Source organism: Hymenobacter aerophilus DSM 13606, from assembly GCF_000382225.1.
Lineage (GTDB): Bacteria > Bacteroidota > Bacteroidia > Cytophagales > Hymenobacteraceae > Hymenobacter > Hymenobacter aerophilus.
Genome location: NZ_KB907819.1, coordinates 1 through 81,653, shown reverse-complemented (window position 1 = coordinate 81,653; position 81,653 = coordinate 1). Strand labels below are relative to the sequence as shown.

General features: G+C 62.6%; 69 protein-coding genes and 1 tRNA gene. 33 read left to right on the top strand and 37 right to left on the bottom strand.

The window, feature by feature from the left end; all coding sequences use genetic code 11:
• Positions 1-520 (top strand): transposase (locus tag H145_RS0114295; RefSeq protein WP_019948846.1); only part of this gene is annotated, 520 nt, incomplete at its 5' end.
• A 106-nt stretch (positions 521-626) separates the two neighbouring features.
• Here the strand turns inward: H145_RS0114295 and H145_RS21400 are convergent.
• From H145_RS21400 to era, 3 genes are all read right to left on the bottom strand, one after another.
• Positions 627-866: a hypothetical protein gene (locus tag H145_RS21400; RefSeq protein WP_019948845.1), complete on the bottom strand. Its 240-nt coding sequence runs from the start codon at positions 864-866 to the stop codon at positions 627-629.
• A 171-nt stretch (positions 867-1,037) separates the two neighbouring features.
• A complete protein-coding gene (gene der / locus H145_RS0114285; RefSeq protein ID WP_019948844.1) occupies positions 1,038-2,360 on the bottom strand; it encodes a ribosome biogenesis GTPase Der in 1,323 nt (440 codons plus the stop codon).
• 179 nt (positions 2,361-2,539) lie between these two features.
• Complete coding sequence (era, locus tag H145_RS0114280; protein WP_019948843.1) at positions 2,540-3,439, bottom strand: GTPase Era; 900 nt, start codon at positions 3,437-3,439, stop codon at positions 2,540-2,542.
• 212 nt (positions 3,440-3,651) lie between these two features.
• Between era and hemH the strand changes: the two genes are divergently transcribed.
• Positions 3,652-4,689, top strand: coding sequence for a ferrochelatase (hemH, locus tag H145_RS0114275; protein WP_019948842.1), 1,038 nt, complete (start codon positions 3,652-3,654; stop codon positions 4,687-4,689).
• Positions 4,690-4,830: 141 nt separating this feature from the next.
• Here the strand turns inward: hemH and H145_RS22880 are convergent, their stop codons facing one another.
• The 4 genes from H145_RS22880 to glmM form a co-directional block, all read right to left on the bottom strand.
• Entirely contained in the window at positions 4,831-5,319 is a 489-nt protein-coding gene (locus tag H145_RS22880) for a PRC-barrel domain-containing protein (RefSeq protein WP_019948841.1), read from the bottom strand.
• Positions 5,320-5,359: 40 nt separating this feature from the next.
• Entirely contained in the window at positions 5,360-6,025 is a 666-nt protein-coding gene (locus H145_RS0114265) for a hypothetical protein (protein WP_019948840.1), read from the bottom strand.
• Positions 6,026-6,179: 154 nt separating this feature from the next.
• The gene (locus H145_RS0114260) at positions 6,180-7,328 is read right to left on the bottom strand and encodes a cysteine desulfurase family protein (RefSeq protein ID WP_019948839.1); all 1,149 of its coding nucleotides are present in this window, start codon (positions 7,326-7,328) and stop codon (positions 6,180-6,182) included.
• A 223-nt stretch (positions 7,329-7,551) separates the two neighbouring features.
• Complete coding sequence (glmM, locus tag H145_RS0114255; protein WP_019948838.1) at positions 7,552-8,940, bottom strand: phosphoglucosamine mutase; 1,389 nt, start codon at positions 8,938-8,940, stop codon at positions 7,552-7,554.
• 169 nt (positions 8,941-9,109) lie between these two features.
• On the opposite strand from glmM, the gene mazG reads away from it, so the two are divergent.
• From mazG to H145_RS21390, 9 genes are all read left to right on the top strand, one after another.
• Positions 9,110-9,952 (top strand): nucleoside triphosphate pyrophosphohydrolase, encoded by an 843-nt coding sequence (gene mazG, locus H145_RS0114250; protein ID WP_019948837.1) that lies wholly within the window; start codon positions 9,110-9,112, stop codon positions 9,950-9,952.
• A gap of 299 nt (positions 9,953-10,251) precedes the next feature.
• Positions 10,252-11,133 carry a MotA/TolQ/ExbB proton channel family protein gene (locus tag H145_RS0114240; protein ID WP_019948835.1) on the top strand — a complete coding sequence of 294 codons (882 nt, stop codon included), beginning with the start codon at positions 10,252-10,254 and terminating at the stop codon, positions 11,131-11,133.
• A gap of 70 nt (positions 11,134-11,203) precedes the next feature.
• Positions 11,204-11,830, top strand: a complete 627-nt coding sequence (locus tag H145_RS0114235) for an ExbD/TolR family protein (RefSeq protein ID WP_033426269.1) — start codon at positions 11,204-11,206, stop codon at positions 11,828-11,830.
• Positions 11,831-11,844: 14 nt separating this feature from the next.
• Positions 11,845-12,366 carry an ExbD/TolR family protein gene (locus tag H145_RS0114230; protein ID WP_019948833.1) on the top strand — a complete coding sequence of 174 codons (522 nt, stop codon included), beginning with the start codon at positions 11,845-11,847 and terminating at the stop codon, positions 12,364-12,366.
• On the top strand, positions 12,363-13,193 hold the full coding sequence (locus tag H145_RS0114225) for an energy transducer TonB (RefSeq protein ID WP_240471705.1): 831 nt from the start codon (positions 12,363-12,365) through the stop codon (positions 13,191-13,193). Before H145_RS0114230 ends, H145_RS0114225 begins: the two co-directional genes overlap by 4 nt.
• A 264-nt stretch (positions 13,194-13,457) precedes the next feature.
• A complete protein-coding gene (locus H145_RS0114220; protein WP_019948831.1) occupies positions 13,458-14,294 on the top strand; it encodes an energy transducer TonB in 837 nt (278 codons plus the stop codon).
• A 202-nt stretch (positions 14,295-14,496) separates the two neighbouring features.
• Positions 14,497-14,751 carry a hypothetical protein gene (locus H145_RS0114215; RefSeq protein ID WP_019948830.1) on the top strand — a complete coding sequence of 85 codons (255 nt, stop codon included), beginning with the start codon at positions 14,497-14,499 and terminating at the stop codon, positions 14,749-14,751.
• On the top strand, positions 14,741-15,697 hold the full coding sequence (locus H145_RS0114210) for a PstS family phosphate ABC transporter substrate-binding protein (RefSeq protein ID WP_019948829.1): 957 nt from the start codon (positions 14,741-14,743) through the stop codon (positions 15,695-15,697). The genes H145_RS0114215 and H145_RS0114210 overlap by 11 nt, the downstream gene beginning before the upstream one ends.
• A 33-nt stretch (positions 15,698-15,730) precedes the next feature.
• Complete coding sequence (locus H145_RS21390) at positions 15,731-17,350, top strand: tetratricopeptide repeat protein (RefSeq protein ID WP_019948828.1); 1,620 nt, start codon at positions 15,731-15,733, stop codon at positions 17,348-17,350.
• A gap of 84 nt (positions 17,351-17,434) precedes the next feature.
• On the opposite strand, the gene H145_RS0114200 is transcribed toward H145_RS21390, so the two are convergent.
• The 14 genes from H145_RS0114200 to H145_RS0114135 form a co-directional block, all read right to left on the bottom strand.
• Positions 17,435-18,553 (bottom strand): RluA family pseudouridine synthase, encoded by a 1,119-nt coding sequence (locus tag H145_RS0114200; RefSeq protein ID WP_019948827.1) that lies wholly within the window; start codon positions 18,551-18,553, stop codon positions 17,435-17,437.
• Between the two features lie 129 nt (positions 18,554-18,682).
• On the bottom strand, positions 18,683-19,315 hold the full coding sequence (locus tag H145_RS0114195; protein ID WP_019948826.1) for an OmpH family outer membrane protein: 633 nt from the start codon (positions 19,313-19,315) through the stop codon (positions 18,683-18,685).
• Between the two features lie 37 nt (positions 19,316-19,352).
• Positions 19,353-20,024 (bottom strand): OmpH family outer membrane protein, encoded by a 672-nt coding sequence (locus H145_RS21385; RefSeq protein WP_019948825.1) that lies wholly within the window; start codon positions 20,022-20,024, stop codon positions 19,353-19,355.
• Between the two features lie 42 nt (positions 20,025-20,066).
• On the bottom strand, positions 20,067-22,601 hold the full coding sequence (bamA, locus tag H145_RS0114185) for an outer membrane protein assembly factor BamA (protein ID WP_019948824.1): 2,535 nt from the start codon (positions 22,599-22,601) through the stop codon (positions 20,067-20,069).
• Between the two features lie 6 nt (positions 22,602-22,607).
• The gene (locus H145_RS0114180) at positions 22,608-23,354 is read right to left on the bottom strand and encodes an isoprenyl transferase (protein ID WP_019948823.1); all 747 of its coding nucleotides are present in this window, start codon (positions 23,352-23,354) and stop codon (positions 22,608-22,610) included.
• 158 nt (positions 23,355-23,512) lie between these two features.
• Positions 23,513-24,235 (bottom strand): type IX secretion system protein PorG, encoded by a 723-nt coding sequence (porG, locus tag H145_RS0114175; protein WP_019948822.1) that lies wholly within the window; start codon positions 24,233-24,235, stop codon positions 23,513-23,515.
• Between the two features lie 92 nt (positions 24,236-24,327).
• A complete protein-coding gene (locus H145_RS0114170; protein WP_019948821.1) occupies positions 24,328-25,209 on the bottom strand; it encodes a DUF6089 family protein in 882 nt (293 codons plus the stop codon).
• 124 nt (positions 25,210-25,333) lie between these two features.
• Positions 25,334-26,227, bottom strand: a complete 894-nt coding sequence (locus tag H145_RS0114165; protein ID WP_019948820.1) for an NAD kinase — start codon at positions 26,225-26,227, stop codon at positions 25,334-25,336.
• 37 nt (positions 26,228-26,264) lie between these two features.
• Complete coding sequence (locus tag H145_RS0114160; protein WP_019948819.1) at positions 26,265-27,743, bottom strand: BamA/TamA family outer membrane protein; 1,479 nt, start codon at positions 27,741-27,743, stop codon at positions 26,265-26,267.
• Positions 27,744-27,756: 13 nt separating this feature from the next.
• Positions 27,757-28,443 carry a CBS domain-containing protein gene (locus H145_RS0114155; protein ID WP_019948818.1) on the bottom strand — a complete coding sequence of 229 codons (687 nt, stop codon included), beginning with the start codon at positions 28,441-28,443 and terminating at the stop codon, positions 27,757-27,759.
• Between the two features lie 158 nt (positions 28,444-28,601).
• Positions 28,602-29,378, bottom strand: a complete 777-nt coding sequence (locus H145_RS0114150) for an alpha/beta fold hydrolase (protein WP_019948817.1) — start codon at positions 29,376-29,378, stop codon at positions 28,602-28,604.
• 6 nt (positions 29,379-29,384) lie between these two features.
• Positions 29,385-29,999 (bottom strand): anthranilate synthase component II, encoded by a 615-nt coding sequence (locus H145_RS0114145; RefSeq protein ID WP_019948816.1) that lies wholly within the window; start codon positions 29,997-29,999, stop codon positions 29,385-29,387.
• A 107-nt stretch (positions 30,000-30,106) separates the two neighbouring features.
• Positions 30,107-30,628, bottom strand: a complete 522-nt coding sequence (locus H145_RS0114140) for a CvpA family protein (protein WP_019948815.1) — start codon at positions 30,626-30,628, stop codon at positions 30,107-30,109.
• Positions 30,629-30,794: 166 nt separating this feature from the next.
• Entirely contained in the window at positions 30,795-31,259 is a 465-nt protein-coding gene (locus H145_RS0114135) for a GatB/YqeY domain-containing protein (RefSeq protein ID WP_019948814.1), read from the bottom strand.
• A gap of 150 nt (positions 31,260-31,409) precedes the next feature.
• Here H145_RS0114135 and H145_RS0114130 point away from each other — a divergent pair, with 150 nt between their 5' ends.
• The 7 genes from H145_RS0114130 (at position 31,410) to H145_RS0114100 (ending at position 38,952) form a co-directional block, all read left to right on the top strand.
• Positions 31,410-32,132: a pyridoxine 5'-phosphate synthase gene (locus H145_RS0114130; protein ID WP_019948813.1), complete on the top strand. Its 723-nt coding sequence runs from the start codon at positions 31,410-31,412 to the stop codon at positions 32,130-32,132.
• A gap of 98 nt (positions 32,133-32,230) precedes the next feature.
• Positions 32,231-33,268 (top strand): tRNA 2-selenouridine(34) synthase MnmH, encoded by a 1,038-nt coding sequence (gene mnmH, locus H145_RS0114125; protein ID WP_019948812.1) that lies wholly within the window; start codon positions 32,231-32,233, stop codon positions 33,266-33,268.
• An 83-nt stretch (positions 33,269-33,351) separates the two neighbouring features.
• Positions 33,352-34,398, top strand: a complete 1,047-nt coding sequence (gene selD, locus H145_RS0114120; RefSeq protein ID WP_019948811.1) for a selenide, water dikinase SelD — start codon at positions 33,352-33,354, stop codon at positions 34,396-34,398.
• Positions 34,399-34,407: 9 nt separating this feature from the next.
• The gene (locus tag H145_RS0114115; RefSeq protein ID WP_019948810.1) at positions 34,408-35,001 is read left to right on the top strand and encodes a hypothetical protein; all 594 of its coding nucleotides are present in this window, start codon (positions 34,408-34,410) and stop codon (positions 34,999-35,001) included.
• 253 nt (positions 35,002-35,254) lie between these two features.
• Complete coding sequence (locus tag H145_RS0114110) at positions 35,255-37,183, top strand: tetratricopeptide repeat-containing sensor histidine kinase (RefSeq protein ID WP_019948809.1); 1,929 nt, start codon at positions 35,255-35,257, stop codon at positions 37,181-37,183.
• Positions 37,184-37,431: 248 nt separating this feature from the next.
• Positions 37,432-38,211, top strand: a complete 780-nt coding sequence (locus tag H145_RS0114105; RefSeq protein ID WP_019948808.1) for an alpha/beta fold hydrolase — start codon at positions 37,432-37,434, stop codon at positions 38,209-38,211.
• A gap of 33 nt (positions 38,212-38,244) precedes the next feature.
• Positions 38,245-38,952 (top strand): SAM-dependent methyltransferase, encoded by a 708-nt coding sequence (locus tag H145_RS0114100; RefSeq protein WP_019948807.1) that lies wholly within the window; start codon positions 38,245-38,247, stop codon positions 38,950-38,952.
• 50 nt (positions 38,953-39,002) lie between these two features.
• Here H145_RS0114100 and feoB read toward each other — a convergent pair whose 3' ends face one another.
• Together feoB and H145_RS0114090 are read right to left on the bottom strand one after the other, a co-directional pair.
• The gene (gene feoB, locus H145_RS0114095; RefSeq protein ID WP_019948806.1) at positions 39,003-41,189 is read right to left on the bottom strand and encodes a ferrous iron transport protein B; all 2,187 of its coding nucleotides are present in this window, start codon (positions 41,187-41,189) and stop codon (positions 39,003-39,005) included.
• A gap of 10 nt (positions 41,190-41,199) precedes the next feature.
• On the bottom strand, positions 41,200-41,466 hold the full coding sequence (locus H145_RS0114090; protein ID WP_019948805.1) for a FeoA family protein: 267 nt from the start codon (positions 41,464-41,466) through the stop codon (positions 41,200-41,202).
• 256 nt (positions 41,467-41,722) lie between these two features.
• Here H145_RS0114090 and H145_RS0114085 point away from each other — a divergent pair, with 256 nt between their 5' ends.
• Complete coding sequence (locus tag H145_RS0114085) at positions 41,723-42,583, top strand: carboxypeptidase-like regulatory domain-containing protein (RefSeq protein WP_169513196.1); 861 nt, start codon at positions 41,723-41,725, stop codon at positions 42,581-42,583.
• 192 nt (positions 42,584-42,775) lie between these two features.
• Here the strand turns inward: H145_RS0114085 and H145_RS22875 are convergent, their stop codons facing one another.
• From H145_RS22875 to H145_RS21370, 5 genes are all read right to left on the bottom strand, one after another.
• A complete protein-coding gene (locus H145_RS22875; protein ID WP_019948803.1) occupies positions 42,776-43,414 on the bottom strand; it encodes an OmpA family protein in 639 nt (212 codons plus the stop codon).
• An 82-nt stretch (positions 43,415-43,496) separates the two neighbouring features.
• Positions 43,497-44,915, bottom strand: a complete 1,419-nt coding sequence (locus tag H145_RS0114075) for an alpha/beta hydrolase family protein (protein WP_019948802.1) — start codon at positions 44,913-44,915, stop codon at positions 43,497-43,499.
• A gap of 55 nt (positions 44,916-44,970) precedes the next feature.
• Complete coding sequence (locus tag H145_RS21375; protein WP_071595199.1) at positions 44,971-47,826, bottom strand: TonB-dependent receptor; 2,856 nt, start codon at positions 47,824-47,826, stop codon at positions 44,971-44,973.
• A 269-nt stretch (positions 47,827-48,095) separates the two neighbouring features.
• Positions 48,096-50,597 carry a bifunctional UDP-N-acetylmuramoyl-tripeptide:D-alanyl-D-alanine ligase/alanine racemase gene (locus tag H145_RS0114065; RefSeq protein ID WP_019948800.1) on the bottom strand — a complete coding sequence of 834 codons (2,502 nt, stop codon included), beginning with the start codon at positions 50,595-50,597 and terminating at the stop codon, positions 48,096-48,098.
• A 108-nt stretch (positions 50,598-50,705) separates the two neighbouring features.
• Positions 50,706-51,782, bottom strand: a complete 1,077-nt coding sequence (locus tag H145_RS21370; RefSeq protein ID WP_071595198.1) for an AI-2E family transporter — start codon at positions 51,780-51,782, stop codon at positions 50,706-50,708.
• Positions 51,783-51,952: 170 nt separating this feature from the next.
• On the opposite strand from H145_RS21370, the gene H145_RS0114055 reads away from it, so the two are divergent.
• From H145_RS0114055 to H145_RS0114035, 5 genes are all read left to right on the top strand, one after another.
• Entirely contained in the window at positions 51,953-54,565 is a 2,613-nt protein-coding gene (locus H145_RS0114055; RefSeq protein WP_019948798.1) for a YfhO family protein, read from the top strand.
• 224 nt (positions 54,566-54,789) lie between these two features.
• Positions 54,790-55,683 carry a 1-aminocyclopropane-1-carboxylate deaminase/D-cysteine desulfhydrase gene (locus H145_RS0114050; RefSeq protein WP_019948797.1) on the top strand — a complete coding sequence of 298 codons (894 nt, stop codon included), beginning with the start codon at positions 54,790-54,792 and terminating at the stop codon, positions 55,681-55,683.
• A gap of 110 nt (positions 55,684-55,793) precedes the next feature.
• Positions 55,794-56,423, top strand: a complete 630-nt coding sequence (locus H145_RS0114045; protein WP_019948796.1) for a DUF4230 domain-containing protein — start codon at positions 55,794-55,796, stop codon at positions 56,421-56,423.
• 181 nt (positions 56,424-56,604) lie between these two features.
• Positions 56,605-57,072 carry a redoxin domain-containing protein gene (locus tag H145_RS0114040; RefSeq protein ID WP_019948795.1) on the top strand — a complete coding sequence of 156 codons (468 nt, stop codon included), beginning with the start codon at positions 56,605-56,607 and terminating at the stop codon, positions 57,070-57,072.
• Between the two features lie 3 nt (positions 57,073-57,075).
• Positions 57,076-57,603 (top strand): DsbA family protein, encoded by a 528-nt coding sequence (locus H145_RS0114035; RefSeq protein WP_019948794.1) that lies wholly within the window; start codon positions 57,076-57,078, stop codon positions 57,601-57,603.
• Between the two features lie 72 nt (positions 57,604-57,675).
• On the opposite strand, the gene H145_RS0114030 is transcribed toward H145_RS0114035, so the two are convergent.
• Entirely contained in the window at positions 57,676-58,179 is a 504-nt protein-coding gene (locus tag H145_RS0114030; protein ID WP_019948793.1) for a regulatory protein RecX, read from the bottom strand.
• Between the two features lie 252 nt (positions 58,180-58,431).
• On the opposite strand from H145_RS0114030, the gene H145_RS0114025 reads away from it, so the two are divergent.
• From H145_RS0114025 to H145_RS0114015, 3 genes are all read left to right on the top strand, one after another.
• Positions 58,432-59,187: a ferritin-like domain-containing protein gene (locus H145_RS0114025; protein ID WP_157541598.1), complete on the top strand. Its 756-nt coding sequence runs from the start codon at positions 58,432-58,434 to the stop codon at positions 59,185-59,187.
• A 38-nt stretch (positions 59,188-59,225) separates the two neighbouring features.
• Positions 59,226-60,188: a ferritin-like domain-containing protein gene (locus H145_RS0114020; protein WP_019948791.1), complete on the top strand. Its 963-nt coding sequence runs from the start codon at positions 59,226-59,228 to the stop codon at positions 60,186-60,188.
• Positions 60,189-60,322: 134 nt separating this feature from the next.
• Positions 60,323-62,956 carry a DUF5686 and carboxypeptidase regulatory-like domain-containing protein gene (locus tag H145_RS0114015; protein WP_019948790.1) on the top strand — a complete coding sequence of 878 codons (2,634 nt, stop codon included), beginning with the start codon at positions 60,323-60,325 and terminating at the stop codon, positions 62,954-62,956.
• 207 nt (positions 62,957-63,163) lie between these two features.
• Here the strand turns inward: H145_RS0114015 and H145_RS0114010 are convergent, their stop codons facing one another.
• Complete coding sequence (locus H145_RS0114010; protein WP_019948789.1) at positions 63,164-63,448, bottom strand: DUF4834 family protein; 285 nt, start codon at positions 63,446-63,448, stop codon at positions 63,164-63,166.
• 26 nt (positions 63,449-63,474) lie between these two features.
• Entirely contained in the window at positions 63,475-64,227 is a 753-nt protein-coding gene (locus H145_RS0114005) for an FkbM family methyltransferase (RefSeq protein WP_019948788.1), read from the bottom strand.
• Positions 64,228-64,361: 134 nt separating this feature from the next.
• On the opposite strand from H145_RS0114005, the gene H145_RS0114000 reads away from it, so the two are divergent.
• The 5 genes from H145_RS0114000 (at position 64,362) to H145_RS0113980 (ending at position 68,216) form a co-directional block, all read left to right on the top strand.
• A tRNA-Thr gene (locus H145_RS0114000) sits at positions 64,362-64,434 on the top strand.
• A gap of 149 nt (positions 64,435-64,583) precedes the next feature.
• Positions 64,584-65,888, top strand: a complete 1,305-nt coding sequence (locus H145_RS0113995; RefSeq protein ID WP_019948787.1) for a tyrosine-type recombinase/integrase — start codon at positions 64,584-64,586, stop codon at positions 65,886-65,888.
• Positions 65,889-66,197: 309 nt separating this feature from the next.
• Positions 66,198-66,680: a thermonuclease family protein gene (locus H145_RS21365; RefSeq protein WP_019948786.1), complete on the top strand. Its 483-nt coding sequence runs from the start codon at positions 66,198-66,200 to the stop codon at positions 66,678-66,680.
• 61 nt (positions 66,681-66,741) lie between these two features.
• Positions 66,742-67,365, top strand: coding sequence for a DUF6266 family protein (locus H145_RS0113985; RefSeq protein ID WP_019948785.1), 624 nt, complete (start codon positions 66,742-66,744; stop codon positions 67,363-67,365).
• A 179-nt stretch (positions 67,366-67,544) separates the two neighbouring features.
• The gene (locus tag H145_RS0113980) at positions 67,545-68,216 is read left to right on the top strand and encodes a hypothetical protein (RefSeq protein ID WP_019948784.1); all 672 of its coding nucleotides are present in this window, start codon (positions 67,545-67,547) and stop codon (positions 68,214-68,216) included.
• A 294-nt stretch (positions 68,217-68,510) separates the two neighbouring features.
• Here H145_RS0113980 and H145_RS0113975 read toward each other — a convergent pair whose 3' ends face one another.
• The 6 genes from H145_RS0113975 to H145_RS0113950 all read right to left on the bottom strand — a co-directional run bounded on the left by H145_RS0113975 (position 68,511) and on the right by H145_RS0113950 (position 80,664).
• The gene (locus H145_RS0113975; RefSeq protein ID WP_019948783.1) at positions 68,511-70,091 is read right to left on the bottom strand and encodes a glycoside hydrolase family 32 protein; all 1,581 of its coding nucleotides are present in this window, start codon (positions 70,089-70,091) and stop codon (positions 68,511-68,513) included.
• A 60-nt stretch (positions 70,092-70,151) separates the two neighbouring features.
• The gene (locus H145_RS0113970) at positions 70,152-71,057 is read right to left on the bottom strand and encodes a carbohydrate kinase family protein (RefSeq protein WP_033426272.1); all 906 of its coding nucleotides are present in this window, start codon (positions 71,055-71,057) and stop codon (positions 70,152-70,154) included.
• A gap of 144 nt (positions 71,058-71,201) precedes the next feature.
• Positions 71,202-72,536 carry a sugar porter family MFS transporter gene (locus H145_RS0113965; protein ID WP_019948781.1) on the bottom strand — a complete coding sequence of 445 codons (1,335 nt, stop codon included), beginning with the start codon at positions 72,534-72,536 and terminating at the stop codon, positions 71,202-71,204.
• Positions 72,537-72,645: 109 nt separating this feature from the next.
• Complete coding sequence (locus tag H145_RS0113960; RefSeq protein WP_019948780.1) at positions 72,646-74,361, bottom strand: RagB/SusD family nutrient uptake outer membrane protein; 1,716 nt, start codon at positions 74,359-74,361, stop codon at positions 72,646-72,648.
• A gap of 69 nt (positions 74,362-74,430) precedes the next feature.
• A complete protein-coding gene (locus tag H145_RS0113955; RefSeq protein WP_019948779.1) occupies positions 74,431-77,589 on the bottom strand; it encodes a SusC/RagA family TonB-linked outer membrane protein in 3,159 nt (1,052 codons plus the stop codon).
• A gap of 291 nt (positions 77,590-77,880) precedes the next feature.
• On the bottom strand, positions 77,881-80,664 hold the full coding sequence (locus H145_RS0113950) for a hybrid sensor histidine kinase/response regulator transcription factor (protein WP_019948778.1): 2,784 nt from the start codon (positions 80,662-80,664) through the stop codon (positions 77,881-77,883).
• Positions 80,665-81,495: 831 nt separating this feature from the next.
• On the opposite strand from H145_RS0113950, the gene H145_RS25050 reads away from it, so the two are divergent.
• Positions 81,496-81,653 (top strand): transposase (locus H145_RS25050; protein ID WP_019948776.1); only part of this gene is annotated, 158 nt, incomplete at its 3' end.

Sequence of the window (81,653 nt, the reverse complement as noted above, 5' to 3'; positions counted from 1 at the left end):
GCCCATCGTACTGGCCGACGGCAGCACCCGCTACGACTGCGAGTACCACCGCCAGGGCGTAGCCCAGGTCTACATGCTGCACGAGCCGCTGGCCGGCCGCCGCCGGGTGCATGTCGAGGACCGCCACGACCGGCTCACGTTCGCCCGTGTCGTGGCTCGGCTGCTGGAGCACGACTACGCCCAGGCCGAGCGCGTGACGGTGGTGCTCGACAATTTATCGGCCCACCAGCCGGCCGCTTTCTACGAGGTCTTTGAGCCGGCGCGGGCGCACGCGCTCTTGCAGCGGGTCGAGTTCGTGTTTACCCCCAAGCACGGCTCCTGGCTCAACATGGCCGAAATCGAGTTTGCCGCCTTGCTCACCCACGGGCTGCCCCAACGCGTGCCTGACCGGCCCGCCCTCGAAACCCACTGCCAGGCGTGGCAACTGGCCCGCAACCAGCGCGGCACGCCCACCAACTGGCAGTTCACCACCGCCGACGCCCGGATCAAGCTCAAACGATTATACCCGACAACCAATTAGATTTGACCTACTAGTCGCGAAGCAGCGCTTTGTCTCGCAACAAAAAAAGAGGCTTCCCGCGTGCGGGAAGCCTCTTTTTTACATCCGATGAAGGATGCGGCAGTAATTACTGAGCAGGCGTGGTAGCAGGAGCATCCATAGCGTCAGCGGCGTTTTCCATGGCGTCAGCCTTGGCATCAGCCGAGTCACGTACCATGTCAGCCTTCTCTTCCATAGCGTCAGCCTTCATTTCGCCGGCCTCTTCTACGTTGTCAGCAGCTTGCTCCTGAGCATCTTCGGTTTTGCTGTCGCACGAAGCGAACGAGAACGAAGCGGCGGCCAGGGCGAGGAACAGTACCTTTTTCATGATGGGGGTTGTTGGGGTTTGAAAAGTCGATTTGAGCAAACCAGCCGGAATTTCCGGCCGATTTGGGTCTTTATACCCGAACGGCTTTCAGGTAACCCGACAGTCCGAAAAAAAAGCAGCTTTTTTTCAACCCGACCGTTAACCTTCTGAAAACCGGGCCGTAGGGGCCGTTTATTTTTTGCGGAACACAATGCCGATGGGCACGCCGCTGAAGTCGAAATGCTCGCGCATCCGGTTTTCGAGGTAGCGGGCGTAGCTCTCCTTCACGTACTGCGGCAGGTTGCAGAAGAAGGCGAATACCGGGTTATGCGTGGGCAACTGGGTGGCGTACTTGATGCGCACCATTTTGCCCTTCTGGATGGGCGGCGGGTACTTCTCGATTTCCTTCAGCATCACCTCGTTCAGCTCGGAAGTCGAGATTTTGCGGCGCTTGTTGTTGTACACCTCAATGGCCGTTTCGATGGCCTTGTGCACGCGCTGCTTGGTGAGCACCGACGTGAAAATGACGGGCGGATACGCGATGGGCGCAATCTTCTCCATGATTTTCGCCTCGAACTCTTTGGCCGTGTTGGTTTCCTTGTTCTCAATCAGGTCCCACTTGTTCACCAGAATCACGATGCCCTTGCGGTTCTTGTCGGCCAAACCGATGATGTTCACATCCTGCGACTCGATGCCGCGGGTGGCGTCGAGCATCACCACGCACACGTCGGCCTCTTCCAGGGCCCGCAGCGAGCGAAGCACCGAGTAGAACTCCACGTCTTCGTGCACCTTGGTTTTGCGGCGCAACCCGGCCGTGTCCACCAGCATGAACTCGTTGCCGAAGGCGTTGTAGCGGGCCTGGATGGAGTCGCGGGTGGTGCCGGCAATGTCCGTGACGATGCTGCGGTCGGTGCCCAGCAGCAGGTTCACGAACGACGACTTGCCCACGTTGGGCCGGCCCACGATGGCAATTTTGGGAATACCCAGGTCGGGTTCCTCCACGCCTTCGTCCTCGAAGTGGCTGACCACGGCATCGAGCAGGTCGCCGGTGCCCGAGCCGCTGGCTGAGGAAATCGGGTAGATTTCGCCGTCGCCTACGCCCAGGGCGTAGAACTCGCCGGCCGAGTGGATGCGGTTGTTGGTATCGGCCTTGTTGGCGACGATGTAGATGGGCTTTTTGCCCTGGTAGCGGCGCAGTACGCTGGCAAATTCCTCGTCGAGGCTGTGCACGCCGGCAATGGTGTCCACCATAAACAGCACCACGTCGGCCTCGTCAATAGCCAGCTTTACCTGCTTGTTGATTTCGCCCTCGAAAATATCGTCGGAGTTATGCACGTAGCCGCCGGTATCGATGACGGTGTAGTACTTACCCGTCCAGTCGCCGTAGCCGTAGTGCCGGTCGCGGGTTACGCCGCTCTCGTCGTCCATGATGGCTTTGCGCTGACCGACGAGGCGGTTGAAAAGGGTCGATTTGCCCACGTTGGGGCGCCCGACAATGGCAATGGTGTTCTTCATATGTCTGACTCCAGCCGCCGGCCCGACCAGTTTCGGCAGTGCCCGGAGTAGTTAAGTGAGTTGTGAGGTCGGGGGTGAGAAGTGAGATGGTGAGACATGAGAAGTGAGACTTTCGTTCTAATGTAGACGCTACCAGAACGTAGTCTCACTTCTCATGTCTCACCATCTCACTTCTCTATTTATTGACTGTACCCAAAGCGGTTCAGGGCCTTGGGGTCGGTGCGCCAGTTTTCGTCGACTTTGACGTAGGTTTCGAGGAAGACTTTCTTCTGGAAAAACTTCTCCATTTCCTCGCGGGCCCAGGTGCCGACCTTTTTCAGGGCCGCGCCCTGCTGGCCGATGATGATGCCTTTCTGGCTGGCGCGCTCCACGTAAATCACGGCCCGGATGCGGATGATGTCGTCGTCTTCCTTGAACTCCTCGATGCCCACTTCGCAGCTGTAGGGCACCTCTTTTTTGTAGAGCTTGAAGATTTTCTCCCGAATCATTTCGGCGGCGAAAAACCGTTCGGGCTTGTCGGTTAACTCGTCTTTGGGGTAGTAAGGCGGGTGCACCGGCAGGTAGCCCAGCACCAAATCGAGCAGCTCGGCGGTGCCGAACTGTTCGAGGGCCGAGATGGGCAGCACCCGGGCCGCGTTGGGCAGATGCTCGCGCCAGTATTCTACCTTAGCTTCCACCTGCTCCTGATCGGCCTGGTCTATCTTGTTCACCAGCAGCAGAATGGGCGTGTCGGTCATCTTGCGCAGGCGCTCGACTACCGGCTCCTCGTCGTGCTTTTCGTAGATATCAGTCACGAACAGAATCACGTCGGCGTCTTCCAGCGACGAGTACACGAACGACATCATGGCGTTGTGCAGCTCGTACTTGGGCTGAATAATGCCGGGCGTGTCGGAGTAGATAAGCTGGAAGTCGTCGCCGTTGAGAATGCCCAGGATGCGGTGGCGCGTGGTCTGGGCCTTGCTCGTGACGATGCTGAGCCGCTCGCCCAGCAAAGCGTTCATGAGCGTAGACTTGCCCACGTTGGGCTTGCCGATAATGCTCACAAAGCCAGCGCGGTGCGGGGTAGATTCGGTAGTCATTTCAGATGCTGAAATTTGGGCTGCAAAGGTAGCTCTTTTCTAAGCTGATAGCTATTAGCTGTTAGCCGTTAGCTTTTTTGTGGCTGGATTGAGGATAACCGGCCAACTTTGCGGTTACATAGCCAGTCAACAGCCCCGCATCAGTCCTGCACTGGCAGTTCCACCGAAAAAAAGCTAACAGCTAGCAGCTGTCAGCTAATAGCTCAACAACTATGTCTGCTTCCAACCAAGGCCGCATTGGCGTGCTGCTCGTCAACCTCGGTACGCCCGACTCGCCCCAGACGCCCGACGTGCGCCGCTACCTCAACGAATTCCTGACCGATGCCCGCGTGGTGGACATGCCGGCCGCCATCCGCTACCCGCTGTTTCGGGGGCTGGTGGTGCCGCTGCGGGCGCCCAAATCGGCCAAAATCTACCAGCAGCTCTGGACCGAACGCGGCTCGCCCCTGCTCTACCACGGCCTCGACCTGCAAAAGAAGGTGCAGGAGGAATTGGGTGCTGACTACCTCGTAGCCTTCGGAATGCGTTACCAGAACCCCAGCATCGAAAGTGCCCTGCAGGAGCTGCGCGACGCGGCCGTGAGCCGGATTATCGTGCTGCCGCTGTTTCCTCAGTACGCGGCGGCCAGCACCGGCTCGGTGCAGGAAAAGGTGATGGACCTCGTGAGCAAGTGGTGGATTGTGCCCAGCATCAGCTTCATCAGCAATTTCGTGGACGAGCCCGGCTTCATCGAAACCTTTGCCATGCTGGGCAAGGCCGAAATGGCCAAGCACGACTACGACCACATCGTGTTCAGCTACCACGGCATTCCCGAGCGGCACGTGCTGAAGGGCAGCCACAAGGGCTATTGCAAGCTGGGCAACTGCTGCAACTCCTACAACAAGAACAACCGCTACTGCTACCGGGCGCAGTGCTACGAAACCTCGCGCCAGCTGGGTAAAGCCCTGGGCCTCACGCCCGAGCAGTATACCACCACCTTCCAGAGCCGCCTGCAAAGCCGCCTCCGCGACCCGTGGCTGCAGCCCTACACCGACGAAGTGTTGAAAGAGTATCCCGCCAAAGGCATCAATAACGTGCTGGCCTTCTCGCCCGCCTTCGTCGCCGACTGCCTCGAAACCACCATTGAAGTGGGGGACGAGTTCAAGGAGATGTTCGAGGAAGCCGGCGGCAAGCACTGGCAGCTCGTGCCCAGCCTCAACTCCGAGCCCATGTGGGTAGATGCCGTAGCCGGCATGATTCGCCGGAACTAACAATTCAGGAACAGGTAAAGTATAAACGCCTGTCATCCTGAGCGCAGCGAAGGACCTATACTGAAGCTATACCCATTGCTTGGCTTCAGTATAGGTCCTTCGCTGCGCTCAGGATGACAGGCGTTTATACTTTACCTATTCTTACTTCAGCCGGCGGCGCTGGTAAAACGTGGCGGTGTCGTAGCTGGGCTGGTTGTAGAAATCGGGTTCGGTGGAGGCTTCGGGCAGGCCCAGGTTGAGGGCGCGGAGCATGGCCTGCTCGTATTCGCGGGTTATCTGGATTTCAGTGTAGGGCGGGTACTGCACCACCGATTCGTAGGTGAGCGAGGGCACGAACACGTTGTCGGCTTCCTCATCGAGGGCGGCCACGCCAATAGGTAGCAGGATGTGGTTGTCGCGGGCATCGAGCCCCAGGCTGTCGTCGAGCTGCACGTCGAGGTAGCGCACTTTCAGCGCGTCCACATCCACAATCAGCTCGAAAACCTGGCCGAACTGGCGGCCGTCGGCCCCACGAACGGCCCAGCCGCGCACGTCTGGGTTTTCGTCGGCTACTTCGAACTCAGTCAGGTCGCGCAGGCGGCGCAGGTGCAGGCCCTGGGCCGAAGGAATCGGGTCGGAGGGGATTTCCATATAAACGGGCGTTGGAATCAGGAAGAAGAAAGCGGCAGGCTTAGCGGCTCGTGGGCGGGGAGTTGAACGCCTTCAGCAGTTTAGCGGCCCGCTCGAAGTAGCCGCGCAAGGCCTGCTGTTCTTCGGGCGTGGCGGCCTGGCCGCTCAGGTCGGTGGCCTGGGCGTTGAGGCGCTGCGCTTCCTGCTGCAACTCGGGGTAGCCCTGCTGCTGAATGGCCTGCATGAGGTTGGAGGCGGCCACCAGCCCGGGGCGCAGGCGGGCGGCGGGCTCGTCGAGGCGGGCTGTGGCGCTGGTCAAATCGTCGCGGCGGGTCTGGATTTCGGGTGTGCGCAGGTCGTCGCGGTCCACGAGGCCCGTCAGCGACGAGGTGAGCAGGCGCAGGGCCTCGCGGCCGTAGCCGGGCCGGGCCGCATCGCCGGCCACAAAGGCTGCCAGCACTTCGGGCGTTACCGGGGCGGTGGCGGCCATGTCGGTGGCCGTATCGGTAGCGGGCCGGGGGCCGGTTTCAGCCCCGACGAGCGTATCGGCGGGCACGAGCGGCGTTTCGGCGGGTGGCGGCGGGGGGGGTGGCGGCGTGCTGCGGGTGGCGTTTATTTCGGCCTTGAACAGAAACCAGGCGCCCAGCCCCACCACGGCCAGCACTACGAGCAGCAGCAGCCAGGGGCTGGGCGTGTTTTTCTTGCGTTGAATATTGATGTCGGCCATAAGGAAAGGGAGAAGTCGTGCGCTAGCCTTACGCATGCCGGCCGAATTATGATGCAGGCCGCCGCGACAGAAGACGCGGAGAACTACCAGCAAAAAGGGCGCGTCATGCTGCGCGCCCTCGCGCAGCATGACGCGCCCCTTCTTTTCTCCCCGGCTACACCTGTACTTCTCCCTTGCGGTACATTTTGGCCAGCTGCTCCACGGCATAGTCCACCTCTGCTTCGGTGTTGTACTTGCTCATCGAGAAGCGGATGGTGCCGCGGGCCGGGTCGCAGCCCAGGGCGCCGAGCACGTGCGAGCCGGCGTTGGCGCCGCTGGTGCAGGCCGACCCACCCGAAACGGCCACCCGGTTGATATCGAGGTTGAAGAGCAGCATCTCGTTGAGCTCGGAAGGTGGCAAGCTCACGCTCAACACCGTGTACAGGCTCTGGTCGGCTTCGGCCGACATGCCGTTGAACTCCACGCCCTCAATTTCGGCTCGCAGCCTGGTAATAAACCGGTCTTTGAGGCCCTGGATGTGGCGCTGATGCTCGGCCATGTCGCGGTAGGCAATTTCGAGGGCTTTGGCCAGGCCCACGATGCCGTACACGTTTTCGGTGCCGGCGCGCTGGTTGCGCTCCTGCGAGCCGCCCTGAATGAGGGCGTCCACCGTCTGGCCCGCGCGGCGGTACAGGAAGCCCACGCCCTTGGGGCCGTGGAATTTGTGGGCCGAACCCACCAGGAAATCCACCGGCAGCTGCTGCACATCGTGCTTGTAGTGGCCCATCGTCTGCACCGTATCGGTGTGAAATATGGCCTGGTGACGGGCGCAGATTTCGCCGATGGCCGCCAAATCGTTGAGGTTGCCGATTTCGTTGTTGGCGTGCATCAAACTCACAAACGTGCGCGGGTTGGCGGCCAGCAGCTCCTCCAGGTGTCCCAGATCAAAGCGGCCGCGGTCGTCGTGGCGCAGGTAGCTGAGCTTGAGCTGGCCGCTTTTTTCCAGCGCCTCCATGGTGTGCAGCACGGCGTGGTGCTCCATTTTCGAGGTGATGCCGTGCTGCAGGCCCAGCTGGCGCACCGTACCGAAGGCCGCGTAATTATCGGCCTCAGTGCCGCCCGAGGTAAACACGATTTCGGCCGGGGCGGCATTGATAAGGTGCGCCACCGTTTTACGGGCGTTTTCGATGGCGGCGCGCACCTGCCGGCCGGGGCCGTGGATGCTGCTGGGGTTGCCGTAGTGCGTCTGTAGGAAGGGCAGTATGGCTTCCAGCACTTCGGGGTCCAGCGGGGTGGTGGCGGCGTTATCGAAATACACGTTCATAAGCGGAGCGAAAAGGCAGTAAAAACCAGCCGGGAAGGCCGGCCGGCCGAATTCAGCCACAAAAATAGCGGATTCGCGGCGGGCACCGAATTGGCAGATTCAGCCGCCTCAATAAGCTAAACGGTAGCTCAGCACGAAAAAACCGGCCCAAAACCGCCTGCCAGACGGGTTTTGGGCCGGTTTAACACCGTGGCAGCAGCGGGCAGCAGTCGCCCTATGGTTTTTAGTGGCTGATAATCTCCTTGATATCGGCAATGATTTTGTTGGCCAGGTGGTCGGCGGTGGCGTTGGATTCCGACTCGGCGTAGATGCGGATAATCGGCTCGGTGTTCGACTTGCGCAGGTGCACCCATTCCTTGTCGAACTCGATTTTCACGCCGTCGATGGTGTTTACCGGCTGCTTGGCGTAGCGCTGCTCCATCTGGGTCAGCACCTGGTCGGTGTTGATTTCGGGGGTCAGCTCAATCTTGTTCTTCGAGATGAAATAGTTGGGGTACGAGGCCCGCAAACGCGTCATCGGCAGCCCGAATTTGGCTAGGTGACTCAGGAACAGCGCAATACCCACCAGCGAGTCGCGGCCGTAGTGCAGTTCGGGGTAGATGATGCCGCCGTTGCCCTCGCCGCCGATAACGGCGTTGGTTTCCTTCATTTTGTTCACCACGTTCACCTCGCCCACCGCGGCGGCGGCGTACTGGCCGCCGTGCTTTTCGGTTACGTCGCGCAGGGCGCGGGTGCTGCTCAGGTTGCTCACGGTGTTGCCGCCGCCGAGCTGGCTCAGCACGTAATCGGCCACCGCTACCAGCGTGTACTCCTCGCCGAACATGGTGCCGTCCTCGTTCACCAGCGCCAGCCGGTCCACATCGGGGTCGACTACAATGCCCAGGTCGAAGTGGCCTTTTTCGATGGTTTTGGCGATGTCGCGCAGGTTTTCGGGCAGCGGCTCGGGGTTGTGGGCGAAGTCGCCGGTAGGCTCGCAGAACAGCTTTTCGATGGTTGTTACGCCCAGCTGCTCCAGCAGCATCGGCACGGCAAAGCCCCCGCAGGAGTTCACTGCATCTACCACCACCCGGAAGTTTTTGGCCGCAATGGCTTCCTTATCCACCAGCGGCAGGGCCAAAATGGCGTCGATGTGCTGCTGCAGAAAGGTATCGTCGGTTTCGTAGGTGCCCAGCTTGGTTACGGGCGCGAAGTCGAAGGCCTCCGAGTCGCCCAGCGCCAGCACCTGCTGGCCGTCTTTATCGGAGATAAACTCTCCTTTATTATTGAGCAGCTTCAGCGCGTTCCATTGCTTGGGGTTGTGCGAGGCCGTGAGGATGATGCCGCCGCCGGCTTGTTTGGCGGGCACGGCCATTTCTACGGTCGGCGTGGTGCTCAAACCCAGGTCGATAACGTTGATGCCCAGGCCCTGCAGCGTGGCCGCTACCAGCCGACTCACCATGTCGCCCGAGAGGCGGGCGTCGCGGCCAATGACAATGGTATTGTTCTGCGTGTGCTGGAGCACCCAGGTGCCGAAGGCGGCGGCGTACTTTACAATGTCGATGGGCGTCAGGCCCTCGCCGGCCGCGCCGCCAATAGTGCCCCGGATGCCGGAAATAGATTTAATAAGTGCCACGAAATGTGCTGCTGAAGGTAGGAGGGGCAAAATGACCCGTAAGCGGCCGCAAAAGTAACCAGTAGCCGCTGCTTTCCCTACGTAATCGGTTGCCTTGGCGGCTGAAGACCCCGGCCCCACGGCGGGCCCGCGCCGGCCCCATGCCCGGTAGCTTTGTATATTTGGCCTGATGCAAAGCCCCACCCCTACCCGCCGAACGGAACAGTTGGCCGCCTTTGGCCGCCTGCTCGACGTGCTGGAACGCCTGCGCGCCGAGTGCCCCTGGGACCGGAAACAAACCCTCGAAAGCCTGCGCCACCTCACCATCGAGGAAACCTACGAGCTCAGCGACGCCATCATCCGCCACGACCTGCCCGATCTGCGCAAGGAGCTCGGCGACGTGATGCTGCACCTGATGTTCTACGCCAAAATTGCCAGCGAGCAGGGTGCTTTCGATATTGCCGACGTGCTGAACGCACAGTGCGAGAAGCTCATCTTCCGCCACCCCCACATCTACGGCGACGTGCAGGCCGACACGGAGGAGGACGTAAAACGCAACTGGGAGCAGCTGAAACTGCGCGAAAAAGGCAACACCTCGGTGCTCGGCGGCGTACCTGCCTCTTTGCCGGCCCTCGTGAAGGCCATGCGCATCCAGGAAAAAGCCCGCGGCGCGGGCTTCGACTGGGAGCAGCCCGAGCAGGTGTGGCAGAAAGTGCAGGAAGAACTGGCCGAGTTCGGGGAGGAGTTTGCCGCCCCCGATGCCCCGGCCGATGCTTCAGCCGATACCGACCGCCAGGAGCGGGCCGCCGCCGAATTTGGCGACCTGCTGTTCTCTCTCATCAACTTTGCCCGCCACGCCGGCATCAACCCCGAAGACGCGCTGGAGCGCACCAACCGCAAATTCATTCAGCGTTTTCAGTATCTTGAATCCCAATCGGCCCGCGAAGGCCATCAGTTGGCCGACCTTACCCTGGCCCAGATGGACGTGTATTGGGAGGAAGCGAAGCGGTTGACGGGCCAATCGGGCGCCTAATTTTTTAGGACAAACTGCTTTTTTTTGCGGATTATGTGGGTTTAGCGCGTTTAAACCCGATTTTCTTTTGGTAGCAGTCAGCTTTTTTAAGTAGGTTTGCCAAGGCTAGCCTCGCTTCATCCATCATTTCGCCGCCGAAGCGGCCGTCTGTTTCTTTTTGAACAGGCCGCCGCCGCAACGCAAGAAATTGGTCCGGGTAGCGGGCAGTCCATCCACTTTTTTTACCATTTTTCACCAAGCACCTCAACCTTTCACCAACAACCCCCTAATTCTCCGGACCAATGGAACAAAAGAATGCTATGAATAAGCCCGCGGCCCGGCCTGCCGCTGCTGCTACGCCAAAAGGCGAATCGAAAGGCAGTGGTTCGTCCGCATTTGCCATTATTGCCATCATCGCGGCGTTCATCGTAAGCGTTGTAGTCTTCATTTTCATCTTCGGCGACGGCAGCCACTTCCAGGGCGGCAACAACGAGAACAACCCTATTTCGGGCGACTACTTCGGTGTAGTGTACAAAGGTGGCCCGGTAGTACCCGTGCTGATGACCATGTTCCTGCTGGTAATCATCTTCTCGATTGAGCGGGCCCTGACCCTGAGCCGCGCTAAAGGCTCGAAAAGCATCGAGTCGTTCGTGCGTACCATCCGTCAGAAGCTGAACGTAAACGACATCACCGGTGCCATCGCCACCTGCGACCAGCAGAAAGGTTCGGTAGCCAACGTAGTACGTGCCGGCCTGGTGAAGTACCAGGAGATGTCGCGCGACCGTTACCTGGAGAAAGACCAGAAAGTACTGGCCATCCAGAAGGAAATCGAGGAATCGACGGCCCTGGAGCTGCCCATGCTGGAGAAAAACCTCGTTATCATCTCCACGCTGGCCTCTATCGCCACGCTGGTAGGTCTGATTGGTACGGTACTGGGTATGATCAAGGCCTTCTCGGCACTGGCCCAGGGTGGTGCTCCTGACGCTGTAGGTCTCGCCAACGGTATTTCGGAAGCTCTCATCAACACGGCTCTCGGTATTACGGGTTCGGCTCTGGCTATCGTAGCGTACAACTTCTTCACCAGCAAAATTGACGAGCTGACTTACAGCATCGACGAGGCTGGTTTCAGCATCATTCAGACCTTCTCGGCTCAGCACGGCGCCACCGACCACGCTGCCCCGGCTACCACGACGACCATCTAGTTTTAGCGCCCTTGTGCACTAAAACCGTGAGTTGTTCGTTTCTGAATCACGCGTTTAACCTCCTCCAGCAATGCCTAAAGTAAAGCCTCATAGAACCTCACCGTCGCTCGACATGACGCCGATGGTGGACTTGGCCTTCCTGCTGGTGACTTTCTTCATGCTCACCACCAAGTTTGCCCCGGAAGAGGCCGTGGTGGTGGACACACCTTCTTCAACCTCTGAAATCCGCCTGCCCGAGTCGCACGTGCTCACCGTAGCCATCGACAAGGATAAGCGCATCTTCTTCGGCGTCGGCGACGACGAGATTAAGAATGAGCTGCTCAAGCAGGTCGGAGCCAAGTACGGTGTCAGCTTCACGCCGGCGCAGGTGCAGGCTTTCCGCGGGGCCGGTGCCAGCTTTGGCACCCCCATCGAGAAGCTGCCCGCGCTGCTGAGTCTCGACCCCGAGCAGCGCAAGCTGGTGAAGCAGGACGGCATTCCGGCCGACTCGTTGAACAACCAGCTGATTGAGTGGGTGATTACCGCCCGCTCGCTCAGCCAGAAGCAGTTCAACACGGCGCCCTACATTGCCATCAAAGGCGACGGGCAGGCCGATGTGCCGACAGTGAAGAAAGTCATCAAACTGATGCAGGAGAAGAACATCAACCGGTTCAACCTCATTACCGACCTCGAAACCAAACCGGTGGCCGGTAAGTAACCCGCACAGAAACCATGGCAGAAATCCAACAACAAAGCGGCGGCGGCGGAAAAGGCGGGAAAAAGCGGGCGAAAAAAATGTCGACCAAAATCGACATGACCCCGATGGTTGACCTGGCCTTTCTGCTGCTGACCTTCTTCATGCTGACGACTACCTTCAGCAAGCCCACCGTCATGGAAATCAACATGCCGGTGAAGCCTAAGAACGACGAAGAGAAGTCGGAGATCAAAGCCTCCAACGCCTTCACCGTGCTGCTCGGCGCCGGCAACAAGATTTACTACTACGACGGCCTGCTCAACAATGAGACCAAGCCGGAGCTGAAGGAATCTAGCTACGGAGCCGACGGAATCCGTAAGGAATTACTCTCCCGCCACAGCAACCCCGATCTGGTGGTGCTGATTAAGCCGGCTGACGACTCCAACTACAAAAACATGGTCGACATCCTCGACGAAATGAACATCACCGACCAGAAGAAATACGCGCTGGTGGACATTTCGAAGGCCGATGAAGAGCTGATTAAATCTTCTGGATTATGATGGACAACATGCAGTTGGCCAACGCCTCCCTCGACGACATCGTCTTTGAGGGGCGCAATAAGGCCTACGGGGCTTACATAATCCGGCGGGTGTACGGCAAGCACGTTACCCGGGCCGTTTTGATTTCCATTGCCATTGTGGCCCTTCTGATTGCTTTCCCGCTCGTGGCGCGCATGATGAAGAAGGACGTAGTGGTGAAGGAGGACAAGATGCTCAAGGTGAACGAGCTGATGGAAGCTCCCCCGCTGGACAAGAACATCCCCCCGCCCCCCCCGCCCCCACCACCGGAGGCGCCACCACCGCCACCACCGAAGCTCTCCACCATTAAGTTCACCCCGCCCGTCGTGAAAAAGGACGAGGAGGTGCGCAAGGAAGAAATTCCGGACCAGGAAGAGCTGAAGGAAAAAGTAGTGGCCGCCGTTACGGTAAAGGGCAACACCGACAACCCTGCCGACCTGAAAGGGCTGGAGCCCGGCGAGGGCACCAAGGCAGTGGAGACGGTAGTTGAAACCAAGCCGTACACCTACGTTGAGCAGATGCCGGTATTCCCCGGCGGACAGGAGGCGTTGCTGGCGTACATCAGCAAGAACATCAAGTACCCGGCTATGGCCCTGCGCAATCAGGTCGAAGGTCGCGTATTCATCAAGTTCGTAGTGGGTCCCGACGGAGCCGTTTCGAACGTAGAGGTGCAGAAAGGCATTGGTGCCGGTTGCGACGAAGAATCGATGCGGGTTATCAAGAACCTGCCGCGCTTCACGCCGGGTAAGCAGAATGGTCGGGCAGTATCGGTGTACTTCACCGTACCCGTAACCTTCTCCATCAAGTAACCCCGGCTCGCCGCCTGCGGCCAAGCCAACTAAAAACCCGAACCGGACGCTCGTCTGGTTCGGGTTTTTTGCTTTCGTGGCGGTTGGAAGAAGAACGGAAAGTTAGCTGACCCTAAAAAATATAGTAGGCGTGCATACTACCGGAAGCGGATGGCGCGTTTACTTCCTGAAAGCCAGCGCGACAGGGGCAGCAACAGCTGCGGCAAATGGGAGGAATGGCTTGGGAAGTTTACCTGCGTTTCGTTCACTTAACTTCTATACGCCATGACAACCACCGCTCCCATTTCCCTGCCCTCGCTCGACGACATCGTGTTTGAGGGGCGCAACAAAGCCTACGGTGCCTACGCGCTGCGCCGGCTCTACGGCCGCCACCTGCTGCGGGCCGTTGCCTTGGCCGTGGCCCTGACCGCTCTGCTCATTGCCGTGCCCATTACCGTGAGTTACCTGTGGCCAACGGTTGTGGTGGCGGCTCCGATTGTGCCCGACGAGTTCGTGGTTGACATTCTGCCTCCACCAACCATCACGCCGCCCCCGGTTACGCCCCCTTCAGCCAGCGCCAAGGCCACCATCACCCTGCGTAAGCAAATCAAGGAAGCGGTGCCCACCAAAGTTGTCGACGACGCGCAGGTGACGAAGCCTGAGCCCGACGTAGCCCCGCCGGCCGTTGACGGCCCCGTGGCCCAGAGCGACATCGACCGCGACGGTACCGGCGGCTTGGCTACCACGGCCGGCCCCGGCGCCCCCGGCAACGACTCGGCGGCCAGCCCAGCAGCGCCGGCCGTTACCAAGCCCTTCCTGTCGGTAGAAGTGATGCCCGAGTTTGCCGGAGGCCAGGCAGCGCTGGTGAAATATCTGCAGCGCAACCTGCACTACCCCACCCAGGCGCTGAAAGCGGGCGTTGGCGGCCGGGTGTACATTGCCTTCACCGTGAACACCGACGGCTCGATTACCGACGTGGAAGTGATTAAGGGCCTGGGCTACGGCACCGACGAGGAAGCCAGCCGCGTTATCCGGAGGATGCCGGCCTGGAAGCCGGGCTACCAGAACCACCGCGCCGTGCCAGTGCGCTACAACCTGCCCATCACCTTTACCTACCAGTAAAAGCCCCTGGTCGCGCCTTGCGGCCGGACCCAAGCCCGCTAACGCTGCTTTTTTGCCGTCGGCACCCAACTGGTGAAATATCCGGTTGGGTGCCTTCGTTTCTGTCGGCGGCCTAGGGGCTGCCGGGGCAACCGAACAAAAAGCGGCTATTTTTACGTTTGCTCCTTATCCGGGTCTTCCCCGGCTTGCCTTACTTATTGCCATGTCCGACCTGCCTCCTACCCACGAGCGCCTCAGCCGGCCCAGCCAGTCGCCCGGCCTGGTGCGCTATTTTACCCTGTTTATGGCCGTGCTTTACGTCGCGCTGGGCGTAAGCCTGTGGCTGGTGCCGGCCGGCATGTTGCGCCTGGGCGAAACGCCCCGCCAACTGCTGGCAGTCATCTTCGTGTTTTACGGAATCGTTAGATTTGTCCGCACCTACCAACAATACTTCAAAAAAGACCGGCATGAAGCATAGCATCCTGATGGGCCTGACGGCCGGTATGCTCGGAGCCCTGGGGCTGGCGGGTTGCAACGGCGGCAACAAGTCGTCGGCTGCCATCGATACGCCGACCAGCGGCGCTATCAGCATCGGGGTTGATGAAACCTTCGCTCCTATTATCAAGTCGGAGGTCGATACGTTCCAGAAGCTGTACCCGGCCGCGCAGATTCGGGCCCAGTACCAGCCCGAGCGTGACGTAATGCAGGCTTTTCTGGATGACAGCATCCGGCTGGCCGTGGTATCGCGCCAGCTGACGGACGCGGAGAAGGCCCGTTTCAAAAGCATCCAGATAGAACCCCGCGCTATCCGCATCGGCGTCGATGGCGTGGCCATCATCCTGCACCCCAGCAACCCCGATTCGCTGCTGACTACGGCGCAGCTGCGCGGCATTTTCACGGGCCAGCTCAAGCAGTGGAACCAGCTTAGCCCCGGCAACAAGCAGGGCGAGATTACGGCCGTTTTCGATAACAACAACTCCAGCACGGCCCGTTTTGTGCAGGATTCCATCACGCGGGGCACGGCACTGGCCAAAGGCATTTTTGCTTCTGAGTCGAACCCGGCCCTGCTTGATTACGTTGCCAGTCATCCGAATGCCATTGGCGTAATTGGCGTGAACTGGATTTCGGACCGCGACGATAAGGGCGTACAGAAACTGCTCGGCCGGGTGCGTGTAGCGGGCATCAGCGCCAAAGCCGCCAACAGCACCCCCGACGACTACGTGCAGCCTTACCAGGCGTACCTGGCCCAGAAAACGTATCCGCTGCGGCGCGAGCTGTATGTTATCAGCCGCGAGGCCCGCGCCGGTCTTGGCACCGGTTTTGCATCTTTCGTGGCAGGCAACAAGGGCCAGCTCATTATGCTCAAGTCGGGCTTGATGCCCGCCACCGGCCAAGTTCGTATCATTGACGTGAAATCGAACTAATTTTTTCCTTACCCTACACCAAACCTTTCTCTTATGAACATTAAGCCCTGGAAGCTCACGCTCCTCGCTGCTTTATCGGTTTCCGGCACCGCCGCCCTGGCCCAGAATACGGCCGTGGACAAGGCGCTGCAAATGGAGCGCTACAACGAAGCCCGGTCTACGCTTCTTCGGCAGGGCCAGTCCAACGAAACCTCGTTTCAGTTGGGCCGCCTGTATCAGATGCGCGAAATGCCCGATTCGGCTGCTTACTACTTCAACCGCGTCAGCTACGATAAGAAGGAGCCGATGACCATGATTGCCGCCGGCCGTGCCGCGCTGGCGAAAGGCAACGCCGCCGAGGCGCAGGCCAAGTTCGACGACGCCGTGAAGGCCTCGAAGGGCAAGGACCTGGGCGTGTACACCATGATTGCTCAGGCCTACGCCGAGTCGGGCACCAAGGACGTCAGCAAGGCGTTGGAGTACGTGAAGGAAGGCGAGAAATTCGCCGCCAAAACCGGCAAAGACGACCCGGCGCTGATGATTGCCCGCGGTGACCTGTATCAGAAGATGGAGACGGGCGGTGGCGAGGCCATGAACAGCTACGAGCGCGCCAACACCGGCGACCCGAACAACGTGCAGGCCTACGTACGCCGCGGCCAGCTCAGCCTCCGCTCGCGCAACTACAATTTGGCCAAGGAGAACTTCGAAAAGGCCATCAGCATCGACCCGAACTACGCCCCGGCCTACAACTCGCTGGCCGAGACCTACTACTTCGCCGGTCGTTACGACGACGCGCTGGCCCAGTTCCAGAAGTACACCTCGCTGGCCGAGAAATCGACCGAAACCACGGCCAAGAACGCAGCTTTCCTGTACCTGACGGAGAAGTACCCCGAGGCCATGGTGGAAATTGACAAGGTGCTGGCCGCCGACCCCAACAACCTCGCCATGAACCGCATCAAGGCCTACTCGCTGTACGAGATGGGCAAAAATGATGAGGCCATTGCCGCCATGCAGCAGTACATGACCGTGGCCAAGGCCCAGGACAAGCTGATTCCGGAGGACAACGTGTACTACGGCAAGATGCTGATCAAGGGCGGCAAAACGGCCGAGGGCGCCGCGCTGGTGGATGCCGCCATCAAGGCGGACCCCAAGAAGGCTACCGAGCTGCGCAAGGAGCTGGCCAAGGCCTACCTGGCCGCCAAGGACTACCCCAAGGCCATTGCTACCTACCGGCAGATGATGCAGGAGAACAATGGTGGCGAGCTGACCGACAAGGTGTACCTGGCCCGCGCTTACGAGCAGAACGAGCAGTACATGCCTGCCGACAGCCTCTACGGCGTGCTGCTGAAGGAGCGCCCCGAGTACGTACCCGGCTACCAGATGCGTGCCCGTGCTAACGCCAACCTCGACCCCGACTCGAAGAAGGGTCTGGCGAAGCCTTACTACGAGGAGTACATCAAGATGGCCAACGCCTCCGACAAGCCCGAGAGCTACAAGTCAGGTCTGGTGGAAGCCAATAAGTACCTGGGCTACTATTACTACCAGAAGGGCGACAAAACTGCTTCGCTCCCCTACTGGCAGCAGGCGCTGGTGCTGAACCCCGCCGATGAGCAGGCCAAAACCGCCATCGACGCCATCACTAAGCCCGCCAAGGCTCCGGCTCGCCGCAAGTAAGCGTTCCGTGTCCTGCTTGCAGGAATGATAATAAAAAGCCCGCTACTTTGGTAGCGGGCTTTTTTTGTGGCTGGTTGCAGATAGTTAGCCCGCGTCCTGCTGCCCGGCGTACTGCTCCCACATTTCCAGCACGGTGGCAAAATCGGCGGGCAGCTCGGCTTCAAATTGCATGAACTCGCGGCTGATGGGGTGCTCGAAGCCCAGCGACTTGGCATGCAGGGCCTGCCGGGGCATCAGGGCCAGCACCTTCTCGGAAAAGACCTTGTAGGCCCCCATGCGCTGCCCGTACACCACCCGGTCGCCGCCGTAGGTGGTGTCGCCGAACAGCGGGTGGCCGATGTGCTTCATGTGCACCCGAATCTGGTGGGTGCGGCCGGTTTCGAGGTTGCACTGCACCAGCGCCACCTGCCCGAAGCTCTGCAGCACCTTGTAGTGCGTAACGGCCGTGCGCCCGTAGTCGCCCTCAAACGGAAACACGGCCTGCACTTTGCGGTCCTTGATGCTACGGCCGATATTGGTGCGGATGGTGCCCTGCGCCTCGGCAGGCACGCCCCACACCAGCGCCAAATAGGTGCGCTCAATAGTATGGTGAAAAAATTGGTTCGACAGGTACGTCATGGCGTACTCCGACTTGCCGATAACCAGCAGCCCCGAGGTGTCCTTATCGATGCGGTGGACCAGGCCGGGGCGCACTTCGCCGTTGCGGCCGGTGGGCAGGTTAGCCAGGTGGTGCGCTAGTCCGTTCACCAGCGTGCCCTCCCAGTGCCCGAACGCAGGGTGCACCACCAGCCCGGCCGGCTTGTTCACCAGCAGCAACTCCGGGTCCTCGTAGCGGATGTCGAGGTCCATGGGTTCGGGCATCACCTTGAACTCGCGGGGGGGCTCGGGCAGCGTCACCGTTATCACGTCGAGGGGCTTGACGCGGTAGTTGGACTTGACGGCCCGCTCGTTTACCTGCACTGCCCCAGCCAGAATAGCGTTTTGGATGCGGGTACGCGAGGTTTTAGGGATGCGCAGGAGCAGAAACTTATCCAGCCGCAGCAACTCCTGCTTGCGGTTGGCCTGAATGCGGTGGTGCTCATAGAGCTCGTCGCCCCCTTCGCTGTCGTCCTCGTCATCTTCAGCCGATTCGTTGGCCGGCAGGCCGGTAGAGGCGGCCGGATGGGTGTGGTGCGGCGGAAATTCGTCTTCCAGTTCTGCCATAGCGCAACGTAGTGAGTGGCCGGGAGCCGGCGGAATTACCGCCCTGATGCGGGGCGGCGGCAAACAGCAGCAGCCGGGGCAAATGCCCCGGCTGCGCCGGTAAAGCCGTAAGATAAGGCGCCGAAGCGCTTACTTCTTGGTTTTGGTTTTCGTTTTGGTGGCGGCGGGCACGGCCGAAGGAGCCGGAGCAGCCGGGGTAGTTACTTTGGTGGCGGCGGCGGCGCCGGGCGTAATGCCCATTTTCTTCAGCACCAGATCCGAAATGTCGCCATCCTTGGGGCCGTGCAGCAGCACCGGGCTGGCGCCATCCGAGTTCAGAACGTAGGTGTAGCCGTTTTCGGTGGCTACGGCATCAATGGTCTGCTGGAGCTTGTCGAGGGCGGGCTTGAGCAGGGTCTGCTGCTTCTGCTGCAACGAGTTTTCGGCGTTCTGCTGGAACTCTTGGATCGACTGCTGCAGGTTCTGCAGCTCCTTTTGCTTGTCGGCACGCACCGGGTCGGGCATGGTGGCGGCGCCCTTCTGGAAGGCCTCGCCCTTGGTCTGGTACTCGGCGTACTTGGTGTCGAGCTGGTTTTTGAGCTGGGTGCTGTAGTCTTTCAGCTGCGACTCAATCTGCTTGCTTTCGGGCATCTGGCTCAGCACGTACTCCACGCTGGTGTAGCCGATTTTCAGCGGCGCCTGGGCCATCGAAGCGGTAGCCGTAGTGAAGGTGAGGGCGGCAATGGCCAGCGCAACGCGGATTTTGTTCATGGTGGTCGTCATCAAAAAAGGGAAAATTCGGAAGGTTGAATACACAAAGTTACTTCTTTCGAACGGCCGGGCGCGCGGCGGGCCGGCGCGGGGCCGGCTCGTCGTCGGCCGTGGGCGCATCGCCGGCCGGGGTAACGGGCGGCGTAACGGTTTTCACCGGGCCTTTCGGGCCGGGCTGGTTGGCTTCGGGCGAAGCCAGGCCCAGTTCCTCGAGCACAAACTCGGTGTAGTCGTGCACGGGGTTGGTGTAGAGCATGGTCAGGTCGCCGGCTTTGTCGAACACGATGGCGAGCTGCTTTTTCTTGGCCACTTTCTCAATGGCCTCAAACACCACATCCTGTACCGGCTTGGTCAGTTCCTGCCGTTTGCGGAACAGCTGCCCTTCGAAGCCGAAAATCTTGTTGGTGTTGGTTTTGATTTCCAGTTCCTTGGCCAGAATCTCGTCCTGACGTTTTTTCTTAGTGGCCTCTGTCAGAACCACTTCTTCGGCCTGATAATTCCGGTGCAGCTTGTCGAGTTCCGCTTTCTGGGTTTCCAGGTCGCGCTGCCAGTTGGCGGCCAACGTATTCAGCTCCTGCTGCGCCTGTCGGTAGGCCGGCATCTTTTCGAGAATGAACTCGGAATCGACGTAGCCAAACTTCTGGGCCTGCGCCGCGGGGGCACCCACCATTACCAACAACAGGGCCAAAACACTGGCAACGCGGAAAACTAACTGGTTCATGCTGCTGGAAAAGTGGTGGCCGCGGCCCGCCCACCAGTGGCGCTACCGAATCTGCTGGCCGATGATGAAGTGGAAGATACCGTTCTTCTGGGCCGACCCGCCCGCTACGCGCGGCACCTGGTCGAAGCCCCAGCCGTAGTCGAAGCCTAGCAAACCGAATGCCGACATGAATACGCGGGCACCAACGCCGGCCGAACGATAGAGTTTGTAAGGGCTGTAGTTGCTGTAGTTTTCGAAGGAGTTACCGGCCTCAGCGAAGCCGAGCACGTACACCGTCGCCGCCGGGTTGAGGCTGACAGGATAACGCATTTCCATCACGAATTTATTGTACACTACCCCGCCCGACGACTCATTCCGCGAAGCTGGCAACGACGTGCTTTGGTTAGGGTCTTCGTAGCCGCGCAGGCCAATGTACTCGGTGCCGGCAATGAAGTTGGTAGAGCCGCCGTAGCCCAGGCCCGAACCGCCCAGCTTGAACCGCTCGAACGGCCCGATGGGGCGGCTGCTGTTGTAGCTGCCGATGAAGCCGAAGTGCGCCCGCGTGTTGAGCACGAGCTTGCCCACCACCGGCGTAAACCACGAGGCATCAAACATCCACTTGTGGAACTCGACCCACTCCACCACGTTCGGGTGCGAACCCGGGAACAGCGAGTAAGGCGGCGTCAGGTTTACGCTCAGCGCCAGCGAGGAGCCGCGCCGCGTAAAGGTGGGGGCGTCGATGCTGTTACGCGCCAGCGTGGTGTTGAGCGTGAGGTTGGTGGCGTTGCCGGTGCCGGTCGGGAAATACTCGCGGCCCAGGCTGCCGTAGTTGTTGAGCTTGTACTGCGTCACCGACAGCGCGTTGCTGAGTGTGAAGAAGTCGTCGGGCCAGCGCAGGCGGCGGCCCAGGGCCACGCTCGCGCCGTTGGTTTTCAGCGAGCCCGAGTTAATATCGAAGCTGCTGCCGTTGCGGAACACGGTTTTGGTCAGACTAACCGACAGCGAGTTGGGCTTGCGCCCGCCCAGCCAGGGCTCGGTGAACGAGAACGAGTAAGCCTGGTACTGCGGGCCGTTGGCCTGCACGTTCAGCGAGAGGCGCTGGCCGTCGCCGGCCGGTACGGGCGTCCAGTTCTTCAGCGTCGCGGCTTTGCGCAGCGAGAAGTTGTTGAACACCAGACCCACCGTGCCGATGAAGCCCGCGTAGCCGCCCCAACCGCCCGAAAGCGTAATCTGGTCGGAAGGCTTTTCCTCCACCGTGTAGTTGATGTCCACGGTGCCGTCGGCCTGGTTGGGCACGGGGTTCATGCCGATTTTCTCGGGGTCGAAGTAGCCCAGCGTGGCCAGTTCGCGCTGGCTGCGAATCAGGTTTTCGCGGCTGAACTTGTCGCCGGGCAGCGTGTAGAGCGTGCGGCGCACCACGTGGTCGGAGGTTTTGGTGTTGCCCGCAATGCGCACTTCCTTCACCCGGGCCTGCACGCCCTCGCTCACGCGCATCTCAATATCGATGGAGTCGCCCTCCACCCGCGTTTCCACGGGTTCAATCTGGAAGAACAGGTAGCCGTCGTTCATGTAGAGCGACGTCACGTCCTGGCCGGTGGGGTTGTAGTTGAGGCGCTTGTCGAGCGTTTCCTTGCTGTACACGCTGCCCTCCTTGATGCCCAGCACCGAGGCCAGCGTCTTGTCGTCGTAGAGGTAGTTACCGTTCCAGGTGATGTTGCGGAAGTAGTACTTCGGCCCCTCATCCACCCGCACAGTCAGCTTCAGCCCGTCGCCGGTGCGCGTCAGCGAGTCCGACACGATGGTGGCGTCGCGGTAACCCTGCGCGTTATAGAAATCGAGCAGCAGTTGCTTGTCGTCGGCAAACTCCTTGGCCTGGTACTTACCCGAGTTGAAGAACTTAGGGAATTTCTTCTCCTTGGTTTTCTTGAACTTGCCCTTCAGCTTGCTGTCCGAGAAGGCCGTGTTGCCCACAAAGTCAATCTCCTTGATTTTGACTTTGGCACCCTTGTCCACATTGATGGCCAGCACCACGCTGTTCGACAGCGACGAATCGGGCCGCTGCACAATGTTGACTTTGGTGTCGAGGAAGCCCTTATTGGTGTAGAACTTACGCACCTGCGAGCGGGTGTTGCTCAGCAGCGCGTCGGTTACCACCTTGCCCCGGATGAGCTTGATTTTGTTTTTCAGCTCCTCGGCCTGGCCCTTGCTGATGCCCTCAAACACGAACTTCGAGAGCCGGGGACGTTCTTTCAGGTTGAAATCGAGGAACACGCGCGTGCCTTCTACACGGGCAATGCTCACGCTCACATCCCCCAGAATGCCCTGGTCCCAGAGCCGGCGGATGGCCTGCCCGATTTCCTCGCCCGGAATCGTAATAGGGTCGCCCACCTTCAGCCCCGAAAGGCCAATGAGCGTGTTGGGGTCGAGGTAACGGGCCCCGCTGATGGTGATACCGCCCAGCGTGTAGCGCTGGGGTTCGTCGGCCGTGCCAACGGCCGCCGGCGCGGCAACCTGGCCCAGGGCCGTGGTGAGCGGGGCCGTGCCCAGCGTGAAAGCCAGGGCGGCAACCGGAAGAATCTTATGGTAGGGAGAACTCATCTGCGATTACGAAACGGTTAGCTGCTCACTGGTTTTACCGAACCGACGCTCCCGCTGCTGGTAGGCCCGCAGTGCGTCGTAGAGGTGCTGGCGCCGGAAATCGGGCCAGAGTAAATCGGTAATGAACAGTTCCGTGTAGGCCAGTTGCCACAACAGGAAATTACTTATGCGTTGCTCGCCGCTGGTGCGGATGAGCAGTTCGGGGTCGGGAATACCGGCCGTTGAGAGAAACCCGGCCACGGTAGCCTCCGTAACCTGCTCGGGCTGCAGCCGGCCGGCGGCTACCTCCTCGGCAATACGGCGGCTGGCCTGGGCCAGGTCCCAGCGGCCACTGTAGCTCAGGGCCAGCACCAGCGTCATCCGGTCGCCGTTTTTGGTTAGCTCGATGGCCTCCGCCAGTTCCTTCTGGCAAGAGTCTGGCAGGTTCTCAATCTGACCAATAGCCTGCAGCCGGACGCTGTTTTTGAGCAATGTGGGCGTTTCCTTGCGGATGGTGTGCACCAGCAGCTGCATCAGGGCCATTACCTCGTGCGCCGGACGGGCCCAGTTTTCGGTCGAGAAAGCGTAGAGCGTCAGGTACTGCACGCCGGCTTCGGCCGCGCCTTCCACCGTCTCCCGAACCGCCGTAATGGCGCTCTGGTGGCCGAAGATGCGCAGGCCGCCTTTCTGCTTGGCCCAACGGCCGTTGCCATCCATAATTATGGCAACGTGCGCGGGAATATTTTTGGAATCAATCTCGGACCGGACGGCCATTGGCGCTTTTTGCGTAAAGAGGCCGCAAGTTACGTAAATGGTTGCATTCCATGTCCGGCAATACAACCGCTGCCCGCAAGCTGCCAACATACACCGGCCCCCACTACAAGGTGTAGTGGGGGCCGGCCAGCTTAACAGGGGCTCTAAAGCTTCAGAGGCTACTTCTTCCGGGCCTTATCGTCGCGCTTATCGGGGCAGTGAAGTTTGTAGAAGGTGTACGAAACGCTCACCCCGTTATAGAAATACCAATCCTGCGTGTGCGGGTTGCCCAACACATCCGTCTGCCCGCGGGTCTTTCCATCGATGTGGTCCAGGTCGTCGGTAAACGTTTTGCGGGCGCCAACCTCCAGCCCCAGGTTCCAGTGGGTAGATAGTGCGTACTTGAACCCCACTCCCACCGGCACCGCCAAACTCAGGACGCTGCCTTTTCTATCGAGAGAGGGGAAGTTGTTGCTTTTTACTTCGGTGTTGGCATAGAAGCCCGCTACTCCGATGAATACATACGGAGTGAAGTGCACTTTATCCTCCCGGGTATGGAAGTCGAAGAAGTTGTATTCGATGCCGCCCGAAAGTTCCAGCAAGCCTCCCTTCAGGTGCGCATCGCGGTAGACTGCCAACGGCAACGGGTTGCCGTTGAGGCCCCGCACGTTGCGGTCGTCGGCCCGGAGCATACCGCCCGTCAGGGCGCCGCGTACCGTAACGGCGCCGGTAAGGTCGCGGCGGTAGAACGCCGTCAGGGCCGGGCGGTTGTTGCGGAACTGGTAATGTGGTGCTAGTTCGCCCTTATACACGAGTCCACCCAAACCCAGCCCGATTTCGCTGGTCGTCTGCGCCCCGGGGTTCTGGGCCTTGGCAGTATGGGCAAAAAAAACACTCCCCATCGACCCAAGGCCAATAAGGAGTGCTTTCAAAGTAGTTGCTTTTGTCATTAGACTGACTGGCAGTTAGGTAATACGGCAGCCAGTATTGTTGGCTACCGGAATTTGGGGTTGCGGACCTTGGGAGCAAGAATATAGTTCACCGAGATGCCTAGGGTAGTGTACCAGTCTTTCTCATTGCTCTTACCACGCATCTCGCCGCCCTGCTGAGCCTTAGTATATGTACCTGCAAACTCGCGGGTTATATCCCAACCAAAGTACTTCGCATCATCTGAACCCAAGGACTCGCGCTTGTCTACATAGTTGCCGCTTACGTCATCTAGGTAGTCAGTGAAGGTTTTGCGAAATCCTAGCTCCAGACCTACATCGAAGTTCCGATTTAGCTTATAACGGGCACCGGCACCAAAAGGAATAACGAACTGAGTCAGCCCATAAGTCTTATCCTGGCCTTCGGTTCTTAATGGCTGGAGAGCTACAATATCCCCTGATTTATTTTCGCCTTTAGGGTTGTGATGAATAACCCCTACACCACCAAACAGATATGGCACAAAGTCAGGGCGCTTGATATAGTTATTGCGGTTTTCTACCAGATCAAAGGTACCCACGGCAGCCAATTCCAGAATATCGTTGCGGAAATTCATGTTCCGGTTGTAACGGAATTTGGCATCCCGGTCATTCTGATCAGCGGCCTTCGAGTCTTCACCTGTGATACGGCCGTAAGAAAGCGAGGCACGGGCGGAAATTCTAGGCGTGAAACGGTGGCTCAACATCAGGCCGATGTTGGGGCGGGTGGCGCCGGCGCGGAAGCTGGGAATGCTTGGCTTGGGCGTAATATCGCCGAAGTAGTTCATGGCATTCAGCGAGACACCAACCGTGTTGTACTGCTTGCGCTTGCTGAACTGCTGCGCATCAGCATCCGACGCCAGCAGCGTGAAAGCCAACAGCGGAGCGGCGGTAAGGGCGAAAAACTGCTTCATACTAGGGCGTTATTTAAAATAGCGGTTTCGGAGAGAGGGCTCAAAACTGTAAAATTCACAGTTTCAGCCGAAGACAAAAGTAGGGCTTCGCGGGAACTAAAAAAAGAAATGTCCAAAAAAAGCCCTAAACCGGCACGTCGGCAGGATTTCTCCGGTCGAGGCCCCAGTTCAATTTGCTGCGCAAGGTACTCAGGAAGTTAACCTGATTTAGTTTAACTAGCTGAACGTTGAAATTCTCCCGACGAACAGCCACCTGAATACCGGCTTCGACGGTGCGGGAGCGGGAATCGAGCGACAACAGGAAATTGTTGCTCCTTCCCTCAATTTCGAAGGAAATCACGCTCCGGTCGGGCACAATCAGCGGCCGTACATTCAGATTGTGAGGGCATACGGGAGCAATAACAAAATTGTTCGTTTGAGGCAACATTACCGGTCCGCCGCAACTGAGCGAGTAACCGGTTGAGCCGGTGGGGGTGGCCACAATCAGCCCATCGGCCCAGTAAGAGTTCAAATACTCGCCATCAATGTAGGTGTGCACCACAATCATCGAAGAGGAGTCGCGCTTGAGGATGCTGAACTCGTTGAGGCCAAAATTGATGTCGCCGAACGTATCGGGGTCGGTATCGACCCGGATGAGGCTGCGGTCTTCGAGCACGAAATGGCCCTTGAACAGGGCATCAATGGCTGGCAGAATGGCGTCGGGTGAGATGGTGGCCAGGAAACCCAGCCGGCCCGTATTGATGCCCAGAATCGGGATTTGCAGCGCGCCTACGTACGTCACGGTGTCGAGCAGCGTACCGTCGCCGCCGATGCTGAGCACGAACCGGCAGCCGGCCAGCGAATCGGAGCGGCCGAAGCGGCTGATGCCTTCGGGGATGGTGAGGTACTGGCTGAGGTAGTCGTGAAAGCCGTGCTCGATGCGAACTTCGGCCTGGCGGCGCACCAAATCGTCGAGTAGCGCCTGCAGTACGGGGGCCTGCTGCTCGGCGAACGGCTTGCCCAGAATAGCTATTTTCATACTGACAAGATAGCGCGAGCCGTTTTAACCGGCGTCATCAGATGGGAAACTGAGTGCGGAAGAACAGGCCGCCCTGCTGCTCGCGGGTGCGGGCGTATTCCAGCGTAAACACCCAATCGTAATAAGTAACCAGGTGCAGGCCGATGCCGGCCGAAGCCAGCAGGCGGTTGGGCAATCGATTGGTAGCCGGCACGTGCCGCTGCCCGACGTAGCCCACATCGGCAAAGGTATTTAAATAAAAGGCCAGCGGAATATTGTTGAACCGGCTGCTTTGCAGGCCGTTCAGGCGCACCCGGCCCAGATCGAGCAGGCGTAGCGACAGGCCCTGCTGCAACAGCCCGAGCCGGCGGCCCTCCACCACGTAGGCATCGTAGCCGCGCACGAGCAGTTCGTAGCCCAGGGCCCGGTTGTCGGGGTAGGCCAGGGAGCGGGCTACGCGCAGCTGGCCGGTGGCGCCCACGGCGTAGTAGAACGGGCCACCCAGCGGGACGTAGCGGGCGTAGCGGCCGCGCACGGTGAGGCTGCCGGGCGTGCGGCCATCCAGAAACGAGCGGTAGCCGACCTGCAGCTGGGCATATTGACCACTGAGCGGATAGGCGAAGGTGTTGCGGCGGTTGAGCGTGGTAGTCAGGGCGAATTCCAGGTACTCGCGCCGGGGTCCGTTGAGGAAGTAGCGCGGGTTGTAGTAGAGCACTGAATCGGACACCTGCTCGCGGTGGTAGGAGGCGTCGAGGGCGGCCAGCAGCTGCACGGTGCGGCGCCAGCGCAGGCCCACGGTGGCATACTGGCGCTCGATGGGAAAGGCGTCGTCCTGGCGCAGGTTGCGCAGCTGGTCGCCGGTGGTGGCGTAGTCGAGAGCGTGGCTGCGGTAGTAGGAGTAGCCCGCGCCGAAGCCCAGCCGGCGGCGGCGGCCATAGCCGGGCGCCTCGTAAAACAGCTCGTACTTGCGGTTGAAGCCCAGTTGCAGGTTGGCCAGCAGCTGCTCATTGCGCCCCCGGAAGTTGCGGCGCACCAGGTGCAGGCCGTAATCTACCCGCTTCCAGCGGTCGGGGCGGTCGAGCCAGGAGCGGAAGTTGCGGTCGGCCAGCGAGAAGATGGGCACCGGAAACGTGTACCAGCGCTCCTGAAAGCTGTAGAGCACCGTCAGCTCGCCCGCCCGGCAGCTCGTTGTAACCAGCACCTGATGAAACAGCTGCAGGTTGAACAGGCGCCGGCGGTTAAGTTCGAGCCGGCGGGCCAGCGTGGCGGCAGCCAGCGTGTCGCCCTCGGCAAAATCCAGCTCAGCGCGCAGCACCACCTCGCGGGTAACGTGGTTGCCCACGAACAGCACCTGCCCGACCCGCAACTGCGCCAAGCCGGGGCACTGCGCCTGCACCAGGCTGTCAGGCCCCACGCGGCGCAGGGTGTCGGGCAGCGGCGAGGCCAAAGTTGCGGTACCCGCCGAAACGGGCACAGGCGCCGGGGCCGCCGACGAGGGCAGCCAGCTTAGCAGCAGCGTCAGAAGAGTAAGCAGCACTCCGTTGGCCGGCTCAGACGTTGAGGTAGCGCAGCAGGGCATCGTAGCGCTGCTGTTCGTCCTCGTCGGGCTCGCCCACGCCGCTGAACTGAGCCGTGATGGAGTAGCCGAACCGCTCCAGCGTGGCGATGATGCGGGCCAGGTTGGGCGTATTGAGCTTGAGCGTCAGCCGGATGCGGTAGGGGTCGTGCTCGTCCTGGGCCACGTGGGCGCTCAGGATCTTGGCGTCGTTTTCCTCCACGTAGCGGCTGATCTGGGTGAGCGAATAGTCGCGCTCTTCCATGCTTAGCACCAGAATGCCGAGCTGTTCGCTGGCCACCGGCACCTTGCCAAACGCGGCCAGCGTGTCGCTCACGGTCACTACGCCCAGGTATTCGCGCTGGTCGTCGAGCACGGGCACAAGCTGGATGTTGTTCTGCACGGCCAGCTCGATGATGTTGTAGAAGTGCTGGTCGTGCTGCACGTGCACATCGGCGTACTGCAACTGCAGGCTGCCCAGCAGGCGGCTGCCGCTGTCCTCGCTTTCCTCATCGAACAAATCCGACTCGGTCACGAGGCCGCGGTAGAGGCGGTCGTCGAGCACGGGCAGCTGGCCGACGTGGAATTCCTCCAGCCAGCGGGCGGCCTTCTCCGTGGAGTCCGTCACCTTCAGAGGCGGTACCAGCGGGTTCAGTAAGTCTTCGGCGAGGATGGAATTCATGAGCAGAGCAGAAAAGCGGGTGCCGGCCGTATAAGCTACATTCGGGCCGAAAGTTTAGGCGGGCTCGCCGGGACCCGTGCTAGATAGAATACTTCCTGCCAAAAACCAAAGAGCCGGCCGCCCGGCCGGTGGTTGCATGGCGCCAGCGGCCAGCAAAGCTACGATACCGGGCGGGCCGTGGTTTGGGTCAGGAACTGATTGAGCACCAGGTTGAACGCGGCGGGCCGCTCCATCATGGGCGCGTGGCCGCAGTGGTCGAGGAAACGCAGCTGGGCGTTGGGCAGCAGCCGCTCGAACTCGTGGGCCACTGTGGGCGGCGTAATCGTGTCGTTGAGGCCCCACACGAGCAGCGTGGGCACCTGGATGCGGCTTAGCTCCTCGGACAGGTTGTGGCGCTGGGCCGAGCGGGCAATGCTGATAATGCGCAGGCACTTGGCGGTGGAGTTGGTCACGTCGAACACCTCATCGACCAACTCGCGGGTGGCCACGGCAGGGTTGTAGAACGTGTAGGCCACGCGCTCCTGCACGTAGCCGTAGTTGCCGCGCTTGGGGAACGAGCCGCCCATGCCATCCTCGAACAGGCCGCTGCTGCCGGTGAGCACCAGCCGCGCTACCCGGGCCGGGTTCTGCAGCGCGTACACCAGCGCAATGTGGCCGCCGAGCGAGTTGCCCAGCACCGTGCAGGGCTCCAGCAAGCCGATTTCGGCCAGAAATTCCTCCACGAAGCTCACCAGCCCCGGCACGCCTGCTTTCAGCAGGGGCATATCGTAGATGGGCAGCAGCGGAATAACAACGCGGTAGCGGGGGCTGAATTCGGCAATCACTTCTTCCCAGTTGCTGAGCGCCCCAAACAGGCCGTGCAGCAGCAGCAGCACCTCGCCGGAGCCCTCATCTACGTACCGAAACTCGCTTTTCTCCTGAATCCGCAACGTCATCTTTCACTAGCCAAATAAACCGGCCGGCGGGGCCGGAGCGGTAGTTGCAATGATACAACTCTGCACCCAATTGCCGAGAATTGCCAGCCCGTGGGTGGTCAGCAGGGCCTCGGGGTGGAACTGTACGCCGTGCAAAGGTAACGTGCGGTGACGTAGGGCCATGATTTCAGCCCGCTCATCGGCCGTGACGGCCAGCGCCTCCAGCGCGGGCGGCAACTCGCGCACGGCCAGCGAGTGGTAGCGCGTTACGGGCATGGAGGCCGGCAGGTCGTTCCAGAGTACGTCGGGCACCGTCCAGTTTATGTCCGACACCTTGCCGTGCATGGGCCGCGCGCCGCGTACCACTTCGGCCCCGAAAAACTGCCCCAGCGCCTGATGGCCCAGGCACACGCCCAGCATCGGGAGCCGCTGGTGAAACGCCTCGATAACGGCCAGCAGGTTGCCCGCCCCGGCCGGCGTACCCGGCCCCGGCGACAGCACGACGGCTTCAGGCTGCAGGGCCCGCAGCTCGGCCAGCGGCACGTCGTTGCGGCGCACCAGCACCTCGCACTCCAGCTGCTCCAAGTAGTCGAGCAGGTTGTAGGTGAAGGAGTCGAAGTTATCGAGCAGCAGCAGGCGCATTTAACAGGGCTTAGTGCTTCGTATTTAGCGCTTAGGTCGTTCTGTTGGGCAGGTTTTGGGGCTTGCAGGCAGCCTAAGCACAGGGCGCTATCAACTACGCTCTAAAATCAGAACACTTCCCGCAAACGCGTGAGCAGGGTGCTGGCGAAGGGCAGCACGAAACCCACAATCTGCAGCGCTACGGGCGTGGCCTGGCGCACGAAGGGCAGCACCTGCGAGTCGGCGGCCAGTTGGGGCGAGATGAGCGGCACGCCGGCCGCCTCCACGCCGTAGAGCAGCAAACTCAGGCCCAGCACCCACTTCAGCATGCCGCCGATGGCCCCGCCCAGGTTGTCGAGAAAGCCCAGCGGCGTGAGGTGCACGGCCGTTTTCAGCAGGCCGCTGAGCAGGTGCACGCCCCAGCCAATAGCGGCAAACACCAGCACAAACGACACCAGCGGCAGAAAGCCGAAGGCCTCGCCCACGTAGTGGCGCACCAGCGGAATGGCGTCGTTGAGCAGGGCCAGCCCGCCTACCAGCCCCAGCACCAGCGCCAGCAGCGTGGCCACTTCCAGCAGCAGCCCGCGCCGGTAGCCCTGCACGGCCCCCACCCCCAGCGGAATCAGCAGGAAGATGTCGAAGGTGGACATGAGGGATGGAGGATAAGCGGGCGAAGGAACTGGGGACTGAAAAGAACGTCATTCAGAGCGAAGCGAAGAATCTCGCTTGCATTCGTTGCACGACAACCGCGCAACAATTCACGCGAGATTCTTCGCTTCGCTCTGAATGACGTTCTTTACAGTCCCTAGTCTCAGGCTAGAAATTCGTGTTATTCAGCAGGTGGCTGACGGTTTGGGAAATGGCGCGGCCGTCGGCCAGGCCGGCCAGCTCGCGGGCGGCTACGCCCATTACTTTGCCCAGGTCGGAAGGGCCGGTAGCGCCCACGCGCTGGATGATATGGACGAGCTTTTCGGTCAGCTCAGCTTCGGAAAGCTGCTTGGGCAGGTACTCCTCGATGATGGCCAGCTCGTTGAGCTCCACTTCTTCGAGGTCGGAGCGAAACTGTTCGTTGTAGGTCTGGGCAGCCTCGCGGCGCTGCTTGGCCTGCTTGGTGAGCAGCTTCATCTCGGCGTCGGGGGTGAGGGCGGCGCCGTGCTGGCCCTCGGCCGTTTCGGCCAGCATAATCTGCGACTTGATGCTGCGCAGCGTGGTCAGGCGCAGCTTGTCCTTGGCCAGCATAGCCTTTTTGATGTCGGCGTCGATGGTTTCTTTCAGAGACATAGTTCGGGGGAATAGGAAGATGCGAAATTACGGCTTAATCCGGGACGCCGCGCAGCCGTAATACGGACTGGATGTCAACTTAAACGGTGGCCGGGCTGTTGGGGCTCCGTATCTTTACGGCCCGTACTTTTCCTGCAGCCTGCCCCCGGTATGACGAAGCTCAGCGTAAACATAAATAAAATAGCCACCCTGCGGAATGCCCGCGGCCACAACCGCCCCGATTTGCTGCAGGCCGCCCGCGACATCGAGCGGTTCGGCGCCGAGGGCATAACGGTCCACCCCCGCCCCGACGAGCGCCACATCCGCTACCAGGACGTGCGCAACCTGAAGGCCGTGGTGAAAACCGAGCTGAACGTGGAGGGCAACCCCACGCCCGATTTTCTGGATTTGGTGCGCGAAGTGCGGCCCGAGCAGGTGACGCTGGTGCCCGACGCGCCCGACGCCATTACCTCCAACGCCGGCTGGAACACCATTGAGCACCAGGATTACCTGCGCGGCATCGTGGCGGAACTGAAGGGCTTGGGCTGCCGCGTGAGCATCTTCCTCGACCCGGTGGCCGAACTGGTACGCGCCGCTGCCACTACCGGCACCGACCGCATCGAGCTCTACACCGAAGACTACGCCCGCCACTACCACGCCGACCGCGAGGCCGCCCTGCTGCCCTACCGCGAAGCCGCCCAACTGGCCCAGCAGCTCGGCCTGGGCCTCAACGCCGGCCACGACCTCGACCTCGACAACCTGGCCTACATGGCTCAGCACCTGCCTGGCCTGGCCGAAGTCAGCATCGGCCACGCGCTGGTGTGCGACGCGCTGTACCTGGGCCTCGAAAACACGGTGCAGCTGTACCTGCGTCAATTAAAAGTGAAACCCTAAAAGGCGAACAGGCGCGCTGGCCCGCCCACTTCTGCGTTGGTCGGCTGATCGGAAAATTCCTTTTCTCCTTTTCACTTTTACTTTTTACTTCTATTTAGATGCCCCGTCTCGCCCTGCCCGATTTTCTGCAAACCGACGCCAACGGGCCCGTGCTCGATGTGCGCGCGCCGGTCGAGTACGCGCAGGGACACATTCCGGGGGCCGTCAGCTTTCCGCTGTTTACCGACGACGAGCGCGCCCGCATCGGCACCACTTACAAGCAGCAAAGCCAGGACAAGGCCGTGCTGCTGGGGCTGGATTTGTTTGGGCCGCGCATGAGCCAGATGGTGAAGCTGGCCGGCAAAATCGCGCCCGACAAGCAGGTGCGGGTGCATTGCTGGCGCGGGGGCATGCGCTCGGGCGCCGTGCAGTGGCTGCTGGAGCTGGCCGGTTTTCGGGTGCAGCTGCTCGATAAGGGCTACAAGGATTACCGCCGCTGGGCGCTGGCCGAATTTGAGCAGCCCCGGGCTATGTGGGTGCTCGGCGGCCTCACGGGTTCGGGCAAAACCGACGTGCTGCACGCGCTGGCCGCCCAAAATCAGCCCGTACTCGACCTCGAAGGACTGGCGGCCCACAAGGGTTCGGCCTTCGGCAGCATCGGCCAGCCCGAGCAGCCTACGCAGGAGCAGTTTGAAAATGACCTGGCCGCCCGGCTGGCGGCCTTGCCCGCTGAGACCCCATTTTGGGTCGAGGATGAAAGCCGCGGCATCGGGCGCGTGGCGGTGCCGGGTGGGTTGTTCGAGCAGCTGCGCACGGCCCCGCTGGTGGTGCTGGAAATTCCGCGCGAGGTGCGGGTGGCCAAGCTGGCCGACGAGTACGGCCGCCAGGACCCGGCCGCGCTGGCCGCTTCGGTGCTGCGCATCCGCAAGCGCCTGGGCGGGCTGGCCACCAAGGAGGCGCTGGCCGCCATCGGGGGCAACGACATGGAGAAAATGGTCAGCCTCGTGCTCGACTACTACGACAAAACTTACTCGCACGGCCTCGACGGCCGCCCCTTCGTGCGCGTGCCCTCCCACACCTGCGACCCGGTAGTAAATGCCGGGCTGGTGCTGGCGGCGGCGCAGGCATCATTTCCCGCAGAGGCGCGCAGAGGTTGACGCAGAGGCTCGCGGAGGTCGTTCTCTGCAAACCTCTGCGAAACCCTCTGCGCGCCTCTGCGGGAACCCTAACCAAAACAATCATGAAAGAAACCGACCAGATTCGCCTGACCCAGTACAGCCACGGCGCCGGCTGCGGCTGCAAAATTGCGCCCAAGGTGCTCGACCAGATTCTGCACACCAGCCTGCCCCAGCCCGCCCACGACAAGCTGCTGGTGGGCAACGCCTCGCGCGACGACGCGGCCGTGTACGACATCGGCGGCGGGCAGGCCGTTATCAGCACCACCGACTTCTTCATGCCCATCGTCGATGATGCCTACGATTTCGGGCGCATTGCCTCGGCCAACGCCATTTCCGACGTGTACGCCATGGGCGGCCGGCCCATTATGGCCATTGCCGTGCTGGGCTGGCCCATTGATAAGCTGCCGCCCGAAGTGGCCCGCCGCGTGATTGAAGGCAGCCGCAGCATCTGCGCCGAGGCGGGCATCCCGCTGGCGGGCGGCCACAGCATCGATTCGCCGGAGCCCATTTTTGGGCTGGCCGTTACGGGTTTGCTCGACATCCAAAACCTCAAGCAAAACGACACGGCCACTGTCGGCTGCGAGCTGTATCTGACCAAGCCGCTGGGCGTGGGCATGCTGACTACAGCGCAGAAAAAAGGCATTCTGCGGCCCGAAGACGAGCAGCTGGCTCCCCAGAGCATGATGCTGCTGAATAAAATCGGGGCTGAGCTGGGGCCGCTGGAAGCCGTGCGGGCCATGACCGACGTGACGGGTTTCGGGCTGCTGGGCCACCTTTCGGAAGTGTGCGAGGGCAGCAACCTGACGGCCGAAATCGAGTTCGGCAAAGTGCCCCTGATTCCGGAGGCCGCCGCTTACTACGCCCAGAAGTCGATTCCGGGCGGCACGGTGCGCAACTGGGACTCCTACGGCCACAAAATCGGCGAGGTAACCGACGAGCAGCGCGCCTGGCTCTGCGACCCGCAGACTTCAGGTGGCCTGCTTGTGTGCGTGGACCCCGCCGGCCGCGAGGCGGTGCGGGCCGTGTTCGGGCAGCACGGGCTGGCGCTGGAACCCTTCGGCACGCTGCGCGCCCACCAGGCCGATGAGCCCTGGATTATCGTGCGCTAGGTTGGCCCAATGAAGCTTCTCGCCTTCCTGCGGCCGCTGCTGGAGGCGGCCGCCTTGGTGGCGGCCGTGGTGCTGGGGCTGCGGCTGATTACCGGCTTATTCAGCCGCAAAACCTACGTGTATCGGCTGCACTACGCGCGGCAGCTGCGGCTGCTGTTCTGGCCGCTGCTGTGCCTGGGCGTGGGTTTGCCGTTTCTGGGCGCCTTTTTTTATGCCGATGCGCTGGCCCCACACGAGTGGGCGCTGCTGCTGCTCATGGCGGTAGTGGTGCTGGGCTTTGCGGGCCCGGCGCTGCTGCTGCACCTGCAGTACGCGGCCCGCAACCTGCACACCGCCCTCGTGTTCGAGCCCAAGCAAAACCGGCTGGAAGTGTACGAGGGCGCTACCCGGATTCCGTTTGAAAAGCACGACCTGCTGCGCGTTGAGCGGGTAACCTGCCGCTCGCGCCGGGCTTTCTGGAACTCCTACGACTACCTGCGCCTGCACCTGCGCGATGGCCAGACGGTTACGCTGACTTCGGTGCTGACTGATTTAGGGCCACTGACGGAATTTTTGCGCAGCACCCCGCTCGAAAAACGGCAGGTCTGGGCCTGCTGGCTCTAGCCGCTCAGGCGCCTCAATGGTTGCGGGTCGCCCTTACAGTTCTGCTTACAGTGTTGGCGGATGTTACGGGCAATATCCGGGCGGCTGACGGGCCAACCTGGTGCCACCCTGTTGCGTTAGCGGGGGCAGCGCAACAACCCGCTAACCCGCGCGTTGATTGACAGTTGCAAAAGGCTATATTTAGCCGTCATCAGCGCCGCACCGGCGCCGGGTCGCGCCAGCGCCAGCAAGTCTTTTCTATTATCCGTTGCCGATGCGGTGCCTTCTGCTCGTTGCCTTGCTGCTCAGCAGCCTGTGGGGACAGGCGGCTTCGGTGCGCGAGCTGCGGCAGCAGCTGCAGACCCAGCCCGCCGACACCGGCCGCGTACGGCTCCTGAACGAGCTGTGCTACCGGCTGCACGACAACCACCCCACCCAGGCGCTGCACTACGGCGAGCAATCGGTAACGCTGGCCCGCGAAATAACCGACCGGCCCGGCCTGATGCGCGGGCTGCTGGCGCTGGCCAGCTGCTACGCCAACCTCGCCGACGGCCCCCACGCGCTGGAACTGCAGCAGGAAGCCCTGCTGCTGGCCCGGCAGCTACGCTCCAACGATGGGCTGGTGCGCAGCTTCACGGGCATGGGCAGCGTGTACCACGAGCGCAACGACACCTCGGCCGCCCTGCGCAACTACCGCCGGGCCCTCAAGTACGCCTACGAGCCCGACGTGCGGGTAAGCTCGCAGCTCGTGCTGTTCGGCAACCTCGGCAACCTGTATTTTACGATGCGCTACCGCTCGCGGGGGATGCTTTTTACCCGCCGGGCCCTGGCGCTGGCCCGCCGCCACGGCGACCGGGCCGGCGAATCGCTCTACCTGGCCAATCTGGGCACCTATTATCTGCAGATGAAGCGCCTGAACACGGCCGAAGGGCTGCTGCGCAAAGCCGTGAGTTTGCTGGAGCCGCTGCCCGGCCAGCGCTTCGAGGCCGGCCACCTGGAGCTGCTGGCCACGGTGCTGGTGCTCAATAACGAGCTGGATGAGGCCGAGGAGCTTACCCAACGGGCCCTGACCCTGGCCCGCAGCCTCGACTACCAGGAGCGCGTGCTCGATGCGTATAGTCTGCTGGCCGATATCAGCGCCGCCCGCCACGACTACGAGCCGGCCTACGAGTGGCAAATGCGCTTTCGCAGCCTCAACGACAGCCTCAACAGCCGCTCGCGCCTGCAAACGCTGATGGCCCTGCAAACCCGCTACGAAACGGCCGACAAGGAGCGCATAATTCAGCAGCTCACTGACCGCGAAAATGTGATGCAGCAGCGCAACCGCGCCCAGGTGGGGGCCATTGTGGCGCTGCTGCTGGGGCTGGGCGCCGTGGGGCTGCTCTACAGCAAGCTGCGCCGCAGCCGCGCCGCGCTGGCGTCCAACAACCAGACGCTGGAAAAGACTTCGGCCGAGCTGCGCCAGGTAGCCGCCTCCAAAGACCGCCTCTACGCCATTGTGGCCCACGACCTGCGCGGCCCCGTCACGTCGTTTGCCAGCGTTACCGAGCTGATTGATTTCTACCTGCGCCAGGGCGACGAGGCTGGCCTACGCCGGCTGCCCGAGCTGGTGCGCCAATCGGCCCAGCAGCTCAACCACCTGCTCGACAACCTACTCAGCTGGGCCGTCAGCCAGACCGGCGAGCTGGCCTTCCGGCCCCACGCGCTGGCCGTGGCGGAGTTGTTCGAAGGCACGCACCGCCTGTACGCCAACGCGTTGGAAGCCAAGCAGCTTAGCCTGCACCTCGCTGTCGAGCCGGGGCTCACGCTGTGGGCCGATGCGCACATGACCCAGACGATTCTGCGCAATCTGGTGGGCAACGCGCTCAAGTTCACACCCGCGAGCGGCGAAATCTGGCTGGTCGCCGCGGCCGGTGCCCCCGGCCAGGTAGAGCTGCGCGTGGAGGACACGGGGCCCGGCATGCCGCCCGAGCAGGTGGCCGCCCTCCAACACACCGAGGCCCTGACTCCGCCCCTGCAGGGCCCGCGCTCGGGCACCGGTCTGGGGCTGCAGCTGTGCCGGGCCTTCGCCAGTCGGCAGGCCGGCTCGCTGCGCATCGAAAGCACCGTTGGCCAGGGCACTACGGTGCACATTACGCTGCCGGCGGCCCCGGCGGCCCCGGCGGCCCCGGCGGCCCCGGCGGATGAGGAGGTGAAGGGGTGATGGAGGTGATGGGGGGAGGAGGTGAGGAGGTAACGGGGTGAGAGGAACTGTCATTCTGAGCAAAGCGAAGAATCTCGCGTGCCAAAGTAATTTCTGACGACAGAGTTACCATTGCACGCGAGATTCTTCGACTTCGCCTCCGGCTTCGCTCAGAATGACAGTTCTTCTCCCCCATCACCGCCCATCACCTTATCCCCCCATCACCTCCATCACCTCATCCCCAACCCATTTCGCTATTTTTGCGGCCTATGCTGCAACTTCACTACCGCGAACTGGGGCAGGGCACCCCGCTGGTTGTCCTGCACGGACTGTTTGGCACCCTTGATAACTGGCAGACGCTGGGCCGGCGCTGGGCCGAGGCCGGCCACCGGGTTATTTCGGTCGATTTACGCAACCACGGCCGCTCGCCCCACTCGCCCGACCACACCTACCCGGCCATGGCCGCCGACGTGCTGGGCCTGTTCGACCAGCTCGGCCTGGGGCCCGATACCACGCTGCTCGGCCACAGCATGGGCGGCAAGGTAGCCATGCGCTTCGCCCTCGATTACCCGGCGCGGCTGGCCAGGCTGATTGTGGTGGACATTGCGCCCCGCGCCTCCGATATGCGCCATCAGGATGAGATTCTGGCCGGCCTGAACTCGGTTGATTTCACGCAATGCACCAGCCGCCAGGCCGCCGACGACGCGTTGGCCCGCCACATCGCCAGCTTCGGCGTGCGGCAGTTCCTGCTCAAAAACCTGTACCGCCAGGACGATAACTCGTTTGCCTGGCGCGTCAATCTGCCCGTGCTCACGGCCGAAATGGCCCACATCGGCGCCGAAATAACGGCCGCGCAGCCCTTCCTCAAGCCGGCCCTGTTCATCAACGGTGGCACTTCCGACTACATCGACGCCAACGACAAGCTGCACGGTATTCCGGCCCTGTTCCCCAACTCCCAGGTCGCCACCGTGCTCGACGCCGGCCACTGGGTGCACTCCGAAAAACCCGACGAGGTATTCGGGCTGGTGCAGACGTTTATGGCGCAATAAGCGCGCTATTGTTCCTCTTCTGATTTTCCCGCTATGCCCGGTACGCTCTATCTGATTCCGACCATTCTGGCCGACGACACGGAGGCGCAGACGCTGCCGCCGCAGGTAGCGACGCAGGTAGCGGCGCTGTCGTGTTTTCTGGTGGAAAACGCCCGCACTGCCCGGCGCTTCATCAAGCGGGTGGCGCCGGCGCAGGTTATCGAGCAGCTGCAAATCAGCGTGATTGACAAGGATAGCACCGAGGCCCAGGTGCAGATGGCGCTGCAGCCCGTGCTGCAGGGGCAGGATGCGGGCGTCATTTCGGAGGCTGGCTGCCCCGGCATTGCCGACCCCGGCGCCGAGCTGGCCCGGCGGGCCCACCAGCTGGGCATCCGGGTGGTGCCGCTGGTGGGGCCCAGCAGCCTGCTGCTGGGCCTGATGGCGTCGGGCCTGAATGGGCAGAGCTTCACGTTTCACGGCTACCTGCCCATTGAGCGCGCCCCACGGTTGGCGGCGCTCAAGAAGCTGGAGCAGCAGGCCCTGCAGCTGCACCAGACCCAGCTGTTCATCGAAACGCCCTACCGCAACCTGCCCCTGCTCGACGACCTGCTGAGCGCCCTGCACCCCGGCACCCGCCTCTGCGTGGCCGCCAGCCTCACGGCCCCCAACGAGTTCATCGTCACCGATACCGTAGCCGGCTGGAAAAAGCGCCCCCGGCCCGATATTCACAAGCAGCCGGCGGTGTTTTTGGTGGGGCAGTAAGGCGTTTGTCATTCTTCGCTTCGCTCTGAATGACAAATTCCCTAACCAGCTCAGCTCATCAAACTGTACACCAGCCAGGAGGCCACGTAGGCCAGGCCGGTCATGTACACGAGCTGGAGCATGGGCCATTTCCAGCCCTTGGTTTCGCGGTAGGTGGCGGCCAGCGTGCTCATGCACTGCATGGCGAATACGTAGAATACCAGCAGCGAAAACGAGCGGGCCGGCGTGAAGAAGGGCTGGCCGTAGATGTCCTTTTCGGCGGCCAGCTTCTGCTGCACCGTCAGTTCGTTGGCATCCTGGCCCACGCTGTAAATCGTGCTCATCGTGCCTACAAATACCTCGCGGGCAGCGAAGGAGGTTATCAGCGAAATACCGATTTTCCAGTCGAAGCCCAGCGGGCGGATAACCGGCTCCAGCACGTGGCCGAAGACGCCGGCGTAGGAGTTTTCGAGCCGTTCGGAGGCGACGTGGGCCTCGGTTTCGGCGGGCGTGAGGCGCTGGGCAGCGGCGGTAGCGCGCGACTGGGCTTCGACCTGCTCCAGGCGGCCGGGCGGGCCATAAGTGGCGAGCACCCACAGGATGATGGAAATGGCCAGAATCACCTTACCGGCCTGAAAAACGAAGGTTTTTACCTTCTCCACGATGGTGATGCCCACGTTTTTCCAGCGCGGCCAGCGGTACACCGGAAACTCCATAATAAAGTAGCTCCGCTCACTGCTGCGCATGAGCAGCTTCATGGCCCAGGCCGAGAAAATAGCCGCGAAAAAGCCCAGCAGATACAGCCCCATTAATGCAAAGCCGCGCAGATTGAATATGCCCAGCACGGTTTCGTCGGGCACCACCAGCCCGATGAGCACGGTGTAGACCGGAATGCGGGCCGAGCACGACATGAGCGGCGTGACGAAGATGGTGATGAGCCGGTCTTTGCGGTTTTCGATGGTGCGGGCGCTCATGATGGCCGGCACGGCGCAGGCCACACCCGAAATCAGGGGCACAATGCTCTTGCCGTTCAGCCCGAAGCGCCGCATAATCCGGTCCATCATGAACGTGACGCGGGCCATGTAGCCGGTTTCCTCCAGCACCGCAATAAAGGCGAAGAGCAGGGCAATCTGCGGAATGAAAATCAGCACGCCGCCCAAGCCCGCCAGCACGCCCTCGGTCAGCAAACTGATCAGCGGACCGTCGAAATTAGTTTGAATGAGGCTGTTAATCCAGGCCACGCCCTGGTCAATCAGCTCCATGGGGTAGCTGGCCCAGGCGAATACGGCCTGGAACATCAGGAACAGAATGCCGAAGAAGATGGCATAGCCCCACACCCGATGCGTGAGCACCTTGTCGAGGCGGTTGCTGTAGGGCTCGTTCTGCTCGGTGCGCGTCACGGTCACGCAATTCAGCAGAATCTCGTTGACGCGGGTATAACGGTCAATCGTTTCCTGGGCCTGGCGGGCGGTGGGCTGAAAGTCGTACTGCGTCGTCAGCTCCTCGATGTAGGCGCGGTCGTCGGCGCTCAAAAAGGCCAGGTGGCGGTACTGGTGGGCGTAGTGCAGCGCCAGGTAATCGTTGTGCAGGTTGAAGTAGTAGCGAATCTGCCGCACCATGGGCAGCAGCTCCTCCTCGGGCTCGTAGAAGCGCATGGTGGGCGCGCCGAGCGTCTGGCTCATCAGAATTTTGAGGGCCGCAATGCCCACGCCCTTGCGGGCGTTCAGCGGCACCACGGGCACGCCCAGCTCGGCTTGCAGCGCGTCCACGTCAATCTGAACGCCGTGCTGGCCGGCCGTATCGAGCATGTTCAGGGCCAGGATGGCGGGCAGGCCCAGATCGGCCAGCTGCGTGAACAGCAGCAGGTTGCGGCGCAGGTTGCTGGCGTCCACCGTCACCACCACAAAATCGGGGTACTGCGGGCTGGCGCGGTCGTAGAACAGGCTGGTAATCACCTTCTCGTCGAGGCTCTTGGGGTAGAGCGAGTAGGTGCCCGGCAGGTCGATGATTTCGGCCCGCAACTGGGGCGTGAGCTGGCTGATGCCGGTTTTGCGGTCGACGGTAACGCCGGGGAAGTTGCCCACCTTCTGGTTGAGGCCGGTGAGCTGGTTGAACAGGGAAGACTTGCCCGAGTTGGGGTTGCCCACCAGCGCAATGCGGGCCAGCAAACCGCCCGCCCGAACGGCGGCCGCTTCCAGGCGCGCCGTCGAGCCGGCCACGCCGGCCGGGTCCGTGATAATATCTTCCCCGCTCGTCATTCAGCTTTCTTTATTTCAGCAGAATAGTTGCCGCCTCGCTTACCCTGAGCGACAACGTGTAGTCGCCCTGCTCGCCCACTACCAGCGTAATGGGGCAGCCCAGCGGGGCGCGGCTGTTGAGGCGTACCTGGGTGCCGGGAATGCAGCCCATTTCGAGCAGCTTGAGGGCCATTTCGGGGTCTTCGAGGCAGCAAATGGTGGCCGATTCGCCCAGCTTGAGGTCTTTCACGCTGCGGCGCGCGGGAGTGGCAGGGGCGAGGACGGAACGGTTGGGCACGGCAGGGAGCTATTTAGATTCTCTTCAAACAAAGATACTACCCTTTTAGGTTTCGGCCAAAAACGCCCGCCCGGCCCCGGCAGGGAAAGTGCCCGGGTAAGTAGCTGACCTATAATTATTCCCAAGTGAAATTGCATTAGTATAAATATTCTTGGAAGTATTGCGTGAGATGCCTATTTTCATTGTAGTTTTGGCATATAACCTATTCTGTTTACCCATGCTCCAACGTTTACTTGCCCTGTTGTGCCTCTTTTTGGTGCTTCCCCTGCTTGGTTTTTCCCAGGAGGCTAAAATTACCGGCCGCATCGTGGATGACGCCAGTAAGGAGCCGATTCCGTTTGCCTCTATCGGTCTGAAAGAGGAGCAAACCGGCGCCCTGACCAACGAATACGGCTTCTTTCAGATGGCCATGCCCCAGAAAAACCCCCAGGACTCGCTGGTGGTCGTAGCACTGGGCTACCGCCGCAAGTCGGTGCTCATCAAGCCCGGCCAGAAGGTGCAGGATATGATTATCGAGGTGAACAAGCTGGCCGTGAAGCTGGAAAACGTGAACGTGGTCAGCAGCGCCAAAATCAAGAACCTGGGCCTGGGCTCGCGCTCCAACACGCCCGGCGAGGGCATGATTCAGGGCATGCCGGGCAGCCAGTACGCTTTCTTCGTGAAGAACGAGAAGGGCAAAACCCTCGGCAACGTGCGCACCGTATCGTTCTACATCGGCGAAAACGGTTTCCCCCGCGAGCCGTTCCGGGTACGCCTTTACAAGGCCGACGGCAACTACAACTCGCCCAACACCGACCTGCTGACCGAGAACATCGTGGTATCGGCCCCGAAAGGCGGCGAGTGGTACACCATCGACCTGACCGAGTATAATATTGAGGCGCCCAAGGAAGGCTTCTTCGTGGCGATGGAGTGGATTGTGAGCGGCGACAACTTCTACACTGTCAACTTCATGGACAACTACACGCCCTACGGCCAGATTCTGAAGCCCACCTTCGAGTACAAGGAGGCCCTGACCTGGAACTACACCATGGGTCGCGGCTGGAGCCTCATCACGCTGGCCAACGACGGCAAGCGCTACAACGCCATGATCCGCGCCGAAGTCGACCAGATCAAATAGGACCACGGATTAGCCCGGATTTTTTCGGATTTCACGGATTTTGTAGACGGCTCAAAATAGCAAAAGCCACCCCAATCGGGGTGGCTTTTGCTATTAGGTTTAAGTGGAGGCAGGACGTTGGAGGATTGAGACCTTCGACCTTCCGTCTACAAAATCCGTGAAATCCGAAAAAATCCGGGCTAATCCGTGGTCCTATTTGAGCACGGCAATTTCTACGCGGCGGTTTTGCTGGCGGCCGGCGGCGGTGGCGTTGGAGGCAACGGGGGCGGTTTCGCCCATGGGCTCCAGGCTCACGTTGGCGGCCTTCATCATGCCGTTGGTAGTCAGCCACTCTTTTACGGCGGCGGCGCGCTCCTTGCTCAGCTGCAGGTTGTAGTCCTTGTCGCCGCGCGAGTCGGCGAAGCCCAGCACGCGCACCTGCTTGCCCTGGTAGCGGCGGCCGATGGAGGAGCTGATCTGCGACAGGGCACGGGTGGCGGTGGGCTTGATAACGGCCTTGTCGGTGTCGAAAAGGATGTTCTCCTCGATGCCGTACAGGTTCAGGCGGTCGTTTTCACGCACCTTCACCTCGGGCAGGTCGATTTCCTCCAGCTTGGCGTCGCGCAGATCGGCGTCGTTCACCGTGAAGGCTTCACCCATCTCGTCTACGGCGTTGCCGGCGGCAGCGGCGCCTTCTTTGGCGAGGCCCTCGGCCGTCTGCCCGTCGCGGAATACAACGGCCGTATCGGCCGTGGCTTCGGCGGCCTGGTCTTTTTCAGATGGGTTCTTAAGGTCGGAGCAGGAGGCCAGCAGCGCAACGGCGGCCAAGGCTGGGAGGAAAATCTTTTTCATGGGGAAAAGAAAGAAGGGAGAGAAAGGAATTTGGTTTTTTTGCTTTACGGCCGGGCGGGCTGTTGCGTTCGGCCCGCCCTCATCAGGGCTTGCCGCTGATATTGCCCTCCATCACCCACGAGCGGATGATCTCCTGGGCCTCGGGCGAAAACGTGGGCCGCTGCGCCCCGTTCACCACGGTCCAGGTGCTGGCCGGGCCCTGCAGCAGGTGGTTTACCTCGGGCAGTTTGCGGCTGGTTACGGTGCGGTTGGCTTTGAGGGCTTTGGTGAGCAGCGGCAGGTTGCTGTCGGGGTTCACGCTCAGGTCGGCGGTGCCGGCCAGCAGCAGCACCGGGCACTTCACGTTTTCGAGGCCGGTTAGCGGGTTGAAGGCCAGGTAGTCGCGGTAGCGGCGGGTGGTAAGCTGGCTGGCGCTGGCCCGGGCCGTCAGCGAGTCCATGCCGGCGTTGCTCTGGCGCAGCATGTTGGCCACGATGGCGCGCGCCTGGCCGGGGTTGGGCGTCTGCTGAATCACATCGACCATGGCCTGCTCGCGCTTGGTCAGCGCCGCCAGCTGGGCATCGTCGGCGCCCATCGAGCGCAGCAGGTTTACCTGCTGCTCCACCGTCAGCCGGGCGCCCGACTGGCCGTGGGCGGCCAGGGCCACCACAAACGACGGCGGCATAGGCTGAGCAGCGGCCAGCAGCGCCGCGTTGCCGCCCAGCCCGTGCCCGATTACGCCCAGGCGGCTCAGGTCGACTTCAGGGCGGGTACGCAGGTAGCTCAGGGCGGCCTGCACGTCGGTTACGGTTTCCGAAACCGTGGCCAGCTGCCCGCCGGTTACGCCGGCCCCGCGGGCATCGAAGCGCAGCACGGCCATGCCGCGGCGGGTCAGGTAGTCGCCCAGAATGAACAGGAGCGGGTAGTTGTCAACGGCCCCTTCGCGGTCGTACACGCCCTGATCGGGCACCAGCACCACCGTCGGGAACGGGCCCTGGCCGGGCGGCACGCTCAGCAGGCCGCCAAAGCGCAGCTCGGCCGCCGGGTTCACGTACTGCACTTCCTCTTCGCGGTAGGGCGGCGTGAGGCGGGCCTTGGGCGCGGCGCTGATGGGCGGGGCCGAGTACGTCAGCGTCATGGGCACCGAGTAGCCGGGCTGCTGCCAGGTGCCGGTTACCTGCTTGCCGTCGGCCGTAAGCTGGCCGCTGAACTGGCTGCCCACGTCTTCGGCCTCGAAGCGCACCGAGTCGCCGGTGGCCGTTACGGCCACGGGCAGGCGGCTGATGCGCTGCTTGGGCACGTCGAGGGTGGCAAAGTAGGCCCCGTTGGTCAGGCTGACGAGCCGGAAAACTACCTCCAGCTCGCCGCCGGGCACTTTCAGCTGGCCCTTCCAGAAGCCGTCGAGGCCGGAGCCGGCCGCCCGGGCCGCCGGGGCCAGCAGCGTGAGCAAGGTGAGTAACAGTAGCAGCACCCGCCCGCCCCCGAAGGGACGGGCCGGCCGCAGATGGCGGGTATCGCTCATAGCAAAAAGGATGAGGTAAGAGCGGAGAAAAACAAGCCCCGGTTTCGCCGGCAGGCTATTTAACACCCAGCGTGTAGCTGGCCTTCAGGTAGAAGTAGCGCCCGGTGAGGGGCATCTGCTGCGACTGGTAGGGGAAGATGTCGTAGTCAGACGGCAGGTCGAGCGGCCGGCCGTAGGTCTGCTGGTAGTAGCGGCCGTATTCCTCCAGCGAGGCAAAGCCATCGGGGGCGTGGCCCTGGCGCGCGGCCTTGCTGACATTATCGGGGTAGATGTTGAACAGGTTGCTGACGCCGGCCGTGAGCTGCACGCCCTTGGCGGGCCGGTAGCTGGCCGTCAGGTCGGTGCTGGTTTTGCCGTGGAAGCTCATGTACACGCTGCCTTCGGGCAGAGCGCCAAAGTTGTAATCGTAGGTTTCCACCTTCCCGAAGTAGAAGTTGCGCATCAGCACGCTGAACTTGCCCAGCTCGTAGCCAGTGCTCAGAATCAGCTTTTCGCGCGGGTTGCCGGTTTTCAGCAGCGAGAGTTGGCGCTGGTCGATGTAGTCGTTGCCGGGCTGGTCGTCGTTCTGCAAGCTCCGGAACTGGGCCGGTACGCGCAGCTGCTTGATGGTGGTGCGGTTGATGTTGGCCGCCAGCGCCACATTGAACGAGCCCCGGCCCAGCGGACGGCGGTAGGTAGCCACGAAATCGAGGCCGCGGGTGCGGGTGTCGGCGGCGTTGGTGAAGAACTGCGCCTCGTCGGCGTTGGCGTTCAGCAGGGCCTGGTTGAAGGCCGTCCGGGTGCCGGTGCTGTCTTCGCCAAACAGGCCCGAGAGCAGGATGCGGTTGTCGATGTCAATCTGGTAGGCATCGAGCGTGATGGTCAGGTCGGGCGCGGGCGTGAACACGAGGCCGGCGCTGACGTTGCGCGACTTCTCGGGCCGCAGCCGGCCAATGCCGGCCGCCTCGGCCACGGGACTCTGGTTGTTGAAAATGCCGCTGTACTTCGGGCCCGAGCTGGTAGGCAGCAGCGTAATCTGGCGGTAGAGCACCTGCTGCAGGGCCGGCGCCCGGAAACCGGTGTTGTAGCCGGCCCGCACGGCCAGCGCCTTGCCCAGCTTGAGCCGCGAAGCCGCCTTGTAGGTGAAGGCCGAACCAAACGAACTGTAGTTTTCGAAGCGCAGGGCGCCCTCTACGGTCCAGCTCTTGGTCACGTCGGCCTCCACGTCGACGAAGGCGCCCACGTTGCGGCGCGAGCCGCTGATGACGGCACTCGGGTCGAAGCCGATAAAGCCCTGGGCGCCGGCCGAGGCCTCGTCCTTGCCCTGGCCATAGTCAAAGTACGAACCCTTTTCGCCGGCCAGAATGGCGTAGTTGTCGTTGCGCAGCTCGCCGCCGAAGGCCACGTTGGTGCCCGCCAGCGCCTTCGGAAACAGGCGCGTCATGGTGGCGTTGGTCACGTTCTGGATAAAGCGCAGACCGCCCGCCTTAAATTCGGTGGGCGAGTTGGCACCCAGCGTGCTGTTGAGCGTTTTGCTTACATCGTAGCGCATCTGGTTGGCGCCCAGCACGTGGCTCAGGTCGAGCTTCCAGGCTCCCAGCCCGATTTCCAGCCCGGCCACCGCCGAGCCGTCGTTGATGCGGGTGTTGATGCTGGGCTGGTAGCCGTTGGGGAAGATTTCGTCCACAATGTCGGCCTCGGCCGAGGCGGGCAGCACCCAGGGCGCGGCGGCCTTGCCCCGCCGGAAGTTGTAGCTGCCAAACGAGTACAGCCGCACCCGCTCCGACAGCGGCACGCCCAGGTTGTAGAGGCCGCGGGCGTTGGTTACCTGCGCGTCGCCGTTTTTCTGCTCGAAGTCGTCGTAGGTTTTGCCGTTGGCCGCCAGGGCCTTGCGCTCCTCCTCGGCATCGTAGGAGTACACCGGCCACGAATTGATGTCGCGGCGGTAGTCGCGGGTCGAGGAGCCGCGGTAGCCGGCGTCGGCCGTGAAGTTGAGGAAGCCTTTTTCACCCAGCTTCAGGCCGCGGTTGAGGCTGAGCAGGCCCGTCAGACCGTCGCCGGCGCTGGTCAGGCCGGTGCTCAGCAGCGCGCCGCCGCCGCGGTTGTCGTCCTTCAGGTTGATGTTGATTACGCCCGCAATGGCATCGGAGCCGTACTGGGCCGCCGCACCGTCGCGCAGCACTTCCACCCGGTCGATGCCGCTGGTGCTGAGCGCGTTCAAATCGTAGCCCACGCTGCCCACGCCGCGGCTGCCGAGCAGGTTGATGAGGGCCGTGGTGTGGCGGCGCTTGCCGTTCACCAGCACCAGGGCCTGGTCGGGGGCGAGGCCGCGCAGGCTGATGGGGTCCACGTGGTCGGCGCCGTCGGCCGAGGTCTGGCGGGTCGAGTTAAACGAGGGCACCACCTGGTGCAGCAGCTGGCTCAGGTCGGTCTGGGGTACCAGCGGCAGCAATTCGCGCATGTCCACCACGTCTACCGGGGCAATGGATTCGGCCAGCGTCCGGTCGGTGCGGCGGGTACCTACGGCCACGGTAGCCGGGCTGAGCACGTTGTTGAACTGGCTGGTTTTGCCGCCTTCCAGAAACACGTTGGTCAGCAGCTGGGTGCGGTAGCCTTCCTGGCTGATCTGCACGGCGTAGGGGCCGCCCACGAGCATGGTGTTGATGCTGAAGCGGCCCTGCTCATCGGTGCGGGCCGTGCGCCGCACGCCGGTCGGGATATGGATGGCCGTAATACTGACGTTGGCCAGATTGAGCTGCTTGTCGGAGCTAACCACACCGGAGATGCCCGCTGTAGCGCTGTTGCCTTCATCGGCCGCAGTCAGGCTGGGCGCATCGGCGGCAGCGGGCTGGTCGGCTGTCTGGGCTGCAGCGGCAGTAGCAAGCGCGCAACACCCTGCCACAAGCAGGGAGTGGGTAAAAGTTGAGGCCATACGGTATAATGGGGAATAGGTTTCCCTTTGCGGGATTTTTCGTCAAATATAGAATACCCTATCTTAATTTATCCTATTTTAAGACTAAATATATTAGCCCTTCGTCAGAACCCTAAAAAACCCCGGTCAAAAGCATTTTAATGGCGCTGAACCGATAGGTTGCCCACCATAAGGCCGCAACACTATGGCTTAAATAAGAAGCTAATAATCAACAACAACGGGCCCGCTCATTTTATTTTGGTAAATAAATTATGTAAATAATACCAAATCTATTCCGCAACGAATACCCGCTTCACCCGCTCACTTACATTCGTCAGCAATTCGTAGGCAATGGTGCCGATGCGGGCCGCCAGAGCGGGCAGCGGTAGCCCCTCGCCAAATACCACGGCCGCGTCGCCGGCCCGCACGTTGGCAATGGCCGTTACGTCGGCCATGCACATATCCATGCACACGCTGCCGACAATAGGGGCGCGCTGCCCGCGGATGAGCACCTCCCCCACCCCGCTGCCGAAGCGCCGGTCGTAGCCGTCGGCGTAGCCGATGGCCAGCGTGGCAATGCGCCGCTCGTGGGCCGTGGCCTCGCCGCGGCGGCCGTAGCCTACGGTGTGGCCCGCGGGCAGGGTTTTCACCTGCGAAACCGTGGTGCGCAGGGTGCTCACGGGCCGCAGCGCGTCGGGCTGCTGGCCGCTGGCCTCCACGCCGTAGAGGCCGATGCCCAGGCGCACCATGTCGAACTGGGCCTCGGGGAAGCGCAGGATGCCGGCCGAGTTGAGCGCGTGCTTTATAATGGGGTAGCCGATGATGCGCTCCAGCTCGGGCGTGAGGCGGGCAAAGGCGGCCAGCTGGCCCCGCGAAAAGCCGTCGTGGCCGGCTTCGTCGGCGCTGGCCAGGTGGGTGAGGGCGCTGGCGACGGGCACCAGCGCGGCGTTGGCGTGCAGCAACGCGCCCAGCTCGGCCACGTCTTCCTCGCCGAAACCGAGGCGGCGCATGCCGGTATCGAGCTTGAGGTGGATGGGTGGCAGGGGGGCCTGGGCGGCGGCTTCGAGGTAGGCGGCCAGCAGCTCGAAGGAGTAGATTTCGGGCTCCAGGTGGTACTGGCGCAGGGTGGCGAAGGAATCGGGGGCCGGGTTCATCACCATAATGGGCAGGCTGATGCCCTGGCGGCGCAGCTCCACGCCCTCGTCGGCATAGGCTACGGCGAGGTAGTCGGCGCGGTGGAACTGGAGCAGGTTGGCCACTTCCATCGAGCCGCTGCCGTAGGCGAAGGCCTTCACCATCACCATCAGCTTCACGCCGGGGCGCAGCTGGCGGCGGTAGAAGTTGAGGTTGTGCACCAGCGCGTCGAGGTTGACTTCGAGCACCGTGCCGTGCAGCTTTTGCTGGAGCGCAGCCACCACCCGCTCGAAGCCGTAGCGCCGGGCCCCCTTCACCAGCAGCAGCTCCTGCCGGAAATCATCGGCCCGGAAATCGGCCAGTAGCGCGTCGGTATCGGGGTAGAAACGGGTGGGCAGGCCCGCAAAGGCGGTTTGGTGCCGGCTGATGTCGGGGCCGACGCCGATGAGGCGCGCCACGCCCGAGGCGGGCAGCAGGGCGGCCACGCGGGCGTAAAGCTCGGTGCCTGCGAGGCCCGATTCGAGCACGTCGGAGAGGATGAGCGTGCGGGGCAGGCGGCGGGGCTGGCGGCTGAGCGCGTCGAGGGCCAGGCGCAGGCCGGCCAGGTCGTTGTTGTAGGTGTCGTCGAGCACGTAGCAGCCGTTGAGGGCCTGCTTCATCTCCAGGCGCATGGCCACGGGCTGCAGGCGCTCCAGCCGCCGCTGGATTTCGGCGGGCTCCAAGCTGCGGTGTAGCAGCACCATAAGGCAGTGGAGGGCGTTTTCCAGGGAAGGCTCGTCGGCGAAGGGCAGCGTGAAGGTGTGCGAGTCGGCCCCGGTCTGCTTGAGGCGCAGCACGGTGCGGTCGGCCAGCGTTTCCTTTACCGACACCAGCCAGCGGGCCTCGCCGGCTTCGTACACGGCCCGCTGGCGCGTCCAGGCGGCCAGCGCTTCGGGCGGCAACTGGCGGCGGGCGGCGGCGTGTACCAGCGGGTGGTCGGCGCAGTAGAACAGCGTGTCCACGTCCGCAAACAGGCGCATCTTCTCACTCACCTTGTCTTCCCAGGAAGCAAAACCGGCGTCGTGGGCGGTGCCCAGGTTGGTGAAGATGCCCAGCGTGGGTTGGATGACCTGGGTTAGCCGGGCCATTTCGCCGGGCTCGGAAATGCCGGCCTCGAAGATGCCCAGCGTGTGCCGCTCGTTCAGCTCCCACACGCTCAAGGGCACGCCCACCTGCGAGTTGTAGGAACGCGGGCTCTTGCACACCAGCTCATCGGGGCTCAGCAGCTGGGCCAGCCACTCCTTGACGATGGTTTTGCCATTGGAGCCCGTGATGCCGAACACGGGCAGCGCGAATTGCCGCCGGTGCCAGGCCGCCAGTGCCTGCAACGCCGCCAGCACGTCCTCCACCACCAGCAAACCGGCTTCCGGATAGGCCTCCAGCCCGCCGGGTAACGCCACGCCGGCTTCTACCACAAACTGCCGCACGCCGGCCCGGTACAGCTCGGGCAGGTAGCAGTGGCCGTCGTGCTGGGGGCCGCGCAACGCGAAGAACAGGCTGTCGGCGGGCGTTTCGACGCGGCGGCTGTCGAGCAGCAGCCGCTGCACCGGGGCCGGGGCAGCGGGTTGCTGCAACGCGGTGCCGCCGAGTAGCGCGGGCAGGTCGGAGAACTGGAGCATGGGGCAAAAGTAGCGTCCGGGCGGTTCGTTTCCGGTTGACTGTTATTTGAGAGAACGAAGTCAGGCGGCGGGACCCGGCCAACCTGCCCGGTTAGTTGTTCGGCCGAATTATTTCTTGTTCATGGCCTGCTCCGGCTCGGGGTCGTCGAGTACGTCGTGGATGTAGAGCATTTTCACCAGCACCAGCAGCATGGCCACGAGCGGCGTGGCCAGTAGCAGCCCCAGGCCGCCCGTGAACACGCCCATAATCACCTGCGAAATAATAACCAGCGCGGGCGGCAGCTCCACCATGCGGCGCTGCACGAGCGGCGTCAGCAGGTTGCTTTCCACGAGCTGCACCACGGCGTAGAGGGCCACTACGTACAGGGCCATATCGGGGCCCTGGGTGAGGGCCAGCAGCAGCGCCGGCACCAGCCCCAGCAGCGGCCCGAAATTGGGAATAAACGAGAGCAGGCCGGCAAACAGGGCCAACGTGAGCACCAGCGGCATCCCCAGCGCCCACAGCCCCAGCGCCGTCAGGATGGCCACCACCAGCATCGAGAACAGCTTGCCCAACAACCACCGAAACAGCGTGCTGCGCAGCTGCTCCAGTACCTCGCGGGCCCGCGCGCGGTGGCGCTTGGGCACGAGCAGCACCACGCCCTGCCGGTAGGGCGCGGGCTCGGCCATCATAAAGGCGCCGATGAACAGCACCAGGTATAGGTTGGCCAGCACCCCGAACGTCGACGACACCACGCCCATCGTATTGCGCAGCCAACTGCTTTTGTGGTTTATGATGCGGTCTTTCAGGGCTTCCTGGTCCGGAATCTGGTGCAGCAGGTCGCGGCCCCAGCTGTACTGCTGCAGCTGCTGCTGCACCCGCGCCGCCGACTGCGGCAGCTGCTCGCTGAGCTGCTGTGCCTGCCCGGAAATGCGCGGGGCCAGAAACCAGCCGATACCGGCCAGCAGCGCCAGCACCCCCAGCAGGGCCAGCAGCGTCCCCCACCCTTCCGAAAGCGGCGTGTGCCGCCCCAGCCAGCCGCCCAGCCCCCGGAAAAACACGGCCAGCAGCACGCCCGCCAGCACCAGCAGCAGCACTTGCAGGGCAGAGCCCACAAACAGCAGGCCCAGCACCACGGCCGCCACCAGGCCCACAACAATGCTCGCGCGACGGGTAAACCCGGGGGTAGTAAGGGATTCACTCATATAACTGGTAGCGTAACCACAACGGAAATACGAACTATACGCAGCCGGCCTGCTAAGGGCGGCGCCCGGCCGGGGCCACCGGCCGCCACCAATCTGCAAGAGTGGCGGCGGGGCTGCGGTTGAACATCTACTATCTTCGGGCTTCTGATTCCGACTTCCTTTCAAGCCGAATGACTACTCCTCTTCGCTCCGCGCCCGCGCCGCTGTGGCGCCGGGTGCTGCCGCACCTGCTGGCCGTGCTGTTTTTCCTGGCCCTGGCCAGCGTGTATTTCGCCCCCATTCTGTTCGAAAACCAGACCCTGGCCCAGCACGACATCGTGCAGTTTCAGGGCGGCTCGCACGAGGCGGCCCAGTTTCGCGAGGCCACCGGCGAGGAGGCCCTCTGGACCAACTCCATGTTTTCGGGCATGCCCACTTACCTCATCAGCACCCGCTTCCCGGGCGATTTGAGCATTTACCTGCACAAGCTGTTCACGCTCGATTTGCCGGCGGTGGTGGCCAACCTGTTTCTGGCGCTGGTGTGTGGCTACGCGCTGGGGCTGGCGCTGGGCCTCTCGCCGCTGCTGAGCGCGGTAGGCGCGGTGGCGCTGGGCTTCACGAGCTACAACCTCATTATTCTGGCCGCCGGCCACAACACCAAAAGCCTGGCGCTGGCCTACGCGCCGCTGGTGCTGGCGGGGCTGCTCGTCACGTTCCGGCGCAACAAGTGGCTGGGCGCGGCGCTGTTTACGCTGGGGCTGGCCATGAACATCCGCTCCAATCACCTCCAGATAACCTACTACCTACTGCTGCTGGTGCTGGTGTTTGGGGTGGTGGAGCTGGTGTTTGCCTTTAAGGAGAAGCGGCTGCCCGCGTTTTTCCAGCGCACGGCGCTGTTGGCAGTAGGCGCCGTGCTGGCGGCGGGCGTGAGCTTCGGCCGCCTCTACACCACGCTCGAATACGGCAAATACAGCATCCGGGGCCGCTCGGAGCTGACTACTCCACCGCCCTCAGCGCCCGGCCAGCCGGTGTCGCAGGAGCCGGTGGATGGCGGCTCGGGCCTCAACCGCGAGTACGCCTTCAGCTACAGCTACGGCATCGGCGAAACGGCCACGCTGCTGATTCCGAACTTCTACGGGGGCGCTTCGCAAATGAAGCTGAGCGAGAATTCGGCCACCGGCAAGGCCCTGGTGGCCGCCGGCGTGCCGCCCGTGCAGCTCGCCGACTACCTGGCCCAGATGCCGACCTACTGGGGCGACCAGCCCATCACGAGCGGGCCGGTGTACGTGGGCGCGGTGGTGTTTTTCCTGTTCGTGCTGGGGCTGATGGTGGCCGACCGGCGCACCCGCATCTGGCTGCTGGTGGGCACGTTGCTGAGCGTGGTGCTGGCCTGGGGCAAGAACTTCGAGACCTTCAACTACCTGATGTTCGACCTGTTTCCGGGCTACAACAAGTTCCGGGCGGTGAGCATGGCGCTGGTCATTGCCCAGCTGGCCATGCCGGTACTGGCGGTGCTGGCGCTGGCGCGGGTGCTGCGCGGCCGCCCCGGCTTCGCGCCGGCCGGCCCGGCCGCGCCCATCAGCAGCCACCCCAGCCTGGCCGCACTGGCCGGCCGGCCGCTCGATGACGCTGACACGACCTACCTGAAAAAGCACGTGCTGCGGGCCCTGGCCATTACGGCCGGCCTGTGCGTGCTGGCCTTCCTGGCCGGTTTGGTGTCCGATTTCGCGGCCCCCATCGATGCCCAGCTCCAACAGGGCGGCTTCCCGCTCGAAGCCATTCGCGCCGACCGCGCCTCGCTGCTGAACGCCGACGTGCTCCGCTCGCTGCTGTTTGTGGCGCTGGCGGGTGGGGTGCTGTGGTTTTTCCTGCAGCGCAAGCTGTCGGTGGGCATGGCGGCCGCGCTGGTGGGTTTGCTCACGCTGGTCGATTTGTGGGGCGTGGATAAGCGCTACCTCAACGACGCCAACTTCCAGCGCGAAACCGTGGCCGAGCAGTTCGTGCCCTCGCCCGTCGACCAGCAGATTCTGCAGGACAAGGACCTCGATTACCGGGTGCTGAACATGGCAAACCCCTTCAACGACGCCCAGACTTCCTATTTCCACAAGAGCATCGGCGGTTACCACGGGGCCAAGCTGCGCCGCTACCAGGACTTGATTGAGCGGCAGATTTCGCCCCAGCTCCAGCGCATCTACACCGAGAACCGGCCCGATGCGGCCCCGGTGCTCAACATGCTCAACACCCGCTACCTCATCACGCCACCCGCCGAAAAGCAGCCCGCCCAGGCCATCCACAACCCCGGCGCGCTGGGCAACGCCTGGTACGTGGCCCAGGTGCAGAGCGTGCAGAACCCCGACCAGGAAATCCAGGCCCTGACTACCCTCGACCCCGCCACCACGGCCGTCGTGGACGCCTCCAAGTTTCCGGGCCTGAAGGCCAGCTACCCCACCGAGGGCTCCAGCATCGCCCTGACCAAGTACACCCCCAACGCCCTCACCTACCGCACCACCGCCGGCCAGGATGGCCTCGTGGTGTTCTCGGAAATCTACTACGCCGATGGCTGGCAGGCCTACCTCGATGGCAAGCCCGTGCCGCACCTGCGCGCCGATTACGTGCTGCGCGCCATGCCGGTGCCGGCCGGCACCCACACCATCCAGTTCAAGTTTGAGCCCACCGCCTACGCGCTGGGCAACACCGTGTCGCTGGTTTCGTCGGTGCTCCTGATCCTCGTGCTGCTGGGGGCGCTCTACTACGCTTTCCGGGGCCGCCCGGCGGAGGAGCAAGGCGAACTGGTGGCGGGATAAGCGGGTCGACAAGGGACTTGTAGCCTCGGAGAGGCGGCATATCGATAGAAACCCAACATACCTGCCGGATAAAGCCCCAGCGGGGCGACACCCATCGTTCAATGGTCGGTATCGCCCCGCTGGGGCTTTACTTAGCTGCCTTCCTATTGGAGCCTACCGATATGCCGCCCCTCCGGGGCTGAAACAGTCGTCTCTATTCGCATATTACTTTCCTATTTTCAAAGTTGAGCTCCGTTCTCATTTCCGACCTTGGTGAGCACCACGGCGTGCGCTTCCTGCTGGCCCGCGACGAGCCGACGCACCCGGAATTGCCGGGCAACAAGTGGCGCAAGCTCAAGTACAACCTGCGGGAAGCCGACCGGCTGGGCCTGAACACGCTGCTGACCTTCGGCGGAGCCTACTCCAACCACCTCGCGGCCCTGGCAGCGGCCGGCCGCCTGCTGGGGCGCCCCACCATCGGTTTTGTGCGCGGCGACGAACTGGCCCACCGACCCCTCAACCCAACGCTGGCCCGCGCCCGTGCCGATGGTATGGCGCTGCACTTTCTCGATCGTGAAACCTACCGCCGCAAGCACGAGCCGGACGTGCTGGCCGAGCTACTGCACGAAACCGGTCCGGCCTACGTGCTGCCCGAAGGTGGCTCCAACGTGCTGGCCCTGCCCGGCTGCGCCGAACTGGCCCAGGAACTGCTGACCCGCCTCGATTTCGACGTACTGGCCGTAGCCTGCGGCACCGGCGGCACGCTGGCCGGCCTGCTCACCGGCCTGGCCGGCCAGCGTCAGGCCCTGGGCCTGGCCGCCCTCAAAGGCGCCGATTTCCTGCGCGCCGACATCAACCAACTGACCCAGCAAGCTACCGGCCGCACCTACCTCAACTGGGAGCTACGCACCGACTACCACGGCGGCGGCTACGCGAAACTCGGGCCAGCGCTACGGCAGTTTATCGTTAATTTCCGACAACAGCACGGCATCCTGCTCGACCCCATCTACACCGGCAAGCTGCTTTGGGGGCTATTCGACCTGGCGGCCAAAGGCCACTTCCGGCGCGGCAGCACCATAGTGGCCGTGCATACCGGCGGGCTGCAGGCCTGGGCCGGGTTTGGCGGGGAGCCGGTTTAGGTGGCATAGTGGACGATGGAAAGGAATTGATGCTTGCTACAGTTCGTCAATAAGCAGGTTTTCTCGTATCCTTCCCCATACCCTTTCACTCCCTTACCGACTCCTCCCCAATGCCCAAACTACTGCGCCGTCTGTTGCCCCTGCTGTTTCTGGTGGGCCTGGGGTGGTTTCTCTGGACCAAAGTGCGCCCCGCGCTGGCCGACTTCGAGAATCCGCTCAACCCCGCCCCCCGCGTGACCGTGACGCACAACACGGTACTGCAAAAGGTGGAGGCGCTGGGCCGCATGGAGCTGGTGCGCTACGAGTTCCGCGACGTGGTGGAGTATAAAAAGAGTACTTACCGCTTTCTGCCCGATGCCAAAGTAGCCCTTATTGTGGCCGGTAACGCCATCGGCTGCCTCGATTTGCGCAAGCTGCGCCCCCAGGATGTGGTGCTCGAAGGCGACTCCATCGTGCGCGTGGCTTTGCCGGCGCCCGAGCTGTGCGTCTGGCAGATTGACCATAGCAAAAGCAAGGTCTATAGCATCGAAAACGGCTTTTTTCAGGATGCTGAATTAGTGGATGCCGGCTATAAGTACGCCGAAGCCAACGTGCGCCGGGCCGCCCTCAACTCCGGCATTCTGGCTCAGACTGAGCAGAACGCCCAGCAAATTCTGCGGCCTATACTCGAAACCATGACCGGCCGCCGCGTTATCCTGAGCCGGCAGATGCAGAACCCCACCGTGCCGGCCAAGCGGTAACGCGGCTGCCTAATCTGGCAGAGCGGAAGCAGTTTGTTTGAGAACCGCCTCATCCTTGGGCCCCAGGAGCGCCCGAACAACCGTCGCACAAACCGACCCGTAAGAAAACACCCCGCGCCCCTAAACGATGAAACGTACCGGAGCGCCCGGGCACACCCTATAACTTACGCCTGTTTACACCATGCTGGAAGCCAACACGCCTGCCCCCGATTTTGAATTGAATTCAACCCCCGACCAGAAACTGGCCTTGCACGATTTGCAGGGCCAGCGGGTGATTCTGGCCTTTTACCCGGCCGACTGGAGCCCGGTATGCGGCGACCAGATGGCGCTCTACAACGAAACCAGCAAGCTTTTCTCCAAGCACAACGCCCAGGTAATCGGTATTTCGGTCGACAGCAAGTGGAGCCACTTGGCGTTCAGCAAAGACCGCAACCTGCACTTCCCACTACTGGCCGATTTCGAGCCTAAAGGGGCCGTAGCCCAACAATACGGCGTGTACGATGAGCAAACCGGTGAAGCCAAGCGGGCTCTGTTTGTGCTCGATGAAAAGGGCATTATCCAGTGGAGCTACCTGTCGCCCGCCGGCATCAACCCCGGGGCCGATGGAATTCTGGAAGCCCTCGAAGAACTCGATAAAGCAAAAGCCTAAGCCATGAGTAACCAACTGAAACCGGCCATCGACGGCCACGACCACCGCCAAGGCCCCCAGGGCGCTCCGCTCGAACTTGTAGAATACGGCGACTACCAGTGTAGCTACTGCGGCGAGGCTTACCCGGAAATAAAGGCAGCCCAGCAGGCGCTGGGTGATAAACTGCAGTTTGTGTTCCGCAATTTCCCGCTGGCCGAAGCGCACCCGCACGCCCAGCAGGCCGCCCTGGCTGCCGAGGCCGCAGCGCAGCAAGGCAAGTTCTGGGAAATGCACGACGCTCTTTATGAGCATCAGGACCAACTCGATTCGGCCGGTTTGCAGCAGCACGCCCAACAGTTAGGGCTGAATTTGGACCAATTCCAAAGCGACCTAAAGTCTTCGGCCGTGACCGAGAAGGTGGAAGCTGACTTTGAAAGCGGAGTCCGTAGTGGCGTGAACGGGACACCCGCTTTTTTCGTGAATGGCCAGCTATACCAAGGAAACTGGCAGCAGGGCGAGCTAACGCGTTTCCTGGGAGGCCAGTTGCAGTAACGCGAACTCTGTAGTTCGCGTTACTGCATAATACCCGAACGAAAGCCGTGCTCCTACCCAAAGGCGCGGCTTTTATTCGTCGTCATCCTCGGCCTCTTTGCCCAGATCATCCAACGCCATTTTAATCAGGTCCTGCTCGTAGCCTTTGGTCATCAGGTATACCTGGATTTTCTGGCGGCGCTTGCCGGGGTGGCGCTCCTTTTCCTGGCGGTCCTTCTTTTCGAGCAGGTCCACCAGGTTCTGGTAATACTGGTCGCCGTCGATTTCCTTCATGCCCGACTTGATGCAGTAGTCGGAAATGCCCTTCTGCTTAAGCTCCTGCAGAATACGGCGCCGGCCCCACTTCTTGTTGCTGTAGTGGCCGCGCACGTAGGCCTGGGCGAAGCGCTCCTCATCGAGCAGCTTTTCGCGGCTTAGGCGGATGATGATTTCGCCCGCTTCATCCTCATTCAGGCCGTAGCTGCGTAGCTTGGCTTCCACCTCCTTCTGGTAGCGCTCCTGATAGGCGCAGAACTCGGCAATCTTGCGCAGGGCCTCGGTGGGGGTGTAAAATTTAGGAGCAGCAGGCTTGAACATGGCTAACGGGGGAGTTGGTAGGAGTAGCAGATGGGTTGAGTAAAAGACACGCCCCGGCGGAAAAAGTTCGGCATCATAGCCTCCCAGAGGTGTCCGAAAGTTGAACTATATATCTAATAATTAACATACTAACCCATCCGTAAAAACACTTAATCAATCAGAAGAAATACGTATTTACAAATCGGGCGCTCAACTTAGCCCCCGCCCGCCCCCGTAAACGGCAGACATTCCACCTTTATATCTGTCTCGACGATGAGCTCTACTACCTCCTTGCCGCCGGTCGTGCCCGGCACCCCCGATGCGCCGCGGCTGCCGCGCCGGTCCTTCCTCCGTTACTCTGGCGCTGGCCTGGCCGTGGGTGGTCTGCTGCTCGCCGGCTGCGATGATGACAACGACGATATTACCCCCAGCGGCACCATCGACGTAGGCTCGGGCGACAACGGCGTACTCAACTACGCTTATGCTCTTGAGCAGCTCGAAGCCGCGTTTTATGCCAAGGTGAAAGAAGGCGCTTACTACAAAAACCTGTCTGCGGGTCTCGAAAAGCAGGTGTTTGACGACCTGGCCATCCACGAGCAGATTCACGCCGACTTCTTCAAAACCGTATTGGCCGGCAAAGCCATCAAAGCCCTGGAGCCCGACTTTTCGAGCATCAATTTCAACGACCGCAACAGCGTGCTCGGCGCGGCCAAGTCGTTCGAAGATTTGGGCGTGGCCGCCTACAACGGCGCCGGCCGCTACATCCAGACGGAGGCTTACCTGCTGATTGCCGGCAAAATCGTGTCGGTGGAAGCCCGCCACGCGGCCCTGATCCGCGACCTGATCAACTACAACACTTTCGTAGCCTCCGACGTGGTAGACCTGTTTACGCCTACCAGCGGCACCAGCGCCCCAGGCGTAGGCACGGGCACCGGCAAAGAAAAGTCGATGAAGCCGACCGACGTGGTGAACATGGCCAACAAATTCCTGAAAGACGGCTCGAAAATCAGCGCCAGCAACATTAAATAAGGCGGTTCGTCGCCCCATCCACTTACTCGCCTTACCTCATGGACTTCTTTAAATTAATCTCCGATATCGAGCGGGTCGACCCCGAAATCTACGACCGCCTCGACTCGCGTCGCCGCGTATTCAAGCACTTCGGGCTGGCCGGCAAAACCCTCACGGCGGCCATGCTGCCCAACCTGGTAAGCGGCGTTTTCCAGCGCGCTTACGGTCAGGGCACGCTCAACGCCGACATTAAGGCCGTACTCAACCTGGCCCTGAGCCTGGAGTACCTGGAGTTTTACTACTACGATTCGGGCCTCAAAGCCACGGGCCTGATTCCGGCCGCTGACCGGCCGGCCTTCGAAATTATCCGCAACGACGAGTCGGGCCACATCAAGGTGCTGCGCGAGGCGTTGGGTGGAGATGCCATTCCCGACCCGGGCCGGGCCACGTTCGACTACTCGGGCGGCAAGGGCAGCGGCGACGGGCCGTTTGCCAAGGCTTTCACTGACTACGCGCTGTACCTGGGCGTGTCGCAGGCTTTCGTGGATACCGGCGTGCGCGCCTACAAGGGTGGCGCTACCAAGCTGATGTCGAACAAGGACATTCTGGAAGCGGCCCTCAACATCCACTCGGTGGAAGCCCGCCACTCCTCGCACGTGCGCACGGTGCGCCGCGGGGTGGCCGCCAACGCCGCCGCCACGTCGGTGCCCGGCGATTTGGCCAACCTCAACAAGCAGCCTAAAAGCTGGATTTCGGGCACCGACAACGGCGGTCCTTCGCCCAGCACCACGCCCTCGACGGCGGCCGTGTATGGTCCCGGCGTACCTGCCACCGGCGGCCCCACCGAACTGTTCTTCCCCGCCGACAGCAACACCACGCAGGCCGGCATCGACCTGCTGACGAACACGGCCGGCGCCACCGCCGCTTCGGCTTCGGAGGCGTTCGATGAGGCCCTCGATGCGGCTACAGTCAAGAGCATTGCCCGCAACTTCGTGGACGCCAAGAGCACGCTATTCATCTAAACCCGGCAGTTTGCTTTGTTAATCCTGAACAGGAGCGCCCCACCAGCGCTCCTGTTTTGCGTTTATCGGGTTCAGGCAACCTGTTTGGGCCGGATTGTATCTACCTTGCCGAAGTCTATGAACTTGTGAGGATTATGCGTTTTCTACTGCCGGGGCTCTGCTACCTACTGCTGTTACTATCGACCAGCGCGGCCTGGGGCGGCGTGGTGCGCGGCCGCCTCGCCGACCCGCAGGGGGCGGGCCTGCCCTTCGCCAACGTGGCCGTGCGCGGCACCACCACCAGCACCGCCGCCAACGAGCAGGGCGACTACCAGTTGCGGCTGGCGGCCGGCACCTACGAGCTGGTGTTTCAGTACGTGGGCTACCGGCCCAGCCAGCACACCGTGCGCGTGGCCGGCGGCGACACGGCCACGGTGCTCAACGTCACGCTCGCGCCCGAAAACTACCAGCTGCGCGAAGTGGTGGTGCGCGGCTCCGACAAAGACCCTGCCTACGCCATCATTCAGCAAGCCATGCAGTGGCGGCGCTACCACGAGCGCGAGGTGGCCGCCTTCCAGGCCCGCACCTACGTGAAGACGCTGGCCCGGTTTTCCGATGTGCCGGGCAAGATTCTGGGCCTCGTAAAAGTGGGCCCCGATATCAAGCCGGGCATTTTCTACTTGTCGGAATCGGTATCGGAGCTGAGCTTCCGGCAGCCGAACGTGGTGAAGGAGCGCATGATTTCCTCGCGGGTGAGCGGCGACGCGCGGGGCATGAGCTTCAACCGGGCCGGGGCCGGCGAGGGGCTGAACTTCTACCAGAACCTGCTGAAAGCCCGGTTTTCGGAGCGCGGCTTCGTGTCGCCGATTGCCTCCAACGCCTTCCTGTTCTACCGCTACGAGCTGGAGGGCAGCAGCCAGCGGGGCAACCTGCTGATTCATAAAATAAAAGTGACCCCGCGCCGCGCCTCCGACCCCGTGTTTGCCGGCCACATCTACGTGGTCGATGGCACCTGGCGGCTGCAGTCGGTGTCGCTGGATTTAAGCAAGAGCGCGCAGATTGACTACGTGGACCGCCTGCACATCGAGCAGCTGTTCGGGCCGGCGCCGGGGCCCTCGGACGTGTGGGTGATGCAGTCGCAGCGGATTACGGTCAACTTCACGGCCTTCGGGTTCAAAGGCAGCGGCTACACCACGGCCGTGCTCTCCAACTACCGCGTTACGCCCACCTTCCCCAACCGCCCCGCCCCCACCCTGGCCCCCACGCCCCCGGCGGCCGACGATGCGCCCGTAACCCGCGAAACCGTAGCCGACATCCGAAAGCAGAAACCTGACCTGAGCGGACTGAGCCGGGCCGTGCGCCGCCAGGCCAAAAAGGCCGAGCAGGCCGCCGCCCGCGACACCAGCGGCGTGGGCCGGCTGTGCAAGGGCGAGGTGATGCTGGTGGAAAAAGCCGCCAACGAGCGCGACACCGCCTACTGGGCCACCATCCGTCCCACCCCACTCACCGACGAAGAGCAGAAAGATTACCAGGTGAAGGACAGTACCGAAGTCATCCGCAAGTCGCGCCCCTACCAGGACTCGCTGGACCGCAAGCGCAATGAGCTGGGCTTCGGTAAGCTGCTGCTGACGGGCTACACCTATAACCGCACCTTCGAGAAGCGCAGCTGGTACGTGCAGCCGGTGTTCAACATCCTTCGCTACAACACCGTCGAGGGCGTGGTGCTCAACCCCGAGGCCACCTTCCGGCAGCGCACCGACGATAGGCGCTACTGGGCGGTTACGCCGAGTTTGCGCTACGGCTTCAGCAACAAGCTGCTGAGCCCGAGCGTGGAGGCCGAGTGGCAAATGCATCCGGTGCGGCTGGGCCGGCTGCTGGTGCGGGCAGGCCGCACCGTCGAGAATTTCGACCTGCAGAGCCAGCTCACGCCCTTCATCAACAGCTACTACACGCTGCTCGAAAACCGCAACTACGCCAAGCTCTATCGCCGCGACGGCGCGGCGCTGGGCTACCAGTGGGAGCCGCTCAACGGGCTCACGCTGCTGGCCCGCGCCAGCTACGACGTGCGCCGCGAGCTGTTCAACACCACCACCAAACTGCTGCGCGATAAGGAGAACCGGGCTTTCACGCCCAACGAGCCGGTGGCCGCCGAGCTGCCCGGCGGCACGGGCTTTGGCCGCAGCCGGGCCCTGAGCACCGAGCTGTCGGCCAGTTTCCAGCCCGGCCAGAAATACATTACGCGGCCCACCGGCAAGTTCAACCTGGGCTCGAAGTACCCGACGCTTTCCTTTTTGTGGCGGCAGGGCATTGGGGCGCTGGGCTCCGAGGTGCGCTACACACTCTTGCAGGCCGGCCTGAGCCACTCGGTGTCGTTTGGGTTGCTGGGCACGAGCAACTACCAGGTGGCGGCCGGTTTCTTCCCCGGCTCGCCCCGGCTGGAGTTCATGGATTTCCGCCACTTCCACGGCAACCGCACCTACCTGGCCGCCAATTTCAGCCAGTTCCAGCTGCTCGACTACTACCGCTACAGCACCGCCGACCGCTACGTGGAGGCGCACTACAACCACCATTTCAACGGTTTCCTGCTGAACAAAATCCCGCTGCTGCGTCGCCTGCAATGGCAGGAAGTGGCCTCGCTCAACTACCTCACCACGCCCGCCGCCGGCCACTACCTGGAGCTGGGCGCCGGCATCGAGCACGTGTTCAAAGTCATGCGGGTTGATTTCTACACCAGCCTGCAATCGGGCAAGCGCGCCGGCACCGGCATCCGGGTAGGCATCGGGATATAGCAGGGGTTGAGCTGCCAGCCCCAGCGGGGCGCCATATCGGTAGCAAGCAAAAGAGTCTTTGTTAAAAGCCCCAGCGGGGCGACACCCATCGTTGAACGGTCGGTGTCGCCCCGCTGGGGCTTTGCTTGGTAGGAGCGTTGAAATTTCTACCGATATGACGCCCCGCTGGGGCTGGCAGCTGGGGCTGGCAGCTACCGGCTCAGTGCCCTATTTCACTTCCTCAAAATCGACGTACTCGCCGCCTTTAAACTCCTTGGTGTCGGGCTCAGGGTGGGGCGGCACGTAATCGACGTGGACTTCGCCGGGGGCCGTGGCGGGGCGGGCGGCCGAGGGGCGGGGCGGTGGCTGGCTGAACGGATTCTGCCCGAACTGCTGGCCGAACTTTTTGGCCTGCTTCTTCACCAGCGCCCCCACTACCAGCCGCAACACCACGGGCAGAATGTAGCGGCTGACGAGCCAGATGACGAGCAGGATGATGAGGAATTTTACCATGACAACGAAGCCCGAAAAAGCGGGGCTCAGGAAACGGGTTGAAAGTAGAAATCGGCCGTAACGGCGCTGCGCAGCTGCTCTTCGGAACAGGCTACGAGTTCTGAACGCGCCGAGAGCACAAATGGTTTGTAGCCCAACTCGGCCAGCAGCGCCACCACTTGGCGGCGGTTTTCGAGGCCGTTGAGTTCCGTCTGAATCAGGGGCCGGCAGCGGCGCAGGGTGGCCTGCATGTTGGCAAACACCACCGACTCGAAGCCCTCCACGTCGCATTTCACGAAATCGAGGCGGGGCAGGTCGGCCAGCAGCTCGTCGGGCACGCGCATGGGCACTTCGTAGGTGCGGGCGTAGGTTTCGGTGGGGCTGCTGGCGGCAATTTTGGTCATGCCGTGGTGCAACAGGCCGGCGCGCTCGGGCGTGCCCATCTGCACGGTGGTGTTTTCACTGCCCAGCGCATACGGTAGCAGCGTAAGGTTGTCGTAACTGCTCAGCTGCACGTTATCGTGCCAAATGGCCTGGAACGCGGGTATCGGCTCCACGGCCAGCACCCGCCCGGTGGGGCCCACCAGCCGCGACAGCGCCACCGAGTAGTAGCCCAGGTTGGCCCCGATATCGAGGCACACGAAGCCGGGCCGCACTATTTTCTCCAGGAAAAACAGCTCGGGGTATTTGGCTTTGCCCCAGCCCGCGCCCACCAGCCGCAGGTACACGTGGCTCACGAGCCGGATGTAGCGCTCGAAGCCCAGCGTGCGCACCAGCAGTTTGCGAATCGATTTTACCATGCTACCCGCAAAGATGCCGCAAAGCCCCGGAACCGCCTAGCACCTGCCACCGAAAAAAAACCACCCGGCCCTTGCGCGTTGTGGGCCGGGCGTTCTATCTTTGCAGCCCCGGCGGGTCCGCTGCCGGGGTAAGCGCCTCTTTAGCTCAGCTGGTAGAGCAGCTCATTCGTAATGAGCAGGTCGTTGGTTCGAGTCCAATAAGAGGCTCACGTATTCCTTACCGGAGCACCCGGAAAACAGCCCCTCACGTCGTGTAGGCCGTTTTCCGGGTTTTTTGCGTCCGGGGGTTTCGGTGTTCCTGGGTGCGTTTCTTTCAACTCTGGGTGGGATTCACGCTACCCAATACGCTACCCTTTATGGTAACCCAATTCACGCTGCGGAAGCAGAAGCAAAACAAGGCGGGAGAGTGTCCCGTGTACTTAATGGTGTACTTCGACGGGGCCCGGCTGGCCTGCTCGACGGGCGAGAAATGCCGGCCGGCCGACTGGAACGAGGACCGGCAGCAGTTCCGCCGCTCTTACCCCTTCACCAATGAGGCCAACGACTTGCTGGCCCGGATGGCCGCCGACGTGCTCCAGTGGTGGCGGACTGTGCGGGCCGCGGGCGAGGTGCCCACGGTGGCTGGTCTGAAAGCGGTATTGCGGCCCGAGCAGGCTCAGGAGCAGCAAACGCCGGCCGTGCAGCCGGTGGCCGTGCGCTACGAGCAGTACCGGCAAGCCATGCGGGCGCGGGGCTATTCGCGCGAGACCTTGCGGCAGCACTTGGTGGCCCGTAACTGGTTTTCCGGGTTTGAGCAGTGGAGCGGGGAGCTACTGGACCCCGTAACCTACGATTTGGCCCGGCATGATGAGCTGTTGGGCTACCTACGGGAAGTGCGGAAGCTCGCGCCCAATACGATGTACACGGCAATTAAGGACCTCAAATCGTTCCTGCGTTTTCTGCGTGACGAGCGAGGCGTGGCCGTGGGCATCGAGCTGCGGAAGCTGGTGGCCAAGCCGGCCGATACGCCAAAATTGTACCTGTCGGCGGCTGATTTGCAGGCTTTGGCTTCGGCTATGCTGCCGGCCAACCTGGTGCCGACGCGGGACGTGTTTCTGTTCTGCTGCTACACGGGGCTGCGCTACTCCGATGTGTCGGCGCTGCATGCGGGCAACCTGCAGGAGTGGAAGGAGGGGCGGCTGTTGCGGCTGGTGCAGAGCAAGACGCGGGCAGGCGTGAGCATCTACCTGACGGCAGCGGCCTCAGCCATCCTCGACAAGTACGCCGACCCCGAGCGCCTGCGGCTGTTGCCGGTGCACCCGAACCAAGTGATGAACAAGTACCTGAAACGGGTGGCCCGGCTGGCGGGCCTGACGGGGGCCACCGACCTGGTGAGTACGGGCAACGGCGGTATCTCGCGCTCGGCGGTGCCCACCTGCGAGCTGGTGACGATGCACACGGCCCGGCACACTTTCGCCACGCAAAGCCTGCTGCGCGGCATGCCGGTAGAGGTGCTGCAGAAGGTGCTGGGGCACAAGAAAATCCAGACAACGCTTATTTACGCCAAGATTATCGAAGACTTTCAGCACCAGACCATGCGGCGCATCTGGGACGGTGAGGGGGCAACGGACACCTCGACGGGCCTGGACAGCCAGATATGCGCGGTGGAACCGGCAGCCTGAAACAGGTTAGGAGTTAAAACAGTGCGGCCCGCCATTCTGGTGGGCCGCTTCTGTATCGGGCTGTCCGTGCGGCCCCGGAAGCACAGGCCAAGATAATTCGACTGGCTGTTCTAGACTAAATCCATAACTATACACATATAAAATACAAATGTATAATTATGCTTATAATTGTACATGAATCCACTATTATTAATCCTCCTATGCGCTCTGACGTCGATGCCTGCGGCGTCGTCGGCGCAGGTCGTGCAGGCCTCCAAAGCCGTGCGGCAGCCGAAGCTGCCTGCGCCGGCGCCCCGTCGCGGGTCGGGGATGGAATTCGGCAGCGTGCGGCGGGTGCTGGATGGCGACACTTACGAGGTGCTGCTGCCGGCGGGGCTGGTTCGGGTTCGGCTGCTGGGGGTGGATGCGCCGGAACTGAGCCAGCCCTACGGGCGGCAGGCGGCGGATTCGGTGGGGCGGCTGCTGCAGGGGCGGGTGCTGGAGGTGGGACGGCTGGGGGTTGACGGCTACGGCCGCACGCTGGCCGGGCTGCGGGTGGGGGTGGCCGTGGGGCCACTAGCCGGGCCGTTCGTTCGACGGTGGTTGCGGGTGGATAGCCTGCTGGTGGCTCGTGGTTGGGCCTGGGCTTACGAGCCGGGCCGGTCGGTACCGGCCTTGGCGGGGCTGCAGGAACGGGCCCAGCGCCGCTACCGCGGCCTCTGGCGGTGCGGCCTGGTGGCGCCGGTGCGGCCGGCGGTGTGGCGGGCGATGAACAAACTGGAAAAACTGCGCTCCTGGGGTGGCTGCTCCTAGTAGTGTGGGCGCGCAAACAGCAGCCGAATTCTTTTCTCTCACTCTTTTTCTCTTTACAACGATGGCACGCATTTACAGCCCGTTGGGCAACATCCGCGGCTCGCTTGGCAACCTGACCTTCTCGGGCGGGGCCGGCGACAACCAGCTGCGCACCAAGATTGCCAGCAATGGCAGCAACACGCCCGCCCAGCAGAACACGCGCAGCCGCTTCAAGAAGCTGGCCGAGCTGTTCCGCTCGCTGGGCTCGACGGCCCGCGCCGGCCTGAAGCGGCAGGGCAACCAGTCGGCCTACAACCGCTTCGTGGGCCAGAACTTCTACAACACGGCCGCCGACGCGCTGAACGTGGCCAGCGTGGACTACTCGAAGCTGGTTATCTCGTCCGGTGCGGTGGCCCCGGTTACCGGCCTGACGGCGGCCGTGCGGGGCGACGGGGTGCTGCTGGTGAGCTACGCCGACAACAGCAACGGCAACACGGCCCTGGACACGGACCGGGTAAAGGTTATCCTGGTAAATAAGCAGACCGGCAACGCGGCCACGCCCGACGACGATGAGGCGACCCGCGCCGACGGGTCGGTGGAAATCAACACCGAGGGGCAGCCGGCGGCCGACCTGATGGTGCTGGCCTTCGCCTACCGCGCCGACGGGTCGGACGCTTCGCCCACCACCCGCCTGCAGGTGGTGTAAGCGCAGGCAGTAGAAAAGCCGCCCCAACCTGCTGATGGTTGGGGCGGCTTTTTTGTACTCGGCTAAGTTATGGGCGGGCAGATGGCCTGGAGTAGCTGCTAGGAGAAGCCTGGGAGCAAGCTAGGAGAAGCCAGCCAAAAGCCGGATGGTCTTATCAGTTGTACTTTTTCTTTACCATAATGGCACGGAAAACCGATTATCAGAAACAGGCCGATAAGCGCACGAAGGATGCGCTGCGGCTGCGGGCGCGCTACGATGCGCGGGCCCGCAAATACGCGCTGCAGTTGCTGGGCGCGCTGGCCGGCGCCGACGATGCCCGCGCCCGGCTCGACCGGATAAACCAGCTGTACGGGGTGGATATTTCAACCGAAACCATCCTCATCCACGACCTGCGCACGGCCGATACGGGCGGCCAGCTCGGCGGGCTGCTGGGCCAGAGTGAGCCGGGCGAGGAGGTGCAGCTGCTTAACCCAGTGGTAGACGCTAACGCCGGGGCGCTACTGGCCGTCGAAGGGTTGTTTGGAGAGGTGGCGCCTCCGGCTGGTTCTCCGGCACCAACGCCCACCTCAACGCCCACTCCTACCCCGACGTCGACACCGCCTCCTATCGACGTAACGGAGCTATCGGTGGCGTTACAACAGGGAGAGTGGTGGGTAAGTGTTGAGGCTAACGCTCCCTCGGGCAGCTATCTGGTGGTTTGTGAGGGGTACGAATCTGAGCGGCAGTTCTATAATGGCCGGTTGCGCAGCTTCGGGCCGCTGGCACGCACCGCCGGGCAGCAAGTGAAAGTTACGCTGACGGACTTTGAGAACCGGGCGCTGGTTGTGGAGCGTACGCTGACACTGGTGTGAGGGTACCGGGCTCAGGTAGCCGTGACAGGCCGGCTCCGCAAACGGGCCGGCCTGTTACATTTCAGCTTGAACAAGGGAATACAAGTGCAATGCTTGGCCGCTACCAGCGTGTAAGCCGGTTGAACTCACCGAGTAGTTCGGTTATGTCCAGAGTCTGGCAACAGGCTACTTTGGCCACTAGCAGCTTTGGGAAAACCTCTGGTTTAAACCGGGCGGACCAGAACTACCCTGGCCAAGCGGTAGCGGCAGCCGAGCCAGACCCCGCTAGCCTGTTTATTTCACAATCCCCTGTTATCAATTAGCGGGCTTCACTACCAGGTCGGCGTTGCTGATTTCCTGGAAGGTGATGCCGGACCTGGAGCGTAGCTGCACTCTCGTCAGGGGCTGGGTAGGGAAGAAGACGGCTGTCATGGCCGTCAGGCCCTCATCGGCAAACAGCTCTATGGAGGCCGCGTCGAAGTAAAGCGTCAGGGCGGTGCCGGGGGCCTGGGTGAGGCGCGGAGCCGTGCTGCGGCTGGCAAATTCCTTGTTGAAATCTACCTGACCGGCCTTGCTGCGGTCGATGAAGTAGTTGCGGGCAGCGGCATCGTAGCCCAATACCAGCTCCTCGCCGGCGGCGTTGCTGAGCACCAGCTCGAAGTCGGTCAGCTGCGCGGTGCTCAATGTCAGGCGGCGCTTGTCGCTGCTCGTTTTCAGCCGGCTCGTCAGGTCGATGGGGGCCTGCTGCACGGCTACGTTGCGCAGCACCGTGGGGGCCGGGGCCAGGCGCTGCAGCTCCCGGACCGGCTGGGAAGTCAGGTAGATTTCGGTGCCCTGCCGGCGCAGGCCCAGCTCGCGCGGGATGGTCATGGCATTGCGCCAGGGCGAGGTGGGCACCTGGTTGGCATAGGTCCAGTTGCTCATCCAGCCCAGGAAAATGTGGCGGCCGGGCGTGTTGTTCCAGGTGACGCCGGCGTAGTCGTCGGGGCCGTAATCGGCCCATTTGGTAGTGGTGGTGCTGGGCGTGAAGGTTTTGCCGTCGAACTGGCCGATAAAGTACTGAGTGCCCGAGCCACCGTTGGGCGCTCCGGGGTTCAGGTTGACGATGAGCACCCAGTGGGTCTGGCCATTGAGCTGGAGCGGGAACAAATCGGGGCACTCCCACACGCCGCCGTGGGCACCCAGCTTCTCGCCGAACTCGCTGAGCTTGGTCCAGTTTTTCAGGTTGGGCGAGCCGTAGAACGAAATCCGGTCCTTGGCGGCCAGCGTCATCACCCACTGCCGGCTGGCCTCGTGCCAGCTCACTTTCGGGTCGCGGAAATCCGGGATGCCGGGGTTGGGCAGCACGGGGTTGCCGGCGTACTTCGTCCAGGTTTTGCCCTCGTCGAGGCTGTAGGCCAGGCTTTGGTACTCGTGCTTGCCGGTGTGCTTCTTCTCCTCGAGGTCGTTGTGGTGGGTGAAAATGGCCACCATGGCGTTCTTGCCGAAGCCGGCCGTGTTGTTGGCATCAATCACGGCACTGCCCGAGAAAATCCAGCCCAGCGAATCGGGGTAGAGGGCAATGGGCTGCTCCTGCCAGCTCACCAGGTCGCGGCTGGTGGCGTGGCCCCAGTGCATCGGGCCCCAGACCATGCCATCGGGGTAGTACTGGAAGAACAGGTGGTAGGTGCCGTTGAGGTACACCATGCCGTTGGGGTCGTTCATCCAGTGGGCGGCCGGCGCGAAGTGGTAGGCCGGGCGGTACTGGGGCGTGGCGGGCGGCACCACGGCGGCAGCCGGCGCGGCGGCGCTGTCAGCAGCAACAGGGGTACCAGTAGTGGCAGTGGTCTGGGAGGTATCGGGGTTGCAGGCGGTGAGGGCGAGGGCGCCCAGCGCCAGCAGGAAGGCAGATTTCATCAGCAGGTAGTAAGGAGGGTGGTGAAGCAAAAAGAACGGTAGTGGCGGTGAGTGCCAAACTTAGGCGGGCTGGGCGGCCAGCAGCTGGTGCACGTCGGCTTCGCTGATGGCGGGCGTGGCCCCCTGGTGGGTAGCCACCAACGCCCCGGTGGCGCAGGCGAAGCGCAGGCACTCGCCGGGCTCCTGGCCGGCCAGCCAGCCCCGGAGCAGGGCGGCCAGAAACGAGTCGCCGCTGCCGATGGTGTCGCGCACTGAAACGGGCACGCCGGGGGCGCGGTAAAGCTGGCCGTTGGTCCAGAGCAGCGCCCCGTCGGCCCCGCAGGTCACGCACACGCCCTGCAGGCCGAAGCGGTCGGCCAGCCACTGCATGGCCGCGGGCTGGTCGGTTTCGGGGCCGAACCAGGCCATGATTTCGGCCAGCTCGTGGTGGTTCATCTTCACGAGGTCGGCTTTACCGAGCAGGTATTTCACGCCTTCGCGGGTGTAGTGCGGGGGGCGCATGTTCACGTCGAAGACCCGGAAGCGGGCGTGTTCGAGCAGGCGGTAGAGGGTTTCGCGGGTGCCGGCCTGGCGGGCGGCCAGGCTGCCAAACACCACCATATCGGCCGCTTCCACCAGCCGCTCCAGGCCGTTGTCGTACTGGATATAGTCCCAGGCCACGGGCTGCACGATTTTGTAGGTCACCTCGTTGGCGTCGTCCACGTTAGCTTTCACCACGCCGGTGAGGTGGGTTTTGCCGCGCTGCACAAAATCGGTACGCAGCGCCTTGGATTCAATGAAGTCCAGCAGCTCGGTGCCCAGCTCGTCGTCGCCGACGCGGCTGATGAGCTCGACCGGCACACCCAACTGGTGCAGGTGCACGGCCACGTTGAACGGTGCGCCGCCGGGCTGCCGGCCGTTGGGCAGCACGTCCCAGAGCACTTCGCCAAAGCAAACGATTTTCGGATGTTGAGAACTGGAAGGCATAGTATTCATCAGTTTAGGGGCGGCAGTGAGGTAGCAAGGGCGCAGGCCTGGCAGGTGCGGCAGCTGGCTACGCCACGCCCACCCCGGAGCAGGAATGACGCTCCGGCGGCGCCGCGGCATGCCGCGGCGCCGCCGGGTGGGCGGCTAGTGGATGACCAGCGTTTTTTCGAGCTGCTCCAGGGAGCTGCCTTTGGTTTCGGGCATCAGGCGCCACACAAACACCAGCTGCAGCACCATCATCGAGCAGAAGAAGGCGAAAGTGTGGCCGCCGCCCAGCTGCTCAGCAAAATACGGGAAGGTGAAGGCAATGATGGCGGCCATAACCCAGTGGGTGCTCGAACCCAGCGCCTGCCCCTTGGCCCGCACCGCGTTGGGGAAAATTTCGGAGATGAACACCCAGATAACCGCACCCTGCGAGAAGGCGAAAAAGGCAATGTAGATGAACAGCAGCCCCGGCACCAGCATGCCCCCGAAGGCCTGAAAGTTTTCGGTGTAGAAGGCCCAGGCCACCAGGCCCAGCGTGGCAATCAGGCCCCAGGAGCCGATGAGCATGAGCTGGCGGCGGCCCATCTTGTCGATAAACTCGCGGGCCAGCAGCGTGAAGGTGAAGTTGACCAGCCCCAGTCCGGCCGAGGATAGCAGGGCCGAGCTCTTGCCCAGGCCCGTCATTTCGAAGATGCGCGGGGCGAAGTAGATGATGGCGTTGATGCCCGACACCTGGTTGAAGAAGGCGAAGAGCACGGCCAGCATGACGGGCGTGCGGTACTGGCGCGCAAACAGGGAGCTGCCCCCGCCGGCCGCGTCGGTGGCGTTGGTGGTCAGGATGGAGGTCACGTCCTGGTCGGCGGTGGCGGGGTTGATGAGGCGCAGCACCTGCCGCCCCTCCTCTACCCGCCCCTGCCCGATAAGCCAGCGCGGACTTTCCGGCACCCGGAACAGCAGCAGGAAGAAAGCCAGGGCCGGTACTACCTGCACGCCCAGCATCCAGCGCCAGTCCTGCTCGCCGGTACCCGTGAGCAGGTAGTTGGAGAGGTAGGCGGCCAGAATGCCGAACACAATGTTGAACTGGAACATGCTCACCATGCGCCCCCGCGACTCGCGCGGCGACACTTCCGAGATGTAGAGCGGCGCCGTGACCGACGAGGCCCCCACCCCCAGCCCGCCCAGGAAGCGGAAGAGCATGAACAGCACCCAGTTGGAGGTAAGCGCCGCGCCCAGCGCCGACACGAAGTAGAGCACTGCAATCCAGATGAGGGTCTGGCGGCGGCCCAGCTTATCGGACGGCACGCCCCCGAAAATGGCCCCGAACACGGTGCCGATCAGGGCAATGGCAATGGTGAAGCCGTGCTCCACAGCGCTCAGGCCCCAGAGCTGCTGAATGGCCTTCTCGGCCCCGGAAATAACGGCCGTATCGAAGCCGAACAGGAAGCCGCCCAGCGCCACGACCAGCGACCAGAAGAATACTTTATTGTTTTTCATAGGTACAGTTGGCTGCCGGCCGGCGGCCTTTAGCCTTTATCAGATGACCGAATACTGCGAAAAGAAAGGCGCACGCCAGGGCCGGCTGGCCCCGGCGCCCGGCTCCGGGCTACCAGCCCGGGTTCTGCTTGTAGAGGCCCTTACTGAAGTTGATCTGGTTGAGCGGGATGGGCAGGTACTCGTCGCGGCCGGCCGTGAAGCGGGCCGTTTGCAGGTACTGGCGCTTGGTTTTCTCCACGCTGAAGTAGGTGTTGAGGTAGTCGGCGGCAATGCCCCAGCGCACTAAATCGAAGAAGCGGTAGCCTTCCATGGCAAACTCGAGGCGGCGCTCGAAGCGCAGGGCCTGCCGGGCATACTGCTGGTTCCAGCCGGCGGCGGGGTAAAGGCCGATTTTGTAGTTGGAGGTGCTGCCGCCAGCCGCGTTTTTCAGGCGGGCGGTGCTGTTCTGGGCCCGCTGCCGGATCTGGTTGATGAGGGGCAGCGCTTCGGCCGGCCGGTTGAGCTCAATCAGGGCTTCGGCCTTCCACAGCAGCACGTCGGCCAGCCGGATAACGGCCCAGTTCTTCGACGTGCTCATGAAGGGCGGCGTTTTCTGGAAGCTGGGGTCGGTGGGTAGCACCGTCTCCTTCATCGACATAAACACGCCGTAGGTGTTCGGGTCGCGCAGCCAGGAGTTTTCGAACACGAAGGTGGGCAGGTACTTGTAGGGGTGCGACGGAATGGCCACCGTATGGTCGAGGCGCGGGTCGACGGTGTTGGCCTGAAAGTCGGCGGGCGTGCTCAGGTCGGCGTTGTTGAAGGTGGTGAACAGCGGCAGGCCCTGGGCGTCGGTTTTGTAGGCATTCACCAGGTTCTGGCTGGGCTGGTGGAAGCCGCAACAGCCGTAGTCCGGGTTCATGGGGTAGTTGAGCACGTTGCCGCGCTGGGTGCGGCCCTTGGGCGTACCGTCGTTGCGCGAAAACTGGATGGCAAACACCGACTCCACCCCGTTGTCGCCGGCCGTGAGGAAGTTGGTGGCGTAGTCGGGGTGCAGCGAATATTTCGGAATCACCTGGTCGCAGAGGTTCACCACTTCCTGCAGCTTGGCCGCGTCGAGGCCCGTAACGGCGTGGGTGGTGCTTTGGGTGTAGGCCTGGTAGAGCAGGGTTTTGGCCAGGTAGGCCTGGGCCGCCGCCTTGTTGGCCCGCCCGACTTCGGACTGGGAGGCGGGCAGGTTGGTGGCCGCGAACCGGAAGTCGTCGGCAATCTTGCCCCAGAGCGCGTCGCTGGTCAGCTCCACGTTCGAAACAGTGCCGTACTGGTCGGTGGGCACGGTTTCGTCGATGTAGGGCACCTGCTTGAATAGCTCTTTGAGCAGGAAGTAGAAGTGGCCGCGCAAAAAGCGCATTTCGCCCTGGCGCGCCACTTTGGTGGGCATGGCGGCCTCGCTCACCGCATCGAGGCGGCGCAGCGCATCGTTGCAGCGCGAAATGCCCACGTAAATCAAGAACCACAGCTCGTCGGTGTTGCCTACGTCCACGCGGTTGAAGCTGAAGGTTTCGTAGAAGTAGAACGCATCCACGTCGGCCGTGCCGTTGCCGCCCTTGTAGGCGTCGCCGCCGCGCACGTTGCCGTAGGGCCACATGCTGGTGTAGGGGGCGCGGTACACGTCGTTGCCGAGCTGCGAATAGGCGGCAATGACCTGCTTTTCGATGTTGGCGGGCGAATTGAGCTGGTCGTCGCTGAGGGCGCCGGTGGGCTGCACGTCCAGGAACTTGTCGTCGTTGCAGCCGGTGGCCAGCGTTAGCAGCGAGAGGGCCAGCAGAGTAGACTTAAGGTATTTCATGGGAAGTAAAAGCTTGGGAGCGTGGACGGTCAGAAGAGAGGAAACCAAGGGGTTCAGGGCGCCGGGGCCCTAGAACGACACGTTCAGACCGGTGGTGAAAATGCGCGGAATCGGGTACTGGTAGTTCGTCACCTCGGGGTCGGAGCCGGTGTAGTCCTTGCTCTTGACGGTGAACAGGTTCTGGGCCTGCACGTAGAGGCGCACGTTCTGCAGCTTGATGCGGCTGCTCAGGGCCGCCGGCAGCGAGTAGCCGACCTGCAGGTTGCGCAGCTTCAGGTAGGAAGCGTTTTCGATGAAGTAGGTCGAGGCCCGCCCTTCGTTGTTGGTGTTGATGAGCGTAGCGGCCGGAATGGTGGAGCCGGTGTTGGTGGGCGTCCAGGCGTCGAGCAGCCGCGCGCCCCAGTTCTCGCCCGAGGCCAGGGAGGCGAAATCGGTGCGGAATTTGGCGTTGTTGAAGGCGTCGAGGCCCTGCACGCCCTGGAAGAACAGCTGCACATCGAAGCCCTTGTAGCCCGCGCCCAGGTTGAGGCCGTAGTTGAAATCGGGCACCCCCTCGGTAATCCAGGTCTGGTCGAAGTTGTCCACCTTGCCGTCGCCGTTCAGGTCTTTGTAGCGGATGCGGCCGGGGGCGGCACCAATCTGGGTGGCGTGGCTGGTTACCTCGCCCTCGTTCTGAAACAGGCCGTCGGCCACGTAGCCGTACACGGCGTTGATGGAGTGGCCCAGGCGCGTGACGTCCTGGCCGTTGCCGCCGTAGGCGTTAATCACCTCGTCGGGCAGGTAGGTCAGCTCGTTGCGGTAGGTGGCCAGGTTGCCCGTGATGCTGTAGGTGAGGCCGTTAGCCAGCTCGTTCTGGTAGTTGAGCAGGAATTCCCAGCCCCGGTTCTCAATGCTGGCCCCGTTCACGAACCGGTCGCCGCCCTCGCCCACTACCGCCAGGTAAGGCAGATTCACGAGAATGTCCTCGCTCTTTTTTACGAAGTAGTCGACCGAGCCCGAGAGCTTGTTCTGCCACAGCCCGAAATCGATGCCCAGGTTGGTCTGGGTGGTGGTTTCCCACTTCAGGCCGGGGTTGGGCCGCTGCACGCGCCGGTAGCCCGAGGGCAGGCTGGTGTCGTTGCCGTAAATGTCGTAGGCCGTGCCGTGGTCGTAGTCGAAGTTGGGGTCGAGCGTGCCCAGCAGGCTCTGGTAGAGGCCGCGGGAGGCGAAGTTGGCAATGTCCTGGTTGCCCGTCTGGCCCCAGCCGGCACGCAGCTTGAGGTCGGAGAAGAAGCCGGCGTGGTCTTTCACGAAGGTCTCCTCGCTCAGGCGCCAGCCCGCCGACAGGGCCGGGAAGATGCCGAAGCGGTTGTCCTGGCCGAAGCGCGAGGACCCGTCGCGGCGCAGGGTGGCCGAAAGCAGGTACTTGTCGGCGAAGGAGTAGTTGACTTTGGCGAAGTAGGAGGCCAGGCGGTAGGCCGTGCCCGAGCCGCCGTTGTCCTTGTTGGCCGCGCCCGCGTCGAGGTAGGTGTAGTTGGGGTCTTCGCTGGCGAAGTTGGTGCGCGAGGCGTAGCTGCCCTCGTCGTAGTAGCTGATGCGCTCGGTGCCGGCCACCACGCCCAGCTGGTGACGCTCGGCCAGGGTTACATCGTAGTTGGCCGTGTTCTGCCACACCCAGTTGCCCCAGAAGCGCTGGTTGTCGGTCACCCGGTTGTTCTGCTCGGAGAGGAAGCCCGCCTTGTAGGTTTTGTAAATCTGGCGGAACTTATACAGGCTGTAATCGATGCCGAAGCTGGAGCGCAGGTGCAGGCCGGGCAGAATCTCGGCGTCGGCAAACAGGTTGCCCAGCACCCGGCCCGTGTTGGAGCGGTTCTGCTCGTTGTCCTTGAGCAGGCGCAGGGGGTTGTCCCGGTCGCTCATGCCGGCCACCGGCCCGCCCCAGCCCACACCGTCAATCGTATGCACCGGCACGATGGAGGGCAGCTGGGTGGTGCGGTCGCGCACCAGGTTCAGGTCGTACTCGGCCCGCTGCGACTTCACAATGGTGAGGTTCTCCCCCACCTTGAGCTTGTTGTTGAGGAAGTTGTAGTCGGTGTTCAGGCGGGCCGTGTAGCGGTCGAAGCCGGTGTACTTGAGCGTGCCGCTGTTGTCGTAGTAGTTGAGCGAGAACAGGGCCCCGCCTCGCTCGCCGCCGCTGCTCAGGCTCAGGTTATAGCTCTGAATAAGGGCGTTCTGCTGGGTTTCCCTGAACCAGTCGGTGTCGGCGGCGCGCTGGGTTTTATCGGCGTCGATGAACTCGGGCACCGTTACGCCCGTGAGCACCCGCCGGCCGTCGGGGCCCACGCTCGTCTGGAAGTTGTAGTAGGGCAGGCTGGGCACGTTGCCATCATTGATAGCGGCCTGGCCGTACACCTGGCCGTACTGCCGGGTGTTGAGCAGCCTGATGTGGGGGCCCGGCTGCTGCACGCTGAAAAAGGTCGAGAAATCAACCCGCGTAGCACCCTTCTTGGCCTTTTTGGTGGTGATGATGATGACCCCGTTGCCGGCCCGCGACCCATAAATGCTGGCCGCCGAGGCATCCTTGAGCACCTGAATGCTCTCGATGTCGTTCTGGTTGATCTGGTTGATGCCCTCCTTGGTCGGGATGCCGTCGATGACGTAGAGCGGGTCGTTGTTGCCGAGCGTGCCGATGCCGCGGATGCGCACGGTGGCCGCGCTGCCCGGGGCCCCGTCGGTGGTGATGTTCACGCCCGGCACCCGGCCCTGCAGGTTGCGCGTCACGTCGTTGGAGGCCATGTCGCGGATCTGCTCCACCTTCACCACCGAGACGGCCCCGGTCAGGTCGGCCTTCTTCTGGCTCTGGTAGCCGGTTACCACCACCTCGTCGAGGGCCGCCGCGTCGGGGGCCATAGCCAGGCTGATGGTGCTGCGCCCGCCCACGGCCACCTCCTGCGACTTGTAGCCGATGAAGGAGAACAGCAGCGTGGCGTTGTCGGGCACGGTGAGGGTGAACTCTCCGTCGGGGCCGGTGGAGGTGCCGTTGCTGGTGCCCTTCACCACTACCGTTACACCGGCCATGCCGGCCCCGTTCTCATCAGTCACGCGGCCCGTTACGGGAACGTCGGCGGCCGGACGCATGGTAGGCAGGGTAGCCGCGGCCGCAGCCAGAGTAGGAAGCGGCAGCAGCGGCAGGGCCGAGAGCAGGGCCAGTCCGACGGCTGGCCGTAGCAGGGGGAATACGTGTTTCATGGTAGGAATTGAGAAGGGGGAAAACAGCGTCGATGACGGTGCCGGGGCGGCCGGGCAAGCCACTTTCCGGACCTGCCCGCCGCCGGTCCGGAGGATGGAACAGGGCGGGGCAGTGAGTCAAAGGTGCGGACAAACTCCGCCGGCGGCTTGCCGGATTCACTCAAAGACTTTCGATTCTGACTCATCTTTTACAAAGCCACCATATTACTGATTATCAATAATTTATCAATAAAAAACCCCCGGCGTTCGGCCGGGGGCTTGCACTCATGTTACCCGATTTCAAAAATTGATTCAGGGGCCGGGGGTGGTGTGCAGGGCCCGGAACTCGGAGGGCGACACCTGGTAGCGGGCCTTGAAGCTGGTGGAGAAGTAGGAGGGCGAGGAGAAGCCCAGCTGGTAGGCCACTTCGGCAATGGTCTGGTCTTCGTTGAGCAGCAGCTGGCGGGCCTTGGTCAGGCGGATACCCTGGATAAAATCGGTGACGCCGGTGCCCAGGATGGCCTTCACCTTGCGGTAGAGCTGCACCCGCGAAATGCCCAGGCTGCGGGCCACGTCCTCCACCGTCAGGTCGGAGCGGGTGAGGTTGGCTTCCACGATGGCCGTCAGGTCGGCCAGGAATTTCTGGTCGACGCGCTGGGGGGCCACGGTGGCCGTGTCCAGGCTCAGCTCGCGGCGGAAATGCTCGCGCAGTTTGTCGCGGTTGGCCAGCAGCGTGCGCAGGCTTTCGAGCAGGAAGGTGGGGTTGAAGGGCTTGGTCAGGTAGAGGTCGGCGCCGGCCTGCACGCCTTCCACCTGCTGCTCGGGCGCGTTGCGGGCCGTGAGCAGCACCACCGGAATGTGGGAGGTGCGCCAGTCGCCCTTGAGCTGGGCCACCACTTCCAGCCCGCTGAGCTCGGGCAGCATCACGTCGCACACAATCAGGTCGGGGATGTTTTCGGCGGCCAGGCGCAGGCCGGTGGCCCCGTCGAAGGCGGTGCTCACCTGGAAATGGGGTTGCAGCTTCTGGGTGAGGAAGGCATTCACGTCGGGGTTGTCTTCAATGACGAGCACCAGCGCCTCGGCCGCGCCGGCGGCCCCCCCGGCCACCGGGTCCGGGGTCGGCGGCGCGAAGCCCTCCTCCACGGCCAGGGCCGGGTAGGCCGCGGCCGTGGGCTCCAGCTGCCGGAGGGCCGCCGGCAGCTGGAGCGGCAGCGTCACGACGAAGGTGCTGCCCTGGCCGGGGCGGCTGCTGAAGGTGAGCTGGCCCAGGTGCAGGCGCGTAAGGCCCAGGGCCAGCGCCAGGCCCATGCCCGAGCCCCGGGCCCCGACCTGCCGGCCCTGGTAAAACCACTCGAAAATATGGGCCCGGTCTTCGTCGGAAATGCCCCGGCCCGTGTCCTCCACGCTCACCCGTACCCCCTCCCCGCCCGGCTCCAGCTGGAGGCTGACAGTAATCTGACCACGCTCGGGCGTGAACTTGAGGGCGTTGGAGAGCAGGTTGAAGAAGACCTTGTCGAGGATGTTGACGTCGAACCAGAGCCGGATGACGGGCTCGGCGGGCAGAAACCGGAGCGTGATGCCGCGCTGGCGGGCGGGCTTTTCGAACACGTCCATGATTTCGCGCACGAAGCTCACCAGGTTGCCCTCGGTGGCCCGCACCGGCATCTTGCCCACGTCAATCTTGCGAAAATCCATGAGCTGGTTGACGAGCTGCAGCAGGCGCTGGGCGTTGCGGCGCACCAGGCTCAGGTCGTGGCGGTGGGCGGCGGGCAGCTCGGGGCCGGCCGTCAGCATTTCCTCCACCGGCCCCAGAATCAGGGTGAGCGGGGTGCGCAGCTCGTGCGAGAAGTTGGTGAAGAAGCGCAGCTTGGCCTCGGTTTCGACCCTGGCCCGCTCAGAAAACTCCTGCAACTGGTTGCGCTGCGAGATGATTTCGCGGTTCTGCACGCCCAGGCGGTGGTTGCTGCGGCGGTTGGCCCGGAAGGCCCGGAAGGCCAGCAGCCCCAGCCCGGCCACCCCGAGCAGCGCCGCAGCCAGCGAGTAAAGCACCGTCTGCTGGCTGGCGTAGGTGGCCCGCTGCCGGCGCAGCAGCTCCTGCTGGCGCTGAATGTCCTGCTGCTGGCTGGTGAGCTTCTCGGTCTGGAGCTTCATCGTCACCACGTTGGTCGAGTCGATGACCATCGTGCCGAGCGTGTTTTCCTTGTCGTAGGGCTGGTTGCGCAGAATTTTCATGGCCGTGCGGATGGCCTCCTCGCCCCCGGGCGGGTAAAGCAGCGTGGCCGTCAGCACCCCGTCCTGGACAAACTGAATGCCGCCCTGGTTGCCCGGCAGCCCGTCTACGCCCACCACCCGGATGCGCCGGTCGAGCCCTAGGCGCTTGCAGACCTGGTAGGCCCCGAGGGCCATCCGGTCGTTGTGGGCGAAAATCAGGTCCGTTTCCGGGTGCGCGCGCAGCACGGCCGGCAGACTGTCCATCACCGAGGGCCGCTTCCAGTCGCCGTGCACCTGGGCCGTGAGACGCACGCCCGGGTAGGCGGCCAGGGCCTGCGCGAAGCCCTGGTGGCGGTCGAGGGCCGGCGAAGCACCGGGCGCGCCGAGCACCTCCAGCACGTGGCCACGCCCGCGCAGCAGGTTGCCCACGTAGCGGCCGGCCGTCTGGCCCACCTCCAGGTTGTTGCCGCCCACGTAGGCCGTGTAAAGCCGGGAGGTGGTGCGCCGGTCCAGAATCACGACCGGAATGCCCCGGTTGAATACCTCCTCCACGATGGGCGTAATCGGCTCGGCCTCGTTGGCCGACACGATGAGCAGGTCGATACCCTCGCGCAGAAACTCCTGAATCTGCTGCTGCTGGCGGCGGCTGTCGTCGTGGGCGTCCTTGAGGCGGAAGCGCACGTCGGGATAGAAGCTCAGCTCCTTGCGCATACCCGCCAGCATGGCCTGCCGCCAGGCGTCGGCGGTGGTGCATTGCGAGAAGCCGATGCGGTAGGTGGGCGGCGGCGGCGCAGATTGGCAGCCGCCCAGCAGCAGCAGGATTAAGAAGAGGTACCAGCCCAGGAAAGACCTGGTGCCCGGGCCAATACCAGCAGAGGTTTTCATGTAAGCGGTGGGAATGGAAGGCGGATAGTTCGAGGCTTCAAGTTGCACATAATTAAACCAGTGAAAAGCTGTCGACCGGATAGGTCAGCCCGGCAGCAGGCCCGGCCTGAAGTGCGCTATTCAGATAGTTGTTACGCACTTATGGGTAGCAATACAGGGCTGGGGGATTGTGCGGAAGTCCAGGTCAACAAGAAAACAGGGTGGTTTTAGTATGCCTGCTACTAGTCGAAGTAAACGTATCGAGCACAAAATCCGGTCCGACAGGCAAAAGCTAAGCGGCTGGTAGCCGCCGAACCAGACTGCATCAGCGAATGTGGCGTCGCAATATCTTCATTGGTCAGGCGGCTACCGAAACCGGCTGCCGGGCGTAACAGCGGAGCAGCTTGCCGTACTTCTTGCGGCCCTGCGCCAGCTGGGCCGGGTTTTAAAGCTTCCTTTCGGATACACCGACTCGGCCGACGAGCAGCTATGCAAGGAGCGCACGCTGAGTATGGGGTGAAGGTGCCGGGTTCAGCCGATGGCCACGCCAGGCAGGCAGTTGGCCGCTTTCGGGTTGCCCTGCCGCATAGCGCACGATGCCGGGGTTGTTGTGTATGGCTATTTCCCGACCAACCACAACGGCATCATCAGCTACGAGGTGCCGGTTGCGGATTCCTAGCCGGGCAGTCGTTCGCACTTGAAATTCTTACTGCAAAAAGCCGGTCCTTGGCAGGGACCGGCTTTTTTATTCATTATGAAGCTGTTTAGGAAGTAGTCAGTCAGGCGCAAAACAGAAAAGACTCCCACAAAAGCGGGAAATTTGAGGTGCGACCCATCTCCTTTCCCTCCCTCATGGAAGTCTTGAGCAAAGATATAATTACCCGCTGGATACTGCCCTTGTTGCCGGCCCGTGCTGGTGGCCGCCGCGCAAGCGTCGACCTGGCTGAGGTGGTGGGCGCCATCTGCTACAAGCTCAAAACAGGCTGCCAGTGGCGCTGGCTGCCCGTAAA

What these genes read in the sequence shown, in the direction of transcription:
- H145_RS21400 (WP_019948845.1), bottom strand. Translation starts at nt 866, where the DNA reads ATGAAAAAGGTACTGTTCCTCGCCCTGGCCGCCGCTTCGTTCTCGTTC.
- der (WP_019948844.1), bottom strand. Translation starts at nt 2,360, where the DNA reads ATGAAGAACACCATTGCCATTGTCGGGCGCCCCAACGTGGGCAAATCG.
- era (WP_019948843.1), bottom strand. Translation starts at nt 3,439, where the DNA reads ATGACTACCGAATCTACCCCGCACCGCGCTGGCTTTGTGAGCATTATC.
- hemH (WP_019948842.1), top strand. Translation starts at nt 3,652, where the DNA reads ATGTCTGCTTCCAACCAAGGCCGCATTGGCGTGCTGCTCGTCAACCTC.
- H145_RS22880 (WP_019948841.1), bottom strand. Translation starts at nt 5,319, where the DNA reads ATGGAAATCCCCTCCGACCCGATTCCTTCGGCCCAGGGCCTGCACCTG.
- H145_RS0114265 (WP_019948840.1), bottom strand. Translation starts at nt 6,025, where the DNA reads ATGGCCGACATCAATATTCAACGCAAGAAAAACACGCCCAGCCCCTGG.
- H145_RS0114260 (WP_019948839.1), bottom strand. Translation starts at nt 7,328, where the DNA reads ATGAACGTGTATTTCGATAACGCCGCCACCACCCCGCTGGACCCCGAA.
- mazG (WP_019948837.1), top strand. Translation starts at nt 9,110, where the DNA reads ATGCAAAGCCCCACCCCTACCCGCCGAACGGAACAGTTGGCCGCCTTT.
- H145_RS0114240 (WP_019948835.1), top strand. Translation starts at nt 10,252, where the DNA reads ATGAATAAGCCCGCGGCCCGGCCTGCCGCTGCTGCTACGCCAAAAGGC.
- H145_RS0114235 (WP_033426269.1), top strand. Translation starts at nt 11,204, where the DNA reads ATGCCTAAAGTAAAGCCTCATAGAACCTCACCGTCGCTCGACATGACG.
- H145_RS0114230 (WP_019948833.1), top strand. Translation starts at nt 11,845, where the DNA reads ATGGCAGAAATCCAACAACAAAGCGGCGGCGGCGGAAAAGGCGGGAAA.
- H145_RS0114225 (WP_240471705.1), top strand. Translation starts at nt 12,363, where the DNA reads ATGATGGACAACATGCAGTTGGCCAACGCCTCCCTCGACGACATCGTC.
- H145_RS0114220 (WP_019948831.1), top strand. Translation starts at nt 13,458, where the DNA reads ATGACAACCACCGCTCCCATTTCCCTGCCCTCGCTCGACGACATCGTG.
- H145_RS0114215 (WP_019948830.1), top strand. Translation starts at nt 14,497, where the DNA reads ATGTCCGACCTGCCTCCTACCCACGAGCGCCTCAGCCGGCCCAGCCAG.
- H145_RS0114210 (WP_019948829.1), top strand. Translation starts at nt 14,741, where the DNA reads ATGAAGCATAGCATCCTGATGGGCCTGACGGCCGGTATGCTCGGAGCC.
- H145_RS21390 (WP_019948828.1), top strand. Translation starts at nt 15,731, where the DNA reads ATGAACATTAAGCCCTGGAAGCTCACGCTCCTCGCTGCTTTATCGGTT.
- H145_RS0114200 (WP_019948827.1), bottom strand. Translation starts at nt 18,553, where the DNA reads ATGGCAGAACTGGAAGACGAATTTCCGCCGCACCACACCCATCCGGCC.
- H145_RS0114195 (WP_019948826.1), bottom strand. Translation starts at nt 19,315, where the DNA reads ATGACGACCACCATGAACAAAATCCGCGTTGCGCTGGCCATTGCCGCC.
- H145_RS21385 (WP_019948825.1), bottom strand. Translation starts at nt 20,024, where the DNA reads ATGAACCAGTTAGTTTTCCGCGTTGCCAGTGTTTTGGCCCTGTTGTTG.
- bamA (WP_019948824.1), bottom strand. Translation starts at nt 22,601, where the DNA reads ATGAGTTCTCCCTACCATAAGATTCTTCCGGTTGCCGCCCTGGCTTTC.
- H145_RS0114180 (WP_019948823.1), bottom strand. Translation starts at nt 23,354, where the DNA reads ATGGCCGTCCGGTCCGAGATTGATTCCAAAAATATTCCCGCGCACGTT.
- porG (WP_019948822.1), bottom strand. Translation starts at nt 24,235, where the DNA reads ATGGGGAGTGTTTTTTTTGCCCATACTGCCAAGGCCCAGAACCCCGGG.
- H145_RS0114170 (WP_019948821.1), bottom strand. Translation starts at nt 25,209, where the DNA reads ATGAAGCAGTTTTTCGCCCTTACCGCCGCTCCGCTGTTGGCTTTCACG.
- H145_RS0114165 (WP_019948820.1), bottom strand. Translation starts at nt 26,227, where the DNA reads ATGAAAATAGCTATTCTGGGCAAGCCGTTCGCCGAGCAGCAGGCCCCC.
- H145_RS0114155 (WP_019948818.1), bottom strand. Translation starts at nt 28,443, where the DNA reads ATGAATTCCATCCTCGCCGAAGACTTACTGAACCCGCTGGTACCGCCT.
- H145_RS0114150 (WP_019948817.1), bottom strand. Translation starts at nt 29,378, where the DNA reads ATGACGTTGCGGATTCAGGAGAAAAGCGAGTTTCGGTACGTAGATGAG.
- H145_RS0114145 (WP_019948816.1), bottom strand. Translation starts at nt 29,999, where the DNA reads ATGCGCCTGCTGCTGCTCGATAACTTCGACTCCTTCACCTACAACCTG.
- H145_RS0114140 (WP_019948815.1), bottom strand. Translation starts at nt 30,628, where the DNA reads ATGTCCACCTTCGACATCTTCCTGCTGATTCCGCTGGGGGTGGGGGCC.
- H145_RS0114135 (WP_019948814.1), bottom strand. Translation starts at nt 31,259, where the DNA reads ATGTCTCTGAAAGAAACCATCGACGCCGACATCAAAAAGGCTATGCTG.
- H145_RS0114130 (WP_019948813.1), top strand. Translation starts at nt 31,410, where the DNA reads ATGACGAAGCTCAGCGTAAACATAAATAAAATAGCCACCCTGCGGAAT.
- mnmH (WP_019948812.1), top strand. Translation starts at nt 32,231, where the DNA reads ATGCCCCGTCTCGCCCTGCCCGATTTTCTGCAAACCGACGCCAACGGG.
- selD (WP_019948811.1), top strand. Translation starts at nt 33,352, where the DNA reads ATGAAAGAAACCGACCAGATTCGCCTGACCCAGTACAGCCACGGCGCC.
- H145_RS0114115 (WP_019948810.1), top strand. Translation starts at nt 34,408, where the DNA reads ATGAAGCTTCTCGCCTTCCTGCGGCCGCTGCTGGAGGCGGCCGCCTTG.
- H145_RS0114110 (WP_019948809.1), top strand. Translation starts at nt 35,255, where the DNA reads ATGCGGTGCCTTCTGCTCGTTGCCTTGCTGCTCAGCAGCCTGTGGGGA.
- H145_RS0114105 (WP_019948808.1), top strand. Translation starts at nt 37,432, where the DNA reads ATGCTGCAACTTCACTACCGCGAACTGGGGCAGGGCACCCCGCTGGTT.
- H145_RS0114100 (WP_019948807.1), top strand. Translation starts at nt 38,245, where the DNA reads ATGCCCGGTACGCTCTATCTGATTCCGACCATTCTGGCCGACGACACG.
- feoB (WP_019948806.1), bottom strand. Translation starts at nt 41,189, where the DNA reads ATGACGAGCGGGGAAGATATTATCACGGACCCGGCCGGCGTGGCCGGC.
- H145_RS22875 (WP_019948803.1), bottom strand. Translation starts at nt 43,414, where the DNA reads ATGAAAAAGATTTTCCTCCCAGCCTTGGCCGCCGTTGCGCTGCTGGCC.
- H145_RS0114075 (WP_019948802.1), bottom strand. Translation starts at nt 44,915, where the DNA reads ATGAGCGATACCCGCCATCTGCGGCCGGCCCGTCCCTTCGGGGGCGGG.
- H145_RS21375 (WP_071595199.1), bottom strand. Translation starts at nt 47,826, where the DNA reads ATGGCCTCAACTTTTACCCACTCCCTGCTTGTGGCAGGGTGTTGCGCG.
- H145_RS0114065 (WP_019948800.1), bottom strand. Translation starts at nt 50,597, where the DNA reads ATGCTCCAGTTCTCCGACCTGCCCGCGCTACTCGGCGGCACCGCGTTG.
- H145_RS21370 (WP_071595198.1), bottom strand. Translation starts at nt 51,782, where the DNA reads ATGAGTGAATCCCTTACTACCCCCGGGTTTACCCGTCGCGCGAGCATT.
- H145_RS0114055 (WP_019948798.1), top strand. Translation starts at nt 51,953, where the DNA reads ATGACTACTCCTCTTCGCTCCGCGCCCGCGCCGCTGTGGCGCCGGGTG.
- H145_RS0114045 (WP_019948796.1), top strand. Translation starts at nt 55,794, where the DNA reads ATGCCCAAACTACTGCGCCGTCTGTTGCCCCTGCTGTTTCTGGTGGGC.
- H145_RS0114040 (WP_019948795.1), top strand. Translation starts at nt 56,605, where the DNA reads ATGCTGGAAGCCAACACGCCTGCCCCCGATTTTGAATTGAATTCAACC.
- H145_RS0114035 (WP_019948794.1), top strand. Translation starts at nt 57,076, where the DNA reads ATGAGTAACCAACTGAAACCGGCCATCGACGGCCACGACCACCGCCAA.
- H145_RS0114030 (WP_019948793.1), bottom strand. Translation starts at nt 58,179, where the DNA reads ATGTTCAAGCCTGCTGCTCCTAAATTTTACACCCCCACCGAGGCCCTG.
- H145_RS0114025 (WP_157541598.1), top strand. Translation starts at nt 58,432, where the DNA reads ATGAGCTCTACTACCTCCTTGCCGCCGGTCGTGCCCGGCACCCCCGAT.
- H145_RS0114020 (WP_019948791.1), top strand. Translation starts at nt 59,226, where the DNA reads ATGGACTTCTTTAAATTAATCTCCGATATCGAGCGGGTCGACCCCGAA.
- H145_RS0114015 (WP_019948790.1), top strand. Translation starts at nt 60,323, where the DNA reads ATGCGTTTTCTACTGCCGGGGCTCTGCTACCTACTGCTGTTACTATCG.
- H145_RS0114010 (WP_019948789.1), bottom strand. Translation starts at nt 63,448, where the DNA reads ATGGTAAAATTCCTCATCATCCTGCTCGTCATCTGGCTCGTCAGCCGC.
- H145_RS0114005 (WP_019948788.1), bottom strand. Translation starts at nt 64,227, where the DNA reads ATGGTAAAATCGATTCGCAAACTGCTGGTGCGCACGCTGGGCTTCGAG.
- H145_RS0113995 (WP_019948787.1), top strand. Translation starts at nt 64,584, where the DNA reads ATGGTAACCCAATTCACGCTGCGGAAGCAGAAGCAAAACAAGGCGGGA.
- H145_RS21365 (WP_019948786.1), top strand. Translation starts at nt 66,198, where the DNA reads ATGGAATTCGGCAGCGTGCGGCGGGTGCTGGATGGCGACACTTACGAG.
- H145_RS0113985 (WP_019948785.1), top strand. Translation starts at nt 66,742, where the DNA reads ATGGCACGCATTTACAGCCCGTTGGGCAACATCCGCGGCTCGCTTGGC.
- H145_RS0113980 (WP_019948784.1), top strand. Translation starts at nt 67,545, where the DNA reads ATGGCACGGAAAACCGATTATCAGAAACAGGCCGATAAGCGCACGAAG.
- H145_RS0113975 (WP_019948783.1), bottom strand. Translation starts at nt 70,091, where the DNA reads ATGAAATCTGCCTTCCTGCTGGCGCTGGGCGCCCTCGCCCTCACCGCC.
- H145_RS0113970 (WP_033426272.1), bottom strand. Translation starts at nt 71,057, where the DNA reads ATGCCTTCCAGTTCTCAACATCCGAAAATCGTTTGCTTTGGCGAAGTG.
- H145_RS0113965 (WP_019948781.1), bottom strand. Translation starts at nt 72,536, where the DNA reads ATGAAAAACAATAAAGTATTCTTCTGGTCGCTGGTCGTGGCGCTGGGC.
- H145_RS0113960 (WP_019948780.1), bottom strand. Translation starts at nt 74,361, where the DNA reads ATGAAATACCTTAAGTCTACTCTGCTGGCCCTCTCGCTGCTAACGCTG.
- H145_RS0113955 (WP_019948779.1), bottom strand. Translation starts at nt 77,589, where the DNA reads ATGAAACACGTATTCCCCCTGCTACGGCCAGCCGTCGGACTGGCCCTG.
- H145_RS0113950 (WP_019948778.1), bottom strand. Translation starts at nt 80,664, where the DNA reads ATGAAAACCTCTGCTGGTATTGGCCCGGGCACCAGGTCTTTCCTGGGC.